Below are 113245 nucleotides of genomic sequence, written 5' to 3'. Positions count from 1 at the left end.
GCAGGCGTACGCCGAGGTGTTCCGGCCCTCGGTCGAGGAGCACCGCTGCCGGTACATCTGGCTCGCCGCCGACTTCCCCTTCGACGCGTTCCGCTTCGAGATCGCCGAGACCGAGCACGGCGTGATGCAGTTGCACGGCTACCCCTACAGTGCAGACGCATCGACCGTCATCGTGGAGATGCGCGAGGAGGTGTGGCACGCGGCCGGGTTCGCGGAGCTGGACACCGTCGAGACCATCGAGCGCTGCGCCAAGATCTTCGCGGACGCCCTCCGTGGCCGACCCCTGCGCTCCAACAACTCCACCTGGACCACCTTCCGCACGGTCGTCACCGAGCACTGGTCGTACGGCAACCTGGTCCTCCTCGGCGACGCCGCGCACACCGCGCACTTCTCCATCGGCTCCGGTACGAAGCTCGCGGTGGAGGACGCACTCGCCCTGGTCGCCTGCCTGGAGGAGCACCCCTCACTGCCCGAGGCGCTGGCCGCCTACGAGGAGGAACGGCGCCCGGTGGTCGCCTCCACGCAGCGCGCGGCCCGGGCCAGCCTGGAGTGGTTCGAGAACCTTCGGCTGTACCTCGACCAGCCGCCCCGTCAGTTCGCCTTCAACCTGCTCACCCGAAGCCGCCGCGTCACCCACGACAACCTGCGGCTGCGCGACGCGCGCTTCACCGAGTCAGTCGAGCGCGAGTTCGGCTGCCCGCCCGGCACACCCCCGATGTTCACCCCCTTCCGGCTGCGCGGCCTCACCCTGCGCAACCGGGTCGTGGTCTCGCCGATGGACATGTACTCCGCCGTGGACGGCGTCCCCGGCGACTTCCACCTCGTCCACCTGGGCGCACGGGCGCTCGGCGGGGCGGGTCTGGTGATGACCGAGATGGTGTGCGTGAGCCCGGAGGGCCGCATCACCCCGGGCTGCGCCGGCCTCTACACCGGTCGGCAGGCCGAGGCGTGGCGGCGGATCACCGACTTCGTGCACAGCCAGGCGCCGGGCACCGCGATCGGCGTGCAGCTCGGGCACAGCGGACGCAAGGGGTCCACGAAGCTGATGTGGGAGGGCATGGACGAGCCCCTTCAGGAGGACAACTGGCCGCTCCTCGCCGCCTCCCCCATCCCGTACAAGCCGGGCAGCCAGACACCGCGCGAGCTCTCCCGCGCCCAACTGACCGACATCCGCGAACAGTTCGCGTCCGCCGCCCTGCGCGCCGCCCGCTCCGGCTTCGACCTGATCGAACTCCACTGCGCCCACGGCTATCTGCTCTCCGGTTTCCTCTCCCCGCTCACCAACCGCCGCACCGACGCCTACGGCGGCTCGCTCGCCGGGCGGCTCCGCTTCCCGCTCGAGGTCTTCGACGCCGTACGGGCGGTGTGGCCCGAGGAGCGGCCCATGACCGTACGGATCTCGGCTACCGACTGGGCCGAGGGCGGCACCACGGCCGAGGATGCCGTCGAGATCGCCCGCGCGTTCGCCGCGCACGGCGCCGACGCGATCGACGTCTCGACCGGGCAGGTGGTGGCCGAGGAGAAGCCGGCGTTCGGGCGCTCGTACCAGACGCCGTACGCCGACCGGATCCGCCACGAGGCCGGTGTCCCGGTGATCGCGGTGGGCGCCATCTCCTCCTGGGACGACGTCAACTCGCTGATCCTGGCAGGCCGGACCGATCTGTGCGCCCTGGCCCGGCCGCACCTGTACGACCCGCACTGGATCCTGCACGCGGCGGCCGAACAGGGCTACAGCGGGCCCGGCGCGGTGTGGCCCGCGCCCTACCGGGCGGGCAGCCGGCGCCCCAACACCGGCCGCACCGACGCCCCGAAACCACGTCTGGCGCTGGGGAGTTGAGGCCTGAAGGCGCCTACGGCACCTGCGGCGGATCCGCCACGCCCGCGAACACCGCCCCCGCGTCCCGCAGCCGCTCGTGCAGTGCCCGGAAGACCGCCGCCGAGCGGGCGCCCGGCCAGTTCGCGGGCAGCAGGCCGGGCGGCAGACCGGGGTCGGCGTAGGGCAGATGGCGCCAGGAGTCCAGGGCGAGCAGATAGTCGCGGTACGCCTCCTCGGGCGGCGTGTCCTCACGGGACTCCCAGTCGCGCAGCACGCGCGCGTGGCGGTCGAGGAACGCCTCGTGCTGCTTGGCGATCGCGGCCAGGTCCCACCAGCGGCCCACGGCCTGAGCGGTCGGTACGAAGCCGAGGTGTTCCCCGCGGAAGAAGTCCACGTACGCGTCCAGGTGCAGCCGCTCCAGGGTGTGCCGGGTCTCCTGGTACAGGCGTGCGGGGGCGATCCACACCCCGGGGGCCGCGGTGCCGAAGCCGAGTCCGGCGAGCCGGGAGCGCAGCAGATGCCGCTTCTGCCGTTCCGACTCCGGCACCGAGAACACGGCCAGCACCCAGCCCTCGTCCTTCGGGGGCGCCGTCGCGTACACCCGCCGGTCGCCGTCCTGAAGCAGCTGCCGTGCGTCCGGCGACAGCGCATAGCCGGCCGCGCCCGTGGCCGTGCGCTCCGGCACCAGCAGTCCGCGCCGTTTCAGCCGCGACACCGACGACCGTACGGAGGGGGCGTCCACGCCGACCGCGGCGAGCAGCCGGATCAGCTCGGCCACCGGGACCGGGCCGGGGACGAAGCGGCCGTAGGCACCGTAGAACGTGACGATGAGGGACCGCGGGGCGTGCTGGGCGTGCTGATCGGACACGTTGATCACTTTAGATCGTCGGCGTCACTCATGATCACCTCGCGGGGTCACCGGGTTGACGTCCGCGCGCAGCCGGAACCGCTGGAGCTTGCCCGTCGCCGTGCGCGGCAGCGCGTCCAGGAAGACGAACTCGCGCGGGCACTTGTAGGGCGCCAGCTCCGACGTCAGGAACGCGCGCAGCGCCTCCGGGTCGCGGCGCGCGCCCTGCCTGAGGACGGTGTACGCCACCACGACCTGCCCGCGCGCCTCGTCGGGCCGCCCGACGACCGCCGTCTCGACCACGTCCGGGTGGCGCAGCAGGGCGTCCTCGACCTCGGGGCCGGCGATGTTGTACCCGGCGGAGATGATCATGTCGTCGGCGCGGGCCACATAACGGAAGTAGCCGCCGGGCTCGCGGACATAGGTGTCCCCGGTGATGTTCCAGCCGCCCCGGACGTACTCCCGCTGCCGTGGATCGGCGAGATAGCGGCAGCCGACCGGTCCGCGCACCGCGAGCAGTCCGGGCTCGCCGTCCGGTACGGGCACCCCGTTCGCGTCCTGCACGCGCGCGTGCCAGCCCGGGACCGGGAGCCCCGTCGTTCCCGGCCGGATCCGGTCGTCCGCGGCGGAGATGAAGATGTGCAGCAGCTCGGTGGCGCCGATGCCGTTGACGATGCGCAGACCGGTGCGCTCGTGCCAGGCCCGCCAGGTGGCCTCGGGAAGGTTCTCGCCGGCCGACACACAGCGCCGCAGCGAGGTCGTGTCGTACCCGTCCAGCTCGTCCAGCATCGCCCGGTAGGCGGTCGGCGCGGTGAACAGCACCGAGACCCGGTGCTCGGCGATCGCGGGCAACAGCTGTCTGGGACCCGCCTGTTCGAGCAGTAAGGCACTGGCGCCGGCCCGCAGCGGGAAGACGACGAGTCCGCCGAGCCCGAAGGTGAAGCCGAGCGGGGGACTGCCCGCGAAGACGTCGTCGGGTCGGGGCCTGAGGATGTGCTTGGAGAAGGTGTCGGCGATCGCCAGCACGTCGCGGTGGAAGTGCATGCACCCCTTGGGGCGGCCCGTGGTGCCGGAGGTGAAGGCGATCAGCGCCACGTCGTCGGCCGCCGTGTCCACCGGCGCGTACGGCTCCTCGGGCACCGGCAGGCGCCACAGGTCGTCGGAGGTGTCGCCGCCGTAGGGGGTGATGCGCAGCCCGGGAACATCGGCCTTCACCAGGTCGTCGATCACGCGGACGTCACACAGGGCGTGGTGGACCCGCGCGATGTCGCACATCGTGCGCAGCTCGTGCGGGCGCTGCTGGGCGAGCACGGTGACGGCGATCGCGCCCGCCTTGAGGACCGCGAGCCAGCAGGCGGCGAGCCAGGGGGTGGTGGGGCCGCGCAGCAGGACCCGGTGGCCGGGGAGAACACCGAGACGGGAGGTGAGCGCGTGCGCGACGCGGTCGACACGGGTGCGCAGCTGCCCGTACGTCCACACGTGGCCGTCCGCCGTGCGGAAGGCGGGACGGTCGCAGGCGGTGTGGTCGAGCAGTTCCACCGCGGCGTTCAGCCGTTCGGGGTAGCGCAGCTCGGGCAGATCGAAGCGGAGCTCGGGCCACTGGTCGAGGGGCGGGAGGTGGTCGCGGGCGAAGCTGTCGCGGTGGGCGGTGGGTGCCGGTGACGGATCCTCGGCCGGCGCGCGGCTCGGGGAGTCCGTGGCGGTGGCGGTGTCCGTGACGCTCGCCGTGTCCGGGGCGCTCCCGGCGTCCCCGGCGCTCGCGGTGTCCGTAACGCTTGTGGCGTCCCTCGGGTCCATGGCGTCTCGCCCCCTTGTCGTGGTGGGCTCGCGCATCGAGCGTATCGTCTTGGTGACGACAGTCAATGGTCCGCGATACGTTCGGGTGAGCAGCCCACCGGGCCCCGAGGGGCCCTCAGGGAGAGGGGACCGGCCATGACCGCATTCTCACTCGACCCCGCCCAGCTGGCCTGGCGTGCCGAACTGCGCACCCTGGCCGAGCAGCGGCTGCGCCCGCTCGCCGAGAAGGGCGAGCCCGGCCGCGTCAACCGCGCCCTGGTCGCCGAGCTCGGCCGACTCGGGCTGCTGGACCGGCTGTTCACCTCCGGTGCGCTGGAGCTGTGCCTGATGCGGGAGTCCCTGGCCCACGCCTGCACCGAGGCGGAGACCGCCCTCGCCCTGCAGGGGCTGGGCGCCCACCCCGTGCACGCGTACGGGACACCGGCCCAGCGCGCCCGCTGGCTGCCCGGCGTCCGGGCCGGCACCACAGTCGCCGCCTTCGCGCTGACCGAGCCGGACGCGGGGTCGGACGCCGCGGCGCTGTCCCTCGCGGCCGAGCCCGACGGCCCCTCCCGGTGGCGGCTCACCGGCGAGAAGTGCTGGATCTCCAACGCCCCCGAGGCCGACGTCTACACCGTCTTCGCCCGCACCACGCCCGGCGCGGGCGCCCGCGGTGTGACCGCGTTCCTCGTCCCCGCCGACCGCCCCGGCCTGACCGGCTCCCCGCTCGACATGCTCTCGCCGCACCCCATCGGCACGCTCGCCTTCGACGCGGTGCCCGTGACCGGGGACGACCTGCTCGGCGAGGCCGACCGCGGCTTCCGGGTCGCCATGGGCACCCTCAACCTCTTCCGCCCCAGCGTCGGCGCGTTCGCGGTCGGCATGGCACAGGCCGCCCTCGACGCGACGCTCTCCCACACCGCTGCGAGGAGCGCCTTCGACGGCCGGCTGAAGGACCTCCAGGCGGTCTCCCACCAGGTCGCCGAGATGGCCCTGCGCACCGAGGCGGCCCGCCTCATGGTCTACGCGGCGGCGACGGCGTACGACGCAGGCGCCCCGGACGTCCCCAAGCGGGCCGCCATGGCGAAGCTGCTCGCCACCGAGACCGCGCAGTACGTCGTCGACACCGCCGTCCAGCTGCACGGCGCCCGCGCACTGCGCCGCGGCCACCTTCTCGAACACCTCTACCGCGAGGTGCGCGCACCCCGGATCTACGAGGGCGCGAGCGAGGTGCAACGCGGCATCATCGCCAAGGAGTTGTACGCCACCGTGGAGGCCCCGTGACCAGTGAGCGCGTCAACCCGCCCGCCCTCTCCCCGGCCAGGGGGTTCTCGCACGCGGTCGTCGCCACCGGCGCCCGCGTGGTCTTCCTCGCGGGCCAGACCGCCCTCGACGGCGACGGCAAGGTGGTCGGCGACACACTCCCCGAACAGTTCGAACGGGCCCTCGCCAACCTGCTCACCGCCCTGCGCGCCGCCGGCGGCACCCCCGCCGACCTCGCCCGCGTCACCGTCTACGCCACAGACGTGGCCGACTACCGCCTGCACGCCCCGGAACTCGGCCGCATCTGGCGGCGGCTGGCGGGCCGTGACTATCCGGCGATGGCCGTCGTCGGTGTCACCCGCCTGTGGGACGAGCAGGCGCTCGTGGAACTGGACGGCTTCGCGGCGCTCGCGTAGGACCGGGGCCGGACCCGGTGGGAGGACTCGCCACCGAAGGGGTGAGGATCACCAACCGCGCCGCGGCCTCCCGGTACCTGTGGAACCCCCTAGTCCAGGAGGTGCTTCCATGCTTCTGCGCCAGGTCGCCGGGCCGGTCGTCGGTGCCGCTCTGCTCCTGTCCGCCACGCCCACCGCGGGTGCCCTCTCCCGGTCGTCCGACGAGGTGACCGTCGACCCGACCGGGTACCTCACGCCCGGCGGCACGCTCACCCTCTCCGGCACCTACCGCTGTACCGGCGGCACCGGGGGCCCCGTCTTCGTGTCCTCCTCGATCTCCCAGGGCGACCCCCACGTCCGGCACGGCGTCGGCGGCACCCGGGCCGCGTGCGACGGCACCGAGCACCGCTGGACCAACTCCGAGACCCGCCGGGGCGCGTACACCCCGGGCCCCGCGCACGTCGAGGCCACGCTGATGGAACTGAGCGGCTCCGAACTCCCGCTGCCGCGCTTCCGCGCGGTCCGGCAGCAGGCCGTCACCCTGACCGCGAGGGGCTGACCCGGCGACATGCCGCCCGGCGCCGGTCAGCCGGCACCCGGCGGCAATGGCCGTTCAGATGTCCCGGAAGATCTCGATCTGCGCCCCCACCGAGTTCAGCCGCTCCGCCAGGTCCTCGTAGCCGCGGTTGATGACGTACACGTTGCGCAGCACGGACGTGCCCTCGGCCGCCATCATCGCCAGCAGGACGACCACCGCGGGCCGGAGCGCCGGCGGGCACATCATCTCGGCGGCGCGCCAGCGGGTCGGGCCCTCGACCAGCACGCGGTGCGGGTCGAGCAACTGCAGGCGCCCGCCCAGGCGGTTGAGGTCCGTCAGGTAGATGGCCCGGTTGTCGTAGACCCAGTCGTGGATCAGCGTCTTGCCCTGCGCGGCGGCCGCGATGGCCGCGAAGAACGGAACGTTGTCGATGTTCAGGCCGGGGAACGGCATCGGGTGGATCTTGTCGATCGGCGCCTCCAGCTTGGAGGGCCGCACGGTCAGGTCCACCAGCCGCGTACGGCCGTTGTCGGCGTGGTACTCGGGCGTGCGGTCGTGGTCGAGCCCCATCTCCTCCAGCACCGCGAGCTCGATCTCCAGGAACTCGATCGGCACCCGGCGCACCGTCAGCTCCGACTCGGTGACCACGGCGGCGGCCAGCAGGCTCATCGCCTCGACCGGGTCCTCCGAGGGGGAGTAGTCCACGTCCACGTCGATGTTCGGCACGCCGTGGACGGTGAGCGTGGTGGTGCCGATGCCCTCGACCTCGACGCCGAGCGCCTCGAGGAAGAAGCACAGGTCCTGGACCATGTAGTTGGAGGAGGCGTTGCGGATGACCGTGACGCCGTTGTGCCGTGCGGCGGCCAGCAGCGCGTTCTCGGTCACGGTGTCGCCGCGCTCGGTCAGCACGATCGCCCGGCCGGGGGAGACGGACCGGTCCACGACCGCGTGGTACAGCCCCTCGGTGGCGGTGACGTCGAGCCCGAACCGGCGCAGCGCGATCATGTGCGGCTCGACGGTTCGGGTCCCGAGGTCGCAGCCGCCCGCGTAGGGCAGCTTGAAGCGGTCGAGGCGGTGCAGCAGCGGGCCGAGGAACATGATGATGGACCGCGTACGGCGGGCGGCCTCGGCGTCGATGGCGTCCAGGTCGAGGTCCGCGGGCGGGACGATCTCCAGATCGACCCCCTCGTTGATCCACCGGGTCCGCACACCGATCGACGTGAGCACCTCCAGCAGGCGGTACACCTCCTCGATGCGGGCGACGCGGCGCAGCACCGTGCGCCCCTTGTTGAGCAGCGAGGCGCACAGCAGCGCCACGCAGGCGTTCTTGCTCGTCTTGACGTCGATCGAGCCGGAGAGGCGACGGCCGCCGACCACCCGCAGATGCATGGGTCCCGCATAGCCCAGCGACACGATCTCGCTTTCCAGGGCGTCCCCGATGCGGGCGATCATCTCAAGGCTGAGGTTCTGGTTGCCGCGCTCGATGCGGTTCACGGCGCTCTGACTGGTACCGAGTGCCTCGGCGAGCTGCGCCTGGGTCAGGCCGCGGTGCTGGCGTGCGACACGGATGAGCTTGCCGATGCGTGCGAGGTAGTCGTCTGACATGTGACTGAGGTTATCTCAGATATGAGATGACACATTCTGGGGGGTCCATTCGAGTGAATGGTCGTCAGTCGTGCCTGGGGAGGGGCGTCCGGCCCTGGCCATGTCGGTGCCGCCCGGCGTGCCGGCACCGGAGGACCCGCCCCGCATGACCTTCCCGCCCCCATGTACTAGAGTTATCTCGACATCGAGATATCTGCCGAGGCGCACCGCAGCGGCCGCTCCGGTAAGGGTTACCTGACTTAGCCTTACCTTAGCGGATCGGCCGAGCCGTCGTGGCGGCAGGATTGCGGTGGTAGCGCACATCAATGAAGGAGACTGTCGTGTCGGCGAACAGCTTCGACGCCCGCAGCACGCTGCAGGTGGGCGACGAGTCGTACGAGATCTTCCGGCTGGACAAGGTGGAGGGCTCGGCCCGCCTGCCGTACAGCCTCAAGGTCCTGCTGGAGAACCTGCTCCGCACCGAGGACGGCGCGAACATCACCGCCGACCACATCCGCGCCCTCGGCAACTGGGACTCCCAGGCCCAGCCGTCGCAGGAGATCCAGTTCACGCCGGCCCGCGTGATCATGCAGGACTTCACCGGCGTGCCCTGTGTCGTGGACCTCGCCACCATGCGCGAGGCCGTCAAGGAGCTGGGCGGCGACCCGGCCAAGATCAACCCGCTGGCGCCGGCCGAGCTGGTCATCGACCACTCCGTCATCGCCGACAAGTTCGGCACGAACGACGCCTTCAAGGTGAACGTCGAGCTGGAGTACGGCCGCAACAAGGAGCGCTACCAGTTCCTGCGCTGGGGCCAGACCGCCTTCGACGAGTTCAAGGTCGTCCCGCCGGGCACCGGCATCGTCCACCAGGTGAACATCGAGCACCTGGCCCGTGTGGTCATGGTGCGTGACGGCAAGGCGTACCCGGACACGCTCGTCGGCACCGACTCCCACACCACCATGGTCAACGGCCTCGGCGTCCTCGGCTGGGGCGTCGGCGGCATCGAGGCCGAGGCCGCCATGCTCGGCCAGCCGGTCTCCATGCTCATCCCGCGCGTCGTCGGCTTCAAGCTCACCGGCGAGCTGCAGCCCGGCACCACCGCCACCGACCTGGTGCTCACCATCACCGAGATGCTGCGCAAGCACGGTGTGGTCGGCAAGTTCGTCGAGTTCTACGGCGAGGGCGTGGCCGCCACCTCCCTGGCCAACCGCGCCACCATCGGCAACATGTCGCCGGAGTTCGGCTCCACCGCCGCGATCTTCCCGATCGACGACGAGACCCTGAACTACCTGCGCCTGACCGGCCGCAACGAGCAGCAGGTCGCCCTCGTCGAGGCCTACGCCAAGGAGCAGGGCCTCTGGCTGGACCCGAAGGCCGAGCCGGACTTCTCCGAGAAGCTCGAGCTGGACCTGTCCACCGTCGTCCCCTCGATCGCCGGCCCGAAGCGCCCGCAGGACCGCATCGTCCTCGCGAACGCCGCCGAGCAGTTCAAGCTGGACGTCCGCAACTACGTCGACGTCGTGGACGAGGCGGGCCAGGAGTCCTTCCCTGCCTCCGACGCCCCGGCCGTCGCCCCGAACGGCGCCCCGTCGAACCCGGTCCCGGTCACCGCCCCCGACGGCACCACGTACGAGCTGGACCACGGCGCCGTCACCGTCGCCGCCATCACCTCCTGCACCAACACCTCCAACCCGTACGTCATGGTCGCCGCCGCCCTGGTGGCCAAGAAGGCGGTCGAGAAGGGCCTGACCCGCAAGCCGTGGGTCAAGACCACCCTCGCCCCGGGTTCGAAGGTCGTCACCGACTACTTCGACAAGGCCGGGCTGACCCCGTACCTGGACAAGGTCGGCTTCAACCTGGTCGGTTACGGCTGCACCACCTGCATCGGCAACTCCGGCCCGCTGCCGGAGGAGGTCTCCAAGGCCGTCAACGACCACGACCTCGCGGTCACCTCGGTCCTCTCCGGCAACCGGAACTTCGAGGGCCGTATCAACCCCGACGTCAAGATGAACTACCTGGCGTCCCCGCCGCTGGTCGTCGCCTACGCCATCGCGGGCTCCATGAAGGTGGACATCACCAAGGACGCGCTCGGCACCGACCAGGACGGCAACCCGGTCTACCTGAAGGACATCTGGCCCTCCGAGGCCGAGGTCAACGACGTCGTCGCCAACGCCATCGGCGAGGACATGTTCTCCAAGTCCTACAGCGACGTCTTCGCGGGTGACGCCCAGTGGCAGTCCCTGCCCGTCCCGACCGGCAACACCTTCGAGTGGGACCCGGAGTCCACCTACGTCCGCAAGCCCCCGTACTTCGAGGGCATGGGCATGGAGCCGGCCCCGGTCGAGGACATCACCGGCGCCCGTGTGCTCGCCAAGCTGGGCGACTCGGTCACCACCGACCACATCTCCCCGGCCGGTGCGATCAAGGCCGACACCCCGGCCGGCAAGTACCTCACCGAGCACGGTGTGGAGCGCCGGGACTTCAACTCCTACGGTTCCCGTCGCGGCAACCACGAGGTGATGATCCGCGGTACGTTCGCCAACATCCGCCTGCGCAACCAGATCGCGCCGGGCACCGAGGGCGGCTACACCCGCGACTTCACGCAGGAGGGCGGCCCGGTCTCCTTCATCTACGACGCCTCGCAGAACTACCAGGCCGCCGGCATCCCGCTGGTCGTCCTGGCCGGCAAGGAGTACGGCTCCGGCTCGTCCCGCGACTGGGCGGCCAAGGGCACCGCGCTCCTCGGCGTCAAGGCCGTCATCGCCGAGTCCTACGAGCGCATCCACCGCTCGAACCTCATCGGCATGGGCGTCCTGCCGCTGCAGTTCCCGGAGGGCGCCACCGCCGAGTCCCTCGGCCTGACCGGCGAGGAGACCTTCTCCATCACCGGCGTCACCGAGCTCAACGAGGGCACCACGCCGCGCACGGTCAAGGTCACCACCGACACGGGCGTCGAGTTCGACGCGGTCGTCCGCATCGACACCCCCGGTGAGGCCGACTACTACCGCAACGGCGGCATCATGCAGTACGTGCTGCGCAGCCTGATCCGCAAGTAGGCGATCCGGCACGGCAGTCGAGGGCCGCATCCCCGCCCGGGGGTGCGGCCCTCCGCCGTGTTCGGACCGCCCCCTGAGCGGGGACATCGCCGGTGCCCAGTGCGGACACAGGGTCTTCTCAGCGGACCGGGACAGGATTGCGACATGTCTGGCACCCCTGTTTCCCCCGGCGGCCGTGTCCGTGTCCCGATCGTCGACGAGGAGCCCGGCCCCGTCGCACCGCCGTCCACGGCTGCCGCAAAGGCGCGGAGATGAGCTCCGGGCGCCCGAGGAGGCCCGCCGGGCGCTCGCTCCGCGCCCGGCTGCTGCTGTGCACCAGTGCCGTGCTCGCCGTGGTGTGCGCGGCCATGGCACTCACCACCGTCCACGCCCAGCGCGCCTGCCTGCTCGGCGGTCTCGACCGACGCGTCGGCGCCGACGCGCGGCACGCCCGAAACGAGGCCGGCCTCCATCCGGACCACGACATCGGCCTCGCCTTCCTGGGTGAGCGCGGACAGCCCGCCGGCATGCTCGCCGCCCGGCTCGACGAGCGCGGCAGGGTCACCGTGGCCGAGGTCGTCACCCGAGGTGCGGCGCCGCGGCCCCTCGGCGACGCCCAGCGTGCCGCCCTGGACGGCATCAGGCCCGACGGCTCGACACACACCCGGACCGTGCCGGGCCTCGGCACCTACCGGGTCACCGCTCTCGACGGCGACGGGGTTCGTGTCCTCACCGGGCTCCCGATGGACGAGGTGCAGGACGTGAGCGGGGGCTTGGTCGTGATCGAGGTCGCCGTGGCGGCCGTCGGACTCACCGCCGCGGGCTGCGTCTGCGCGGTGGTGATACGGCGTCAGCTGCGCCCGCTGCGCCGCGTCGCCGCTACGGCCGTGGAGGTCTCCCGCGCCCCGCTGGGCCAGGGGGAGGCCACCCGTCTCCTCCGCGTGCCGGACGGCGACACCGACCCCGGTACCGAGGCCGGACAGATCGGGGCCGCCCTCAACCGCCTGATCGCGCATGTCGAGTCCTCGCTCGCCGAACGCCGGCGCAGCGAGGAGCGGGTGCGCCACAGCGAGGAACGCATGCGCCGCTTCCTCGCCGACGCCGGCCACGAACTGCGGACGCCGCTCGCCTCCATCGCCGGCTACGCCGAACTCATGAACCGGGGCACGGGGCCGATCGAGCCCGAGCCGGCCTGGCGCCACGTCACCGCGGAGTCGGCCCGCATGACGCGTCTGGTGGAGGACCTGCTGCTGCTCGCCCGGCTCGACGAGGGTCGCCCGCTGCACTCCGCCGAGGTGGACCTCGCGTCCCTGGTCACCGAGGCGATGTGGGAGGCGCGGGCGGCGGGCGGTGACCACGACTGGCAGCTCGCCCTGCCTCTCGACACCCCGGCACTGGTCGTCGGCGACGAGGCACGGCTGCATCAGGCGGTGGCGCATCTCCTGGCCAATGCCCGTGTCCACACCCCGGCCGGCACCACTGTCGTCGCCTCGGTCGAGGCCACCGGCGAGCGGTGCGTGATCCGTGTACGGGACGACGGCCCCGGCATTCCGGCCGCACTGCTGCCGACGGTGTTCGAACGCTTCACCCGCGCCGACGTCTCCCGATCCCGCACTCACGGCACGGTGGGCGGTTCCGGCCTCGGCCTCGCGATCGCCGCGGCCATCACGGCGGCCCACGGCGGCAGTGCCCGGGTCCGGAGCGTTCCGGGCCGAACCGAGTTCACGCTCGAACTACCCTTGGCGAAACCGTCGTCGACGAGAAGCCTCGGTGCCCCGACAGGCACTAGATCCACCCCGCCACCTGGGCCACCGCGAACGGTGCCGGCACCAGAGTCGTCATACCGAGCCACAGGTGCAGCGGTCGGCCCTCCTGCCACGGCATGAGGACGTCCACCACCAGCACCATCCCGAGGACGAACCCTCCGCCCAGCACCGCGCCGAGCGTCATCCCGACGGTCTGGTCCGGTGATGTGCCACCACAGCCGAACCCGGTGACGCAGTGAAGCAATGTCCATCTGTTCAGCAGCCACCGGACGCACACGCCCGGGACGATCGCCAGCACGCCGATCAGGAGGTTCGCCACTGCAGCCGCCCACCAGGAGCCGGCGGTGGCCTTCTCGCGGCCACCGTCCGCACCGGAACCGTGCACAGCCCGCCCTTCTCCCCGGTCATCGCGTTCGTACAGGTAGATGACCACGAGAGCACTCGGGTTGCCCCGCGCGCTCGCGAGTGCGGCCAACACCGCCCCCACGAGTGACGGTTCGGGCGGCAGGGACTGTCAGGTCTCAGGGCGGACCGGGTGGCGGCTGTGCGCGCCACCCGGTCCGCGAGCCGGCCCGGCCTGGGGGGAGAAGGCCGGACCAGGGTCTGATGGCTTGTGGTCGACCGCGGAGGCGACAACGTTGTCGAGATGGTCTGTACATGACTGTACCCCGCGTGAGGACAACGATGTCAAGGATGTCCCACAGGGTTCACTCCCAAGGGGACATGTCGCGCTGAAGCCCGAACGGGGGCTCCGACAGGCGGCCTTCCGCAGGCGGCCTTCCGCAGGAGGCGTTCCACAGGCGGTCTTCCGCCCTGCGCCTGCGCACGCCACTGTCCCTGCGGCTTGTGCGACCCGTGGTGCGCGCCCGTCCGAAGGAGGAGGGGCCGCGTCATGCGTTCCCGTCCGACGTCCCTGCTGCCGGCCGCCGCCCTGGCGGTCGCCGGCGCCACCCCCGCGCTCGCCGCGGGCGCCCGACCATCGCCCGACCTGGTCCGTGACCCCACCGCGTACGTCGACCCGCTCATCGGCACCCGGAACGGCGGCAACGTCTTTCCGGGCGCCGTCGTCCCGTTCGGCATGCTGTCCTGGAGCCCCGAGAACACCCGGGGCGACGCGACGAGAACGGCCGCGCCCGGCGGCTACCAGTACGACGCCACCTGCGTCCGCGGCTTCGGCCTGACCCACATGTCCGGCACCGGCTGCGCGGGCGGCAGCGGCGACATACCGCTCTCCCCGTACGCGGGCGAGGTGACCTCCTCGCCGGCGAGCGACACCAAGGACGCCGTGTACGCGGCCGACTTCTCGCACGCCGACGAGACCGCCGGGCCCGGCCACTACGTTCACCGGATCGGAGCCCGGTGCGAACTGGACGTACCCGCCCGCCCCCTTGCCGGCGGCAGGACGGCACCTTCTCCGGCTGGGACGTCTACCGCGACCAGGTCCAGCTTCCACGACGTCAAGGTCACCGTGACTTCGGACGGCACCTTCTACGTCCAGCCGGTGGCGCTGACGGTCGCGGCCCCCGGCACACTGCTCGCCGCCTACAACAACACGGGGATCTCGGACGACCCGGGCGACCACGACGAGGCCGACTACGACGGCGGCGGCTGGAGCTACTCCCGCCAGGACCTCGCGGACGCCGGCCTGACGGCGGGCACGCACGGCACGGTGGACGGCCTGTCCTTCACCTGGCCGAACTCGCCGAGTGGCCGCCCGGACAACGCGTCCGCGACCGGACAGACCATCGAACTCACCGCTCCGGCAGCCAAGTTGAGCTTCGTCGGCAGCGCCGTCACGGCAACCAGCAGACCAGGGCGACCGTGACCCACACCGACGGCACCAGCGACAGCGTCGACCTCTCCTTCACCGACTGGACGTCGGCGGAGGCGGAGGCGCCGTCCAGTACGGCAAGGAGGTGGTCGCCAAGACGGCGTACGGCAACGTCGCCGGCGCCGACAAGGACCCCGTGACGACGTACGTCTTCGCCACCAAGCCCTTCGAGGCCCCGGCCGGCAGGAGCATCAGGAGCGTGACGCTGCCGGACGACACCGACCTGCACCTCTTCACCCTCACCACCAACTGATCCCCGCGGAGCTGATTTCCGCAGAGCTGATCATCACTGATCATCACTGATCATCACTGACCGGCACTGATCAGCACGGAGGGGCGGGCCCTCGTGGACCCGCCCCTCCGCCGTGCCGCGTGTGTCAGGCCAGCAGTTCCACCTCCGCCAGCGTCGCCTGAGTCGTGAACGTCAGGCGGTAGTGCGCGTACGTGCCGGGGTGCGGGATGGAGAACACCCTCGTCTGCCGGTCCCAGGTGAAGGACTCGCCCGACCGCTGGTCCACGGGCGTCCAGCGGGTGCCGTCCTCGGAGGCCTCCAAGGTCCAGCCCGTGGGGGCCTTGCTGTGGTCAGCCGGGGACGTCAGCGTGTACTGCACGGCCTCCGTGTCGTTTGTGACCGGCAGGTCCACGCTCGTCACGGTCGCCTCCGTCGCCGAGGTGTCGTCGAAGAGGGGGTCGTCACCCTTGAGCACGTCCGTCCGCGGGGCGGGCACCTTGTCGTCGTGGGTGATGGATACCGGTGCGGCGTTCTTCCCGGTGCCCCAGTCCGAGGGCCGCGGACCCATGTCGAAGTCCAGCACGCCGCCCCGGGAGAGCAGGGAATGCGGCAGCGACGTCGACGTCCACTCCTTGCCGTCGACCCTCAGGCCCTGGACGTAGACGTTCTTCGCGCTGTTCCCCGGGGCCTTGATCACCAGATCCCTCCCGTTCTCCAGGTGCACGGTCGCCTTGGTGAACAGCGGGGATCCGACGGCGTACTCACCGCTGCCCATCACCAGCGGGTAGAAGCCCAGCGCCGAGAAGACGTACCAGCCGGACTGCTCGCCGTTGTCCTCGTCGCCGTGGTAGCCCTGCCCGATCTCGCTGCCGGTGTACAGACGGGAGAGCACCTCGCGGACCTTCGCCTGCGCCTTCCAGGGCTGGCCCGCCGCGTCGTACATGTAGATCACGTGGTGCGCGGGCTGGTTGGAGTGCCCGTACATGCCCATCCGGACGTCACGGGCCTCCGTCATCTCGTGGATGACACTGCCGTAGGAGCCCACGAACTCGGGAGAGGCCGTCTCCGGTGTCGCGAAGTACTCGTCCAGCTTGTCGGCCAGCTTCGCCCGGCCGCCGTACAGGTTCGCGAGGCCCCGGCTGTCCTGCGGGACCGTGAAGGCGAAGCCCCAGCCGTTGGTCTCCGTGTAGTCGTAGCCCCACACGCGCGGGTCGTACTTCGAAGGGTCCAGCCGCCAGTTGCCCTGCGCGTCACGGCCCTGGAAGAAGCCCACCCTGGAGTCGAAGAGGTCGACGTACTCCCGGGCGCGGTTGAGGAAGTAGGCCGACTCCTCCTTGTAGCGCTGCCTGCCGGTCTTCTCGTACAGCGCCTGGCCCATCCTGGCGATGCCGTAGTCGTTGATGTAGCCGTCCATCGCCCACGACAGGCCCTCGCGGGTGGCGGTGCTGGTGTAGCCGAGGAACGGTGAGGTCGCCATGCCCTTGCGGCCCACACCGGACGACGGGGGCACGACGGTCGCGTTCTTCACCGCCGCGTCGTAGGCCGCCTGGGCGTCGAACTTCACGCCCTTCACATAGGCGTCCGCGAAGGCCACGTCCGACGAGGTGCCCGTCATCAGGTCCGCGTAGCCCGGGGAGGACCAGCGGGAGGTCCAGCCGCCGTCCTTGTACTGCTGCACGAAGCCGTCGACGAGCACCCCCGCCTGACCGGGCGTCAGCAGTGAGTACGCCGGCCAGGTCGTCCGGTAGGTGTCCCAGAAGCCGTTGTTGACGTACACCTTGCCGTCGACGATCTTCGCACCCGTGTGGGTGGGCGTGTCCGGGCCGGTCATCGGGGAGAACGGGGACGCGTACTGGTAGGCCGAGCCCACCTTCTCGAAGCCGGAGTTGGGGTAGAGGTACAGCCGGTACATCGAGGAGTACAGCGTCGTGAGCTGGTCGGCGCTCGCGCCCTCGACCTCGATGGTGCCGAGCAGCTTGTCCCAGGTCCGCTGGGCGCGTGCCCTGACGTCGTCGAACGACGTGCCGTCCGGGATCTCCTGGCGCAGATTGTCCTTCGCCTGGTCGATGCTGATGAGGGAGGTGGCGAGGCGGAGCGTGACCGTGTGGTCCGCGCCCGGCTTGAAGCGCAGATAGCCCTTCACACCCGAGGCCGCCCCGTCCGTCACGGGCGCGTCGAACACCCCGTACACGAACAGGCGGGTCGCCCCCGTCGACAGCCCCGACTTCACGTCCGAGAAGCCGGTCACGACGCCACCCGCCTTGTCCAGGGTGAGCCCGGCCTGCTCGGTCACGTTGTCGAAGATCACGCTCGCGTCGTCGCCGGGGTAGGTGAACCGCAGCACCGCCGCGTGGTCCGTCGGCGTCATCTCCGCCTTGAGACCGTTCTCGAAGGTCACGCCGTAGTAGTACGGGCGCGCGACCTCGTTCTCGTGCCGGAACGGCAGTGCCCGCGCCGTGCGCCCGGTGTCCGGAGCGCCGGACGCGGCCGACGGCATCACCTGGAACGTCTGGCGGTCACCCATCCACGGGCTCGGCTCATGGCTCGCGCTGAACGCCTGGATCGTCGGCAGGTTGTCGGAGTTGTTGGCCCGCGCGTAGTCGTACAACCAGCTCAGCGAGCCGGCGTTGGTCACCGGCGTCCAGAAGTTGAAGCCGTGCGGCAGGGCGGTCGCCGGGAAGTCGTTGCCCCGGGAGAAGGAGCCGCTGGAGTTGGTGCCGCGGGTGGTCACCGCGTAGTCGGACAGGTGTGCCCTGGGCTTGTCCGGCGGGGCGGCCCTCAGCGCGACGTCGTCCAGCCACCCCCGGAACTTCGCCGGTCCCTTCGGCGAGTCGTATGCCACCAGGATCCGGTCCACGGTCTTCCCGGCCGCCACCGACCCGATCCGCGAGACCACGTTGTTCCACTGGTTGACGTACAGCACCTTGGCCGCGCCCTGTCCCGTCGGGCTCAGCGGGAAGCCGTGCTGGTCGAGCGCGCCGAGGTCACTGAGATACGTGCCGTCGGTGAAGGCCAGGTCGACCGAGACGTTGGTGGCGTCGTAGTCCCGGTCGCCGTCCGCCATCGCCGGGAAGATCCGGTACGACAACTGGGTGTCCCGCTCGACGCGGACGTTCACGTCGAAGACCTTGTTGTACGAGTACGCCCGCCCGTCCGCCGTGTGCGTCCCCGCGTAGCGCAGCGCCCGCTTGCCCGTGAAGCCGGCGCCCGCCTTGGCGGTGGGGGAGCCGAGCGGGCCGCGGTCCACCAGCGTGCGCATGTCCCTCGGCGTGGGATCGGTGCTGCCGCCGGTGGAGAACTGCACATCGGCGAGTTGCAGTATGCCGCCGCCGTGGTTCCTGGTGATGTCCAGCCGGAAGTGCGCGTACTCGGCCGGCTCGGCGAGATCGTACGACTTGGTTCGGAAGCGCTGGTCGAACGACTCCCCGGTGCGGGTGTCCAGCGTCTTCCAGTCCTTGCCGTCGGTGGATCCCTGCAGGGTCCAGTCGGCAGGGTCCCGCTCGGCGTGGTCGTTGGCCGAGGTCAGCGCGTATGTCACCACCTTGACCGGCTGGTCCAGGTCGAACTCCGCCCAGCCCGTCGGCGCGAACGTCAGCCACTTGGTGCCCGGCTCGCCGTCGATCAGGTTGTCCGCGACCTCGCCGCCCTCCGTGTTCTCGGCACTGGCCCGGACATCGGTCACCTCGTCGGTCACATTGCCGGGAATGCCCGCGGTGTATCCCCCGTCCACGCCGGACGCCCGCTTTGTGCCGTCCGCCGTCGTGTCCACGGTGTTCAGCCACGTCGGGGCGGGATCCCCCGGCTCGAAGGAGGAAGCGAACTCACGGTCGGCGGCAGCCGCTTCGCCGGGCAGGGCCACCGCCGCGCCCTGGGCGGCCACCAGCAGCGCGAAGGCGGCCGTTGCCACGACCGCCGTAGGAGCCCATCTGTGCCGAGATCTGTGCTGCATGCGCGAGCACCCTCCCTGCGCCGGTAGAGAATGGACAACGTTGTCACTTCTTGCGCAAGGAACCAGTAGGTGGTCAAGTGCCCAGTGATGTCAAGGGCGTTGGCTGTGGCATTCGGGCTCAATGCGATGGATATCGCGTTCGAGAGCGTACGAGCACGCCGTATTTCCACGAGGTCTCAACTCGGAAACGCGCGACGCCAACCTTGCCTGCGATATTGCTCCGCCGACGGAGAGTGGACTATACCTGTCGGCGTCCGGGCTGCCGTCACTTCGGCGTACGACGGCTGTGGACAGGCACGACCGGGGGAAGCGGGAGGTGGTGGACCGTCCCGAGGACGAACCACTGCCGAGCCGTCCCTCCCGAATCGCTCATGCACGACCCCAGCTTCACCATCACCGCGGTGCCGGGGAGGAGCCGGTGCACCGCCTGAGTCCTGGAGAAGGCGAGGACTTGAGCATGGGATCCACTTCCGGCGAGCACACCACCACCCCCGACGGCATCGGTACCACCACCCCTGACGGCATCGGCACCGTCACCCCCGAAGGCGTCGGCCGCCGCGACCTGATCAGGCGTTCCGTCGCGTTGGGCCTGGTCTCCGTCCCCACGGTGAGCTTCCTGTCCGCCTGCGCCAGCAGCGGGGGCGGCGGCCAGGACAAGGCGAAGACGGGCAAGAAGACCAAGCAGAACCCGCTCGGCGTCAACGACACGGCGCAGATGGAGTTCGTGCTCTTCGACGGCGGATTCGGCAAGGAGTACGCCGAGGACGCGGTCAAGATCTACCAGAAGGACTTCCCGAAGGCGAAGGTGAAGTTCTCCGCCACCCAGAAGATCCAGTCCACCCTGCAGCCGCGGTTCAACCAGGGCAACCCGCCCGACCTCATCGACAACTCCGGCGCCGAGCAGATGGACATGGGCGTCCTCGTCAGCCGCAACCAGCTCGCCGACCTGACCCCGCTGCTGGACGCCCCCTCCTACGACGACCCGTCGAAGAAGGTCCGCGACACGCTGCGCCCCGGGATCGTCGAGATGGGCCAGTTCGACGGCAAGCCCGTGTGGATCCTGTACTACGCCTACACGGTCTACGGCGTCTGGTACTCGCAGAAGCTCCTCGACTCGCTCGACGAGAAGTACCCCGAGACCTGGGACGAGATGCTCAAGGTCTGCGAGAAGGCCAAGAAGAAGGGCGTCGCGGGCTGGACCTACGCCGGCAAGTACCCGTACTACATCCCCTTCTCCCTGTACCCGATGATCGGCAAGGTCGGTGGCCGCGAGGTCCTCGACGCCATCGACAACCTGGAGCCGAACGCCTGGAAGCACCCGGCCGTCAAGGCCTGCTTCGAGGCGTACTACGAGCTCTACAAGAAGGGTTACATCCTCAGGGGCACGCCGGGCCTCGACCACATCCAGTCGCAGACCGCCTGGGCCCAGGGCAAGGCGCTGTTCATCCCGAACGGCTCCTGGGTGGAGAACGAGTCCGCCAACGTCATCCCGGCCGACTTCAACCTCGCCGTCTCCGCGCCCTCCGGCATCGATTCCTCGGACAAGCTTCCCTTCGGCACCATCTGGGCCTCCGGCGGCGAGCCCTTCATCGTCCCGGCCAAGGCCCAGAACCCCGAGGGAGGCATGGAGCAGCTGCGCATCATGCTCGGCGAGGCCTCCTCGAAGAACTTCACCACCAAGGTCAAGTCGCTGACGGCGTTCAACGGCGGCACCACCGGCATCAGCCTCACCCCGGGCCTGAAGTCGGGTGTGGCCGCGCTGGAGAAGGCCGGCAGCAACGTCCTGAACCCGCGGCTGCAGGACTGGTACGTGCAGCTGCAGAAGGAGAAGATCGGTGTGTCCGGCCTCGGCGAGATGATGGCGGGCCGTATCACCCCGGCCGAGGCCATCAAGCGGATCCAGGGCTTCGCGGACGAGACCGCGAAGGACACGTCGATCAAGCACTACAAGCACCAGTGAGGGTCCGTCAGGGCCGGTGCCGTGGGCGTCAGGTGCGTCAGGGACAGGTCCGGCGGCGTCAGCGGAGGCGGTCGCCCGCGCGGCCGGATCGGGGTCGGTAGCCATGCATCACGGCAAGTACCGGTTCATCGTGGGGTTCCTGACGGTTCCCCTCGGCCTGTACGCGCTCTTCGTCGTCTGGCCGTTCATCCAGTCCGTCTACTACTCGTTCACGGACTGGACCGGTCTGAGCCCCGAGTTCAAGATGGTGGGTTTCGACAACTACACGAGGATGCTCGATGACGACATCTTCTGGAAGTCGCTGTGGCACAGTCTGCTGTTCGCACTGGTGCTGCCGCCGGTGACGATCGGTCTCGCGCTGTTCCTCGCCTTCATGATCAATGTGGGCGGGCGGCGGCGGAAGGGCGGCCCGGTGATCTCCGGGGTCCGCGGCTCGTCCTTCTACAAGATCGTCTACTTCTTCCCGCAGGTGCTCTCCATCGCGATCGTCGCCCTGCTGTTCGCGTTCGCGTACAACCCGGACAGCGGCGCCCTCAACTCGCTGCTGCGCGGCATCGGGCTCGGCGGCGTCCAGCCGCTGTGGCTCGGTGATCCGAGCCTCGCCCTGTGGTGTGTGATGGCGGTCCTCGTCTGGTCCACGGTCGGCTTCTTCGTGGTCCTGTTCTCCGCGGGCATGGCCTCCATCCCGGCGGACCTGTACGAGGCGGCGCTGCTGGACGGGGCCAACCGTGCCACCACCTTCTTCCGGATCACCCTGCCGCTGCTGTGGGACACCGTGCAGTCCGGTTGGGTGTACATGGGCATCCTCGCGCTCGGCGCCGAGTCGTTCGCGGTCGTACAGATCATGACGACCGGGCCGGGCGGGCCGGACTACTCGACCACCGTCATGGTGCTGTACGTCTACCAGAAGGCCTTCCGCGACGGTCAGGCCGCCTACGCAACCACGATCGGTGTCGCCCTGCTCGTCGTCACGCTGCTGTTCGCGGCGGTCGTGATGCGGCTGGGTCGGCGCGAGCGGCTGGAGTACTGACCATGGAGACCACCGAGACCCCCGCCCCGATCCCGGCCGAGCCGGAGGCCCCCGTCGGCAAGGCGGACACCCCGGCGGGCAGGCCGCCAGGGGGGAAGCAGGAGGGCACCGTCCTCAACGTCTTCTCCCACGGCATGCTGGTCCTGTGGGCGTTCATGGTGGTCATGCCGCTGGTGTGGGCGGTGATGACCTCCTTCAAGGACGACCGCTCGATCTTCGACTCGCCCTGGTCGCTGCCGGACAAGCTGCACTTCGAGAACTGGGCGCGGGCGTGGACCGACGCCAACATGAGCGACTACTTCCTCAACACCGTGCTGGTGGTGGGCGGCTCCCTCATCGGCACTCTGGTGCTCGGCTCGATGGCGGCGTACGTCCTCGCCCGCTTCGACTTCCCGGGCAACCGGTTCATCTACTACCTCTTCGTCGGTGGCATGAGCTTCCCGATCATGCTCGCGCTGGTCCCGTTGTTCTACGTGGTGAACAACATGGGGCTGCTGAACACCATCCACGGGCTGATCCTCGTCTACATCGCCTACTCGCTGCCCTTCACGGTGTTCTTCCTGACCGCGTTCTTCCGCTCGCTGCCCACCTCGGTGGCCGAGGCCGCGTTCGTGGACGGGGCCTCGCACTCCCGTACGTTCTTCCAGATCATGCTGCCGATGGCCCGGCCGGGCCTGATCAGCGTGGGGATCTTCAACTTCCTGGGCCAGTGGAACCAGTACATGCTCCCGACGGTGCTGAACACCGACCCGGACAAGCGCGTCCTCACCCAGGGCCTGGTGCAGCTGGCCGCCAGCCAGGGCTACAAGGGTGACTGGTCCGGTCTCTTCGCCGGCCTGGTGATGGCGATGCTGCCGGTGCTCGCGGCCTACATCGTCTTCCAGCGGCAGGTGGTGCAGGGTCTGACGGCGGGCGCGCTGAAGTAGTCAGCGGCAGTAGTCATCGACTTCCGACCTCCCCGGCCCGCCGGCGTCCTCTCCCTTAACCGGAGGCGGCGCCGGTGTGTCCGTCCGCCCACTTTTTGATCTCTCACGATTTCCGTCAAGGACTTGACTGCGGTAACCCGTTCAGCGGAGCTTGGAGTTCACAACTTGTACGTGGCCCGGATTCCGCTGCTGTGATCCGGATCACATGAGCGGCGCCGTGGCCGCCGCGCTGAGGGCAGGAGTGGATGAGTCGATGGAGACTCCCGGATCGCAGTCGTCGCTGCATCGGGCAAATCTGGAGCGCGTCGTCCGTGCGGTGCGTCTGGCGGGGTCGCTGACGCAGGCGGAGATCGCGCGGACGACGGGTCTGTCCGCGGCGACCGTGTCCAATATCGTGCGGGAGCTGAAGGACGGTGGAACCGTCGAGGTCACGCCGACTTCGGCGGGTGGCCGCAGGGCCCGCAGCGTCTCCCTCAGCGGTGACGCCGGCATCGTGATCGGCGTCGACTTCGGGCACACCCATTTGCGCGTCGCGATCGGGAACCTGGCCCACCAGGTGCTCGCCGAGGAGTCCGAGCCCCTGGATGTGGACGCCTCCGCGGAGCAGGGCTTCGACCGGGCGGAAGAGCTGGTCAGCAGGCTGATCGAGGCCACCGGGGTGAGCCGGTCCAAGATCGCGGGCGTGGGTCTGGGCGTGCCCGGGCCCATCGACGTCGAGTCGGGCACGCTCGGCTCCACCGCCATCCTTCCGGGCTGGACGGGCACCAGACCCGCCGAGGAGCTGCGGGGGCGGCTCGGCGTGCCGGTGCACGTGGACAACGACGCCAACCTCGGCGCCCTCGGCGAACTGGTCTGGGGCAGCGGCCGGGGGGTCAAGGACCTGGCGTACATCAAGGTGGCGAGCGGTGTCGGCGCCGGACTGGTGATTGACGGCAAGATCTACCGCGGGCCTGGTGGCACAGCGGGAGAAATCGGGCATATTACTCTCGATGAATCCGGTCCCGTCTGCCGCTGCGGCAACCGGGGCTGTCTGGAGACCTTCGCGTCGGCGCGGTACGTGCTGCCGCTGCTCCAGCCCAGCCACGGCACCGACCTGACCATGGAGGGTGTGGTGAGGCTGGCGCGGGACGGTGATCCGGGCTGCCGTCGGGTGATCGCCGATGTCGGCCGCCACATCGGCAGTGGAGTCGCCAACCTGTGCAATCTGCTCAACCCGAGCCGCGTGGTCCTGGGCGGTGATCTCGCCGAGGCCGGTGAGCTGGTCCTCGGGCCCATCCGGGAGTCGGTGGGCCGGTACGCGATCCCCAGTGCCGCACGCCAGCTCTCGGTGCTGCCGGGGGCGCTCGGAGGCCGTGCGGAGGTCCTCGGGGCGCTCGCTCTCGCACTGAGCGAGATGGGTGATTCAACCCTTTTGGACGGCACCCTGCCCACTGCGACGCCTGCCTTCACTTAGATAACGGATGGCACCGTTGCCATCTCGTTAAGGATTTACTTCTTGACGTCGCACGTGTGGCCGAGTTGACTTCCAGCCACCTCGGCCGCAACGACGCGGCCTCGTCAGGGAGGTTTCTAGAAGTGAACACGCGTATGCGTCGTGCGGCCTTTGCCGTTGCTGCTGGTGCCATGGCCGTCTCGCTCGCCGCCTGTGGCAGCGCCAAGGAGTCCGGCAAGAGCTCGTCCTCGTCCTCCAGCGCCAAGAAGGGCGACGCCATCAAGGTGGGTCTGCTTCTCCCCGAGAACCAGACGGCGCGTTACGAGAAGTTCGACCGCCCCTTGATCGAGAAGAAGGTCAAGGAGCTGACCAACGGCAAGGGCGAGGTCGTCTACGCCAACGCCAAGCAGGACGCCACCCTGCAGAACCAGCAGGTCGACACCATGATCACCAACAAGGTCGACGTGCTGATCGTGGACGCGGTGGACTCCGCGGCCATCAAGAACTCCGTGCAGAAGGCCAAGGACGCGGGCATCCCGGTCATCGCCTACGACCGTCTGGCGCAGGGCCCGATCAGCGGCTACACCTCGTTCGACAACGAGACCGTCGGCAAGACCCAGGGCCAGGCCCTCCTCACGGCCCTCGGCTCCAAGGCGAAGTCCGGCAAGATCGTCATGATGAACGGCTCCGTCACCGACCCGAACGCCGCCCAGTTCAAGAAGGGCGCCCACGAGGTGCTCGACGGCAAGGTGAACGTCGGCAAGGAGTACGACACCAAGGACTGGAAGCCGGAGAACGCCAACACCAACATGGAGGGCGCCATCTCCGCCCTCGGCAAGCAGAACATCATCGGCGTCTACTCCGCCAACGACGGCATGGCCGGCGGTATCATCACCGCCCTCAAGTCCGCCGGCATCAAGGTCCCGGTCACCGGCCAGGACGCGGAGCTCGCGGGTGTGCAGCGCATCGTCACCGGCGACCAGTACATGAGTGTCTACAAGCCGTACCCGCAGGAGGCGGACGTCGCCGCGGAGATGGCCGTCGCCATCGCCCAGGGCAAGTCGCTCGACTCGATAGCGAAGGACAAGGTCGACAGCCCGACCACCAAGCAGGTGCCCTCCGTCCTGGTCCCGGTCGTCGCTCTGACGAAGGACAACATCAAGGACACCGTCATCAAGGACGGCATCTACACCGTCGCTGACATCTGCACCCCGCAGTTCAAGTCGGCGTGCGACAAGATCGGCCTGAAGTAACCGGCCGCAAGCCCCTTTCCCCCAACGGGAATTCGTCCTTGAATTCCCGTACGGGACTGGCGCGCTGAAGCTCCTCCGGCGCCCCGCCGCCACCAGCCCCGCAAGCTCGTCGCGGGGCGCCGGACGGAACACCCCCCAAACTTCTGCACAACCTCCCGCCGGGTCAGGCGGCGAAGGAGATGGTTCACGTGTCCGCTACGCCCGTGCTGGCGTTGCGCGGGGTCTCCAAGCGGTTCGGTGCCGTTCAGGCGCTCACCGACGTAGAGCTTGAGGTCCACGCCGGTGAGGTGGTCGCCCTGGTCGGCGACAACGGCGCCGGAAAATCCACGCTGGTCAAGACGATCGCAGGCGTGCACCCCATCGATGAGGGCGTCATCGAGTGGGAAGGCAAGACCGTCCACATCGGCAAGCCGAACGACGCTCAGAACCTGGGTATCGCGACGGTCTACCAGGACCTCGCGCTCTGCGACAACATCGACGTCGTCGGAAACCTCTACCTCGGCCGGGAGATCCGCCGCCGCGGCGTCCTGGACGAGGTGGAGATGGAGCGGCGCTCGCGCGAGCTGCTGGACCAGCTGTCCATCCGCATCCCCAGCGTCCGTATCCCGATCGCCTCGCTCTCCGGCGGTCAGCGCCAGGTCGTGGCCATCGCCCGCTCCATGCTGGGCGAGCCCAAGCTGGTGATCCTCGACGAGCCCACCGCCGCCCTCGGCGTCGAGCAGACCGCGCAGGTCCTCGACCTGGTGGAGCGGCTGCGTGAGCGCGGTCACGCCGTGATCCTCATCAGCCACAACATGGCCGACGTGAAGGCCGTCGCCGACAAGGTGGCGGTGCTGCGGCTGGGGCGCAACAACGGCGTCTTCGAGGTCAAGACGACCTCGCAGGAAGAGATCATCTCCGCCATCACCGGCGCCACGGACAACGCCGTGACCCGTCGTGCGGCGCGCAGCAATGGGGAGATCAAGAAGTGAGCATCGACAAGACCTCCACGCCCCCCGAGGACACCGTCGTGGAGAACCCCGAGGCGGCCGCGAAGGCGGTTACCGCGGTCGACCCCCGACTGCTGGTGCGCGAACAGGGCTTCGCGGGCTACATCACCGAGTTCAAGCGGAAGATGAAGGCCGGCGACCTGGGTGCCATCCCGGTCGTCATCGGTCTGGCGATCATCTGGATCATCTTCCAGAGCCTGAACTCCAACTTCCTCACCGCGGGCAACCTCTCCGACATCTCCGTCGCCATGGTCGGCACGGGCATGATCGCCGTCGGTATCGTCTTCGTGCTGCTGCTCGGCGAGATCGACCTGTCGGTCGGCTCGGTCTCCGGTGTCGCGGGCGCCGCCTTCGCCGTCCTGAACATCACCCACGGCATGAGCGAGTGGCTCGCCTTCGTGCTGGCCATCCTCACCGGCACGGTCGCCGGCGCGATCCACGGCTTCGTCTTCGCGAAGATCGGTGTGCCCGCGTTCGCGGTCACCCTGGCCGGTCTGCTGTTCTGGAACGGCTTCATGCTCCAGATCCTCGGCGACAGCGGCACGATCAACCTGAACAGCGACGGCCTGGTCGCCAAGCTGACGACGTACTACTTCTCCGACGTGGCCGCCGCCTACGGGCTCGCCCTCGCGGTGACCGTTCTGTACTTCCTCAGCTCGTACTTCGGCAACAAGCGGCGCGAGGCCGCGGGCGTGCCGTCCCGGCCGCTGAGCGAGACGATCCTCAGGACGGCGCTGCTGGCGATCCTCGCGTTCGCCGTGGCCGTCGTCTACAACCAGTACAAGGGCCTGCCGCTCGCCGTGGTGATCTTCATCGGTGTGCTGCTGGTCACGGACTTCGTGCTGCGCCGCACCGCCTACGGCCGCAAGGTGTTCGCGCTCGGCGGCAGCGTGGAGGCGTCCCGCCGTGCCGGTATCAACGTGGCCGCGGTGCGGATCTCGGTCTTCGCGATCTCCGGTACGTTCGCCGCGATCGGCGGTCTGTTCATCGCCTCGAAGATCGCGTCCGCCAACCAGGGTGCCGGTGGCGGTGACCTGCTGATGAACGCGATCGCCGCCGCGGTGATCGGTGGCACGTCGCTGTTCGGCGGCCGTGGCCGCACGTGGAACGCGCTGCTCGGCGTGCTGGTGATCGTCTCCATCCAGTACGGCCTCGCCCTCGAGGGCATCGCCTCGCCGGTGCAGTACATGATCACCGGTGGTGTGCTGCTCGCCACGGTCGTCATCGACGCCGTGACCCGCAAGACCCAGAAGACGGCCGGCCGCGCCTAGCCGCCCGACTCTTCAGGCCACTGTGCCCGGCGCCAACGGCGGCGCCGGGCACAGTCCTGTGTCCCGGCCCGGGTTTGGGCGGACACGTCGGGGGGATCCGTGGGGCCATCGGTGATCCTCACAGGCGGAACATTAGACTCGACAGGCCCGGCGAAAGCTCGACACAGCTCTACTGCAAGGAGGCACGGGTGCCGCTGCTGACCCGCATCACGGGACCGCGCGATCTGGACCGGCTCAGCCTGGAGGAGCTGGACCAGCTGGCAGAGGAGATCCGGACCTTCCTCGTCGACGCGGTCTCCAAGACCGGCGGCCACCTCGGTCCGAACCTCGGTGTGGTCGAGCTCACCATCGCCCTGCACCGCGTCTTCGACTCGCCCAAGGACAAGGTGCTCTGGGACACGGGCCACCAGGCCTACGTCCACAAGCTGCTCACCGGCCGTCAGGACTTCTCCAGGCTGCGCAGCAAGGGCGGTCTGTCCGGCTACCCCTCGCGCGCCGAGTCCGAGCACGACGTCATCGAGAACTCGCACGCCTCCACCGTCCTCGGCTGGGCCGACGGCCTGGCCAAGGCCAACCAGCTGCTGAAGCGGGACAGCCACGTCGTGGCCGTCATCGGTGACGGCGCTCTCACCGGCGGCATGGCCTGGGAGGCGCTGAACAACATCGCCGACGCCAAGGACCGCCCGCTGGTCATCGTCGTCAACGACAACGAGCGCTCCTACGCGCCCACCATCGGCGGCCTCGCCAACCACCTGGCCACCCTGCGCACCACCGACGGCTACGAGAAGTTCCTGGCCCGCACCAAGGAGGTCCTGGAGCGCACGCCCGTCGTCGGCAAGCCGCTCTACGAGACCCTGCACGGGGCCAAGAAGGGCCTGAAGGACTTCATCGCCCCGCAGGGCATGTTCGAGGACCTGGGCCTGAAGTACGTCGGCCCGATCGACGGCCACGACATCGAGGCGCTGGAGTCCGCCCTGGCCCGCGCCAAGCGGTTCGGCGGCCCGGTCATCGTGCACTGCCTCACCGAGAAGGGCCGCGGCTACCGGCCCGCCGAGCAGGACGAGGCCGACCGCTTCCACGGCATCGGCCCGATCCACCCCGACACCGGTCTGCCCATCAAGGCGGCCGCCGCCAGCTGGACCTCCGTCTTCGGCGACGAGATGGTCCGGCTGGGCCGGGAGCGCGACGACATCGTCGCCATCACGGCCGCGATGCTCCAGCCGGTGGGCCTGAAGAAGTTCGCGGACGCCTTCCCGAACCGGATCTTCGACGTCGGCATCGCCGAGCAGCACGGCGCTGTCTCCGCGGCCGGCCTCGCCACCGGCGGTCTGCACCCCGTCTTCGCGGTGTACGCGACCTTCCTCAACCGCGCCTTCGACCAGGTGCTCATGGACGTCGCCCTGCACAAGTGCGGTGTGACGTTCGTGCTCGACCGGGCCGGCATCACCGGCGACGACGGCGCCTCCCACAACGGCATGTGGGACATGTCGATGCTCCAGGTGGTCCCGGGCCTGAGGATCGCCGCCCCGCGCGATGCCGAGCAACTGCGCGCCCAGCTGCGCGAGGCCGTCGACGTGGACGACGCGCCGACCGTGCTGCGCTACTCCAAGGGCGTCGTCGGCCCGGCCGTCCCCGCCGTCGGCAAGGTCGGCGGCATGGACGTGCTGCGCAAGGCCGAGGCACCCGTGCCGGACGTGCTGCTGGTCTCCGTCGGCGCGCTCGCGCCCATGTGCCTGGAGATCGCCGACCTCCTCGACAAGCAGGGCATCTCCACCACCGTCGTCGACCCCCGCTGGGTCAAGCCCGTCGACGAGGCGCTCGCCCCGCTCGCCGAGCGGCACCGGGTGGTCGTCACCGTCGAGGACAACTCCCGCGTCGGCGGTGTGGGTTCGGCGATCGCCCAGGCGCTGCGCGACGCGGGCGTGGACGTGCCGCTGCGCGACTTCGGTGTCCCGCCGCGCTTCCTCGACCACGCCTCCCGCAAGGAGGTCCTGGCGGAGATCGGCCTGACCGCGCCGGACATCGCCCGCCAGGTCACCGGACTGGTCTCCAAGCTCGACGGCCGGTTCGACCGACCCGGCAGCGCGCAGGACGTGGACACGGTGGAGCCCGCCCGCGACTGATCCGACCCGCTCCCGCGTCAGGGCCGGTTTCTCCATCCTTTACGGTGGCGAAACCGGCCCATTTGCGTGAATCTGCCCGTGCCGGGGCATACGGAGTACGCCCCCTCCCGATCATGTCGGGGACTGCGAGCGCGGGAGGTACGCCATGAGCAGCACCCTCTTCCGGACCAAGAACGTCGAGCAGTCGATCCGGGACACCGAGGAGCCGGAGCACGCGCTCAAGAAGACCCTGTCCGCCCTGGACCTGACCGTGTTCGGCGTCGGGGTCATCATCGGCACCGGCATCTTCGTGCTCACCGGCAAGGTCGCCAAGCAGAACGCGGGCCCCGCCGTCTCCCTGTCCTTCGTCGTGGCCGGCGTCGTCTGCGCGCTCGCCGCGCTCTGCTACGCGGAGTTCGCCTCCACGGTGCCGGTCGCGGGGTCCGCGTACACGTTCTCCTACGCCACGCTCGGCGAGCTGCCCGCCTGGATCATCGGCTGGGACCTCGTCCTGGAGTTCGCGCTCGGCACGGCGGTGGTCGCCGTCGGCTGGTCCGGGTACATCCGCTCACTGCTCGACAACGCGGGCTGGCACCTGCCCGCCCATCTCGGCGGACGGGAGGGCGCGCACGGGTTCGGCTTCGACATCTTCGCCGCCGCGCTGGTCCTCGTCCTCACCGCGATCCTCGTCCTCGGGATGAAGCTGTCGGCCCGGGTCACCCAGCTCGTCGTCGCCATCAAGGTGACCGTGGTGCTGATCGTCATCGTCGGGGGCGCCTTCTTCGTCAACAGCGCCAACTACAAACCGTTCGTGCCCAAGCCGGAGGCCGTGCCGCCGGGCAGCAGTCTCAAGGCCCCGCTCATCCAGCTGATGGTCGGCTGGGCACCGTCCAACTTCGGCCTGATGGGCATCTTCACCGCCGCGTCCGTCGTCTTCTTCGCCTTCATCGGCTTCGACATCGTGGCGACCACCGCCGAGGAGACCCGTAACCCGCAGCGCGACATGCCGCGCGGCATCCTCGGCTCCCTGTTCATCTGCACCGCCCTGTACGTGGCGGTGTCGATCGTCGTCACCGGCATGGAGCGCTACAGCAGGCTGTCCGTGGACGCCCCCCTCGCCGACGCGTTCAAGGCCATCGGGCACCCCTGGTTCGCCGGTGTGATCAGCTTCGGTGCCGCCGTCGGCCTGACCACCGTCTGCCTGATCCTGCTGCTCGGCCAGACCCGCGTCTTCTTCGCCATGAGCCGCGACGGTCTGCTGCCCCGCTTCTTCTCCCGCGTCCACCCGCGCTTCAAGACCCCGCACCGGCCGACCATCCTGCTCGGCGTGGTCATCGCCGTCGTCGCGGGCTTCACCAGCCTGAGCGAGCTGGCCGAACTGGTCAACATCGGCACCTTGTTCGCGTTCATCGTCGTCGCGATCGGCGTGGTCATCCTCCGCCGCACCCGCCCCGACCTGCACCGCACCTTCCGTACCCCGTTCGTCCCGGTGGTGCCGATCCTGTCGGTGTGCGCCTCGCTGTGGCTGATGCTGAACCTGCCCGCCGAGACCTGGCTGCGGTTCGCGATCTGGCTGGTCATCGGGTTCGTCGTGTACTTCGTCTACGGCCGCTCGCACAGCCGCGTGGGCCGCGCCGAGGCGCCCTCGACCGGTGGGGCGACAGGGCCGCCGGGAGCCGACGGGGCGTGACCACGGCCCGGCAGTGCCAGGCGGAGTGAGCAGCCATGACGCACCCCGGGCAAGGCACCACGCCTTCCGCCGGAGCGCTCAGCGCACCGTACGCGGGCCCGTCACCTCCGCGCCCAGATCCGTCACCCGGCGCCGCAACTCCCGGTCCGCCGTGACGACCAGGACCGGGCGGTCCCCGGCCTCCGCGACCAGTTCGACGATACGGTCGTCGCCGCTGCCGGGTGCCGCGTCCACCCGGATGCCGGGCACGGGCTCCACGCCGCGCGCGGCGCCCTCCACCACCAGCACCAGTTCCAGCGGCCCGGGAAAGCCGGGCAGCCCGTCGACGGCGTACGGCACGAGACGGTCCCGCAGCCGGTCCGCGGCCCCCCGCCGGTCCCGCCACCAGCCGTCGGGAACCGACCCGACGACGTTCGCGCCATCGACGATCACCAGGAGCGGGACACTCATGCCCCCAGCGTCCCACGAGCCTGTCCGGCCCGGCACGCTGAGCGCCTGCCCACCTTCAAGGAGCACACCACCCCGTCCTTCGCGGACGTGGACGGCATGCTGCACGCCTGGCGTCCGGGCGGCGCTCCGATTCCGCTGCTGTGCGCCGCGGGGCCCGGCCCGGTGGCGACACTCCGCTGAGTCATCGACGGCCACGACTGCACGTTGCTCGCCTGCCCCACCTGCCGGCCGAGGACGAGGAGGGACGCGTGGTCGCGGCGACCCTGACACCGGACGGCGAACTGCGTCCCCGTCAGAAGGACGAACCGGGCCTCGCCCCGGCGGCCTGGCAGACGGCCTGACCTGCCGCACCGGTTCCCGGAAGGGGAGTTCGCGCCCCCCTGGGAGGGTTCGGGCTTACTGAGACACATGAGCCCGATCAAGGGTTGTACGTCCTTGAAAGTGACAAGAGGCACTGGGGGGAAACGTGGTTGAAGTGTGAAAATATTGTTAGCCTCCTCACTCTTGTTCGATCAGGGAACCGACGGGGCCGAATCCTCGTCGGCCCGGGGGTTGGGGATGGTGTCGTGAGCAGAGCCACCACGGTGGATCTTGTCGTTGTCGGGCTCGGGTACGTGGGGTTGCCGCTGGCCAGGTCCGCGTCGGCGGCCGGCCTGAAAGTCACCGGTCTCGACCGCAACCGCCGGGTCGTCGACGGTCTGAACTCGGGCCGTTCGCACGTCGACGACATCACCGACACCGAAGTCCGCACGATGCTGGAGCAGGGCTTCAAGGCCACTGACCGGGCCGAGGCCATCGCCGACGCCGCCGCGGTCGTCGTCTGCGTCCCGACCCCCCTCACCGACCACGGCGCCCCCGACCTGGGCGCCGTCGAGGCCGCCGTGGAGGACATCGCGGCTCATCTGACGCCCGGCACCCTCGTCGTGCTGGAGTCCACGACGTACCCGGGCACCACCGACGAGGTCGTACGCCCTCGGCTGGAGGCCGGCGGCCTGCGGGTCGGCGAGGACTTCCACCTCGCCTTCTCCCCGGAGCGCATCGACCCGGGCAACGCCAGCTTCGGCCTGGAGAACACGCCCAAGGTGGTCGGCGGCATCACGCCCGACTGCACCAAGGCCGCCCGCGCCCTCTACGAGCGTTTCGTGCGGCAGGTCGTGGAGGCGAAGGGCACGCGTGAGGCCGAGATGGCCAAGCTGCTGGAGAACACCTACCGCCATGTGAACATCGCACTCGTCAACGAGATGTCGATGTTCTGCCGCGAGATCGACGTCGACCTGTGGGACGCGATCCGCTGCGCCTCCACCAAGCCGTTCGGGTTCGCGCCGTTCCACCCCGGCCCGGGTGTGGGCGGTCACTGCATCCCGATCGACCCGAACTACCTGTCGTACAAGGTCCGTTCGCTCGGCATCCCGTTCCGGTTCGTGGAGCTGGCCCAGGAGATCAACCAGCGGATGCCCGTCCACGTGGTCAACCGGGCCGCCGACCTGCTCAACGACCAGGGCAAGGCCGTACGCGGGTCGCGCGTCCTGTTGCTCGGCGTGACCTACAAGCCGGACATCTCCGACCAGCGGGAGAGCCCGGCCCTGGCCGTGGCCGACAACCTGCGCGCCCGGGGTGCCGAACTCGTCTACTTCGACCCGCGGGTCACCGAGTGGACGGTGGCCGGCGTACCGGTGGAGCGGACGCACGACTACCTCGCCGAGGCCGCGTCCGCGGACCTCACCATCCTGCTCCAGCCGCACCGCGAGATCGACCTGGGCCTGCTGGCCGACCGCGCCCGGATGCTGTTCGACACGCGGGGCAAGTCCGCCGATCACCCCCGGGTGGTCAAGCTGTGAGCACCGACGAGACGTACATACCCGGGGCCGTCGAGTCCGGCGGCCGTCGCGCGCACCGCAAGCGCCGGCACCTGAAGGTGTCGTACTTCGTCTTCCTCGCTCTGGCCGCGTTGATCGTCACGCGGCTGGACGCGAACTCCCTGCACCCCTACACCATGGGCGCCCTGGGCCTGCTGGCCCTCAAGATGTTCGGCGCCCTCTTCTACCGTCCGGCCAAGGCCGGGCGGGAGGAGCTGGAGTACCTGGAGAACGCCTGGGTCACCGCGGTCATCCCGATCTACAACGAGGACCCGGTGATGTTCGAGCAGGGCATGCGCAGCCTTCTCGCACAGAGTCGGCTGCCGAACGAGATCCACATCATCGACGACTGCAGCGCCGACCCGGCCGGTATCCGCGCGGCGAAGAGGCTGCGCCGCGAGTTCGAGGCCGAGGGCGTCAAGTACACGGTCAGCGTGCAGCCCGAGAACAAGGGCAAGCGCGAGGCCCTCGCGCTGGGTTTCGAGGCGGCGCCGTACTCGGACATCTTCCTGTGCGTGGACTCGGACACGGTGCTGGCCCGGGACACCGTCCGTGAGCTGCTGCTGCCGCTGGCCGACGAGAAGATCATGGCCTCCACCGGCATGGTCCTGGCGCTCAACCACGACAGCAACATCTTCACGCGTCTGCAGGACCTACGCTACGGCAACTCCTTCCTCTTCGAACGGGCCGCCTACTCCCGTCTGAAGTCGGTCCTGTGCTGCTGTGGCGCGCTCTCCGCGTACCGCGGCACGCTGGTGCGCAAGTACCTCCCGGACTTCCTCAACCAGCAGTTCCTGGGTAAGCCGGCCGTCTTCGGCGACGACCGCCGCATGACCAACTACTGCCTGATGGAGGGCCAGGTCGTCTTCCAGGAGACCGCCGTCGGCTACACGGCCGTCCCGGAGAAGCTGCCGCACTTCCTGCGCCAGCAGGTCCGCTGGAACAAGTCCTTCTTCCGCGAGTCCCTCTGGGCCTTCCGCCACCAGAAGAAGTACCGGCCGGCCTTCTGGCTGACCTGCATGGAACTGGCGCTGTGGCTGGTCTTCGGCACGGCGATGTTCTACTCGATGGTCATCACGCCGATCCTGCACCCGAACCGGTTCATCGCCCACATCGGCGACTACCTGGTCTTCATGGTGCTGATGGGCTACCTCCGCAATGTGCGGTACCTCGACTTCCCGCGCCGCGGCATGGGCTTCATCAAGCGGTTCGGCATGTTCCTGCTCGCGCCCCTCTACGGCGTCATCCAGCTGACCCTGCTGACCCCGCTGCGGTTCTACGCCCTCGTCACCCTGCACAAGGGCAGCTGGGGCACCCGGCAGGGCGGTGTCGAGGTGTCCGTGGCGGGCGACCACGAGGCCGACGTGACGGAGATCTTCGAGGAAGAGGACCCGTACTCCGACAAGAAGGTCACCGAGACCCTCCAGCTGATGCGCCTCGAAGGCGTGGCCCTCAGGCGCACGGCCCAGCGGGTGGCTCCGGCCGCCCCGGTCCAGCCGCAGCCGCTGCCGGGCTACGAGGAGCAGCACGCCTACGTGCCCCAGCAGCGCGTGTCCTGGGGCACGCCCGAACCATCCGCACAGCAGCAACAGCAGTGGCAGGGCGGCCCGTACGACGGTCAGTACCAGGGCCAGTACGCCGACCCGTCCTGGCAGCAGGGCGGCAACGGGCACGGACAGGGCTGGTAGGCACCGGCAAGAAAAACGGGGGGCGGCTCCGAGAGCCGTCCCCCGTCTCGTCGTCCTACGTGTAGTACTCCATCGCCTCCGCGACCGTCACCACCGGAATCCCCCGGTCGGAGATCGCCTTCATCAGCGTGTTCAGGCCGGCCTTGCTGATCTCCGTGCTGGCCATCGGCGTCCCGTCGACGATCCGGTGCAGACAGAGGATGAGCCAGTCGCCGTTCTTGGCGCACCGGTCGAGCCGGCCGCCCGCCGCCGTGAGGTTCGCCAGCGCCGTCCCGCCGATCCCCGAGCCGTCGTTGACGCCGGTGAGCGCCTTGAGGCGGTACGGCATCGCCGGGGCGAACGACTCGATGGTCTCGGAGATGATCGAGCGGGCCGTGGTGAAGTGCCGGCTCGCTATCTGGTCGACGGGCACGCCGTCCGTGGTGCTGTCGAACGCGCCGTGCGGATAGGCGAAGTGCTCGCTGGTGAAGCCGTTGCCGACCAGCCACTCCCGCAGGGTGCGCAGGTCGTCGTCCACCTGCTGCGCGGTGAGGGCGCTGTAGCTCGCGGTGTGGGCGCTCGAGGCGTAGGCGTGCCCGGCCATCTCCCAGCCCGAGACGTTCTGCAGCGATCGCATCTGGTCGAGCGTCAGGTAGCTGCTGGTGCCGATCGCGTCGGCGATGTTGTAGACGGTGCCGGAGCAGCCGTAGGCGTCCATCACGGGCCGGGCCAGGCCGTACACCGAAGTGTGGGAGTCGTCGAAGGTGATCGAGGCGACGCCCTTCGGGAAGACGGACGCGGTGTCCGGGATCAGCTCGACAGCCTGCAGATGGTACGTCACCGGACCGCCCGCGTTGTCGTACACCACGAACGACATGTCGGTGAACCCGGTCGTGGTGGAGGGCACCCCGGACGCGGAGACCGAGTACGTGCCGGCCGCGCTCGCGACGTCGGCCCACTGCAGGTGCACCGTGACCCACTCGCCGGACTGCACGTAGTTCGTCGAGCCGGAGGAGTGGGTGTGAAACTGCCAGAGGAAGTAGTTCGCGAGGGAGCCGGTGCCGAGGTAGAAGGACAGCTTCGACAAGTTCGTGGTGTCGTCGACGCGGAAGACCAGCCGGATCGCCTTGCCGCTGAGGCTGGTCGCCGGACCGCCGAGCCTGCGCACGTACGACTGCTTGCCCGTCCCGGCGGTGGTCACCCGGACCGACTGGGTGCCGCGCACGAAGACCGACGTGTCGTTGGCGTCGGCGGAGGCGGTGCCGGCGCCCGCGGCGGTCCAGCCGTGCCCGGACTGGAACTGCTGCGACCAGGTGGCGCGCCGCTGTCTGGGACGGCGGCCGGAGGGCGCGTACGTCGGCGGTGTGGTCAGGTTCCCGATGCCGGGCGCGGCGGCCGTCGGCGCGGCCGCCGCCGCGTGGAGCAGGGCGCCGCCGGCGGTCACCAGCCCCCCGGCACCGGCCAGCCCCAGCGCGGCCCGACGGCTCCATCCCTCTGTGGACTTCTCACGGTTCATCCGGCCCCCCAGGATCGGTTCACGACGTGGTGTCGAAGTAGTTCATTCCGTTCCGGCTGTAGTCCTTGACCGCCGCGTCGACGGTCTCGAGGGACAGCGCGTCCTCGGCGTTGTAGTAGAGCCAGTCGACCTTCATGTCCCAGGCACGTTCGCCGCTCTTGAACGGCAGGTCGATGAACCAGGTGTTGAAGTTGACGGACATACCGGTGCGCGGGGCGTAACTGCCGCTCGTACTGTAGATCTTCTTGCCGTCGATCCGGTACGTCACCACGTCGTCCTTGATCGTCATCACGAGGGTGTGCCAGCCGGCCAGGCTCTTGAGCGTCGTGTTGTACACGCGGTCCTGGACGGTGCGCCAGGTCACGTTGTCCAGCTTGGGTCCGAGCCGGCCCCAGCCGCCGTTCGGCAGGTACTCGTTGTCGAGCTCGCTGTACGTCGTGCCCTTCCCGCCGATGGCGTAGAAGGTCTGGTTGACGTGGTCGCCGTCCTTGCCGGTGGCCGGCTCGTCGCTGAAGTGGATCCGGGCGGCGTAGGTCCCGGAGCGGAACTCCCGGCCGGCGGTGCCCACGCTGGCCTGCTTGGTGCCGGCCTTCGTACCGTCCGTGGCGGCACGCAGGTTGAGCACCTGACCGTCGCCCAGGGCGTCCTTGTCCGTGGGGAAGCTGACACCGTCGGCGGACCAGGTGTCGTCGATACCGGGGCCGCCGTCGCTGGTGCGGACCAGCCAGCCGTGCTTGAAGAGGGCGGGGTCCTTGGGGCCGGTGTAGTGGAAGTCGTCGAACAGCACACCGGACGGGAGGGCGGGCACGGGATCGGCGGCGGCCCCGGGCGCGTCCTCGGAGTCGCCGTCCGGCTTCTTGCCGTCCGGTTCCTCACCCCAGGCGAGCACCCCGCGGTTGTACGCGGTGACCGTCCTGGACTCCTTGTACGTCGTCTTCTCGGCGTCGAAGGAGCGGTCGTTCGCCTGGTCCAGCTTCTCGTGGTCGACGCGGTACAGCTGCAGGTCGATGCCCTTGCTGTTCGCGCCGGGCTGCAGTGTGCCGGCGCCGGACGTGAACCGGAGCTCCAGGTAGTGGTCGGCGGTCCCGGTCGGCCTGTCGAGCTCGGTCACGGTCCCCGCGACGTTTGAGCAGTCGAAGGCGGCCTGCACGCAGTTGAAGGCGTACGAGCCGCCGTCCGCGGTGAAGTAGTAGCGGAGCGTCACATCGCCCAGCGGCAGCGCCTTCTTGGACTGGTTGAAGACCTCCAGCGAGGGCTCGGCCACCGCGGCCGTCGCCGGGGCGGCCGTCCGGTACCGGACGGTGAGCTGCGGCGGGTCCGGGTGCGCCGTGCGCCAGAGCGGATACAGCGCCGTGGCGCCCGCGGCCACGACAGCGACCAGGAGCAGCAACTTCATCTTGGGCCACACCCGACGTCGGGGGCGTTGGCGGCGGCGGGTGGACGCCACGGAAGCTCCTCCGCAGGTAATGAGGTGATTCGATCGTCTTTGATGGAGAACATCTGATGAATGCGAACTTTTGAGCCAGCTGTGTGGAGATCCTAGTCGCATGTGTACGAGCAAAAGGGGGCGGGCCGCACGGATCGGGTTCCGTGCGGCCCGCCCCCTCAAGGCGAGTGGCGTTCAGGCGAGTGCCGTTACGCCGGGACGCTCGCGACGCCCGGCTCCAGGAACGTCCTGCCGTTCACGCGCTCCGAGACGCCCTCGCGGTCCAGGTACGGCGTGATGCCGCCCAGGTGGAAGGGCCAGCCGGCGCCGGTGATCAGGCACAGGTCGATGTCCTGGGCCTCGGCGACGACGCCCTCCTCGAGCATCAGCCCGATCTCCTGGGCCACCGCGTCGAGGACCCGGGCGCGGACCTGCTCCTCCGTCAGGACCACATCGCCCTGCTTCAGCAGCGCGGCGACCTCCGGGTCCAGCTCGGGCTTGCCGCTGTCGTAGACGTAGAAGCCGCGCTTGCCCGCCTCGACGACCGCCTTGAGGTTCGGGGAGACCTTGAAGCGGTCCGGGAACGCCCGGTTGAGGGTCTCCGAGACGTGCAGGCCGATCGCCGGGCCGACCAGCTCCAGCAGGACCAGCGGCGACATCGGCAGACCCAGCGGCTCCACCGCCTTCTCCGCCACCTCGACGGGGGTGCCCTCGTCGATGACGTTCTGGATCTCGCCCATGAAGCGGGTCAGGATGCGGTTCACGACGAACGCCGGGGCGTCCTTGACCAGAACCGCCGTCTTCTTCAGCTTCTTGGCCACCGCGAAGGCGGTCGCCAGTGAGGCGTCGTCCGTCTTCTCGCCGCGGACGATCTCAAGGAGCGGCAGGACCGCCACCGGGTTGAAGAAGTGGAACCCGACGACCCGCTCCGGGTGCTTCAGCTTCGACGCCATCTCCGACACGGAGAGGGACGAGGTGTTGGTCGCCAGGATCGCGTGCTCGGGCGCGACCGCCTCGACCTCCGCGAACACCTGCTGCTTGACGCCCATCTCCTCGAACACGGCCTCGATGACGAAGTCGGCGTCGGAGAAGCCCTCGGCCTTGTCGAGGACACCACAGACCAGCGCCTTGAGGCGGTTGGCCTTGTCCTGGTTGATCCGGCCCTTGCCGAGCAGCTTGTCGATCTCGGCGTGGACGTAGGCCACGCCCTTGTCGATGCGCTCCTGGTCGATGTCCGTCAGGACGACCGGGACCTCCAGGCGGCGCAGGAAGAGCAGGGCGAGCTGCGAGGCCATCAGACCGGCGCCGACGACACCGACCTTGGTGACCGGGCGCGCCAGGCTCTTGTCGGGGGCGCCCGCCGGGCGCTTGCCACGCTTCTGGACGAGGTTGAACGCGTAGATGCCGGCGCGCAGTTCACCACCCATGATCAGGTCTGCGAGGGCCTGGTCCTCGGCGTCGTAGCCCTGCTGCAGGTCGCCGTTCTTCGCGGCGGCGATGATGTCGAGGGCGCGGTAGGCGGCGGGGGCCGCGCCGTGCACCTTGCCGTCCGCGATGAAGCGGCCCTTGGCGACGGCCTGGTCCCAGGCCTCACCGCGGTCGATGACCGGGCGCTCGACCTCGATCTCGCCCTTGAGGACGCGCGCCGTCCAGGTCAGCGACTGCTCCAGGAAGTCGGCGCCCTCGAAGACGGCGTCGGCGATGCCGAGGTCGTAGACCTGCTGCCCCTTGAGCTGCTTGTTCTGGTTCAGCGAGTTCTCGATGATGACCGAGACGGCCTTGTCGGCGCCGATCAGGTTCGGCAGCAGGGTGCAGCCGCCCCAGCCCGGGACCAGGCCCAGGAACACCTCGGGCAGGGAGAACGCCGGAACGGCCTTCGACACCGTGCGGTAGGTGCAGTGCAGGCCGACCTCGACGCCGCCGCCCATCGCCGCGCCGTTGTAGTACGCGAACGTCGGTACGGCCAGCTTGGACAGGCGCTTGAAGACCTCGTGGCCGCCCTTGCCGATGGCCAGCGCGTCCTCGTGCCGCTTCAGCAGCTCGACGCCCTTGAGGTCGGCGCCGACCGCGAAGATGAACGGCTTGCCGGTGATGCCGACGCCGACGATGTCGCCGTCCGCGGCCTCCTTCTCGACCTGGTCGATCGCGGTGTTCAGGTTCGCGAGCGAGGCCGGGCCGAAGGTGGTCGGCTTGGTGTGGTCGTGGCCGTTGTCGAGGGTGATCAGGGCGAACCGGCCCACACCGAACGGCAGGTCGAAGTGGCGTACGTGCGCCTGCGTGACGACCTCGTCCGGGAACAGCTCGGCCGCGCCCTTCAACAGCTCAGCGGTGGTGCTCACTTGTCGCCTCCGTCGAAGTGCGGGTTCTCCCAGATGACCGTCGCGCCCATGCCGAAGCCGACGCACATGGTGGTGAGGCCGTAGCGGACCTCGGGCTGCTCCTCGAACTGGCGGGCGAGCTGCGTCATCAGGCGGACACCGGAGGAGGCCAGCGGGTGACCGAAGGCGATCGCGCCACCGTACTGGTTGACGCGCTCGTCGTCGTCCGCGATGCCGTAGTGGTCGAGGAAGGCCAGGACCTGGACGGCGAACGCCTCGTTGATCTCGAACAGGCCGATGTCGGAGATCGACAGGCCCGCCTTGGCGAGGGCCTTCTCCGTCGCCGGGATCGGGCCGTAGCCCATGACCTCCGGCTCCACGCCCGCGAAGGCGTAGGAGACCAGGCGCATCTTGACCGGCAGGCCGTTCTCGCGGGCGAAGTCCTCACTCGCGATGATGGAGGCGGTGGCGCCGTCGTTCAGACCGGCCGCGTTGCCCGCGGTGACCCGGCCGTGGACGCGGAACGGCGTCTTCAGGCCGGCCAGGTTCTCCAGCGTGGTGCCCGGGCGCATCGGCTCGTCCGCCGTGACCAGGCCCCAGCCGGTCTCGCCGCCCTCGGGGTTGGTGCGGCGTACGGAGATCGGCACCAGGTCCTGCTGGATCTTGCCGTTGGCGTACGCCTTCGCGGCCTTCTCCTGGGAGCGCACGGCGTATTCGTCGGCGCGCAGCTTGGTGATGTGCGGGTAGCGGTCGTGCAGGTTCTCCGCGGTCATACCCATGAACAGGGCGGACTCGTCGACCAGCTTCTCGCTCACGAACCGCGGGTTCGGGTCGACGCCCTCGCCCATCGGGTGGCGGCCCATGTGCTCCACACCGCCCGCGATGACGGCGTCGTACGCGCCGAACGCGATCGAGCCGGCCGTGGTCGTCACGGCCGTCATCGCGCCCGCGCACATGCGGTCGATGGAGTAGCCGGGGACCGACTGGGGGAGGCCGGCCAGGATGCCCGCGGTGCGGCCGAGGGTCAGGCCCTGGTCACCGATCTGCGTGGTCGCGGCGATGGCGACCTCGTCGATCTTCTTCGGGTCCAGACCCGGGTTGCGGCGCAGCAGCTCCCGGATCGCCTTCACGACGAGGTCGTCGGCGCGGGTCTCGTGGTAGATGCCCTTCGGGCCCGCCTTGCCGAACGGGGTGCGGACGCCGTCGACGAAGACGACGTCCCTGATGGTACGAGGCACGATGGCTCTCCTCCAGGGTGCGGGATGGCACTGCTGCGACACGCTGAGCGCGCGCTCAGCACCATGCTACTTGTGGGTAACCAAGCTGCCCAGTCCCGCACGCCCAAGCGGTGAAGGTCACACCTTCGGCGGAGCCGTGGAGCCCCGCGGGGTCGGCACGGGGGCCGGGACGGGATGCGAACCCTGCCTCTCCCGTGATCATCCCGAACAGCGTCCGCGCCGCGTCGGCCCCGAATCCGTACACGTCATGGCTCATCGCGGACAGCGTCGTGCTCTTCCGTCCCGAGAACGGAGCTGATGCACATGCACCGCCGTACAGTCCTCGCCCTGACCGCGGGCGCCCTGCTGCTCGCCGGGTGCACCGGCACCTCAGACAGGGGCGCGAGGCCAAGGCGAACGACGACCCGTCGCGGATGAGCGGGACCATCACGGTCCTCACCCAGCGGACCGACCTCGTGCAGGACGGCACGATGAAGACGTACGCCGCCGCGTTGTGGTGATCGTGAAGGGGACCACCGTCTGCAACGACCTCCACATCCCCTTCCTGTACATGTCCTCACGGGACCTTGGCGTGATCTCGACTGGTGATCCTGCCGACACTGATCGTGTTCCTGGTGCTGCAGCGCTTCATCTACAACGGGTTCAGCAGGGGAGCGACGAGGTGAATCACCCGGTGCCTAGGCACCCTTCACGGACAGCGCCTCGACCAGCACCGGAGTGACCTGCTCGACCTGCCACGCCCGCGCCCCGTACCCGGCGAGAGCGGAGGCCACGGCCTCCGCGTCCACCGGCTTGGGCGGCTCCCAGCAGACCCGCCGCACGGTGTCCGGGCTGATCAGGTTCTCCTGAGGCAGGTTGAGCTGCTCGGCCAGGGCCGACACCGCGGCCCGCGCGGCGGACAGCCGGGCGGCCGCCGCCGGGTCCTTGTCGGCCCAGGCGCGCGGCGGCGGCGGACCCGTCACCGGCTGTCCCTGGTGCGGTAGCTCCGCCTCCGGCAGCGCCCTGGCGCGGTCGATGGCGGCCTGCCACTGCTCCAGCTGGCGCCGTCCCATGCGGTGGCCGAAGCCGTTCAGCGCGGCCAGCGCGTGCACGTTCGGTGGCAGGGCGAGGGACGCCTCGATGATCGCGGCGTCCCCGAGCACCTTGCCCGGCGAGACGTCCCGGCGCTGCGCGATCCGGTCCCGGGTCTGCCACAGCTCCCGGACGGCCGCCATCTGCCGGCGGCGGCGCACCTTGTGCATCCCGGACGTGCGGCGCCAGGGGTCCTTGCGCGGCTCGGGCGGCGGCGCGGAGGCGATCGCGTCGAACTCCTGCCGTGCCCACTCCAGCTTCCCCTGCCGCTCGAGCTCCTTCTCCAGGGCGTCCCGCAGGTCCACGAGCAGTTCGACGTCGAGGGCGGCGTAGCGCAGCCAGGGCTCGGGCAGGGGCCGCGTCGACCAGTCGACGGCGGAGTGGCCCTTTTCCAGGATGAAGCTGAGGACGCTCTCCACCATGGCGCCGAGGCCCACCCGGGGGAACCCGGCGAGGCGCCCGGCCAGCTCGGTGTCGAACAGACGGGTGGGCACCATGCCTATCTCTCGCAGGCAGGGCAGGTCCTGGGTGGCGGCGTGCAGCACCCACTCCGCGTCGGAGATCGCCTCGGCGAGGGCCGACAGGTCGGGACAGGCCACCGGGTCGATCAGCGCGGTGCCCGCGCCCTCGCGGCGCAGCTGCACGAGGTAGGCGCGCTGGCCGTACCGGTAGCCGGAGGCCCGCTCGGCGTCGACGGCGACGGGGCCGGTGCCGGCGGCGAAGGCGGCGATCACCTCGGCGAGCGAGGCCTCCTCGGCAATCACGGGCGGAATGCCGTCGCGCGGCTCGAGCAACGGGATCGGCGCCGTTTCGACGTCGTCCGGAGGGGCGCCTCCGGTGGTTCGCAGTGGACTGTCTGCTGCGGTCTCTTGGGCGTCGGTCACCTGTCAAGGGTATCTGTGCGTGGACTACGCCCGCCGACGGAACGTTCCGTCGACGGGCGATGGGGGGTCGTAAACCAGTCATGTGTCACAGGGGTCCATCATGTCCGCGCGGGGGGCGCGGTGCCGGTGCCCGGCGGGAAACGGCGGGTGTCCCGGGCGGGCGGCCGGGTTCCCGGACGCGGCTCGGTGGCGGCTCGGTGCGGACGCGGGCCGGGGTGGGTGGTGGAGGTCGGTCAGTGGATGATGCCGGTCCGCAGGGCCACGGCCACCATCCCGGCGCGGTCGCCGGTGCCGAGCTTGCGGGCGATGCGGGCCAGGTGGCTCTTCACGGTCAGCGCGGACAGGCCCATCGAGACGCCGATCGCCTTGTTGGACTGTCCCTCGGCGACCAGACGCAGCACCTCCACCTCGCGGCCGGACAGCTCGCGGTAGCCGCCCGGGTGGCTCGGGGCACCCGGGGGGCGGCGGTGCAGGCGCGCGGCGGCGGCGCCGATGGGGGCGGCACCGGGTCGGGTGGGGAGCCCGATGTTGGTGCGGGTACCGGTGACGACATAGCCCTTGACACCGCCCGCGAGGGCGTTGCGGACGGCGCCGATGTCGTCGGCGGCGGACAGGGCGAGCCCGTTGGGCCAGCCCGCGGCCCGGGTCTCGGACAGGAGGGTGAGACCGGAGCCGTCGGGGAGATGGACGTCGGCGACGCAGATGTCGCGCGGGTTGCCGATACGAGGACGGGCCTCTGCGATGGACGACGCCTCGATGACGTCGCGCACTCCGAGCGCCCAGAGATGGCGGGTGACGGTGGAACGAACGCGCGGGTCGGCCACCACGACCATGGCGGTCGGCTTGTTGGGGCGGTAGGCGACCAGGCTTGCGGGCTGCTCGAGGAGAACGGACACCAGGCCTCCTGGAGGGGTGCGGGGACGGGGCCGGCTCGGGGAAGCGGCCGGGACGAACGTGGTTTGAAGGTCACAGTCGTCTTCGGCACCAAACTCGTGCTCCTTTAGAGAATGATCACGATTTGGTGAGTAACAATCCGTGCAATTCGGACGCGCGAGCGATCATCTGAGGATCGAGTCGGTTCGGTCCATGGTCGATACGAGGCCGAAAGTGGCCGTATCGACAAAGAGATGGCAAGGAAGGTCAAGAGGACATTGACAGGCCCGGCGGACGCGCCGGCGTCAGCGGGGCTGCGGCCCGCGACGCTGTGGCAGCGTCACCACCGAGGCGTCGCCCGGCCCCGCCGGGGGCAGGCCCGCCACCTGGCACAGCAGATCGCACCAGGAGGCCAGGTGCGCCGCGGTGTCCGGGACGCCGCCGATGCCCTCCCGGGGCGTCCACGAGGCGCGGATCTCGATCTGGGAGACGGCCGGACGGGCGGCGAGACCGCCGAAGTAGTGCGAGCTCGCGCGCGTGACGGTCCCGCTCGGCTCGCCGTACGCCAGCCCGCGGGCCTGCAGCGCGCCGGTCAGCCAGGACCAGCACACGTCGGGCAGCAGCGGGTCCGCCGCCATCTCCGGCTCCAGCTCCGCGCGCACCAGCGTCACCAGGCGGAAGGAGCCCTGCCAGGCCTCGTGCCCGGCCGGGTCGTGCAGCAGCACGAGGCGCCCGTCGGCGAGGTCCTCGTCGTCCGCGACCACGGCCGCCTCCAGCGCGTACGTGTGCGGGGCGAGCCGCTGCGGCGGGCGCGACGGCTCGATCTCGATCTCCGGCCGCAGGCGTGCGGCCTTCAGGGCGTCGACCGCGGCGCGGAAGGGCAGCGGAGCCGTCTCCATCGCATCGCCCTCCCCCTCCGCGTCGTCCATTCCGCCGGCGCCGTCCGTCTGTCGTTCCCGAGCCGCAGCCATGCGGGGAAGATTAAGGGGAAGAAAGCGCGTTCGCTTGGAGAGACACCCGATGCCGCCGGGGGTTCGGGAGCCGTACCGCGGTTCGTCGTGGCTGGATCCTGTCGTAGGGCGGACGGGTCCTTCCAGGTGTGGCGCGCTGACGCCGCTCAGCCGCGCACGGACACAGCCCCGCGCCCCTTCCAGGGGCGCTCACGCCCGGAGGCCGGGATCGCTCCGGTGGCGTGCGAGACTTTTGGCGTGAGTGTCAATGACCGCCCCGCCACGGGCCAGCCGAAAGCGACGTACGACTCCGCCTTCCTGAAGGCGTGCAGGCGCGAGCCCGTGCCGCACACCCCGGTGTGGTTCATGCGGCAGGCGGGACGCTCCCTGCCCGAGTACCGCAAGGTGCGCGAGGGCATCCCCATGCTGGAGTCCTGCATGCGGCCCGAGCTGGTCACCGAGATCACCCTGCAGCCGGTCCGCCGACACGGCGTGGACGCGGCGATCTACTACAGCGACATCGTCGTGCCCCTGAAGGCCATCGGCGTCGACCTCGACATCAAGCCCGGCGTCGGCCCGGTCGTCGAGCACCCGATCCACACCCGCGCCGACCTGGCCCGGCTGCGCGACCTGACCCCCGAGGACGTCCCCTACGTCACCGAGGCGATCAAGCTGCTCACCGCGGAGCTGGGCGAGACACCGCTGATCGGTTTCGCCGGCGCCCCCTTCACCCTCGCGAGCTACCTCATCGAGGGCGGCCCGTCCCGTACGTACGAGCACACCAAGGCGCTCATGCACGGCGACCCGCAGCTGTGGGCCGACCTGGTGGACCGGCTCGCGGACATCACGGCCGCCTTCCTCAAGGTCCAGATCGAGGCCGGTGCCTCCGCCGTCCAGCTCTTCGACTCCTGGGCCGGGGCCCTGGCCCCCGCCGACTACCGCCGCTCGGTGCTGCCCGCCTCGGCGAAGGTCTTCCGGGCCGTCGAGGGCTACGGCGTCCCCCGCATCCACTTCGGTGTCGGCACGGGTGAGCTGCTGAGACTGATGGGTGAGGCCGGCGCGGACGTCGTCGGCGTCGACTGGCGGGTCCCGCTGGACGAGGCGGCCCGCCGCGTCGGCCCCGGCAAGGCGCTCCAGGGGAACCTCGACTCGGCGGTGCTGTTCGCGCCGTGGGAGGCCGTCGAGGTCAAGGCCCGCGAGGTCCTGGACGCCGCCGCCGGTCTGGAGGGCCATGTCTTCAACCTCGGCCATGGTGTCCTGCCGTCCACGGACCCGGACGCCCTGACCCGGCTCGTGGAGTACGTCCACACGCAGACGGCCCGCTGACGGGACTCCTCGTACCGCACGGGCGGCCGGCACGTCCGCAGCTCACTCGGAGCGCTCGTCGGTCTCCTTCCGTGCGTCGGTGGCCTTCGTCGCGGGGCCACCGGACGTGTCGGGCTTGGACCGCCCCTGCTCCTCCGGGTGCACGTCCGGCTCGCCGGTCTCCCGCTCGAGCGGCGACTGCTGCTCGCGTTCACGTTCGCGTGGGTCGCCCATGATGACGCCCATAAGTCGCATGTCGGACGCATCGGGTTCCGTGGTGCGTGTCGCCGAAACGCCCTGGGGCACGGTCCCGCCGTGCTCCACAGGGGCCCGTCGCCGGTCGTCGACCGGGGCGCACAGGTGCTTGCCTGTCAGGCCGTCATCGGTGAGACGTCCGAGAGGCGAGCTCGGACCGGGGGTGCAGTGAGTCGGTGAGAGCGTCGCTGCCGCCGCGGCCGACCGTCGACCTCGTCGCGACCGAGGCCGTTTCGCCACCACGGGCCGCCGAGCTGTGCTAAGGTCTTTGGAGTTGCAGTTGTGGTACCCATGAACCTATGTGCGCCTGACGGGAACGATTCTCCGCAGGCGCATTATTTGTTTTTCCGGCATCTCCGGATGGGGCCTCTGCCTATCAGAAGGAGAAGGTCATGGCACAGGGAACCGTGAAGTGGTTCAACGCCGAAAAGGGTTTCGGCTTCATCCAGCAGGACGGCGGCGGTCCCGACGTCTTCGCCCACTACTCGAACATCGCGACCCAGGGCTTCCGTGAGCTCCAGGAAGGCCAGCGGGTCTCCTTCGACGTCACGCAGGGCCAGAAGGGCCCGCAGGCGGAGAACATCGTCCCCGCCTGATCGCCGGACGCGTATCCGCTCACCGGGGTCCGCACCGTCATGGTGCGGACCCCGGTTTGTGCTGTTCCCAGGAAGGCAGATAACTGCATGTCCCGCAGGCCCCAGAAGCCGAACCGGCGCGCCTCGTCACCCGCACCGTCCGTATCGTCGCCGAGGGAATTCCGGCTGCCGGAAGGCACGACACCCGCACTGCCCGCCGTCGAGGACTTCGGCGGTATGGACTTGCCCGCGGGGCTGCTGAACACCCTCACCGCACAGGGTGTGACCACCCCCTTCCCGATCCAGGCCGCCACCCTGCCCAACTCGCTCGCCGGCCGTGACCTGCTGGGACGGGGACGCACCGGCTCCGGCAAGACCCTCGCGTTCGGGCTGGCGCTCCTGGCCCGTACGGCCGGACTGCGCGCGGAGCCCAAGGCGCCCCTCGCCCTCGTACTGGTGCCCACCCGGGAACTCGCCCAGCAGGTGGCGGACGCGCTGACCCCCTACGCGACGGCGGTGAACCTCCGGCTGGCCACCGTGGTCGGCGGGCTGTCCATCACCAAGCAGGCCGACGCGCTCCGACGCGGTGCGGAGGTGCTGGTGGCGAGCCCCGGCAGGCTCAACGACCTGGTGGAGCGCGGGGACTGCGTGCTCGACGACGTCCGCATCACGGTGCTGGACGAAGCCGACCAGATGACCGACATGGGCTTCCTGCCGCAGATCACCAAGGTGATCGAGCGAGTACGGCCCGACGGACAGCGCATGCTCTTCTCGGCCACCCTGGACCGCAACATCGACGGCCTGGTGCGGCGGTTCCTGACCGACCCCGTGGTGCACTCCGTGGACCCGTCCGCGGGAGCGGTGACCACCATGGAGCACCACGTGCTCCACGTCCAGGACGAGACCGACAAGAAGGCCGTCACCGCGCGCATCGCGGCCCGTGACGGCCGGGTCATCCTCTTCCTCGACACCAAGAGGTCCGCCGACCGGCTCGCCAAGCGGCTCCTGGCCGTCGGTGTCCGCGCGGCGGCGCTGCACGGAGGCCGCTCCCAGCCGCAGCGGAACCGCACCCTGGAACAGTTCAAGAACGGCCAGGTCACCGCCCTGGTGGCGACGAACGTCGCGGCCCGGGGCATCCACATCGACGATCTCGACCTGGTCGTGAACGTCGATCCGCCCACCGACCACAAGGACTACCTCCACCGGGGTGGCCGCACGGCTCGCGCCGGCGGCTCCGGCAGCGTGGTCACACTGGTCCTGCCCGCCCAGAAACGGGACGTCACCCGGCTCATGTCGGACGCGGGCATCCGCCCCCGGACGGCCCGCGTGACGTCGAGCGACGCGGAACTGGCCACGATCACCGGCGCCCGGGAGCCTTCCGGCGTGGCCGTCACCATCGAGGTCCCCCAGCCGGCGACGCCGACGGCGTCCCGCCCGGACCGGAAGACCGGCACGAAGACCGGCAGGCGATCCGGTCGCCCGCGCCGCAACGGCGGCGTGGGCGAGGCGGCGACAGATCCTGCCACCGGGACGGGGAGCCGAGGCTCCGACCGCCGGGCCGGGGCGACGGCGCCCGGTGGCACCTCCGCAACCGGCGGGCGCGGATCTGCCCGCCGGGCGGGTTCCGGCGGGGCCCCGGGCGGTGCCGTCGGAGCGGGCGGCCGCAGTTCCGACCGCCGGTCCGCGGCCGGTGCGTCGACCGGCTCGGGCAGGGCTGCGCGCAGCTCCGGCCGCCGGGCGGCGGCGGACGGAGCCACGGGCGGCGCCGTCGGGACCGGCGGCCGCACCTCCGGCCGTCGAGGCGGCCGCCGCACCTCTCCCGCATCAGGCAACGCCGGCCCTGGTGACGACCTTTCGTAGGCGTTCGTCCCGCGCCTGCTTGTTCCGCCGGATGAGGGAGCGGCGGATCATGCCGACGAAGGCCCCCGGACCCGAGATCGGTCCGGGAGCTCGGCGCCGCACCCGGGCGATTGCCGGGTGCGGCGTGCAGGGATTCGTCGCGGTGTTACGGCGTCGGCGTCTTCCATATGCCTCGGCCGTGGGTGGCCACGTACACCTGGCTGCCGTCCGGGCTCGGCGAGAGGTAGACCGCCGGCGAGGTGGGCAGGTCGGTGCCCAGGCGCGCCCAGTGGCCCGCCGAGGTGCTGGTGAACACGCCCAGGTCGGTGGCGACCACGAGGGTGCCGTCCTTGGTGACCAGCGCCGCGTTGGCCGGGGCGTCCGGGAAGGAGTCCGAGGCGGAGGCGTCGCCGCTGATGTCCGTCCAGGTCGTACCGCCGTCGGTGGTCTTCCAGACGTGGCCGTAGCCGGCGCCCGGGCCCTCGTTCCAGTGCCGCGAGAAGCCGTTGATCACCGCGTAGACCGTCCTGCCGGAGGCGTCGGACGGGTCGATGGTCAGGCCGGAGATGTAGCGGTTCGGGAAGGCGGCGGGCAGGTTCACCTGGTGCCAGGTGCCGCCGTAGTTGGTGGCGATTCCCCGACCGAAGGTGCCGTCGACCTTCGAGCAGGGGCCGCACCAGGCCGCCCACGTCACGTGGTTGCGGCTGGCGACCGCAGAGGCCGAGTGGCCCGCGCCCAGGTCGTACAGCTGGGTCCAGTCGGCGCCGGAGGTGCTGTTCCAGGTCTTGGTGTTGCCCCAGACGTACTGGCCGCCCGCGACCCACAGGCCGTTCGGGTCGGTCTCGTCCGCGCTGAACGGGGCGATGAAGCGGGCGCCGGGGTCGCCGGGCGCGATGTCGGTGATGACGTCCTCGGAGCCGTCGTCGCTCGCGGTGTAGCCGCAGGTGTTCGTGATCTGCAGCGCCAGGTCGACGTACTCGCCGACGGTCTGGCAGCCGTTGGCGGGGTTGACCAGCTCGTCGCCGCCGTCACCGCCGAACGGGGAGACCATCTGGCCGTCCGGGTTGAGCTGCTGCCCCTGGTAGGTGGCACCCTTGGGCGCGAGCAGCGAGACGCCGTTGTCCTGCAGGCCGCCCCAGACGGCCTCGCCGCTGCCGTCGGTCATCCTGCCCGCGCGCACCGAGTAGTACTGGAGGGTGCGCAGGGTTCCCGATTCGTTGAGGTTGCGCCAGCCGGTGGTGGTCTGCGTGGTGGGGCGGGCGTAGGCGCCGCCGTCGTTGCCGACGAACACCTCCGGTGTGCTGCCCTTCCACTGCGCGAAGGCGAGTGCGTGCTGGTCGGAGTGCATCACATCGCCGTCGCAGGAGTTCGCGGCGGGGTCGTACGAGAAGCACGGCATACCGAAGTTCCAGTAGCGGCCGATCGCCTTCCAGGTGGCGCCGCCGTCGCGGGACTCGAACATCTCCTCAAGGCCCAGGTAGACGTGGTCGGGATCGCTCGGATCGACCGCGATCACCTGGTCGTACCACGCCTGGGAACCGGGCTGGTAGCCGCTGCCGATCTCGTTGACCTTCATCGCGGAGCCGCTCGTCGACAGCGACGAGGAGGTCGCGATCTGCTTGAACGGACCGTCGGCGTTGCCGCTTTGGCTGACGTACACACCCGCGAGGACCGAGTACACACCGGAGCCGGAGGACTTGTTGAGGAGCTTGGGGGACTCCATGGAGACGTACAGCTTGCTGCCGTCGGCCGCGTAGGCGAAGGCGGCGTTGCCGATCTCGGCGGGATTGATCGCACCGGTCGGGTTGGCGCGCTTCCAGGTCGTGCCCGCGTCGGCGGAGTAGTAGAAGCCGTTGTAGTCGGCGCCGCTGCGCCAGGCCACGTTGGCCAGCAGCTTGGTGCCGTCGCTGCCGGGCTGCACGGCGATGTCGTTGGCGATGTCCGCGTAGTGGCCGTCCACCCCGCAGCTCACGCCGCTGATGCCGATGCCCGTGCAAGGGGCCAGGACCTTCGTCCAGGCGGTGGATTGCCCGGCCGACAGCGGACGCCGGAAGACGCCGTGCGAGGAGGCCGCGAAGACGTACCCGGCGGCCTTGTCGAAGGTGAGGGTATGGATGGAGCTGCTGTCCAGCTCGGTGCCGCCCACCTTGTCGCTCTCGCTGAACGTGCCGGTGACCGGGTCCGCGAGGCGGTAGACGCCGCTGCCGAGGTAGTTGTCGGAGGCGGTGGTGGCCTCACCGGTGGCCAGCCACAGCGAACCGTCGGGCGCGACCGCGAGGGCGCCCACGGACAGGGCGGGCAGCCGGTCTGCGATCGGCGTCCACGTCCTGCCGTCGTCGGTGGAGCGGAACACGCCGCCCCCGGCGGCGCCCGCGTAGACCACGCCCTGGTGGGTCGGGTCGGCGGCCAGAGCGGCGATACGGCCCGCGGAGTGGCCCGCTCCGCCACCGGAGTTGGAAGCGGAGTGGTCGCGGTAGTGCAGCGCGTCCTCGTTGTACGGGGAGGTGGTGACCTCGCTCCAGCTCCCGGACCTGACCGGCATGTTCTTGATGTGCGCCCAGGCGTCGGCGTACGCGCCCGGCGCGATCTGGCCGCTGGGGGAGAGCCTCGGCTCGTTGAACGCGTCGAGGGACTCCATCAGTTCATGGGACTCTTCGCCCGCCACGTCATGGCGGCCGGCGTCCGTGCCGCTCACCCCGTAGGCGGTGACGGATCCCGTCCCCGCCATCAGGAGTGCGGCGGCGACGACGGCCAGTGCCGCTCTGCCGCCGCCCTCCGCCCCGCGGCGCGGTCTGCGCCGTGCGGAATACACACGCATGGACTGTCTCCGGCTTCTTCGGCGTAAGTCGCGGCCGCCCCTACGACCGCACTTGATCCCCTACTGCCGAGCGCCGGAACCGTACTCCTGTGCCCTCCCTCAACCCCAGAGGTTGACAGCGACTTTATAGCCTGACAAACGTAACGATTGTCAAAAATGGCCTCGTTCGCCATTTCTTCTCGCAGAGTGCCGGCACACCTCATTACTTGCAGCGCCGTCGGCCGCCCATCCGTTACTGACGGCCGCCTGGCCGGCCGCAGGCCCGGTCGCGACCGCGAGGCCTCCACGCGGCGTCAAACTACGGTGCTCAAGGGGGAGTCACGGTTCAAGAGGCCCGCAAACGTAAACTCCCCACCATTTTTCCTGTGAGGCCTTTGTGTGACTGTTGTGGTCACGCCAAGATCCCCTCTGTGCCGGGGCACCCCCATATGCCCGGTGCAGGGAGGAGAGGGCATGTTGCCCCCGAAGCACCAGCGGCGGTTCATGATCTGCACCGTCGTAGCGGCCGCGTTCGGACTGGTAAGCACCCAGTCGTTCGCGGCGTCGAACGACACCAGACCCCGGCCCTGGCAGGCGCGCCACCAGGCCGCCCTGGGCCGCCAGCACATCAAGGCGGTGCACGCGGGCCAGGGAATGTCCGCGTTCGCCGCGTCAGAGGGAGACGACGGCGCCGACGAGGCGGAGAACTCGGCCGAGGCGACGGCCCAGTTCACCGAGGCCCGTACCGCGCCCGGCGTGGTCGCGCCCGGCGCCTACGGCGCCGCCTGGCAGCAGCTGCAATCCATGAAGCACACGAGCGGCGGCTGGGACCACGTCACCAAGAAGGCGTACAACTCCGACGACCCCCGCTATCGGGACGTCAACTCCAACTCCAGCGGCGGCGCGGGTGACGTCACGGGCCGGATCACCGGTATCGCCGCCGACGACCAGGGCTATGTGTACGCGGGCGGCGCCAATGGTGGCGTCTTCCGCTCCACCACCGGTGGCGGTCACTGGAAGCCGATCGCCGACAAGCTGCCGTCGCTGTCGACCGGCACCCTCTCGCTGGACGGGCAGAACCGGCTCTGGTACGCGACCGGTGAGTCCAACACCGGGGCGACGTCCTTCGTGGGCACGGGTGTGTACGTCCTGAAGGACCCGCGCCACGGCCAGTTCGAGCCCGGCGACCGCGTCGGCGGTGCCGAACTGGAGTCGACCGTCATCCACGCCCTGCGCTTCGCCGGCACCAAGGTCTGGGCGGCGACCAGCACCGGCGTCTGGTCGCACTCCACGACCACCCTGTCCGGGCCGTGGAAGCACGAGTTCGTCCCCAACCCGGATTACCTCCCGGGCGGTTCGAAGGCGGACGACCCGAGCGCGCCGTACAAGAACATCGCCAACGACGTCGCTGTCGACCCCAAGGACCCGAACAAGGTCCTCCTGGCGGTCGGCTGGCGCGGCGGCGACACCTACAACGGGCTCTACGCCAAGCAGGACGACGGCAGCTGGAAGCCGGTCAGCGGGCTCGGCGACCTGCCCACCAGCAGTGACGACGTCGGCAACATGACGTTCGCCGCGGCGGCCGACGGCTCGCGCCTGTACGCCATCGACCAGTCGCCGGCGCAGATGGCCGCCAACCCGGACAGCGGGCTCAAGGGCGTGTACGTGTCGAAGAACGGTTCGCCGTTCGGGCCGTGGACGCTGATCGCGGACTACACCAAGCTGAAGGCGTCCGGGTCGGCCCTGCAGAGCGCGGGCTACATGCCCGGCATCCAGTCCTGGTACAACCAGTTCCTCCAGGTCGACCCGGCCGACGCCGACCACGTCTACCTCGGCCTGGAAGAGGTCTTCGAGACCAAGAACGGCGGCCAGAGCTGGATCACGCCGGGCCCGTACTGGAACTTCCCGTTCCCCTGCTGGAGCATCGACCCGGCCAAGCAGACCGGCGACTGCTCCCCGACCACACACTCCGACCAGCACGCGGTCGCGATCGGCAGCCACAAGGGCAGGACGTGGGTGTACGTCGGCAACGACGGCGGCATCTACCGGCGCCCGCTGAACGGGGCGGTCGACTCCGGCGGTCACGCCAAGGACTGGCAGTCCCTGAGCGACGGCACGCTCGACACCCTTCAGTACTACTCCGTGGGCGTCGGCAAGGACCTCGCCAACGGTGGCGTCTCGGTGACCGGCGGCCTGCAGGACAACGGCCAGTCGATCCTGCGCGGCCGGGACAAGGTCATGGGCTCCGACTTCGGAGGGGACGGCGGCGACACCATCGCCGACCCGGCCAACGGCTGCAACATCGCCGAGGAGTACGTCTACCTCGACATGTGGGTCACGCAGAACTGCGGCGTGAACGACGGCTCCTGGACGGCCGACCCGACCAAGGCCACCGAGTACGAGGTCGCCCCGCCGGACAAGGACCAGGGCGGCGCGGGCGCCCGCTTCATCGCACCGATCACCGCCGACGCCAAGAACACCAACATCTGGGTGGCCGGCGGCCGGCACGTGTGGGTGCAGACCAAGGGCTTCGCGATCCGTTCCGGCAAGGAGTGGACGGACGCCTACGACCTCGGCGAGGGCCACGTGGCCACCGCCGTGGCGTCCTCCGGCGGCACCGTCTACGTCGGCTGGTGCGGCCCCTGCAACAACCAGGGCTTCACCCGCGGCATCGCGGTCGGCAACGCCGACGGCACCGGCTGGCACCAGCTGAACCTCCCGGTCGACGGCACCGTCCCGAACCGCTACATCTCCGGCTTCGAGATCGACCCGACCGACGCCCAGCACGTCTACGTGGCTGTCAACGGCTTCTCCCGCAAGTGGACCGAAGGCCCCGGCGCGGGCGTCGGCCACGTCTTCGAGTCCAAGGACGGTGGCGCGAGCTGGACGGACATCTCGGCCAACCTGCCCGACGTCCCCGCCAACGCGGTGAAGCTCCTCCCGAACGGCGGCCTCGCCCTCGGCACCGACCTGGCGACCTTCTACCGGCCCGTCGGCGCCACCCAGTGGCAGGTCCTCGGCCACAACCTGCCCACCACGGCCGTCATGCAGCTCCGCCTCGGCCCCGACGGCAAGCTGTACGCCGCCACGCACGGACGCGGTATCCGGTCCTTCGACGTACGGCGCCTCAAGGGCCGTAACGACTGATCACCACCCGTACGCTCTGGAGCACAACGACGGCCGGTGCGCACCCCACGCGGGGACGCACCGGCCGTTTCCTGTTCCGTTCACTGCACCGGATAGGCCGCCACACTCAGCCGCAGCGTGAAGAGCGGCGCGCTTTCCGGCCCCCAGGTCACGGTCACCGCCCCGATGCGCGCGGCCCGCACCGTGACCCGGGTGACACCCTTGCTGTCGGTGGCGGACGAGGTCACCAGCGCCAGCACCGGGTTGCTGCTGCGCGGCTTCGGCCAGGCACCGTGGGCGCGGGGCGCCAGGACGACGGTCACCGTCGTGCCGGATCGCACGCACAGACTCCGGACGGAGGCGTCCTCGGATCCATGGGTGACGGTGGCGGAGCCTGCTATGCATCCCGTCGACGGGGTGGCCGTGGCCTGGGCTGTCGCGGTGGCCCCCGGGGACGACGACGGTGTCCCGGGAGGTGCTGTTGCCCCCGGGGACATGGAGGGCGAGGCGGGGGGCTCTGCCGTGCCGGCACCTTTCCCCGACGGCGTTGCGGCGTGCGGGTCGGCGGAAGGGCGCGGCGGCGTCGAGTCGGACTGCGAGCCGCCACCACTGCTTCCGCAGGCGGTCAGAAGGCAGGCGACCGCAAGCAGGGCGGCCCCTGACCACGGCCGCCCGTGGCCCCGTCCGCGTCTGCGCCGCTCCGGCGCCACAACTGCCTCCCTACGTCGCCGCACGCCACTGTGACGCTCTGGTTCGGCACCCGGTTCCTGTGCCCGTACAGAGTTGGCGGCTCACCAGCCCGGCCGCGCACGCCTGCCCCACTGCAGGCCGTGCGGCTCGGGTGGCGGCGGGGTCCCCTGGCGCAGGGGCAGGGCAAGGATCATGCCCACGAGGAAGCCCACCACATGGGCCGCGTACGCCACGGTCCCGGCCGAGGAGACGCCGTTCCCGGACGAGTAGACCGCCTGCAGCACGAACCAGAAGCCGAGCACGATCCACGCGGGCAGCCGCAGCGGCAGGAACAGCAGGAACGGCACCAGGATCCAGACCCGCACCCTGGGATAGAGCACCAGATACGCGCCGAGCACGCCCGCGATGGCGCCCGACGCGCCGATCAGCGGGTCGCTGGAGCTCGCGTTGAGGTACGCGTAGCCGTACCCCGCCGCGTACCCGCACGCCACGTAGAACAGCGCGAAGCGAATGTGGCCCAGGCGGTCCTCGATGTTGTTCCCGAAGATCAACAGGAACAGCATGTTGCCCAGCAGGTGCAGCCAGCTGCCGTGCAGGAACATCGCGGTGAACACCGACGCCGGCGGCGACTTGTGGTAGCCCGGCGGGGCCACCACACAGCCCGGCCCGTGCGCGCCCACCCCGACGGCGCCCGTGGGCACCAGCCGGGGCAGCTGGTCGTGGATCAGCTCGCGCGGCACCGCGGCGTAGTGGTCCAGGAACGCCTGGAGGTGGCAGAACTGGGACAGGTCGCTCTGCCCCGCCACCGAGCCCGCCAGGCCGGGGGTGAACAGGAAGACGACGACATTGGCTGCGATCAGCGCGTACGTCACATAGGGCGTGCGGCGCACCGGGTTCACATCATGGACGGGGATGACCACAAGGAAGTACTGCCCTCGATCGGCCGGGCGAATCGGTGAACGCGGCGGTCCGCGCGTGCGTATGTCTCCTCAACCGCCCGCGGTGCGGGGAAGGCGTGTCGCGGGGACGACGTGAGGAACAGGCGATGAACGACCGAGTTACTCCTCCGATACACGCCCTGCCCGACGGCGAGGCCGAGCTCGCGCTGGTGATCCAGCTGCCCTGGGAGGACGTCGCGCGACTAGGCCAGGAGGCCGCGCGGCTCGCGACCCAGATGCAGCGGCCCGTGACCCTCGACGAGGCGGTCAGCCACCGGCTGCGGTCCTCGCGGGGCGCCGCGGCGCATGCGAAGCCGATGGCTCAGCCGCAGCCGGCCGCGGTGACGTCTTCGGCGTCCGTCTCCTCGCTGCCTTCCCGGCCGCCGACCGAGCAGGCCCGGCAGGCCATCGAGCGGATCAACGGGGTCGGGCAGCACGAGACGGCTTGATACGGGGCTCGCCGTGGGGGCTGCGGTGGCGGGCCGGGTGCCGGTTGCCTTCGGCCGGCCGCGCTCACGCGGCGGAGCCGCAGATTGCCGCAGCCCGGCGCGCCCCCACAGGGGCGCCTCCGCTCACCCGGAGTTTCGCCGTACCGCCGCTGCCGCCTTCCGGGCCGCCACCAGGATCGGGTCCCACACCGGTGAGAACGGCGGGGCGTACCCCAGGTCCAGGGCCGTCATCTCCTCCACCGTCATCCGCGCGGTCAGCGCCACCGCCGCGATGTCCACCCGCTTCGCCGCGCCCTCCCTGCCGACGATCTGGACGCCCAGGAGGCGGCCCGTGCGGCGTTCGGCGAGCATCTTGACCGTCATGGGGGCCGCGTTCGGGTAGTAGCCCGCGCGGCTCGTCGACTCGATCGTGACCGTCTCGTACTGCAGCCCCGCCCGCCGCGCGTCCTTCTCGCGCAGCCCGGTGCGGGCGATCTCCAGGTCGCAGACCTTGCTGACGGCGGTGCCGACGACACCCGGGAACGTGGCGTAGCCGCCGCCCAGGTTGGTGCCGATGACCTGCCCGTGCTTGTTGGCGTGCGTGCCCAGCGGAATGTGCCGCTCACGGCCCGAGACCAGGTCGAGGACCTCGACGCAGTCGCCGCCCGCCCAGATGTTCTCGTGCCCGCGCACCCGCATCGCGAGGTCCGTGAGCAGTCCGCCGTGGTCGCCGAGCGGCAGCCCGGCGGCCCGCGCCAGGCCCGTCTCGGGCCGTACCCCGATGCCGAGGACCACCACGTCCGCCGGGTACTCGGCGTCCTCCGTGCCGACCGCGCGGACCTCGCCGTCGTCATCGGTGAGGATCTTGGTGACCTCGGCGTCGTCCACCATGGTGATGCCGAGACCCTCCATGGCCCGGTGCACCAGCCGGCCCATGTCCGGGTCGAGGGTGGACATGGGTTCGCTGCCGCGGTTGACGACCGTGACCCGGTAACCGCGGTTGATCATCGCCTCGGCCATCTCCACGCCGATGTAGCCCGCGCCGACCACCACCGCCCGGCGCCCCTTCGCGGCGGCAAGGGCGTCCAGGAGCGCCTGGCCGTCGTCCAGGGTCTGGACCCCGTGCACCCCGGGCGCGTCGGCGCCGGGCAGGTCGGGGCGGATCGGGCGGGCCCCGGTCGCGATCACCAGCTTGTCGTACGACGTCCACGCCTCGGCTCCGGAATCGACGTTCCGGGCGCGGACCCGGCCGGCCGCGACGTCGATCTCCGTGACCTCCGTCCGCATCCTGAGGTCGATGCCGCGCGCGCGGTGCTCCTCGGGGGTACGGGCGATCAGCTCGTCCCGGCCGGCGACGTCGCCGCCCACCCAGTACGGGATGCCGCACGCCGAGAACGAGGAGAAGTGGCCGCGTTCGAACGCCACGATCTCCAGTTCGTCGGGGCCCTTGAGGCGGCGCGCCTGCGATGCGGCGGACATGCCCGCCGCATCGCCGCCGATGACGACCAGACGCTCGGGTGGGCGGCTCGTACGGCTCGCACGGCTCATGCTCATGCTCATGGGGACACGCTACGGCCAGGGGCACCTCGGTCCTGCTCGCCCCGACCCTCGTGCTCCGGTGCCGTGCGGGCCAGGGGGAGCGGGCCGAGTGCGGTCGCCGTCGGCACCCGGTCCGGGCGGCGCGGCAGCAGCGTTCGGGGTGAGCTTCGGTGTGCTGCCGCGTGCCGTGGCGCCGCCGCCCGTGCCGTTGCCGGCGGCGCCCTGTCGCTGTGCCTGCGCGCCCGAGGCGGCCTTGGCCTTGCTGTCGCTCGACGCGCCGGTGCCGTCGGCGCTGCAGCCCGCGAGCGCGAGCGCGGCGGCGAGCAGCATCGCGGCCGACACCCGCACCGGGCGTGGAGAGCGTGGAGTGTGCATGCGGTCAAAATCCCCGGAAGTCGTCGTGACGGACGCTTCTTCGACGCCAGGCCCCGGCGGTACGTCGGCCGGATCCGGTCCCGATGCGGTCGCGGTCGGCACTCGGACGGGACACCGGGCGCCCGCCGGGTTGTCAGGGGGGTCTGAGAGGCTGGGGGCATGAGCGCAGTGGAGGCCCGCGGGGGCGCGGGGCATGTCGTCGTCATCGGGGGCGGGATCGCGGGTCTGGCCGCCGCCCACCGGCTGCTGGACCGGGGCGCGCGGGTCACGGTCCTGGAGGCGTCCGACCGGGTCGGCGGCAAGCTGCTGCCCGGCGAGATCGCGGGCGTGCGGGTCGATCTCGGGGCCGAGTCGATGCTGGCGCGGCGGCCCGAGGCGGTGGCGCTCGCCCGGGAGGTGGGCCTCGCGGACCGTCTCCAGCCGCCGGCCACGGCGACCGCCTCGATCTGGACCCGCGGCGCTCTGCGGCCCATGCCGAAGGGGCATGTCATGGGTGTCCCCGGCACCGCCTCCGCGCTGTCCGGCGTCCTGTCCGACGAGGGACTCGCCCGGATCGAGCGGGACGCGGAGCTGCCACGCACCCGGATCGGCGACGACGTGGCGGTGGGGGAGTACGTGGCGGCACGCCTCGGCCGCGAGGTCGTCGACCGTCTGGTGGAGCCGCTGCTCGGCGGCGTGTACGCGGGCGACGCCTACCGCATCTCGCTGCGCTCGGCGGTCCCGCAGCTCTTCGAGGCCGCCAAGGCGCACGACTCGCTGACGGAAGCGGTCCGCGAGATCCAGGCGAAGGCCGCCACGGCACAGCAGACCGGACCGGTCTTCATGGGGATCGAGGGAGGCGTCGGCCGACTGCCGCTCGCGGTCGCGGAGTCGGTGCGGTCGCGGGGCGGTGAGATCCGGCTCGGCACCGCCGCCGACCGACTGCGCCGCACGCCCGACGGGTGGGAGGTCACCGCCGGGGGCCGCACGGAGAGGGCGGACGCGGTGGTGATCGCGGCGCCGGCCGCCGTGGCCGCCCGGCTGTTGGCCGCCGAGTCCCCGGACGCGGCCGCCGAACTGCGCACGGTCGAGTACGCCTCGATGGCCCTGGTCACCCTCGCCTACCGCCGTGCCGACGTCTCCCTCCCGGAGGGCAGCGGCTTCCTGGTGCCGCCCGTCGACGGGCGCACGATCAAGGCGTCGACCTTCGCGTCCCAGAAGTGGGGGTGGACAGCCGAGGAGGACCCGGACGTGCTGGTGCTGAGGACGTCCGTCGGGCGGTACGGCGAGACCGAGATCCTCGAGCGGGAGGACGCCGACCTCGTGGCCATCTCGCGGCACGACCTGCGCGCGGCGACCGGCCTGGACGCCGCCCCGGTGGCGACCCGCGTCACCCGCTGGACCGACGGCCTGCCGCAGTACCCGGTCGGTCACCACGCGCGCGTGGCCCGCATCCGTGAGCATGTCGCGAAGCTGCCGGGGCTCGCGGTGTGCGGGGCGGTGTACGACGGGGTCGGTATCCCGGCGTGCATCGCGAGTGCGTACGCGGCCGTCGACCAGCTCGGCGGTGACGTTCGCGGTGTGCAGGAGCTCACCGCGAACCCGGTGCAGAGCCTGCACGGCGGAGCGGGAGAATAGGTGCATGAGTGACGACGCCCCCACCACCGAGTCCGGCAGGATCCCGAACAAGGGCAAGCTGGCCAAGGACCTCAACGAGGTCATCCGCTACACGCTGTGGTCCGTCTTCAAGCTGAAGGACGTGCTGCCCGAGGACCGCGCCGGGTACGCCGACGAGGTCCAGGAGCTGTTCGACCAGCTCGCCGCCAAGGACGTGACCATCCGCGGCACGTACGACGTGTCCGGCCTGCGCGCCGACGCCGACCTCATGATCTGGTGGCACGCCGAGACCAGCGACCAGCTCCAGGAGGCGTACAACCTCTTCCGCCGCACGAAGCTGGGCAGGGCCCTGGAACCGGTGTGGTCCAACATGGCGCTGCACCGCCCGGCCGAGTTCAACCGCTCGCACATCCCGGCGTTCCTCGCCGACGAGACGCCGCGCAACTACGTCAGCGTCTATCCGTTCGTGCGTTCCTACGACTGGTATCTGCTGCCGGACGAGGACCGCCGCCGCATGCTGGCGGACCACGGCAAGATGGCCCGCGGCTACCCGGACGTGCGGGCCAACACGGTCGCGTCGTTCTCCCTCGGTGACTACGAGTGGATCCTGGCCTTCGAGGCCGACGAGCTGTACCGCATCGTCGACCTCATGCGCCACCTGCGCGGCTCCGAGGCCCGCAGGCACGTCCGCGAGGAGGTGCCCTTCTTCACCGGGCGGCGGAAGTCCGTGGCCGAGCTGGTGGCCGGGCTGGCCTGATACGAGGGGGTGCCCTGTCGGTCGGCCGGGGGTCTGGGGGTTGTCCCCCAGATGGTGCAGCATCGGGCGGCGGAAGTCCGTGGCCGAGCTGGTGGCTGGGCTGGCCTGATACGAGGGGGTGCTCTGTCGGTGGGCCGGGGGTCTGGGGGTTGTCCCCCAGATGGTGCAGCATCGGGCGGCGGAAGTCCGTGGCCGAGCTGGTGGCCGGGCCGGCCTGAGCGCACCAGGACGGGGGCGCGGGTGGCCACGCCCCCTCGGTTCGTCAGGGCGGTGGGCTGGAGGCGGCCGGCGGCAGGGAATAGGTCTGCGACGGGGTCACCGGTACCGGTGTGCCGGGGTCGTCCGTCGGCCCCGGCGGAGCGGGGGAGTGGGTGAGCGGCGGCGGGCTCGCGGTGGCCGCGTCCTGCGCCAGGGCGTCGAAGTCGACGTAACCGGTGGCCTCCAGGACCTTGATGTGGTCCAGCACCGTCGCGTTCGCATCGTCGGCGAGGGCGCGCACGAGCGAGTTGCGGGTCGTGGCGCGGACCTGGGCGACGACGGTGAAGACCTTGCCGTGTGCCCGGCGCAGCAGGTTGGCGAAGTCGCGGTCGTACTCCTCGCCCTGGGCGGCGTCCAGGGTCGTGAGCCACTGACGCTGCTGGGCGTTCGGCTGGTTGGGCAGGGCGAGGCCGAGCCGTGCCGCGACGTCGCGGACCCGGGCGTCCAGGAAGGTGTGGCCCGTCACCAGGTGCTCGCCCGCGGTGCGGACGGCCTGGGTGGTGCCCTTCTGCTCGGCCTGCTGTCCGGCGGGCAGCTCCCACAGCCCGGCCAGCCGGACCTTGGTGATGAAGTCGCGGTCCAGCGCGGACAGCGGGCCGTACTGCGTCGACACGGACTCGGCGTTCAGGGTGTCCACGCCTGTACCGGAGCGGTCCGCGTAGGACCAGATCGGGAACACGAGCGCGGCCAGGGTCCCCGCGAGCAAGATGACGAGGGTCCCGGTGCCGCTGAGGATACCGCGGCCTCGGACGGGTCTCGATCTCATGGTGCCTCCTGCTTGCGGCACCGCACGCTAGTGCGCTTCGGGTGCGAGTTGGCATATTACTGGGCCGTATGCGCCAACTGCTGCCGGAGACAAAGCGCTTGAAAAAAGGCATCACACGCTGAATGCCGCGGTGACAAGGGTGGGCATTGCGGGACTAACCGCGGCAAGCAACCGCTCTCGTCGTTGGGCGCGACTGTTGTGTTAACCGCGGCACATTCCCCTCGGACGGCCCCGGAGTGGGCGCGGGAGTGATAGGCGGCGGGTGGACGTGGGCGGCGCCCGGCGGGAGTGCGCTTCAGTGACGCCGCAGGACCCGGCGCGTGGCGCGCAGCATACGGGCGGCAGGACGCCGGGACGGCGGCGTGGGGCCCGAACGCTCCAGCCACCACGCGCGCAGCCGGCGCCGCGCCTCGCTGTCCTCGGGCCGCCCGGTGAGCAGCAGGTGCCCGGCGAAATCGAGGGCGTCGCGCCGGTAGCCGCCCGTCATCGGGTGCCGCTGGGCGTAGCCGAGGAAGGCGGACCGGTAACCCTCCCCGAGGATGCCGGGCAACTCGGGCGCGACCTTGGCCACCACACCGGCCCGCTTGGCGGCGAGGGCCCGGGCCTGCACCCCGAGCCGCACCCGGTCGAACCCCTCCGGCACCGGAGTGCCGGCGACGAGACAGGACAACAGCGCGGCCTGAGCGAGACCCAGCCGCTCCCGGGCCGCCTCGGTGTCGGCCTCCGGACGCCCGCTCCCCGCCGCCCCCAGGGGTGTACTCGTCCGCGGCCCGGGCGCGGCCTTCTCCACCGTCTCCCGGACGACGGCCAACTCCCGTTCCAGCTCGGCCGGTTCCGGGAAGTTCTCGTCCCGTTCCAGCAGGACGCCGGGTGGCGCGGTACGGGACGCCAGGTCCGCCAGGATGTCCAGTACCGGTGGCGGGACCGGGTGGGCGTGGCTGTCGTGCCAGACGCCGTCACGTTCGTAGCCGCCCGCGACATGGACGTACGCGATCGCCTCGACGGGCAGCTCGTCCAGCGCCTTCGCCGGGTCCTCACCCCGGTTGACGTGGTTGGTGTGCAGGTTGGCCACGTCGATCAGCAGCCGTATGCCGGTGCGCTCCACCAGCTCGTACAGGAACTGCCCCTCGGTCATCTCCTCGCCCGGCCAGGAGATCAGCGCCGCGATGTTCTCCACGGCGAGCGGCACGGGCAACGCGTCCTGAGCGATCCTGATGTTCTCGCAGAGCACTTCGAGCGCATCCCGGGTGCGCGGCACCGGTAGCAGGTGCCCGGCCTCCAGCAGCGGCGACGCCGTCCGTGCCCCGCCCGCCCGTACGAACGCGATGTGCTCGGTGACGAGCGGCGCGCCCAGGGCCTCGACCCGCTCGGCCAGGGCGGCCAGCCGGGCCTCGTCGGGGCGGTCCGCGCCGCCGAGACCGAGGGACACACCGTGCGGGACGACGGTGACTCCGCGCTCGCGCAGCCGCAGCAGTGACTCGGGGAGGTGTCCGGGGCACACGTTCTCGGCCACGACCTCGACCCAGTCGAGGCCCGGCATGCGCTCCACCGCGTCGGCGATCTCCGGCCGCCACCCGATGCCCGTTCCCAGTCGGTCCATCGTCCCCTCCCTCGCACCGGCCCGCCGGGACCCGGGGACCACCCGCCGACGTTGTCGCGGTGACGGAGTCATGGCCCCGGCCGTCGGCACCGAACCCCGCGCCGGGGACCTTCAGAGCGACATTTGAGGTTCTGCCGGTTCGGGGCCCCGGCCCGGCAGCCGTAGCGTCGCCTGCGGCGGGTCCGCTGTACGGGCTGCTTCCGGGGCGAGGGCGGACCGTGGTCAGGTCCGGCGCAGACCCGGATGGTCCGCCACCACCGTGCAGCTGCCCGGGGCGATCTCCGTGAAGCCTGCGTCGCGGACCAACGGCAGGCCCGAGGTGGTCAGTTGACGCCATCGGGACCGGGGGGCGGTGCGGACCGCCAGGGGAAAGCCGGCGTCACGCCAGGCCGCGCGCTCCTCGTCCGGCAGGGCCCACCAGGCGAGTTGGGCGCCGTGGCCCGCCTGGGCCATCGCCTTGCCGGCCGACATCTCCAGATCCGGGTTCAGCCACAGCACGGGGGCCGTCGGGTCGGCCTCCAGCGGCGGCTCCGGGTCCTCCAGATCCGTGCCGGAGACCTGAAGCCGGGCCAGGTCCTTCGGCCAGCCGTCCAGCGGGACCGGAGGGAAGACACGGACCTCCGCCGACTTGCCGGTGACCGTGATGCCCGGCAGCGCCTCGGCCCGTCGCCACTCCGCGCCGCGCGCCCGCCGCACCACCTTGCGGATCCGCGCGTCCTGCCAGTCCCGCATCGCCCGCGCCCACTCCCCGTCGCTCAGTGAGCGCTCGTCGCTCAGCATCACGAGCACGGCGCGTGCCGCCGTCTCCAGGGCGTCCGTGCGGGCCGGGGGAGCGGCGCGCTCGATGCGCACGACGAGCGGCAGTACGAACTGCGGCGCCTCGTCGCGCGCGGTGGGCTCGGAACGGAACGGGCTGTCCTCGCGGGTCTGGTCACTGGTCACGACGTCCAGTCTGCCAGGCGGAAGATCGGAGGATTCCATGCCCGAAGCCTGTGCGTGCGTGTGCGTGCGTCCGGACAACTGGGCGAGGATGCCTCCATGCGACACGATCTGCACCTGGCGGGTGTCGGCCGCCGTCACGGCCTCCGCGGGCCCTGGGTGCTGGGTCGACCTCACGGTGCCGCCCGGGCTCGCTGATCCGGGTCGAGGGCGCGAACGGCAGCGGCAAGTCCACCCTGCTGCGCCTCCTGGCCAACATCGACGCGCCCAGCGAGGGCCGCGTCACCGGCCGCAACGCCGTCATCCGGAGCAGGCGGTGCGCTGGGCCTCCTGCCACTCGCAGACGGGGCAGAGCGTGATCCCCTTGTACGACTCCGGGTACTCCGTCGGCTCGCGGCACAGCACGCACTCGGCGAACGGCGGGCCGCCCGCCTCGGGCGCCGGGTGCGGGGTGCGGGTGTCGCAGTAGGCGCTCATGGCGCGGTCATCGCTCATGGCCCCAGCGTAGGCATGCCTGTCGCGGTCCCTACCGGCGCCGGCCCGAGGCCTCGATCAGCTGCGAGACCTTCACGAACCGGTACCCACGCGCGCGCAGCTCCGGCACCACCGCCCGCACCGCCTCCTCCGTCACCGGGGCCGCGCTGCGGGTGCAGTGCATCACCACCACGGAACCGGGCCGCACCCCCTCCAGCACCTGCCGCGCGACCCGGCTCGCGTCCGTGGTGGACGCGTCCCCGCTCACCACGTCCCACTGGATGACGGTGACCCCGAGAGGAGCGATCGCGCGCAGGGCTCGGTCGTCGTAGCAGCCGCCGGGGAAGCGGAAGTACGGCATCACGTGGGGCACTCCGGCCTTGCGGATCGCGGTGAAGGCGCGCTCCACGTCCGAGCGCAGCTGCTGCTCCGGCAGGACCGGCAGGCCGAAGCAGCTCCGGGTGAAGGAGTAGTGGCTGTATGAGTGGTTGCCGACCTCGAAGAGCTGGTCCTCGCCGATGTCCCGCGCCTCCTCGGGGTACTGGTCCGCCCAGCGCCCCGTCATGAACACGGTCGCCGGCACCTCCAGGTCCCGCAGCGTGTCGATCAGGTCCGGGTTGTCGAACGCTTCGCCGTCATCCGCCCGCTGTCCCTGGTCGGCGGTCATGTCCGCGTCAAAGGTGAGGGCGACAGTCTTGTCGCGCGTCGGACCCTTCTGGAAGACGGGCGCGAGTCCATCGGGCACCGGCGCGTGGATGGGCGGCGTGCCGGGGATCGCCGAGGGGGAGCCGGGGTGGTCCGTGGCGCCCCGCACGGGGTGGTGCCGGGGGGCCTCGTCGGCTCCGCAGGCGGCGAACGCGGCGCCGAGGGCACAGAGCGCGGCAAGGCAGGCGACACGTCGTACAAGAGCGATCACCGTACGAACGTAAGGCGGCGGTTGCCGTCAAAAGCGAATATTTCGGGTGGTCCCGGTGGGAGCGGTCGGTCCTGTCACCCTCCCGGCCGCAGCCGCGGCCGCACCGCGCCCTCCGCCAGCAGTGCGCGGCACGCTTCCACGTCGAAGTCCGCCGTCGGGTACTGAGGATCCAGCTCGCGCAGGTGCTCCAGCAGGAGCCTGCTGACCGCCCAGTTGCGATACCACTTGTGGTCGGCCGGGATCACGTACCAGGGCGCGGCCAGGGTGGCGCAGCGGGTCAGAGCCGTCTCGTACGCCCGCTGGTAAGCCGGCCACAGGGCCCGTTCGTCGAGGTCGCCGGGGGCGAACTTCCACCGCTTGTGCGGTTTGTCGAGCCGTTTGAGCAGGCGGCGCCGCTGTTCCTGGAAGGAGATGTGCAGGAAGCACTTGACGATCGTCACCCCGTCGTCCGTCAGGGACGTCTCGAAGCCGTTGATCCGGCCGTACCGGCTCTCGATCTCGTCGTAGGGGGCCAGCGAGCGGACCTTGGCGATCAGTACGTCCTCGTAGTGCGAGCGGTCGAAGATGCCGATCTCGCCGGGGCGCGGGAGCGCCTGCACCACGCGCCAGAGGAAGTCGTGCCGCCGTTCCTCGGGTGTGGGCGCCTTGAAGGCGTGGATGCGGCAGCCCGCCGGGTTGAGCAGGCCGATGACGTGCTTGACCGTGCCGCCCTTGCCGCTGGTGTCCATGCCCTGGAGCACCAGCAGGATCCGGCGGCGGTCCCCCGCGGTCGCGGCGGCCCACAGGCGTTCCTGCAGGGTGGCGAGGTCCTTGCCCATACGGGCGGTGGCCGCGACCCCGGCGGCCTTGTCACCGGGACCGCCGGGTGTCGCGCCGGCATCATGGGCGGTCAGGTCGACGGGTTCGCCGACGGGGAGGCGGAGCAGGTCACGCAGCGGAGCCCCGTCACGCTTCTTCGCCATGGCGCACCCTTGGTGGACGGCCGCACGCATCCGGGCTCTAGAACGGAGGCGTCACGGCGTTCTCGGAGGACAGTGCGCGGGTCGTCTCCTCCGGGAGGTCGGGGAGGTCGCGGGTCGTCTCCTCCGGGAGGTCGGGGAGGTCGCGGGTCGTCTCCTCCGGGAGGTCGGGCGCGGGCTCGCTCGTCGGCGGGGGAGCGGACTCGGCCGGAGGTGTACGGGCGGCCGTGGCGTCGTCCTCGGCCGCCTGCCCGGCCGTGACCGCCGGCGGAGCCTGTGGGGCCGTCGGCGAGGGGGCGCGGGCACCGTCCGCCGCGGGCTGCCCCTCGTGCTGCTGCGCCGCGCGTTCCAGGAACCTGAGCAGCTCCACCGGGAACGGCAGTACCAGCGTCGAGTTCTTCTCCGCCGCGACCGCCACCACCGTCTGCAGCAGCCGCAGTTGGAGCGCGGCGGGCTGGTCGGACATCACCCCGGCGGCCTCCGCCAGCTTCTTGGACGCCTGGAGCTCGGCGTCCGCGTTGATGATGCGCGCCCGACGTTCGCGGTCGGCCTCGGCCTGCCGGGCCATGGACCGCTTCATCGCGTCCGGCAGCGACACGTCCTTGATCTCCACCCGGTCGATCTGCACGCCCCACCCGACGGCGGGGCTGTCGATCATCAGCTCCAAGCCCTGGTTGAGCTTCTCCCGGTTGGACAGCAGGTCGTCCAGGTCGCTCTTGCCGATGATCGAGCGCAGCGAGGTCTGCGCCATCTGCGACACCGCGAAGCGGTAGTCCTCGACCTGGATCAGCGCGTTCGCCGGGTCGACCACCTTGAAGTACACGACGGCGTCCACCCGCACGGTCACGTTGTCCCGGGTGATGCCCTCCTGCGCGGGGATCGGCAGCGTCACGATCTGCATGTTGACCTTCTGCAGCCGGTCCACCATGGGCACGATCAGGGTGAAGCCCGGCGGCCGGGGCGCCCCGAGGAGCCGCCCGAAGCGGAAGACCACCCCGCGCTCGTACTGCTTGACGACCCGTGCCGCCGAGGCGAGGCCCACGAGTCCCGCGACGCCGGCCCCCACCAGGGCACCCACCAGCTCCTGGAGCATGACGACCCCCTCGTCGAGAGGCCCGGTATGTGTGCACTTGCCACGATAGTTCCGCAGGTGCCCACCAGGCGAGGGACAGCCGAGGGCCGCCGGTGCACAACCGAGGGCCCGCCGATGCACCACCGGCGGGCCCCAGGGGTTCGGGGGCCGAGCGGCCCCGGGTCGTCAGGTGCCGGACGCCATCTGCAGCGGCTCCGTGCCGGACGTCACCCGCACCGGCTCGGTCCCGGGCACGCTGTGCCGCTCCGCCCAGTTGTCCAGGGCCGTACGGCAGGCGTGGTCCACGTGGTGCAACCCGGAGAGGTCCAGCTCCACGGGCCGGTCCTGCGGGAGGGCCTCCAGACTGTCGAGGATCTTCGGCAGCCGCAGGAACGTCGCATTGCCCGAAAGGTACGCCTGGATGGGGCCGGCGCCCTTGTCGATGACCTCCAGCTTGACCTGCGACGCCTCCCAGGCGGTCTTGACGACCGACAGGGCCAGACCGATCAGCACGCCCTCGAACATGTTCACCGCGACGATCGAGGCGGCGGTGACCACGAGGATCAGCGCCTCGCCCCGGTGCGACCGCCACAGCGACGCGACCTGTCGGAACGGGATCAGCTTCCAGCCGGCGTGGACCAGAATGCCGGCGAGGGCGGGAATGGGGATCAGCGCCAGGGCCCACGGCATCGCGGCGGCGAACAGCAGCAGCCACACGCCGTGCAGGACGCGGGAGGCCTTGGTCTTCGCGCCCGCGTTGACATTGGCTGAGCTGCGCACGATCACCGCGGTCATCGGCAGGGCGCCGAGCAGACCGCACACCGTGTTGCCCGCACCCTGGGCGATCATCTCCTTGTTGTACTCGGTGCGCGGACCGTCGTGCAGCCGGTCCACTGCCGCCGCGCTGAACAGGCTCTCCGCCGAGGCGATCAGCGTGAACGCGAGGATGGTGCCCCAGATGGCCGGGGAGGCCAGCTCACCCAGGGCCTCGGCCCCGGGCGGCTGGACGACGCCGATCAGACCCTCCACCTTCACCGTGGCGACCGGCAGGCTGAAGGCGAGCGTGGCGACCGTGGCCAGCACGACCGCCGCGAGGGCACCGGGCACGGCCTGCGCGGCCTTGGGCATCTTCTTCCACAGCAGGATGACGGCGATGGTGCCCGCGCCGATCGCGAGCGAGGTCAGGGCCTCCGTGCTGCTCAGGACGTCGACGAAAGCTCCCGGCAGGCCCGCGATCTTGCCGACGCCGGTCTTGGGGGCCTTCAGGCCCGCCGCCGCGTATATCTGACCGGCGATGATCACGAGCCCGATGCCGCAGAGCATGCCCTCGACAACGGAGACGGATATCGCCCGGAACCAGCGGCCCACCTTGAGAAAGCCCATGGCGAGCTGGAGCAGTCCGGCCACCAGCACGATCACGCCGAGCGCCGGCACACCGAACTCGCTGACGGCCTCGAAGACCAGCACGGTCAGGCCGGCGGCCGGCCCTGACACCTGAAGGCTGCTACCGGGCATGAACCCTGTGACGAGCCCGCCCACGATGCCGGTGACCAGTCCGAGCTCTGCCGGGACGCCGGAGGCGACCGCCACGCCGACGCACAGCGGCACGGCGACCAGGAAGACGACTATGGAGGCGGCGAAGTCCTGCCTCAGGTAAGGAAACTTGGTCATCGGTCCGCTCACAGGGCCTCGAACCTGTCGGTCTCGGTGCGGTGTTCGTGCACCGATCCCGTGTGGACCTCGTAGTACCAGCCGTGCAGGCGCAGTTGATCCGCCTTCAGGCGCTGCTCGACGCACGGGTAGGAGCGCAGGCGCAGCAGCTGCGCCAGCACGTGGTTCTGCACGGCCTCCGCGACCGTCGGGTCGTCCGCGGCGGACGAGCGCGGCTCGGGTGCGGCGTGCGCCAGCCAGTCGCGCACGGCCGGTACGGCGGTCAGGTCGTCGCCGCGCACCAGCGCGCCGACGGCTCCGCAGTGCGAGTGGCCGCAGACCACGACGTCCTTGACGCCGAGGACCTCCACGGCGTACTCGATGGTGGCCGCCTCGCTGGTGGGGTGCTCGGAGGCGTACGGAGGCACGATGTTGCCCGCGGTGCGCAGTTCGAACAGTTCACCGGGCCGGGCTCCGGTGATCAGCGCGGGCACGACCCGGGAGTCGGAGCAGGTGATGAACAACACCTGTGGGGACTGGCCCTCGGCCAGCCGCGCGAACTCCTCCGGGCGTCGGCCGTGCGCACGGGCGTTGTCGATGAGGGGCTGCATTGTCAGTTCCTCCTGGCGCGCCCTGGATGGCGCGTCGGTGTACGAAACATGGCAGATGCGGGTACGGCGACATGACCCACGTCGGCGCGCTCGGCCGGTGTGGCGTGGCGAGAGCCGATGTGGCGTGGTGAGGGGAGGTCGATGTCAGCCCGTACCGGGTGACGGGCTCAGCAGCGGAACACCTGGAGTGCCGCTGGTGTGTGAGCGGTCGAGGATCTTGATATGTGCAGCGCGGCGGGAGAGGCGGCCGGGGGCCGCACGGCCGTGGCGTCGTGTGCCAGCGGTACGAGCGCGGGGGGCTCCGGGGTGGAGTCCGCCGCCGCGCGGTGCCGGTCGCGGGTGCGCAGCGGGCCGGTGGGGCCGGCCGGGTGTCCGTGGTCGCCGCAGGTGACGACCTCGTCCGTCTCGTCGGCGCGCTTGGCGGTGACCGCCTCCGGGGCTTCGGCGGCCCTCAGATGGACCTGGTGCGCGGAGGCGGCGAAGGACGCGGTGGGCGCGAAGAGTTGCAGGGCGAGCAGGACGGCGGAGAGGATCGTGAGCACGAACCGGACCGTCGCACCGCGTACCATGCGCCTCCTTCCCCCTTGCCCGCGTCCGTAGAAGGTGTCTCGCGAACACGTTAACCCGGCAACCGCCTTTGCAGGGTTAACTTTACGTTTCAGGTAAAGGAAAGCCCAAAAATCGAGGTGGGGATGGCTGGAAGTCGTCGCTGACGCACGTCTGTTTGAAACTGCTACGCGTGAACGGGTCTGCGGGGGCTACTGCTCCCGAACGAGGCTTCCGGCGTCCCGTGCGAGCGCGGTGAGGCGGGAGATGGCGCGGAAGTACTTCTTGCGGTAGCCGCCCTTCAGCATCTCCTCGCTGAACAGCTGGTCGAACGGCAGCCCGGAGGCGAGCACCGGCACCTCGCGGTCGTAGAGCCGGTCCGCGAGCACGACGAGCCGCAGCGCCGTCGACTGGTCGGGCACCGGCCGGACGTCCGTCAGGCACACCGCCTTCACTCCGTCGGTCAGCGCGCCGTACCGGCTGGGGTGGACCCGGGCGAGGTGCTCGAGCAACTGCGGGAAGGCGTCGAGCGAGGCGCCCTCGGTGGCGTACGCCGTCTTCGTCACCTGCGCGTCGGTGTACGGCGCCGGCGCCTCGGGCAGGCCGCGGTGGCGGTAGTCCTCGCCGTCGATGCGCAGCGTGCGGAAGTGGGCCGACAGGCCCTGGATCTCGCGCAGGAAGTCGGCCGCGGCGAAGCGGCCCTCACCGAGCTTGCCCGGCAGGGTGTTGGAGGTGGCGGCGAGCGCCACGCCCGCCTCGACGAGCTTGCCGAGCAGGGTGGAGACGAGGACCGTGTCGCCGGGATCGTCCAGCTCGAACTCGTCGATGCACAGCAGGCGGTGGCCGGAGAGCGTCTGCACGGTCTGCTGGAAGCCGAGCGCGCCGACCAGGTTCGTCAGCTCCACGAAGGTGCCGAAGGCCTTGAGCGAGGGCTCGGCCGGGGTGGCGTGCCACAGGGAGGCGAGCAGGTGGGTCTTGCCGACGCCGTAGCCGCCGTCGAGGTAGACGCCGCGGGGGCCCGCGGGCGTCTTCGGGGCCTTGCTCCTGCCGAACCCGAGGAACCCGCGCCTGCCGTTGGTCCGTTCCGCGCCGAGCCCGGCCGCGAAGCCCTCGAGGACCCGTACGGCCTCGCTCTGACTGGGCTGGTTCGGGTCCGGTATGTACGTCGAGAAGCGGACCGAGTCGAAGCGCGGCGGCGGCACCATCTCGGCGACGAGCCGGTCGGCCGGGACGTGCGGCTCGCGGGCGCACAGGGACAGCGGGGCCGCGTCGGCTATCGGTTCGGTCCGGGAGGCGGCGGTGGAGGACGACACGCTTCCCCACTGTACGTGTCGTGCCACACTGCACGACATGCGACGCCTGTTCCCTGTGACGGACGAGACAGCGGCCCGGCCGGGTGCTCCGGCCCCGGACACCGGGGAGGTGCCGGGCGCCGGCGCGGCGGGCGGGTCCGTCGACCGCGAGTGGTCGCTGGAGGAGCTCGCCGCGGCCTACGCCTACCCGGAGCCCCCGCCCGGCGGTCGGGAGCCCTGGCTGCGCGCCAACATGGTCTCCACCCTGGACGGTGCCGCCCAGCACGAAGGGCGGTCCCACCCGATCTCCAGCGCCGCCGACATGCGCATCTTCGGCACGCTGCGGGGGCTCGCGGATGTGGTGATCGTGGGTGCGGAAACGGTACGGCAGGAGGGGTACCGGCCGGCACGCGAGCGCGAGGCCTTCGCCGCGATGCGCCGGGCGGCCGCACAGGGCCCGGTGCCCGCCATCGCGGTGGTCAGCTCCAGCCTGGAGCTGGACTTCTCCTGGCCGCTGTTCACCTCGCCCCTGGTGCCCACGATGGTGCTCACCGGGGCCGCGGCGGCACCGGACCGGGTGGCGGCGGCCGAGAAGGCGGGCGCCCGGGTGGTGATCGCCGGGGACGGCATGGGTGTGGACCCGGTCCGGGCCGTACGCGCCCTCGCGGACCTCGGCATGACCCGGCTGCTCAGCGAGGGCGGGCCGCGTCTGCTGGGCCAGCTGGTCGTCTCCGGGGTGCTGGACGAGCTGTGCCTGACCGTCTCGCCGATGCTCACGGCGGGCGACGCGCAGCGGATCGCCGGGGGCCCCTCGCTCACGGTGCCCAGGCGCTTCGCGCTGGCGTCGCTGCTGGAGGAGGAGGGGTTCCTGTTCGCGCGGTACCGCCGCGCCTGAGCGGTGCGGGCATACGGGCGTTTTCTACCTGAAGCTCCCGATGTGCGGCGACGGTGTGGAATCACCCGTTCCGTTCAGCGTTCGGTGGGCACACTAGTTCACGCGGATCCCGCGCCGGTGCCGGGGCAGGATGGTTTCCGCAAGGGCCGTGACGGCCCACCGGGGAAGGTCCGCGGTCCATGGAGGAGAAGGGCGCCTGTCGTGTTCACGAGCGTACTGATGATCGAGAAGGCCCTCACGTCCGCCGACGTGGAGTTCGTCACCACCTTGCACGGTGACGAGCCGGTCTCCTTTCACATCCTGCTGCAACCCCGCGGCGACCAGGCGGACCGCCTGCTGCGGGCCATCGACGACATCGCCCTGGGCGAGCTGGACGAGGCGGCGCACGAACGGGAGACACCGGAGGGCAAGGACGCCGCCCAGCTGGGGCGGCAGGCCCTGGAGGTGTCGCTGTCCGCGCTGCGCGCGGCGGGCAGCGCGGCGGAGGGCCGCCTCATCGAGGACCATCCGCTGGACGCGCTCAAGGGTCTGGTCGACGAGGTCGGCGCGGACGAGGTGATCGTGCTGACCGACCCGCACTACGTGGAGGAGTTCTTCCACCGCGACTGGGCCTCCAGGGCCCGGCACAAGGTCGGCGTACCGGTGCTGAAGCTGTTCTCGCACAGCAAGGCGTGACGGTCGCCGGGACCGTCCCGTGACGCACTAGGGTGTGTCGCTGAACGTCCGCCGTACCAGCACCCAGGAGACACGCATGGCACCCGGCCTCCCCACCGCCATGGACCGACCGCACTTCATCGGCATCGGCGGCGCCGGAATGTCGGGCATCGCGAAGATCCTCGCGCAGCGCGGGGCCAGGGTGGCGGGCAGCGACGCCAAGGACTCGCCGACCGCCGAGGCCCTGCGCGCGCTGGGCGCGACCGTGCACATCGGCCACGCGGCCGGGCATCTCGCCGACGACGCGAGCTGTGTCGTCGTCTCCTCGGCGATCCGTGAGGACAACCCGGAGCTGGCCCGCGCGGCCGAGCTGGGCATCCCGGTGGTCCACCGCTCCGACGCCCTCGCGGCCCTGATGGAAGGCCTGCGCCCGATCGCGGTCGCCGGCACCCACGGCAAGACGACCACGACGTCGATGCTGGCGGTGTCCCTCACCGAGCTGGGCCTGAAGCCGTCGTACGCGATCGGCGGCGACCTGGACGCCCCGGGTTCGAACGCCCTGCACGGCGACGGCGACATCTTCGTCGCGGAGGCGGACGAATCGGACCGCAGCTTCCACAAGTACGCCCCCGAGGTCGCCATCGTCCTCAACGTCGAACTCGACCACCACGCGAACTACGCGTCCCTGGAGGAGATCTACGACTCCTTCCGGACGTTCGCGGGCCGGATCGTCCCGGGCGGCACGCTGGTGGTCTCGGCGGACCACGCGGGCGCACGCGAGCTGACCCGGCGGCTGGCCGGCTCGGTGCGGACGGTGACGTACGGCGAGGCGGCGGACGCCGACGTGCGCATCCTCTCGATCGTCCCGCAGGGCCTGAAGAGCCGGGTGACGGTGGACCTGGACGGCTCGGAGCTGACCTTCACGGTCTCCGTCCCCGGCCGCCACTACGCGGCGAACGCGGTCGCGGCCCTGACGGCGGGAGTGGCGGTCGGTATCCCGGCGGCGGAGCTGGCCCCGGCCCTGGCCGCGTACACCGGTGTGAAGCGCCGCCTGCAGCTCAAGGGCGAGCAGGCCGGTGTCCAGGTCGTCGACTCCTACGCACACCACCCCACGGAGATGACGGCGGACCTGGAGGCGATGCGGGCGGCGGCCGGCGAGTCCCGCATCCTGGTGGTCTTCCAGCCCCACCTGTTCTCCCGCACCCAGGAACTGGGCAAGGAGATGGGCCAGGCGCTGGCGCTCGCGGACGCCTCCGTGGTCCTGGACATCTACCCGGCCCGCGAGGACCCGATCCCGGGCGTGACCAGCGAGCTGATCATCGAGGCGGCGCGGGCGGCGGGCGCGGACGTGCAGGCCGTCCACGACCAGGCGGAGGTCCCCGCGGTCGTCGCGGGAATGGCGAAGCCGGGTGATCTCGTTCTCACCATGGGCGCGGGCGACGTCACGGAGCTCGGCCCGCGGATCCTGGACCGTCTCGCACAGCAGTAGAGGGGTTGGCCTTCATGTCGTACGACGTCGACAAGCCGGACGAGCAGTGGCGCGCGGAACTGACCCCGGCGGAGTACGCGGTCCTGCGCCAGGCCGGCACCGAGCCCGCCTTCACCGGTGAGTACACGAACACCAAGACCAAGGGCGTGTACTCCTGTCGCGCCTGCGGCGCCGAACTGTTCACCTCGGACACGAAGTTCGAGTCCCACTGCGGCTGGCCGTCGTTCTACGACCCGAAGGACAGCGACGCGGTGGAACTGCTGGAGGACCGCTCGCACGGGATGGTGCGGACGGAGGTGCGGTGCGCCAGGTGCGGCTCCCACCTCGGGCACGTGTTCGAGGGGGAGGGCTACCCGACGCCCACGGACCAGCGGTACTGCATCAACTCGATCTCCTTGCGCCTGCTCCCTGACGAGAGCTGACCAGGCCGGGTGTCACGGGGGACGGGGACGGTGGTCCCACCGGTCCCGCCCCTGTGCGTCGGCCGCCGAGGGAGCGCGGTGGTTGCGGGGGCGGTCGCCGTCCCCGTTCTCCTCGCTGTCGGGCCTCGCCGTTTTCCCGGCCTCCTCCGGCGCGATCCTCGCCACCATGTCGGCGAGCTGGCGGCACGCCTGTTCGATCTCCTTCCGGTTCTGTCTTTGCTCGCTGATCGTCGCGCCGAGCAGCAGGGCCGTCAGGGCGACCGAGCCGTTGAACGCCTGCAGGGTGATCATGTCGGTGAGCAGGTTGTGACCCGCGAACGGGCCCGTCCTCCGGGCCGCGGCGAGGATGGCGAACGTGGACACGGCCAGTGCGCAGGGTGCGGCCCCGGCCCGCTGGAAGCGGAAGGCCGCCCAGATCAGCAGCGGCAGGGCGACGAAGAGCAGCGGTACCCGACTGACCTCGAGGAACCCGACCCCGACGGTGGCCGCCACCAGCAGCGCCCCCTCCCACCACCGGTACGACGGCACGTCCCTCGGCCGGTGCGCGGAGCGCAGCACCAGCAGGACCGGCGTCACCAGCAGCACCCCCATCGCGTCGCCGGTCCACCACACCGACCACGTCGGCCAGAACGCGCCGGCGGACAGCGCACCGGCGAGCAGCAGGGTGCAACTGCCCACCGTCGCGCTGATGAGCATGCCGGCGAAGGCCCCGAGGAACACCAGGGCCAGCGCGTCGCGCAGCCGGTCCATCTCGTTACGGAACCCGGCGCGGCCCAGCAGTGCGTACGCGCACAGCGGCGCGACCGTGTTCCCGGCCACGATCGTGAGCACGGCGGGGACCGACGGCCCGAGAGAGATGTTGATCAGAAGCGCGCCCAGGGCGATCCCCGGCCACACCCGGGGCCCGAGGAGCAGCAGCCCGGCAAGCGCGATCCCGGTCGGCGGCCACAGCGGGGTGACCTGGCCACGTACCAGTTGCTGGAGCAGCCCGAGCCTGCCCGAGGCGTAGTACAGCGCGGCGATGACGCAGATCTCCAGGGCGGTCACCGCGCCGCGCCGGAGCAGTTCGTGCCGCGCGACGGACATCGGGGTCTCCCCATCGGCTCGGCCCCGTAACCCATCGTCCGTCGGCCGCGCGTGATCCACCAAGCGGTCGGCTACAGGAAGGGCGCGCCTGTTGTGCGTGTTCCTCAGACGGGTGGGGTGCGCAGCGCGAGGATCGCCATGTCGTCGTGGCCGTCGCTGGGGGCGTGGTCGGCGAGCGTCTGGACCAGGTCCTCCAGGGGCAGGCCCGCATGGGCGGTGGCGACACCGGAGAGCTCGTCCAGACACTCGTCGATGGGGCGGTGGGGGTGTTCGACCAGACCGTCGGTGAAGAGGACCACGGTGCTGCCCGGGGGCAGCGGGTGGATGTGGTCGGGGCGGGCCTGTTCGGTGTCGACCCCGAGGGGCAGTCCGGGCTCGGCGAACAGGTACTCCGCCTTCCGGCCGGGAGCGATCACCAGGGGCGGCACGTGGCCCGCGGCGCTCCAGTGCAGCCGCCACCCAGGCCCGTCGGGTTCGATGCGCGCCAGGTTCGTGGTGGTCACGGGGGTGTCGGTGATGCCCTGCAGGGTGCGGTCGAGCTGGGCGAGGATCGCGCTGGGCGGAGTGCACCGGTCGAAGAGCAGGGCGCGCAGCATGTTGCGGGTGGAGGCCATGGCGGCGGCGGCCTCCAGATCGTGGCCCACCACGTCACCGATGACGACCGCCACCGCGTCGTCGGGCAGCAGGATGGCGTCGTACCAGTCGCCGCCGAGTCGGCTCGGCTCGGCGGCGGGCCGGTAGATGGCGGCGGCGGTGAACGGCCGCAGATCGGGCAGGGCCGGCAGCAGGAGCCGCTGGAACTTCTCGGATGCGGTGCGCACCTGTTCGAACAGGTGGACGTTCTCGATCGCGATGCCGGCGGCGCCGGCCAGGGCGACGACGATGTTCTCGTCGTGGACGTCGAAGGGTCGCCCGTCACGTCGCTCGGACAGATAGAGGTCACCGTAGATCTCGCCGCGCACGCTGATGGCCACACCGAGCAGGGTGCGCAGGCGCGGATGGCCCGGCGGAAAGCCGACGGAGGAGTGGTGCGCGGGGATGTCGTCGACCCGCAGCGGTTGGGGATGGCTGATCAGGTGCCCGAGCAGGCCCCGACCCTCGGGCAGGCCCACCGCGGCCAGGTCGGCGTACTCCCGCTCGGACAGGCCGGCGGCGATGAACTCCTTCAGGGACTCACCGGACTCGTCGAGGACTCCCAGTGCCCCGTAGCGGGCGCCCACCAGGTCCATGGCGGTGGTCACGATGCGGTTCAGCACCCCGGGCAGCTCCACCTCCCGGCTGATGGCCACCACGGCGTCCAGCAGCCCCTGAAGCCGGTCCATGGCGGAGACCAGGGCGCGCAACTGATCGTCGATCCGGACCAGCTCGTCACGCAGCCGCAAACGCAGGTCATGGGGGCCTGACCGCCGTGGTTCCCGCCTCCGTCCGGTCATGACGGACGCCCCTGCGGCCACTCACGCGGACGGTACACCCAGCCTCCTGGTAGGACCGTGATCGAACAGGACGACAACGTGGCACGACTCGATGGCGAGAAATCACGCATATCACGGCAAAAGTTACATGTCGTGGTCCTGGGCGGGAAGGGTCGCCCCGGATGCCGGACGACGGACGCCCGCGTGGAGCGGCCCGTGGCCGGCGGCACGGCCGCTGGGCCCGTGGCCGGCGGGCGGAGGGCGGCCGGGCTCGGGCGCCCGGCGGGCGGAGATCATCACAATGCGGCAGCAACAGCCGACTACCCGGGGTCGCTCACTTGACCACGGGCGGTCACCCGCGATTGGCTCCGGCTCAGCGTGAGCCACCGAGCCGGTACGTCCCGGCTCACTCCGCTCTTCCCGTACGACCGCCGTCCTCTGGCTCGGCTGCACAGCGAGGTGCCGCACCCCCCATGAAGACCTTTCCCTCTCCGCACAGGTCCCGCAGAACCCCGCTCGGCACCGCCCTGACCGCCGTCGCCGTCGCCGCCTGCCTGCTGCTGGCCGGCTGCTCCGGTTCCGAAGGCGCCGCAGCCGGCGACGCGAAGGCGTCCGGACCGGGCCGGCTCAAGGTCGCCCTGGTCACCCACGGAGCCAAGGACGACGCCTTCTGGGAGCTGGTGCGCAAGGGCGCCGAGGCGGCCGCGGCCAAGGACGGCGCCGAGTTGACGTACGCGGGCGACCCGGACCCGGCGGGACAGGCGGAGTTGGTGCGGGACGCGGTCAAGGACCGGGTCGACGGCATCGCGCTGACCCTCGCCAAGCCGGAGGCGATGAAGGGAGCGATCGCCGACGCCAGGGCGGCGGGCATACCGATCGTCGGGCTCAACTCCGGGATCGACGCCTGGCGTTCGGAGGGCGTTCTGGAGTACTTCGGCCAGGACGAGAGCGTCGCGGGCCGCGCCGTCGGCGACAAGCTGAACGACCTCCACGCCAAGCACGCCCTGTGCGTCATCCACGAGCGCGGCAACGTCGCCCTGGAAGCGCGCTGCGCCGGGGTGAAGAAGGCCTTCGGCGGCCGGACCGACCTGCTCTACGTGGACGGCACCGACATGGGCGCCGTGACCGGCGCCGTCGCCGCCCAGCTGCGGCAGGACCCGAGCATCGACGAAGTGGTCACGCTGGGAGCGCAGTTCGCGCTCGGCGCGGTCAAGTCGGTGCAGCAGGCGGGCAGCAGGGCACGCGTCGCCACCTTCGACCTCAACACCGACCTGGTCAGGGCCGTCCAGGACGGGGACGTGCAGTTCGCCGTGGATCAACAGCCCTATCTCCAGGGCTACCTCGCCGTGGACTCGCTGTGGCTGTACAGGACCAACGGCAACGTCAGCGGCGGCGGCACCGCCCCGGTGCTCACCGGTCCCGCCTTCGTCACCAAGGCGAACATCACCTCGGTGGCGAAGTTCGCGGCGGGCGGCACCCGCTGACCGGGCACCTCCTCCCGAGAACCGCCAAAACGATCCGTCGCTGTCGGTGCGCCAGGTCACACGGACCGATAACATCCTGCGCACCCCTGTGCCGCACCGGACGCGCGCCCACCCCCACGCGTCCGTCCCCTTCCCTCGACTTCCCCCGTCCCCCATGGACCGTTCTAGGACCACGATGTCTCGACGGACACCGACACCTATCCGGCGCCGTCTCGGCTCCATACGCCTCTCCCTGATCCTCCTGGCCCTGGTGCCCAGCGTCACGCTCGCCGCCGTGTGGGCGGTGACCACCACCCAGATGTTCTCGGAGGGGCTGCGGCTGCGCGCACAGACGGAGCTGAGCCGGTCCACCGGCGCCATGGGTACCGAGGCGGCGCTCGCCCTGCAGCGGGAGCGGCAGCTGTCCGCTGCGTGGCTGGCCTCCCCGCACGGCTCCCGGGCCGCCCTGGACGCCCAGCGCAGGGCGACGGACGCGGCGGTGGCGCAGCTCACCGGACAGGCCGACGCCATCAAGCGGGCGCCCTCCCGCATCAAGGACCCGATGTACTCCGTCGTCGCGTCGGTGGGCAGCCTGGAGTACTACCGCGACCAGGTGGACCGTCCCACGGACATCACCGCCCAGCAGGCACTGGACCAGTACACCGCGATCATCGGTCGGCAGATCCAGGCCTTCCAGGAGCTCTCCCAGGTCGACGACGGCGACCTCACCTCGCAGGCCGGCCCGCTGGTCGCGCTGGAGAATGCAGCGGAGCTGGCCTCCCAGGAGGACGCGGAGCTCACCCTGGCCTGGCCGTCGCGGCACATGGACGACGCGTCGTGGGAGCAGTTCATGCAGCTGGTCCACGCCCGCCGCTGGCTGGTCCAGGACCAGATCGTGCCCTCGCTGCAGGGCAGCATGAAGACCCAGGCCGAACGGATCCTGCAGTCACCCGAGTGGGCGAGCCTGCGGGACGTCGAGGACCAGGTGCTCGCGGCCCGGGCGGCCTCCGGCGGGCGCGGGGTCGCGCTGCCGGACGCCCGGCAGCGCTGGAGCACCGCGATGAACACGCTCGCCGACCGGTACGCGGCACTGATCCGGCAGCAGACGGCGCAGCTGCTCGACCGCAGTGCCGCCACGGCGCACGGCCTGCTGGTCAAAGCCGGCTCGCTGAGCGCCGGAGGACTCGCCGCCCTCCTGGTGTGCGTCGGCATGTCCTGGCGGATCACCCGCTCCCTGTCCCGGCGGCTGCGCGGTCTCAGGCTCGCCACGCTCTCCCTGGCCCAGGAACGGCTGCCCGACGTCGTGGCCCGGCTGGAGCGGGGCGAGAAGGTCGACGTGGAGTCGGCGACGCCACCGCTCGACTACGGGCACGACGAACTGGGCCAGGTGGCCCAGGCGTTCAACACCGCCCAGCGCACCGCCGTGCACACCGCCGTCGAACTCGCCGAGACCCGGCGCGGCTTCCAGAAGGTGATCCTCGGCATCGCCCGGCAGAGCCAGAACCTGGTCAACCTGCAGCTCAGCAAGCTGGACGCGCTGGAGAGACAGCACCAGGACCCGGACGTCCTCAAGGGGCTGTACGAACTGGACTCCACCGCGAGCCAGTTGCGCCGCTACGAGGAGAACCTCGTCATCATCAGCGGCGAACAGCCCCGGCGCAGCTGGACCGAACCGGTCGCGCTGATCGACATCGTGCGCAGCGCCGTCGGTGAGGTCGCCGAGTACCAGCGGGTGGAGGTGCACACCGACGAGGACGTGTACCTGTCCCCGCCCGCGGTGGCCGACCTGATCCACCTGCTGGCCGAACTCATCGACAACGCGACCGCGTACTCGCCCGCCCCGAGCCCCGTCCAGGTGCGGGCCGCGCTGGTCGCCAAGGGCCTCGCCATCGAGATCGAGGACCGCGGACTCGGCCTGTCCGAGGAGGACTACGCCCAGCTCAACGCCCAGTTGGCGGTGGCCCCCCAGTTCGACGTGGTGGCCCTCGCCGACGACCTCAGGCTCGGCATGTTCGTGATCGCCCGCCTGGCCACCCGGCACGGCATCGCCGTGACCCTGCGCCCCTCGCCGTACGGCGGCACCACGGCGATCGTGCTCGTCCCCCACGACATCGTGGTGCGCGAGGCCCCCGGGTCCACCGAGGCGCCCGACCACGCGCCCGTGCGAGAGCCCCGGCCCGCCCGCCCGGCCCGCACCGCCGAGACCGCCGCCGCGGCCGACGCCCACCGGGAGCCCACCCGGAGGGAGGCCGCCGTGCACACCCACCCGGCCGGGAGCGCGGGAGGGCTTCCCCCGCTGCCGCGCCGGGTGCCGCAGACCAGCCTGGCCGCCGAGCTGCTCGAGGAGGCCGCGCCCGCCGAGGCGCACGGCGTGCTCGACGAGTTCACCGCGGAACGCGCCGCCTCCTCCCTCGCCGGCTTCCAGCGCGGCACGCTCCGGGCGCGTGACGAGGGCGCGCCGGCGCAGTACGACCAGGAGGAGCCCGCCGCAGCCGACGCCTCCGAGGCCGCCCCGACGTCCACACCGCTCGCCGACCGCTCCTGAAGGACACCGACATGACACGCTCGCCTGCCACCCACAGCCAGCTCGACCAGTTGCTCACCTCACTCGTGGACCGGGTCGCCGGGGTCGCCCACGCGGTGGTGCTCTCCGAGGACGGACTGGTCGTCAGCCACTCCACCGGATTCGTCCGCGACGACGCCGAACGGCTCGCGGCGACCGCGTCCGGCCTGATGAGCCTCAGCAAGGGGGTCAGCATGGACTTCCGCGGCGGCCCGGTGCGTCAGGCGCTCATCGAGATGGCCCACAGCTACCTGATCCTCACCCAGGCCGGGCCCGGCGCCCACCTCGCCGTCCTCACCGGCCCGAACGCCGACGTGGGCGTGGTGGCGTACCAGATGAACATGCTGGTGAAGAAGATCGGCGAGCACCTGAGTGCGGCACCCCGGGCCGGCCTCGGCGTCTCCCGCAGCGGCGAGTGAGGTGAGCGGAGGCGACGCGGCGGGCCGGCTGGTCCGGCCGTTCACGCTGACCGGCGGACGGACCCGGCCCAGCCGCGCCGACTTCACCCTCATCACCACGGTGACGGCGGTGGACCCGCCGCCCGCGTGGGCGCCCCGGCTCCAGCCCGAGCACGCGCGGATCCTGAAGCGGTGCGCCGAGCCGATCGCCGTGGCGGAGCTCGCCGCCCATCTCGACCTGCCGGTGAGCGTGGTCGTCATCATGCTGTGCGACCTGCTGGAGGCGGGCCGGATCACCATCCGCCCGCCGCACCCCGTCTCCCGCACCCCGGACCTTCGACTGCTGCAGAAAGTGAGGGACGGCCTTGGCCGGCTCTGACACCGCCACCCGTACGGCGTCGGCCCCCGACACGGTGAAGATCCTCATCGCCGGGGGGTTCGGCGTCGGCAAGACCACCATGGTCGGGTCGGTCAGCGAGATCGTCCCGCTGCGCACCGAGGAACCGCTGACCACCGCCGGGCTGGACGTCGACGACCTGGTCGGCATCGAGGAGAAACGGGCCACCACCGTGGCCCTGGACTTCGGCCGCATCACGATCGGCCGGGACCTCGTGCTGTACCTCTTCGGCACGCCCGGTCAGCAGCGGTTCTGGTTCATGTGGAACGACCTGGCGATCGGCGCGCTCGGCGCCGTCGTCCTGATCGACGTCCGCCGCCCCGAGTCCAGCTTCGCCGCCATCGACTTCTTCGAACGCCGCGGTATCCCCTTCGTCGTAGCCGTCAACGGCTTCTACGGGCAGCACCCGTACCCGCCCGAGGAGATCCGGGACGCCCTGGCGCTGCCCGGGCACGTCCAGGTGCTGCTGTGCGACGCGCGGGAGCGCGAGTCGTGCCGGGACGTCCTCATAGCCCTGATCGACCAGTTGATCGCCTCGGTGGTGTGAGGCGGAGCCGGTCGCCTCGTCAGTGCACCGCGTCTGACAGGCGCACGAAGGTGTGACCGCTCGCCAGCAACTTCGGTACGGCGGCGGCGATACCCCGGGCGGTGCCGCCCTCGGGGTGGTTCATGTGGCAGATGACGATGGAGCCGCCGGGCGCGGACGCCACGGTGGTGCGGACCTGCTCGGGGGTGAAGGTGGCACCGCCGTCGCCGTTGACCGAGAAGCTCGCGAAGCGTTCCCCCAGGTCGGTGACGATCCGTGCCGCGACGTCGTCGCAGTACGCGGTGCCGGACCGGAAGAAGCGCGGCGGGGCGCCCAGCAGCCGGGTGAGCCTGGCCCGGTTGCCGGCGATCTCGTCGTACACCTCCCCGGCGTCACGGGTGCCGGGAATGCCGTAGGCGGAGCGCCCGGTGACCGACAGCGGGCGGTGGCGGGTGCCGTGGTTGGCGATCTCGAACAGGGGCTCGGCGGCCAGCCGGCGGAAGAGGGCCGGGTTGGCGTCGATCCAGCGGGAGTTGATGAAGAGCGTCGCCGGTACCTCCCGCCGGCGCAGGAAGTCGATCAGCGCTTTGTCGTAGCCGCTTCCGCCCCGTCCGCCGCAGGCGTCGAAGGTCAGCGCGATCTCACGCCTCCCCTTCGGCAACGCGTGCACGACCCCGGGGCCGTCGAAGCCCCAGGAGTGCGGCACGGTATGACCGTAGCGGGCCACGATCTCGGCACGCGTGACCGCCGGTGCCGTCGCCGAGGGCGCGGACGTCGGGGCGGCGGTGGTGGACGGCGCGGGCCCGGTGGGCGGGCCGGACGTCGGCGTCCCGCCGCTCGTCGCGCTCTTCGAGCCCGCGCATCCGGCGAGCACGCCACCCGCCAGGGCGGCCAGCACGGCCCGGCGACCCGTCGTCATCCACACTCCCACCCGGTCGAAAGGTCGGCGGCGGACAGCCGCCGCACCACCGCAACGGTACGGGGCCAAAGATCCACGACCGGGAAGGCACCGGTAAGGGTTCCCCAACAATCCGGTCATGTGGCCCGGAGGCGGGATGGCGGCGGCGTACTCTTGACCGGTCGAGCATGCGTTGTGCAGGCGGAGCGCTCAGCTCCGGCGCCGGGACCGGGAGGAGGCGAAATGGACAGTAGTCCGGGCCATAGTCGGCCCCGTTCCGCGTTGTCCTGGTCGTCCTTCCGCGGTCCCGGGCAGCACGCCGTTCCCCGCTGAACCGCCCGGCGACCGGGCCGGTGCCGCACGCGCCTCACAGGGCCGCGTGTTGCCGTGTGCGCACCAGCGGAAAAGGCCGCTGCCGTGGGCCGCCCGGTACCCGCCCCGACGGGGCGAGGGGGTGTTCCTCATGGCTGCCCACACTCTGCTCATGTCCACCACGACCCGGCTGCGTGACCGCCGGGTCCGTCTGGAGCGCCGCGCCACCGCCTCCAAGGCGGTCCGCAGCTCCCTGGTCTCGCTGGCCGGACTGGTCGGCGGGCCCGTCACCAACCAGGCCGGCGAGGAGGTCGGCCGCCTCGTGGACGTGGTCGCCCGGCTGTACGGGGCGGATGCGTACCCGCCGGTCACCGGGCTGATCCTGCGCATCGGGCGGCGGCGCACCTTCCTGCCCGCCGACGCCATCGGCAAGGTGCACGCCGGACAGGTACGGCTGCGCGCCGCCCGGGTGGACCTGCGGGACTTCTCCCGCCGCCCCGGCGAGGTGCTGCTGGCCAGGGACGTCCTCGACCACCAACTGGTCGACGTGGACGGGGTCCAGGTCACCCGCGCCGCCGACCTGTACCTGGCGCCGCTCGTCGACCGCGTCGTCCTGGTCGGGGTGGACGTGTCGCTGCCCACGCTGCTGCGCCGGCTGGGCCCGCGCCGCTGGCAGGCCCGGCCGACCCCGGAGCGGGTCCTGGACTGGCAGGCGGTGGCCCCGTTCGCCGAGGAGGCCACGGACGGGCCGCCCGAAGTGCGGTTGCGCGCCTCCCGGACCGCGCTGCACCAGCTGCGCCCGGCCGACCTCGCCGACATCCTCGAGGACCTCGGCCGCGCCGAACGGCAGCAGCTGCTGGGCTGGCTGGAGCCGGAACAGGCCGCCGACGCACTGGAGGAGATGGAACCGGCCGAGCTGGAGAACCTGCTGCGGGAGGCGCGGCCCGAGCACGCCGCCCGGCTGGTGGACGAGATGGAGCCGGACGAGGCGGCCGACGCGCTGCGCGACCTCACCCCGGAGGAGCGCGAGTCGCTGCTCACCCGTATGCCGGACGACCAGTCGGCGGAGCTGCGCCGGCTGCTGGCGCACCGGGAGGGCACCGCGGGCGGCGCCATGACGACCCTGCTGGTCACCGTCCACCGGGACGCGACCGTGGCCGAGGTGCGGGCCCGGCTGGCCGAACAGGCCGAGCACCGCACCGAGATCGACGCCGTCGCCGTCGTGGACGACGAGGGCCGGCTGCTGTGCGACATGGCGCTGTTCGACCTGGCGGTGGCCGAGGACGCCGCCCCGGTGGCCGATCTGGTGGCCTGGCTGGCCCAGTTCGGCCCTCCCGTCACCGTGCGCGCGGACACACCGCTGTCCGAGGCCGCCGACCAGCTGGTCGCCGCCCGCGCCTCCTCGCTGCTGGTGGTCGACGACACCGACCGTCCCCTCGGCCGCATCCTGGCCGACGACCTGCTCGACGCTCTGCTGCCCGAACGCGGGCGTGTGCACTTCAGGAGGTTCCTCCAGTGACCGGCGACCTCGAGACGCCCCCGACGACCACGGCACCGGGCTCCACCGGCGCACCCGCCGCCGCCCGCCCCAGCGGATGGCGGCGCCTGACCATGGTCGCCGCGATCGCGGGCCCCGGGCTGGTCGCGGCCAACGCCGGCAACGACGCGGCCGGGATCGCCACCTACGCCTCGGCCGGCTCCCAGTTCGCCTACGGCACGCTGTTCTTCATGGTCCTGGTGACCGTGGCCCTGGTGATGGTGCAGGAGATGGCCGTGCGCCTGGGCGCGCACACCGGCAAGGGCCTCGGCGCCCTGATCCGCGAACAGTTCAGCCTGCGCCTGACCGCGCTCGCCGTGTTCTGCCTGCTGCTCGCCAACACCGGCCTGGTCGTCAGCGAGTTCGCGGGCATCGGTGCCGCCTTCCAGCTGCTGGGCGTGCCCAAGTGGGCGGTCATCCCGCCGGCCGCGATCCTGCTGTGGGCGCTGGTGCTGTTCGGCTCCTACCACTGGGCCGAACGCATCTTCCTGATCATGTCGCTGGCGTTCTTCGCCTATCCGGTCGCGATGATCCTCGGCCACCCCGACTGGGCGGCGGTCGGCCGCCACCTCGTCGTCCCGCACGTCGAGCCGAGCAAGGACTTCATCCTGCTCGCGGTCGCCCTGATCGGCACCACGGTCAGCCCCTACATGCAGTTCTACGCCGCCGCCGGTGTCGTCGACCGCGGCGCCAAACCCGCCGACTACCCGCTCATCCGCGCCGACGCCGTCCTCGGCGCGGTCTTCGCCTGCGTCATCAGCCTGACCATCATCATCGCCACCGCCTCCGCGATCGGCGGCACCGGGCCGCTGGACTCCGCCGCCCAGGCCGCCGAGGCGCTGAAACCCGTCGCCGGACAGAACGCGGAACTGCTGTTCGCGATCGGTCTGATCGGTGCCTCCGCGCTCGCCGGAGCCGTCGTCCCGCTGTCGGCCAGCTACGCCATCGGCGAGGCGGCGGGCGTGGAACGCTCGGTCTCCCGCAGCTTCCGCGACGCCCCGCTGTTCCTGGGGCTGTTCACCGCCCAGATCGTCCTCGGCGCCACGCTCGCGATGACCCCGATCGACGTCATCCAGCTGCTGATCGGCACCCAGGTCCTACAGGGTCTGATCAGCCCGGTCGTCCTGGTCTACCTGCTGGTGCTGACCAACCGCCGCACCGTGCTCGGGCCCGCCGCCAACGGGCCCCGCTACCGCATCGCCGCCACCGCGGTGGTCGTCGGCGTGGCCACCATGTCCACGATCCTGCTCGTGCAGACCGTCCTCGGCTGGTTCGGCCTGGCCTGAGGGGCCCTTGCACCATGCCCGCCCGGGTCGCCGCGCCCTGGTACCGCACCTCGCCGCGTTGCCGGGATCGCCCGCGCACGCCCAGTACGCGGGCAACCCTCCGCCCTGCGATGCACGGCACCGGACCACGCGACCTCATCGGGCGCTCATGGTGCAAGGCCCCTCAGCCTCCCGGCGAGCGTCAGCCCCGCTGCCGGCGGATGCGCTGGGCGACCTCGTTGTCCTCCGTCTCCCACCAGGGGCGTACGCGGTCCTCGTCCGCCGTCTGACCAGGGGCGGGGGCCGCGGGGACCAGCTCCGTGTCCAGGCGGCGGTCCAGCGCGACCGTCTGGGCGCGTTCGGTGCGCGCCCACTGCACCAGGATCGCGAGCAGGAAGGGCAGCGCCACCAGCTCCGCGATGCTGATCATCGCGCCGCCGCCCAGCTGCTGGTCGTGGTGCACGTCCGGGGACCACGGCGGCGCGTGGTGCAGGTACCAGGCACCGGCGATCAGCGTGCCGTGGGTCATCACCACGATCCCCGGCACCGCGTCGATGATCCCGTCGACGAACACCAGCGCCGCGCGCACCGGGTGGGTGCACCAGGCGGGCAGCGCCCCCTCATGGGTGAGAACCGGCACCACGAACAGCGCCCCGGCGAGCAGCAGATGGAGATACATCAGCTCGTGCAGCCAGCCCAGGCGCAGAGCGGTGGCGAAGTACGGCGTGAAGTACACCGTCAGCTCGGTCGCGAGCACCAGGGCCGTGCTGACCAGGGGGAAGGTGAGCAGCCGCACCACCCGTCCGGTCATCGCCCGCCGCACGCGCCCCGAGGCGGGCTCGGGCAGGGCGCGGACCGCCAGCTGCAGCGGGTCGCCCAGCGCCAGGCCGAGGGGCGCGACCAGGTCGAGCAGGATGTTCTGCACCGCGGCGGGCCAGAACAGCGTGCGGTCGTACACGGCGAGCGCGGACATCGTCGCCACGACGAGCGTGCCGAGGCCGAGCAGCGCGAAGGTCGCGGTGCGGGCCACGGGCCAGGGCTCGCCCCGGCGCCTCAGCCTCGCGACGCCCCAGCCGTAGAGCGTGCCCAGGAGGAGGACGAGGAGGAGCGCCGGGACGTCGAGGTGCCACGAGGACAGCAGCCGTCCCGTGGTGAGCTCCGGCAGGTCCGCCGTCGGCATGGCCATCTCGTTCAGCGGCATGCCGGTCATGCTCTCCCTCGCCTGCGGATTTGCGCAAACCCGCAAGTCAAGGGTGCGCGTCGATCCGGCCCCGGTGGCTCCCGCGAGGTCCCGTCGCACGCGCCATGGTGCCGCAACATACGCCGTCTACACTCTCCCCGCAGCGGCCCGTGCCACCTCGGCCGAGCCGCGGCCGCTCCTGCCACACCCGAAGGGCATTCGGCGTTTTGATACGGATAGATTCAGTCACGAAGCGGTATCCGGACGGCACGGTGGCGGTCGACAGGCTGTCTCTCGAGATACCGGACCGATCGATCACCGTCCTCGTCGGCCCCTCGGGCTGCGGCAAGACCACGACCCTTCGCATGATCAACCGGATGGTCGAGCCGAGCGAGGGCACGATCACCCTCGACGGCGTCGACATCGGCGAGCAGCCGGTCAACGTCCTGCGCCGGTCCATGGGCTACGTGATCCAGAACGCCGGGCTCTTCCCGCACCGCACCATCGTCGACAACATCGCCACCGTGCCCCGGCTGCTCGGCTGGAGCAAGGACCGCGCCCGCGCCCGGGCCCGGGAGCTGATGGAACGCGTCGGGCTCGACGCCTCCCTCGCCAAGCGGTACCCCTACCAGCTCTCCGGCGGGCAGCAGCAGCGCGTCGGCGTGGCCCGGGCGCTCGCCGCCGACCCGCCGGTGCTGCTGATGGACGAGCCGTTCTCCGCCGTCGACCCGATCGTCCGCAAGGGCCTGCAGGAGGAACTGCTCAGGATCCAGGCCGAGTTGGGCAAGACCATCGTCTTCGTCACCCATGACATCGACGAGGCGATCAGGCTCGGCACCATGGTCGCCGTCCTGCGCACCGGCGGCCGGCTCGCCCAGTTCGCGCCCCCCGCGGAACTGCTGTCGTCCCCCGCCGACGCCTTCGTGGAGGACTTCCTCGGCACCGACCGCGGCATCCGGCGGCTGTCGTTCTTCACCTCCGAGACGCTCGAACTCACCAAGTCCCCGATCGTCTCCGTCGACTCCACCGCCGAGCAGATCGCCGCCCGCGCCACGCCCGAGGTGCCGTACCTGCTGGTCACCGACCTCGACGGCCGACCGCTCGGCTGGAGCGAGCCGGGCGGGCTCACCGCCAGGGACATCGCGCCGGAGCGACTGCTGCCGTACGGGCGGCCGTTCGCGTACGGCAAGGACTCGCTGCGCGCCGCTCTCGACGGCGCCGTCCTCTCGCCGACCGGGTGGGCCGTCGCGGTGGACGACACCGGCCGGGCGGTCGGTGTGGTCTCGCAGGCGACCATCGGCGAGGCGATCCGCACCGCCCACGCCGAGGGCCTCGACGACACGAAGGTCGCCGGATGAACGGGTTCTTCGACATCCCGAGCGACCTCCAGCACAGCTGGCTGGGGCTGATCGGACTGCACCTGCGGGAAGCCCTGCTGCCGGTGCTGGCCGGCCTGGTCGCCGCCCTGCCGATCGCTCAGCTGTGCGTGCGGTTCCGCTGGCTGTATCCGCCCGTCCTCGGAGTGACGACCATCCTGTACGCCGTCCCGTCGCTGGCGTTCTTCGTCGTGCTCATCGACTACACCGGTCAGACCGAGCTCACCGTGATGATCCCGCTGGCCGTCTACAGCCTGGTCGTACTGGTCCCGGCGATCGTGGACGGTGTCCGCTCGGTGCCGCAGGAGACGCTCGCGGCGGCCACCGCCATGGGCATCGGGCCCGTACGGCGCTACGTCCAGGTGCAGTTGCCGATCGCCGCGCCCGCCATCCTGGCCGGGCTGAGGGTGGCCACCGTGTCGAGCATCTCCCTCGTCAGCGTCGGCGCGCTCATCGGCAACCAGGGCGCGCTCGGCAACCTCCTCGCCGACGCGATGTTCTACCACCGGCCCGTCCTCGCGGTGAACTCCGTGGTCACCACGGCCGTCCTCGCGATCCTCGTCGACGCCCTCCTCGTCCTGGTACGCGTCCTGCTGACGCCGTGGATGCCCCGCGGCACCGGCAGGAGGCGCAAGGCCGCCGCACGGCCCGAACCGTCCGCACTCGCCCTTGAGGACGTGACCCGGTGAACGTCCTGAACTTCGTCAACGCGTTCTTCAGCGACAGCGCCCACTGGCACGGCTACGACGGCATCCCGCAGCGCCTGCTCGAACACGTCCAGTACTCCCTGCTGGCCCTTGCCGTCGCCGCCGCCATCGGACTGCCGGTGGGCCTGCTCACCGGCCACACCGGGCGCGGCGGCAACGTCCTCGCCTTCGTCGCCACGGCCGCCCGCGCACTGCCCAGCTTCGGCCTGCTGGTCCTGATGTTCGTGCTGCTCGGCCTCGGGCTGCTGCCGGTCATGATCCCGCTGGTGGTGCTCGCCGTGCCGCCGATCCTGGTGACCACGTACGAGGCCGTGCGCTCCGTCGACCCGTCCCCGGTGGACGCCGCGCGGGGCATGGGCATGAGCGAGCCCAGGATCCTGTTCCAGGTCGAGGTGCCCGTCGCGCTGCCGCTGATCCTCAGCGGTCTGCGCTCGGCGGCCATCCAGATCGTCTCGACGGCCACCATCGCCGCGTACGTCAGCCTCGGCGGCCTCGGCCGGTACATCGTGGACGGGCTCTACCAGCGCGACTACGAGAAGGTCGTGGGCGGGGCCACCCTGGTGGCCGTGCTGGCGCTCGCCACGCTCACGGTGTTCTGGGCCATCGCGCGGGCGGCGGTGTCGCCGGGAGTGCGCAGAAGCGCCTGACGGCGCGCCCTCGCAACCGGCCCTGCGTCGAGGCCGATCGGTGACCAGGGCGCTCTTGACTGACCGAGAAGGTGCTGGATTGGATCGGTGAAATGCGTACCGGCACCCCGCACAGCTCCGCACATTCCGCCCCATCCCCAAGCACGGAACGGGAATCGTGACCTCTACCGCGAACGTCAGCACGTCCAGCAGGAGACTCCCCGGCGCGGCCACCGTCGCACTCGCCGCCACGGCGGCACTGCTCGCGGGGTGTTCCTCGTCCTCCGACACCAAGTCCGACAACCCGCTCCAGGGCGGCAAGGCGAGCGGCGACACGGTCGTCGTCGGCTCCAACAACTTCTCCGAGAGCATCCTGCTCGCCGACATCTACGGCGAGGCCCTGAAGGCCAAGGGCGTCAAGGTCACCTACAAGCCGAACATCGGCAGCCGCGAGACGACGTACGGCCTGCTGAAGAACGGCACCATCACCGTCCTGCCCGAGTACAACGGCGCGCTGCTGGCCTACCTCGACAAGAAAGCCGCCCCGAAGACGGTCGCCGCCACCACGGCCGCCATCAGCGCCAAGCTGGACCCCGGGCTGACGCTCCTGGAGCCGGCCCCAGCCCAGGACAAGGACTCCGTCACCGTCAACCAGGAGACGGCGAAGAAGTACAACCTCACCGAGAAGTCCTCCATCGCCGACCTGAAGGACATCGCCAAGGACCTGGTGATCGGCGCCTCGCCCGAGTTCCAGGCCCGGCAGCAGGGCCTGCTCGGCCTGCAGTCGGTCTACGGCCTGCAGTTCAAGTCCTTCAAGGCGCTCGACGCGGGCGGCCCGCTCACCCAGGCGGCGCTGCAGAAGAACACCGTGCAGGCCGCCGACATCTTCACCACGGACTCGACCATCTCCAAGGAGAAGTTCGTGGTCCTGCAGGACCCGAAGAACCTCTTCGGGTTCGAGAACGTGCAGCCGCTCGTCCACAAGTCGGGCCTGCCCCAGAAGGGCGTCGACGCGCTCAACGCCGTCTCCGCCAAGCTCGACACGGCCGCCCTGCTCGACCTGGACACCCAGGTGCAGATCGAGAAAAAGGACCCGCTCGACGTCGCCAAGGCCTGGCTGAAGTCGGTGGGCCTGGGCTGACGTCCACGCCGCGGACCACCACCGCGGACGGACCGACGCGGGTGCCCGCGCCCTTCGGAGCGGTAGGCGCCCGCGTCGTCCCGGACGGCGCGGGCCCGGGCGGGCGCTCGGCCGGGAGTTGTGGCCGAACGCCCTTGCCAGGGTGGTGCGGGGCCGTGCGCTACGGCTTACGGGCGATGGCCCCGTACATCGCGATGTCCTCGTCCCGGATCCCCTGTTCCCCGGTGCCGTCCGGGTGCCACTTGTGCACCTGCACGATCCCCGGCTCGACCAACTGGAGCCCCTCGAAGAACTCGTGGGCCTCGTCGATCGTCCGCAACCGCATCGGCATGTTGCGCGCCGCGTACTCCCGTGCCACCCGGCCCACCTCCTCGGGCGCGAACTCGGCGGTCCCGATGGTCATCGCCAGGTAGCTTCCGGACGGCAGCGGTTCCAGCAACCGCCGTACGATCCCCACCGCGTCGTCCTCGTCCAGGATGAAGTGGACGATCGCGATGACCGTGAGGGCGACCGGCCTGCCGAGATCCAGGGTCTCCCGGAACTCGGGAGCACCCAGGATGGCGTCGGGGTCGCGGAAGTCGGCCTCGATGTACGACGTCTTCCCCTCGGGCGCGCTGGCCAGCAGCCCCTGGGACAGGGTGAGCACGATCGGGTCGTTGTCGACGTACACCACCCGTGACTCGGGCGCCACCGACTGGGCGATCTCGTGCAGGTTCGGGGAGGTGGGGATGCCGGTGCCGATGTCCAGGAACTGGCGTATGCCCGCCTCCTCGGCGAGCCAGCGCACCGCCCGGTTCATCCAGTCCCGGTTGGCACGCATGTGGATGGGCAGGGCGGGCCACTCGCGTGCCATGGCGTCGCCCGCCTCCTTGTCGGCGGGGTAGTAGTCCTTGCCACCCAGGATGTAGTCGTAGATGCGCGCCGAGTGCGCGCTCTCGGTGTCGATACGGTCGGCCGGCCATCCGTTGTCGGGCAACGCCGTCTCCTGTTCCGGGGTCTCGGTGGTGGGGTGGGAGAAGAAGGCTCTGCTGAGGACGCAGAGTCGAGCACACAGGACGCAGAGATAGAAGAGGGTCGGCGACGGCGAGTGGCCGCGCCTCACAGCAGGAAGTCGGCCTCGCCCGCCTTCACACTCGCCAGGAAGCCCGCCATCTCGGTGCGGCTGAGGACCAGCGCCGGGCCGTCGGGGTCCGTGGACTGCCGCAGGGCCACACTGCCGTCGGACAGTTTCTTGGCCTCCACACAGGCGCCGCCCGCGTCGTCGCTCCAGGGCTTGGACCAGCCGCGGACGCCGAGGGCGTGGGACGGCACGCAGGTGCGTATCGGGGGGTGCACTTCTCACAACTCCTTGCGGATCGCGCCGAGGACGGCCTCGGTCTTCTTCGCGGGCGCGGACTGCGCGCCCAACCGGTCCAGGGCCTCGCGGTAGACCACGACATCGTCCGCCTTGTCCAGGTAGACGGCGCCCACGAGACCGCTCAGATAGACGATGTCCGGCAGCTCGGGCGCCCGGAACCGGAAGAGATGGAACGCACCGGCGCGCATGGCCGGGTGCGGGCCGTTGCGAAACGGCATGACCTGCAAGGTGACATGGGGGAGCGCGTTCATCGCGATCAGATGGTCGATCTGGGCGCGCATCACATCGCGGCCGCCGACCGGCCAGCGCAGTACCGTCTCGTCCATCACCACCCACACGCGCGGCGGCGAGGGCCGCGACAGCAGCTCCTGGCGCCGCATGCGCAGCGCCACCCGGCGCTCCGTCGCCTCGGCCGGGGCGTGCGGGTTGCCGGCGCTCAGCAGGGCGCGGGCGTAGTCCTCCGTCTGCAGCAGCCCGGGTACGAACTCGGCCTCGTACGCGCGGATCTGCAAGGCCGCCTGCTCCAGGCTGAGGTAGGCCGCGAACCAGTCCGGCAGCACATCGCGGTAGGTGTGCCACCAGCCGCGCTTGTTGGCCTCGCGGACCGACTTCAGGAACGTGTCGATCTCCTGCTGGTCCGTGACGCCGTACGTCTGCAGGAGCTTCTCGACGTCGGCGATCCGCAACCGGGCCACCTTGGCGGCCTCCATCCGGCGGATCGTGAAGTGGCTGACCCCGATCGCCTCGGCGGCCTGCTCGTACGTCAGGCCGGCTCGGGTGCGCAGCTCCTCCAGCTGCCGGCCGAGGATCATGCGCAGCACGGTGGGGGCGCCGCCCCAGTCGGTTTCCGCGGTCACGCCTACCCCCTCGCACGGGATGCACGGTCGCAGTCTGTCACGATCTTCCGCCGACCGGAGCAGGATGCACCTCGCGAATTGCAATTTTCAACTTGCTGGTTGCGGTGCGTTGTTGCCGGATGTCACAGTGTTCCTACCGCTCGTAGACGGTGAACCGTGGTGCTGAACAGCTCAGTTGGGGGAGACGGGCTGGTTCGGTGCCTGCGGCGCGAGGTGCGCGGTTCGCGCCGTGGCCGGAAGGCGGTGGGTACCGGCCAGGGTTCCCAGGCAGACGAAAGGCGAACGGCGATGGCTCCGCCCTCCCTCCCCCGGTCCGTGGGCCGCCTTCCCGCGGACGCGGCACATCCGAGAACCGGTGTCTTCGATCTGCCGGCGGTCCCCGCCGCCGTCGGCCTGGCCCGCAGAAGCGTCCGGCGGCTGCTGGGCGGCTGGGGCACCGGGGACGGCACGACCGACAACGCCGTGCTGGTGATCTCGGAGCTGGTCACCAACGCGGTCAAGCACACCGTCGGCGACCGGATCGTCTGCCGGGTCCGTACCGACGGCCACCGGCTGCACATCGAAGTCGAGGACGAGAACCGCGGCGGCACGCTCCCGACCCGGCGCCGGCCCGGGCCGGACGACCAGTGCGGCCGCGGGCTGATGCTGGTCGGCATGCTCAGCGGCGACTGGGGCGTGCGGGACGCCCCGGACGGCTCCGGCCACATCGTCTGGGCCGAACTGGCACCGGAACCCGGCGAGGCCGCCGTCGGCGGCCCGTCCCCGCTCCCGCACACCCTCGGACCCGCCCCCCACCCGGCCGCCGAAGGCTCAGGCGTCCCGGAGGCGATTGAGCAACAAGGATCCCCACACCATGCAACGACCGCACGTCTCTGACCCGCTGTCCCCTCCGATCCCCGCCCCCTCTCCGCACCCGTTCCCGCACACGTCCCTCCTGCCCGAGCCGCCCGGCCGCCTGCCCCTCCCGGAGGGGCTGACCGCCGCCCTCGGATACGACGCCGTGGGCATACCCAAGGGCCACGGCGAACGGATCATGAACTGCCTGCCCCGCGTCGGCTGCGTCTTCGCCGACGACCTGCGCTGGTGGTGGATCGTTCCCGCGGGCTCCGACACGGGAGTCACCTGGCCGCCGACGACGAGCTACGCCGTCGACGCGCGCCTGGTGCCGGGCGCGGTGGCCCATGCCCGCCGCGACCCCTCGTGGAGCGGTCCGCGCCCCGGCCGGCCCCGGCTGATCCACCGCCCGGACGGTGACTCTCCGTACACGCCCCCGATCCCGCTGTACTTCCTGGCCTGCCGCCTGGTCGGCAGCACCCCGCACTGGTCGCCGGGAGTGGGCGCCTGAGGCGGTTCCGGGCCTCAGGCGTCCCGTCTCGGGATGAAACCCGGCGTTCGTTGGCGCATCCTTGCAAGGGTGCGATCGGGGTACCCGGAGACCCTCAGCGAACGACGGCAGGAGGTGCCCGGCGTCGGCTCAGGCGCTCCGGAGGCGAAGTCGTGGAACACGTACCGGGCGGTGTGGTCATGGTGAAGAACGAGTCACGCGGCAAGGGCGAAGTAACCAGTCACTCGGTGTTCGGCGCTCCGTGCTGGGTGAGTCTCGCCACGCGCGACCTGGAGGGCGCGGAGGAGTTCTACCAGGCCGTTCTCGGCTGGAAGTGGCGGCCCAACAGCCTCGGCGACCGGTTCCGGGTGGCGCTCGCGGACGGGGTGCCCGTCGCCGGGATCGCCGCCGTGGCCTCGATGTGGCAGATGGCCGTGGCCTGGACCGTGTACTTCGCGGTCGACAGCGCCGACGAGGCCGCGGCCCGGTGCCGGGAGCGCGGCGGGACGACGGCCGTGGGGCCGCTCGCGCTCCCGCCGGGCCGGGCGGCCCTGCTCGCGGACCGCGACGGGGCCGTGTTCGGCATCTGGGAGGGGCCGCTCATCACGGACTGGGAGGAGTGGCGTGCCGCCGCGCCCACCTTCATACGGCTGCACACGCGGGACGCCTTCGACGCCGCCATCTTCTACGGCGAGGTCCTGGAGTGGGCCGCCGCGCGCCCCGGCCGCTGCGAGGTGCACTACGACGGTGACGAGGTCGTGCTGCGCAGCGGCGGAGCGGTGGTGGCGCGGATCCACTCGGGGGCGGTGGAGGCGGCGCCCGATCCCACGATCCGCCCGCACTGGCAGATCCACTTCACGGTCGACGACGTCACCGCCTGCGTGCTGGCGGCCCGCGCGCACGGCGGGTCCGTCCTGCAGTGGGAGGAGGGCGCCGGCGAGGCGGTGCTGGCCGACCCTGACGGCGCACGCTTCACGGTGACCGCGAGGCAGCGGGAACGCTGAGGGGCCGGCCGCGGGGGACACCGGCTGAGCGTACGGCCTCGGCGGGCGGGATCCGGAGGGGAGCCCCGTCGCGGTGTGGGGTCGGGGCGGCCGGAGCCCGCCCGCCGAGGGGCCGGGGGTCAGGACACGGCCGAGCCGGTGGTGGGGGCCTCGGCGCGACGGCGGCGCAGCACACCCCGGCGCGGCTCCTGGTCCGGCAGCCAGCCGAACGCCAGACAGCTGCCCACCGCGCCCAGCAGCAGGCCGATCAGGAAGCCGCCCAGGTTGGACGTGACCCAGCTGCCCAGGGACAGCAGCATGCCGAGGATGGAGTAGAACAGGCGCTGGACCGGGTTGAAGAGGATCAGCAGCCCGCACAGCAGCATCACCGCGGGCAGCAGGTAGCCCGCCACGCCCTGCATGCCGATGTGCACGACCACCTTCATCGAGGCCTTCTCCGTGAGGAGGATCTCCGCCCCGCCCAGCGTCAGCAGCAGCCCGCCCCAGAAGGGCCTGTTCGACCGCCAGCGCCGGAAGGCCGCCTTCGCCCCGCCGGTCATCAGGGGCAGTCCGAGTCGTTGAAGCCGAGCTTGAGTCCGGGCAGCTTGAAGGTACCCGCCGTGGTGGCGTAGTTGGTCTGCCGCAGGTTGGCGATGTGCACGGTGTCGGCCTGCTGGCTGAAGACCCCTGCCTTGCCCTGCACACCGGCCTTGGTCAGGGTGCTCGCGTCGTTGCCGATCTCGATGTTGTTGAAGTCGGCGTCGCCGGTCAGCTGGGTGGAGTCGGTGGTCAGATCGCTGGCGGTCACCTTGTCCTTGCCGCCGCCCGCGGTGATCCTCAGATAGGTGCCGCCGAGGTCGACGCTCTGGCACAGCTTGGTGAGCGTCGCGTTCTTGATCGCGGAGGTGACGACCAGCACCTGACCGCCGGTGTCGCCGGCGTTCGGGCTGTGCGGCGCCATGTTGTCGAGGTCGCCGAACTGCTCGAAGCCGGTGCCGGTCAGGTCCGTGGCGGTGACCGTGAAGGGCATGCCGGAGATGTAGAACTGCACGCCCAGCGCTCCCTGGGCGGTCATGATCGCAAGACCGGCGGCGACCGCGGTGGCGGGCAGCGCCATCACCGCGGCGCGGCGCAGGCGGACCCGCCCGCGTCTTTCGGAGGACCCTTCGGCGGCGGAACCGCTTTCCGGGGACTCGGGGGTGGAACCGGGGGACGCCGTGACGTCCGAGGACGAGGCCATGTCTGCTCCTGGGCATGGTCAATGCGAGTAGGGCTTCACTGGCACGGTGTCCTGGCGCGGACAGCGGCTGCCGCGCACGCCTCCTCACACCTCCCGGCGTGTGCAAGGGCTTGCTCGTGGCGCGACAGTGGCCACCGATGAAGTTACCGGGGGTTACATCTAAGGGTCAAGGGAGTTGTGGCAAAACCGTGTTGATTGTGTGGCGCCCGTGACCGGTGGGGTGGTCAACGGCTCCGGTGCGGCACTCGCGACCTGCGCCCTCGCAGGTCCGGAACTCCAACTTGTGTTCCACGTATTGACGTTGACGATGCATCAGGTCTACAACATCCCCTGTTTCCCACGGATCCGTGGCGCCGGATCCGTCGCACGGCGCAATGTCACCCTCCCGGCCCCTGCCTCCTGGGGCGTGTCGTGACACCTCCGCACACGCGGTGCGCCGCACGGATCCTTCACCTCCACCCGCGATCCGCTCACCCCTCCGCGTCACCGGCACGTCCGCTTCCCCCTGTCCGCGGGCCGTCCCGGTGACCCGTCCGCCGCTGCCGCCCGTCACGTACGGAGAAGGCGTGACGGGCCGGCAGCGGTACCACACGGCACAGCCCCCCACTTCCGAAAGAGGCACCCCATGCGTACCACCCGATCCCTGCTCGCCGTCGCCGGCGCCGCCGCGGCCCTCGCCGTGGCCACGTCGTCCCCCGCCTCCGCGGACGGCGCGGTGCTCACCGCGGGCGGCACCGCCGTCGCCGTCGGCGACGTCCTCAACGCGTCGCTCGCGAGCGGCACCACGGCCACGCTCTACTCCAGCGCGACCGGCACCAGCGGTGTCTCCTGCACCTCGTCCACGTTCACCGCCGCCGTCACCGACAACCCGGCCGCACCCGGCACCGCCACCGAGTCGCTCACCGGCCACAGCTTCGACAGCAGCAGCTGCACCACCAACGTCACCGGCGTCCTCGGCGTCAGCAGCATCACCGTCGACAACCTGCCCTACACCACCACGGTCGGCTCCGACGGCACGGTCACCGTCACCCCGGCCGCCGGTTCCACGATCCAGACCACGGTCAAGCTGCGCACCCTGCTCGGCGCGATCACCTGCGTCTACCAGGCGCCGAGCCTGACCGGCACGGCGAGCAACACCGACAACAGCATCGCCTTCACCAGCCAGCACTTCACCAAGACCTCCGGCTCGTCCCTGTGCTTCGCCAACGGCTACTTCACGGCGAAGTACGCCCCGGTCACCGACACCAGCCAGGCCGGCAGCCCGGTCGTCTCCGTCAACTGACGGCCGACGGCTCACGGTCCACGTACGGCCCACCATGGCCCACGGCCGCCTCCGGTCTCCGGCGGGACCGGAGGCGGCCGTCTCAGCCGCGCCCACGGCGCAACAGGGCGAGCGCGGCGCCGCCCACGAGCAGTACGACCGCGGCGGCGCCGCCCGCCAACAGCGGCATCGAGGGGCCGCGGTCCTCGCGGGGCGCGTCGGCCGCGGCCGGGGTACCGGGCACGGTCATCGCCGGGGCGGCGGGCGCGGTGGTCGCCGGGGCGCTGGGTGACGCTGCCGACGAGCCGCTCGCCCCGCCCCTGCCTGCGGCGGGGCCCGAGGCGCCGGACGTGGCGGACGCGGTGAACACCACGTCGGAGCACGAGTAATAGGTGTCCGTCGTGCTGGAGTTCTGCCAGATCGTGTAGAGGACGTGGTGCCCCGACCGGTCCGCCGGAAGGGTCGCCCTGATCCGGTAGGCGCCGTTCCGCAGCGGCGGGTCCGTCACCTCGGCGAACGGCTTCTCGGGGAGGTCGGACCAGGTCAGCGGCTTCGTGGGGTCGTAACCCCGCCGCGTCAGGAACAGTTTGAACGTGCCCGTGTGCGGGATCGTCGAGCTGTACGTCATCGTCAGGGTGGCCCCGGGCGTGAGCCGTGTCGACGGCCAGTCGGAGCGCGCGAGGTCCAGGCCCTTGTACGCGGGCAGCCCTCCGCTGCACAGCCGACCGTCGGGGATCAGCTGCCGGTCCCTGCCGTTCACATCGGCCACCCGCAGGTTGTCCCAGGCCGTGAACGGGGCGCCGTTCGCCGCGATCGCCGCCCGGCACGCCGCGGTCCGCGCGCGCTCGCCACCCTCCGGAGAGCACGCCACCACCCGGCTCACCGGATCCGTGGGCGCGCCGTGGGCGAGGGCCGGGGTCGCGGGCAACAGCGTGGCCGCCACGGCGACGGCGGCCGCGGCAGCGGTGCGGTGAGCGGGCATCCGGTGTCTCCAGGCGCGTCGGGTCCGGCGGGCGCGGGGTGCGCATCGAGGAGTACGGGGATGCGGCGGCTTCTGTTCAGACGTACGGCGCCGCACCGCTGCGCCGCTTAGGGCCCTGGACGCGCCGGTTAGCGTAGGCCCATGGCAACGGAGAGCTCCCCGGAGGCGGTTGACGTGAAATGTCCGGGCTGTGGCTCGGCCGCCGTGCGGTCGGTCCCCGAGGTCTGCGCCGATCACGCGTCCATGCGCGACGGCCTCGCCGACCGGCTGGCCCGGTCGCCGGGCGCACCCACACGGTTCGACAGCGGTGTGCACTGCCTGGAAGGCATGCTGCTGGCCGGCGTAGGCATCGCCCTGGCCTACGGCGGCATCGCCCACCACCGTCCGCCGTACACGGCCGGCGGAGCGCTCCTCGCCGCCCTGCTGCTGGTCGGTACGGCCGTCGTGGTCCGCCGCGAGGCCCGCGAGCGCGCCCTCGTCACCGCCGGTGAGTCCCGCGCCGAGGCGCTGTGGCGACCGGCGTACCACTGCGCCGGGTGCGCGTCGGTGTTCTGCCCCGGCGGCACTCCGTGGCAGGGTCTGCTGACGCCGGAGCAGTTCAAGAAGTTCGTGTGGACCGAGGCCGGCTACGACAAGGAGCTCGAGGAGCGGTTCACGGACGTGGACCTGCCGCCCGGGATCCCCACCGGCCCTTGAGGAGCCAGAGACCGATCATGCCCGACGCCCCTGTGATCCTCGCCGACGAGCCGGGCTCCTTCCCGCACGGTGTGCTCTCCGCACGGCATCCCGCGCTGATCCGCGCGGTGCGGGACGCCTTTCCGTACGGACCTGACCGGCGGCGCGCCCTGGAGGCGCTGCTCATCAGCGCCACCGAGGGCGTCATCGAACCCCTGGGCACCGAGGACGACGCGCGGTGGGCGGACTGGGGCGCCCGGGAGTACCTGGGCCGATCCTGGTTCGAGGTCCCCTTCCTGTGGTCCGAGAGCTACTTCTACCGCCACCTGCTCCAGGCGGTGGGCTACTTCGGCCCGGGCCCCTGGCAGGGCATCGACCCGTTCCGCCCCTTCAAACTCGCCGAACTCGACTCCCCGGAGACCGACGAGGAACTCGCGGCATTGGACCGACTGGCCGCGCAGCCGGCCGACGCCCGGGCGCGTGCACTGCTGCACGGCTCACTGTGGGGCAACCGCGCGGACCTCGGCTTCCGCATGTCCGCTCCCGACGCCTCGACGGCGGCCTCCGGGCTCGTGGCCGACGACAGCGACGTGTTCTGGTCCCTGCTGCCCTGTGACACGGTCTGCCTGGTCGCCGACAACGCGGGCCGCGAACTGATCCCGGACCTGCTCCTGCTGGACCATCTCATGGGCCACGGCCAGGTGCGGCGGGCCCTGTTGCACGTGAAGGCCTACCCCTACTACATCTCCGACGCCACGACCGCCGACGTCGTCGACGCCGTGCGCCGGCTGACCGCCGCGCTGGGCGAGGCGGCGGCTGCCGGGGAGCGCCTGTGGACCGCCCTGGCCGAGGGACGTCTGGAGGTCCGGGCGCACCCGTTCTCCTGCGCCCCGCTGCCGTACACCGACATGCCCGACGACCTGCGGGCCCAGTTCGCGCAGGCGGACCTGACCATCCTCAAGGGCGACCTCAACTACCGCCGCCTGGTGGGCGACCGGCTCCACCCGCCGACGACCCCGTTCACGGAGGCCACGGCGTACTTCCCGGGCCCGGTCGCGGCGCTGCGCACCCTGAAGTCCGACGTGATCGTGGGCCTCACCGCCAAGACCGAGGAGTCGCTGGTCGCCGCCGAGGGACAACGGTGGCGCACGAGCGGCACGCACGCGCTGATCCAGGTCAAGGACGACGGGTAGCCGACCGGGGATCCCGCTGCGTGTTTTTCCAAAGAGCGCCGCACGACGTCCCGATATGTGGTGATCATGCCAATGCCTGGGTCATCATGCGCCCATGGCGTTACGTCGATTACGTTCCCGAACCGGAAAACCGGCGGTGGCGCTCGCAGCCCTCGCCCTGACGGTGACCCTCGCGGGCTGCGGCGGCGAGGGCAAGTCCGGCTCCGACGGGAGCGGGCGGCAGCAGATCACCGTGGCGGCCCTTCCCCTCGTCGACGATGCCGCGCTCTACCTCGCCCGGGATCGCGGACTGTTCCGCAAGGAAGGGCTGGACGTGCGCATCGAGGCCGTCCAGCAGAGCACCCAGGCCCTGCCCGCGCTCGCCACGGGACAAGTCGACGTCATCGCGAGCGCGAACTACGTGTCGTACCTCCAGGCGTACGACAAGGGCACGCTGGACGTGCGCATCCTCGCCGAGGGCGCCCGCGTCGCGCCGCACATGATGGATGTACTGGTGCCCAAGGACTCGCCGATCAGGAGCATCGCGGACCTCAAGGGCAAGAAGGTCGCCGTCCACGTCCTGAACAACATCCAGTCGCTCACTCTGGACGCCATCCTCGACGCCCGGGGCGCGGGGCGCCCCGTGTACCGGCAGATCCCGTTCGCGCAGATGGGCGCCGCCCTGCAGAAGGGGGAGGCGGACGCCGTGCACGCGGTCGAGCCGTTCGACAGCGCCATCCAGAAGGAGCTGGGCGCACGGGTGCTCGTCGACGGCGCGTCCCCGCCCGTGCGTTCCCTCCCGGTCAGCGGGTACGTCACCACCCGCAGGTTCGCCGAGAGGAACCCCGGGACGGCGGCCGCGTTCCGGCGCGCCATCGCCGCCGCCTCGGCGCTCGCGGCACGGTCCCCGGACGCCGTGCGCCAGGAACTGCCCAAGTACGCCCATGTGACCACCCAGCAGGCCGCATCGCTGCATCTGCCGCTCTATCCCACGGCGACCGACGTGGAGCAACTGCGGCGACTCATCCGGCTGATGCGGCAGCAGGGGATGCTGACGAAGGACGTCGATCCTGCCGCAGTGGTGGTGAAGTGAGGGACCGGTCCGGGTGGCTCGGATGAGGCGGCGGCGGGAGGCCGCGCTCGGAGTTCTCGGAGCGCTGCTCGCCTTCGGTGGATGCGAAGCCGTGAGCCGGGCCGGGATCGTGGACCGGACCTATCTGCCCCCTGCTTCCCAAGTCATCTGCCAAGCGGCCCAGTTGGCGGGCGACCCGGGATTCCTGAACGACATCGCGGTCACCCTGCGCGCCTGGGCGCTCGGACTGGGGCTCGCCTGTGCGCTGGCGGTACCGGCCGGGCTGCTGCTCGGCAGCGTGCCCGTGGTCGACGCCGCCGTCCGGGCCGTCGTGGAGTTCCTGCGGCCGTTGCCGTCCGTGGCGCTGATCCCGCTGGTCTCGCTGCTGCTCGGTTCCGGCACGCAGACCAAGGTCGCACTGATCACGTACGCATCCGTCTGGCCCATTCTGTACAACACGGTCTACGGGCTCGGCGAGACCGATCCTCTCGCCAAGGACACCCTGCGCGCCTTCGGTTTCGGCCGCCTGTCCGTGCTGCTCCGGGTGGAACTGCCCGCGACCGCGCCCTTCATCGCGGCGGGCGTCCGCATCTCGGCGGCCGTCGCGCTCATCCTGGCGGTGGCGACGGAGATCCTGTCCGGCTTCGGCGAGGGGCTCGGCACCTTCATCGCCCAGGCGGAACTGGCGCCGGACGGGGCACAGGACGTGCTGGCCGGCGTGGTGTGGGCCGGCCTGCTGGGCCTGGTGATCAACGGTGCGCTGGAGCGGGTGGAGCGGCGGCTGTTCCCGTGGACGCCGACCCGGCGGGGGGTGCCGACGTGACGCGGGGGAGCAAGAGGCCGACACCCGCCGGCCGGCTGCGCGGCCTCCTGCTGCGCTGGGCCGTACTGGCGGCCGCCGTCGCCGTCTGGCAGTACGTGGCCCGTGCGCGCGGCAGCGTCTACTTCCCGCCGCCCGGGCGCATCCTGCGCCATGCGCACCACTTGTGGTTCTCCGGCCCGGTCCGGCACCTCTTCCTGACCCGGGACGCTCTCGACAACATCCTTCCCAGTCTGGGCCGGATGGGCGCGGGCTTCGCGATCGCCGCCGTCAGCGGAATCGCACTCGGCGTGCTGCTGGGGCGCTCCCACCGGGCGTACGCGCTCTGCAACCCGGTGCTGCAGTTCGCGCGGGCCGTGCCGCCACCCGCACTCGTCCCCGTCTTCGTCGTCCTCTTCTCCTTCGGAACGCCCATGCAGCTGGCGTCGATCGTGTTCAGCGCCGTCTGGCCGGTCCTGATCAACACCGCGGAGGGGGCACGCACCACCGAGCCCCTGCGCATCGAGGTCGCCGCCGTGCTCCGGCTGACCGCGGCCGAGCGCCTGTGGCTGCTCCACCTGCCCTCCGCACTGCCCCGCATCTTCGCGGGACTGCGACTGAGCCTCTCGCTCTCGCTCGTCCTCATGGTGTTCTCGGAACTGCTGCCGGGCACCGCCGACGGCATCGGCTTCACGCTCACCGACGCCCAGTCGCGCTCCGACCTGCTCACCGTCTGGGCGACGCTGGTCCTGCTCGGTGCGCTCGGGTACCTGCTCAACACCGGCCTTTCCATGGTGGAGAAGCGCCTGCTCGTACGGGGAAGGGAAGGCGTCGCATGACCAAGCCGACAGTCCTGACGTGCGTCCGCGAGTTCTGCCGGGACACCGGCATGACCACGGTCTTCGGCAACCCGGGCTCGACCGAGCTGCGCATGTTCCGCGACTGGCCCGACGACTTCTCGTACGTGCTGGCGCTCCAGGAGTCCATCGCCGTGGCCATGGCCGCGGGACATGCGACGGGTACGGGCCGCGCAGCCCTCGTCAGCCTGCACTCGGCAGGAGGAGTCGGCCACGCCCTGGGCGCCGTCTTCAACGCGTACCGCGACCGCATCCCGCTCGTCCTGATCGCCGGACAGCAGTCCCGCCCGCTGCTCCAGTTGCGCCCCTTCCTCGGCGCCGACGAACCCGCCCTCTTTCCGCGCCCGTACGTCAAGTTCAGCCGCCAGCCGGAACGGGCGGCCGACGTGCCCGCCGTGCTCGCCGAGGCGCACCGGATCGCGATGACCCCTCCGCGCGGGCCCGTCTTCATCTCCGTCCCGGAGGACGACTGGGACCGACCGGCGCACCCCGTGGCACCGCGCGTCGTGCACAGCGCGTACACGGCGGACCCCCAGGCGCTGCGCGCCCTCGCCGCGCGCCTCGACGGCTGTGAGCGCCCCGCCCTGGTCGTCGGTCCCGGGGTCGACGACGAACACGCCCTCGACGAGGTCCGCACGCTCGCCGAACGCGTCAGGGGCGCCGTGTGGATCAGCCCGCTCTCCGGCCGCTCCGGCTTCCCCGAGTCGCACCCCCTCTTCCAGGGGTTCCTGCCGCCGGTCCCCGACCGGCTGGCGGCGCGCCTGCAGGCGTACGACGTGGTCGTCGTCCTCGGGGCACCGCTGTTCACCTACCACGTGCACACCCAGAGCCCGCCCCTGCCCGTCGGCACGGAACTCTTCCACCTGGACTGCGACCCCGCACAGGCGGCCTGGCTGCCCACCGGCACGAGCATCGTGACGACGCTCAAGCCGGCGTTGGGCCGGCTGATCCGGCTGGTGGGGGAGTCCGCGCGCAAGCCGCCCCCCGTCCGTCCCGGCCCACCGCCCGCCGAACCCGGCGCGTTGACCCCGGAACTCTTCTTCGACCTCCTCCAGGAGCGGCTGCCGGGCGACCGGGTACTTGTCGAGGAGACTCCCAGCCACCGTGACACGCTCCACGCGCGCGTGCGTGTCGACACCGACGGCGGCTTTCTCACCACCGGCAGCGGCGCGCTCGGCTGGGGCCTGCCGCTCGCGGTGGGACGGGCACTGGCCGACCGGCACCGGGTGGTGTGCGTGGTCGGTGACGGCTCGGCCCTGTACTCCGTGCAGGCCCTGTGGACCGCGGCCCGGCACCGTGCCCCGGTGACCTACGTGCTGCTCGACAACGGCGGTTACGGGGCCGTCCGTGCGCTCGGGCGCCGCATCGGCATCGTCCCGGTTCCAGGAACGGACATCGAGGGCGTCGACTTCGCCGCGCTGGCCGCGTCGTTCGGCTGCCCGTCGGCATCCGTCGCCGACCCTGCGGCCCTCGAGTCCGCCCTGGACCGGGCGCTGGCGGCAGGCGACGACACCGGCCCGTTCCTGCTGCACGTCCGGGTCACCGGCACGGAAGGCGAGCTGTACGGACCGCAGGACGCCACCATGCCGTGGGCCGGGTGACGCGGCCGTGCTCGAACTCGACGCGCTCGGACAGCGCTACGGCGATCATGTCGTCCTGCACGATGTGAACCTCACCGTCCCGGACGGCCAGCTCCTGTGCGTCGTGGGCCCGTCGGGCTGCGGCAAGTCGACTCTTCTGCGCACCATCGCGGGACTGCTTCGGGCCCACGAGGGCACGATCGCTCTCGACGGCGCCCCGGTGAGCGGGGTGCCGGACCGGCTCGCGGTCGTCTTCCAGGACTACGGGCGCTCGCTGTTTCCCTGGCTCTCGGTGCGGGAGAACGTGGCGCTGCCGCTGCGCCGTCGGAATCTCGGGCGGGCCGCGCGGCGCGCGGAGGCCGATCGCATGCTGGAGCGCGTGGGCCTCGGCGACGTCGCCCGCCGCCACCCCTGGCAGCTGTCCGGCGGGATGCAGCAACGGGTCGCCATCGCACGGGCATTGGTCTGCCGACCCTCCCTGCTGCTGATGGACGAACCGTTCGGCTCCCTCGACGCGCAGACGCGCGAGGATCTCGAGGACCTGCTCCTGGAGGTGCACCGCGCGGACACCACGACGATCGTCCTGGTCACGCACGACATCGACGAGAGCGTGTACGTGGGCGACCGGGTGGTGGCCCTGTCCCCGGGCCCGGCGTCCCATGTCGTCCTCGACCTCCCGGTCCGGCTGCCCGGCGAGCGGGACCGGATAGCCACGCGGGGGCTGGCGGAGTTCGTCGCGCTGAGGGCGGAGGTCGGCCGGGCGGTGCGGGACGGTGGCGGGCGGACGGTGCGGGGAGGAGGCCACCGGGGCTGAACCGGAGGGGTGCGCTGCCGATTCACGCGATGGGGTGATCATGCCCCATCCGGCGGATGCCCCGCCCGGCACCCGGGCAGGACCCGCCCATGACGCAGCCGTTCGACCTCCCGCACTTCTACATGCCGTATCCCGCACGGCTGAACCCGCATGTCGACGAGGCCCGTGCCCACTCCACGGAGTGGGCCCGCGCCATGGGCATGCTGGAGGGCTCCGGCATCTGGGAGCAGTCCGACCTCGACGCGCACGACTACGGGCTGCTGTGCGCGTACACCCACCCCGACTGCGACGCCGCTGCCCTCTCCCTGATCACCGACTGGTACGTGTGGGTGTTCTTCTTCGACGACCACTTCCTGGAGACCTTCAAACGCACCCAGGACCGCGAGGGCGGCAAGGCCCATCTCGACCGGCTCCCCCTGTTCATGCCCCTGGACCCCACCACCCCCGTACCGGCCCCGGAGAACCCGGTGGAAGCGGGACTCGCCGACCTGTGGGCCCGCACGGTGCCGTCCATGTCGCCCGACTGGCGAAGGCGGTTCGCCGTCGCCACCGAGCACCTGCTCAACGAGTCCCTGTGGGAGCTGTCCAACATCAACGAAGGGCGGATCGCCAACCCCGTCGAGTACGTCGAGATGCGCCGCAAGGTGGGCGGCGCGCCCTGGTCCGCGGGGCTCGTCGAGTACGCCACCGCCGAGGTACCCGCCCGGGTGGCCGGCTCCCGCCCGCTGCGCGTGCTCATGGAGACGTTCGCCGACGCCGTCCACCTGCGCAACGACCTCTTCTCCTACCAGCGGGAGGTCGAGGAGGAGGGCGAGAACAGCAACGGCGTCCTCGTCCTGGAGACCTTCTTCGGCTGCACCACCCAGCAGGCGGCCGACGCCGTCAACGACATCCTCACCTCACGCCTGCACCAGTTCGAGCACACCGCGTTCACCGAAGTCCCCGCGCTGGCCCTGGACAAGGGGCTCACCCCCGACGAGCTCGCCGCCGTCGCCGCGTACGCGAAGGGGCTGCAGGACTGGCAGTCCGGCGGCCACGAATGGCACCTGCGCTCCAGCCGGTACATGAACGAGAAGGCCCGCTCCCGGCGGCGGCCCTTCGGCCTCTCCGGCCTCGGCACCTCCGCCGCCGACCTGCGCGGCCTGCTCGCCGACGCCGGCGCCGAGCGCATGCGGGCGTACACCCACCGTCCCTTCCAGCAGGTGGGCCCCTCACGGATCCCCGACCTCCACATGCCCTACGAGGTGGAGCTCAGCCCCCACCTGGACGGCGCCCGCGGCCGGCTGACCCCCTGGATGCACCGGATGGGCATGCTCCGGGAGGGCGTCTGGGACGAGGACAAACTGGCCGCGTACGACCTCCCGCTCTGCGCGGCGGGACTCGACCCGGACGCGACCTGCCAGGCGCTCGACCTCAGTTCGCAGTGGCTGGCCTGGGGCACCTACGGCGACGACTACTACCCGCTCGTCTTCGGCCACCGCCGCGACCTCGCCGCGGCCAGGCTGTGCACCGAGCGGCTGTCGTCGTGCATGTCCCTCGACGGCGAGGAGTCCCCCGTCCCCGCCAACGGGCTGGAACGGGGACTGATCGACCTGTGGGCGCGTACCACGGCCGGGATGACCCCGGACCAGCGGCGGTCGCTGCGCGCCGCCGTGGACGACATGACGGAGAGCTGGCTGTGGGAGCTGTCCAACCAGCTCCAGAACCGCATCCCGGACCCCGTCGACTACCTGGAGATGCGCCGCGCCACCTTCGGGGCCGACCTCACCAAGAACCTCTGCCGCCTGGGACACGGCCCCGCGGTCCTGCCCGAGGTGTACCGCAGCGGCACGGTCCGCGCGCTGGAGAACGCGGCCATCGACTACGCGATGCTCGTCAACGACGTCTTCTCGTACCAGAAGGAGATCCAGTACGAGGGCGAGATACACAACGCGCTCCTCGTGGTGCAGAACTTCTTCGGCTGCGACTACCCGACGGCGGTGCGCATCGTGGGCGACCTGGTGAACCAGCGCATGGAGCAGTTCCAGCACGTGGCCGCCCGCGAACTGCCGGTGCTCTTCGAGGACTTCGCACTCTCCAAGGAGGCACGCGAGGTCATGGACGGCTATGTGGCCGACCTGCGCAACTACATGGCCGCCATCCTGAACTGGCACCGCAACTGCCACCGCTACGGCCCCGACGACCTGGCCCGCCGCTGCCACGGCTTCGTCCCGGACCTGGCTGCCGCCCTCACCTGGGAGGTGACACCGCAGGCACGCTGACCGCACGCCGGGCCGCCTCGGAGAGTTCCGCGAGGAGCACCACGGCGGCTTCGGACCCCTCGCACCGCCCGGCGGCCAGGTCCGGGACGTCCTCGGCGGCACGGGCGAGGCGGTGGTGTTCCTCGACGACGAACGAGCCGAGGTTCGTGCCGCGCCAGTGCGCCAGGGAGGAGTCGCCGGGCCGGGCCAGGACGTCCCGCAGCCGGGCCAGGGTGCGTACGGCCGCGGCAAGTTCGCCTGCCTCACGCTCCAGACGGGCGAGCGTGGGCAGCGCCGAGGCCCGCTCGTCCGCCGTGGCCGCCGGATGGGACACGTACAGCCGCTGGGCACGCAGCGCCTGGAAGGTGTCGCCCAGGTCCTCGAACCCGTACACCAGCGTGCGAAGGCCGCGGACCACGACCGACTCGGGCGTCGAGCGGTAGAGCCGCAGGTCGATCTCGTCCAGGCGGCGGATCAGCGCCGCCCGGGCCAGTTCGTCCAGTCATCCTCTCGCCGGACGCGCCGGGCTCCGGCTCGGCGGCGACGCCCGCTGGCTGGACGCCCCCGACGCGGGCCTGCCGCTGGACCGACTGCGAGCCGTGGCCGGCGGCACGGGCTTCCGGCCGGCCCTGCGCCAGGAGGGCACCGATCTGCGCACGCTCACGGGGCTCGCGGCGGCCGGCCACGGCCTCGCGGTCCTGCCGCGCTGGGCGGCCACCGGCGTACCGGGCGCGGTCGCCATCGCGCTCAGGGCCCCCCGCGCGGTCCACCGCACGGAACTCGACACGGCCGGGGACTTTGGGGAGCCGCGGCGACACCGGCCGGGCGGTTGCTCGAGCCCGCGGCGCAGGCCGCGCGGTGACCCGGTGCGCGGGCGGGTGCCCCGGTGCGCGGTCGCCATGGTCGCAATGGGCTCGCGTCCGCCCCTGCGGAGGGGCAGGATGCTGCCCGTAGACCCTGCGAGGACCCGGACCAGCGGAGGTTATGGATGACCGGCACGCCCGCATCGCCCCACACGGACGGTCCCGCGCCCTTCACCGCCGAGGACTACGCGGCCCGGATGCGGCGCGCCGCGCACGCCGCCGCCGAGGCCGGGCTCGACGGGGTCCTCGTCGCCCCCGGACCCGACCTGGTGTGGCTGACGGGATACCGCCCGGTGGAGACCGAACGTCTCACCCTCCTGGTCCTGCGCGCCGGGCACGACCCCGTCCTCGTGGTGCCCACCCTGGAGGCGCCCGACGCCGCCGAGGCGCCCGGCGCGTCCGCCCTGACCCTGCGCGACTGGACCGACGGCAAGGACCCCTACGAGGCCGCCGCCTCCCTGCTGACCGCCGCCGGCCGCTACGCCATCAGCGACAACGCCTGGGCCCTGCACCTGCTCGGCCTGCGCGAACGGCTGCCCGACGCCGGCCATGTCGCGCTCACCCACGCCCTGCCGATGCTGCGGGCCGTCAAGGACGCCGCCGAACTCGACCGGCTGGCCGCCGCGGGCGCCGCCGCGGACGCGGCGTACGAGGAGATCCGTAAGGTGCCCTTCGCCGGGCGCCGGGAGCGTGAGGTCGCCGCGGACCTCGCCGATCTGCTGCGGCACTTCGGCCACTCCCAGGTCGACTTCACCATCGTCGCCTCCGGCCCCAACGGCGCCAACCCGCACCACGAGGCCGGCGAGCGCGTCATCGAGCGCGGCGACATGGTCGTCCTCGACTTCGGCGGCCTCAAGCACGGCTACGGCTCCGACACCACCCGTACCGTCCACGTCGGGGAACCCACCGACGAGGAGCGCCGGGTGCACGACCTGGTGCGCGCCGCCCAGGAGGCGGGCTTCCGCGCGGTCCGGCCCGGCGCGGCCTGCCAGGACGTCGACCGGGCGGCTCGCGCGGTCATCGCCGACGCCGGGTACGGGGAGTACTTCATCCACCGCACCGGGCACGGCATCGGCGTCACCACGCACGAGCCGCCGTACATGATCGAAGGGGAGGAACAGCCCCTCGTCCCCGGCATGTGCTTCTCCGTGGAGCCCGGGGTGTACCTGCCCGGCCGCTTCGGGGTCCGCATCGAGGACATCGTGACGGTGACCGAGGACGGCGGACGCCGCCTGAACAACACGCGCCGGGAGATGGCGACGGTCGACTGAAGAAGTGGTCGACTGAAGGAGGGAGGAGGCAGTGGCCGACCGCCGGCGCGACCGCGAGGCGGCGAAGGCCGCCCGACCCGGCAGCAGGAGCCCCGAGCAACGCCCCCGAGACGACTACGGCCCGATCATGACCCAGGCACCGACACCGACGGCGGAGACCGTACGCCGACTGGTCCGCACCCTGCTCCACGACGGCGACGGACCGGACGTGACGCCCGTCGCCGAGGGTGGGCACGCCACCTGGTGGGTCGGCACACGCCATGTGCTGCGGCTGGCGCCCGACCGGGACGCCACCGCCCGTCAGCGCCGCG

General features: G+C 71.2%; 95 protein-coding genes and 5 pseudogenes (2 of these 100 cut by a window edge). 58 read left to right on the top strand and 42 right to left on the bottom strand.

Going from position 1 to position 113245, the window contains the following annotated elements:
- Window positions 1-1837: the 3' portion of a bifunctional salicylyl-CoA 5-hydroxylase/oxidoreductase gene (locus ACFYZJ_RS02070; protein WP_388561826.1), read on the top strand. Its footprint begins 455 nt before the window's first position; the window shows 1837 of its 2292 coding nt (coding positions 456-2292); its start codon lies beyond the left edge, outside the window; it ends in the stop codon at window positions 1835-1837.
- A 13-nt stretch (window positions 1838-1850) separates the two neighbouring features.
- Here ACFYZJ_RS02070 and ACFYZJ_RS02065 read toward each other — a convergent pair whose 3' ends face one another.
- Together ACFYZJ_RS02065 and ACFYZJ_RS02060 are read right to left on the bottom strand one after the other, a co-directional pair.
- Complete coding sequence (locus ACFYZJ_RS02065; protein ID WP_388561824.1) at window positions 1851-2693, bottom strand: PaaX family transcriptional regulator C-terminal domain-containing protein; 843 nt, start codon at window positions 2691-2693, stop codon at window positions 1851-1853.
- Between the two features lie 15 nt (window positions 2694-2708).
- A complete protein-coding gene (locus ACFYZJ_RS02060) occupies window positions 2709-4460 on the bottom strand; it encodes an AMP-binding protein (RefSeq protein ID WP_388562210.1) in 1752 nt (583 codons plus the stop codon).
- A gap of 135 nt (window positions 4461-4595) precedes the next feature.
- Between ACFYZJ_RS02060 and ACFYZJ_RS02055 the strand changes: the two genes are divergently transcribed.
- The 3 genes from ACFYZJ_RS02055 (at window position 4596) to ACFYZJ_RS02045 (ending at window position 6656) form a co-directional block, all read left to right on the top strand.
- Window positions 4596-5723 carry an acyl-CoA dehydrogenase family protein gene (locus ACFYZJ_RS02055; RefSeq protein ID WP_388561822.1) on the top strand — a complete coding sequence of 376 codons (1128 nt, stop codon included), beginning with the start codon at window positions 4596-4598 and terminating at the stop codon, window positions 5721-5723.
- The gene (locus ACFYZJ_RS02050) at window positions 5720-6118 is read left to right on the top strand and encodes a RidA family protein (RefSeq protein WP_388561820.1); all 399 of its coding nucleotides are present in this window, start codon (window positions 5720-5722) and stop codon (window positions 6116-6118) included. Before ACFYZJ_RS02055 ends, ACFYZJ_RS02050 begins: the two co-directional genes overlap by 4 nt.
- 109 nt (window positions 6119-6227) lie before the next feature.
- Entirely contained in the window at window positions 6228-6656 is a 429-nt protein-coding gene (locus ACFYZJ_RS02045; RefSeq protein ID WP_388561818.1) for a DUF6299 family protein, read from the top strand.
- Between the two features lie 54 nt (window positions 6657-6710).
- On the opposite strand, the gene ACFYZJ_RS02040 is transcribed toward ACFYZJ_RS02045, so the two are convergent.
- The gene (locus tag ACFYZJ_RS02040) at window positions 6711-8240 is read right to left on the bottom strand and encodes a helix-turn-helix domain-containing protein (protein WP_388561816.1); all 1530 of its coding nucleotides are present in this window, start codon (window positions 8238-8240) and stop codon (window positions 6711-6713) included.
- 320 nt (window positions 8241-8560) lie between these two features.
- On the opposite strand from ACFYZJ_RS02040, the gene acnA reads away from it, so the two are divergent.
- Window positions 8561-11278, top strand: a complete 2718-nt coding sequence (gene acnA, locus ACFYZJ_RS02035; RefSeq protein ID WP_388561814.1) for an aconitate hydratase AcnA — start codon at window positions 8561-8563, stop codon at window positions 11276-11278.
- Between the two features lie 251 nt (window positions 11279-11529).
- A complete protein-coding gene (locus tag ACFYZJ_RS02030) occupies window positions 11530-13143 on the top strand; it encodes a sensor histidine kinase (RefSeq protein WP_388561812.1) in 1614 nt (537 codons plus the stop codon).
- Here ACFYZJ_RS02030 and ACFYZJ_RS02025 read toward each other — a convergent pair.
- Window positions 13043-13501, bottom strand: a complete 459-nt coding sequence (locus tag ACFYZJ_RS02025) for a hypothetical protein (RefSeq protein ID WP_388561810.1) — start codon at window positions 13499-13501, stop codon at window positions 13043-13045. The two genes, ACFYZJ_RS02030 and ACFYZJ_RS02025, sit on opposite strands and share 101 nt — an antisense overlap.
- Window positions 13502-13915: 414 nt before the next feature.
- On the opposite strand from ACFYZJ_RS02025, the pseudogene ACFYZJ_RS02020 reads away from it, so the two are divergent.
- Window positions 13916-15107 (top strand): annotated as a pseudogene (locus tag ACFYZJ_RS02020) (hypothetical protein).
- Between the two features lie 124 nt (window positions 15108-15231).
- On the opposite strand, the gene ACFYZJ_RS02015 reads toward ACFYZJ_RS02020, so the two are convergent.
- Entirely contained in the window at window positions 15232-19035 is a 3804-nt protein-coding gene (locus tag ACFYZJ_RS02015) for a GH92 family glycosyl hydrolase (RefSeq protein ID WP_388561808.1), read from the bottom strand.
- Between the two features lie 457 nt (window positions 19036-19492).
- Here ACFYZJ_RS02015 and ngcE point away from each other — a divergent pair, with 457 nt between their 5' ends.
- From ngcE to ACFYZJ_RS01970, 9 genes are all read left to right on the top strand, one after another.
- Window positions 19493-20995, top strand: a complete 1503-nt coding sequence (gene ngcE / locus ACFYZJ_RS02010; RefSeq protein WP_388561806.1) for an N-acetylglucosamine/diacetylchitobiose ABC transporter substrate-binding protein — start codon at window positions 19493-19495, stop codon at window positions 20993-20995.
- A gap of 103 nt (window positions 20996-21098) precedes the next feature.
- Window positions 21099-22025 (top strand): carbohydrate ABC transporter permease, encoded by a 927-nt coding sequence (locus tag ACFYZJ_RS02005; RefSeq protein ID WP_388561804.1) that lies wholly within the window; start codon window positions 21099-21101, stop codon window positions 22023-22025.
- Between the two features lie 2 nt (window positions 22026-22027).
- The gene (locus tag ACFYZJ_RS02000) at window positions 22028-22951 is read left to right on the top strand and encodes a carbohydrate ABC transporter permease (protein ID WP_388561802.1); all 924 of its coding nucleotides are present in this window, start codon (window positions 22028-22030) and stop codon (window positions 22949-22951) included.
- Between the two features lie 253 nt (window positions 22952-23204).
- Window positions 23205-24404 (top strand): ROK family transcriptional regulator, encoded by a 1200-nt coding sequence (locus ACFYZJ_RS01995; RefSeq protein ID WP_388561800.1) that lies wholly within the window; start codon window positions 23205-23207, stop codon window positions 24402-24404.
- A gap of 134 nt (window positions 24405-24538) precedes the next feature.
- Window positions 24539-25636, top strand: a complete 1098-nt coding sequence (locus ACFYZJ_RS01990) for a sugar ABC transporter substrate-binding protein (protein ID WP_388562208.1) — start codon at window positions 24539-24541, stop codon at window positions 25634-25636.
- 179 nt (window positions 25637-25815) lie between these two features.
- Window positions 25816-26607 (top strand): ATP-binding cassette domain-containing protein, encoded by a 792-nt coding sequence (locus ACFYZJ_RS01985; protein ID WP_200418385.1) that lies wholly within the window; start codon window positions 25816-25818, stop codon window positions 26605-26607.
- On the top strand, window positions 26604-27896 hold the full coding sequence (locus ACFYZJ_RS01980; RefSeq protein ID WP_388561798.1) for a sugar ABC transporter permease: 1293 nt from the start codon (window positions 26604-26606) through the stop codon (window positions 27894-27896). The genes ACFYZJ_RS01985 and ACFYZJ_RS01980 overlap by 4 nt, the downstream gene beginning before the upstream one ends.
- A gap of 188 nt (window positions 27897-28084) precedes the next feature.
- Window positions 28085-30019, top strand: a complete 1935-nt coding sequence (gene dxs, locus ACFYZJ_RS01975) for a 1-deoxy-D-xylulose-5-phosphate synthase (protein WP_388561796.1) — start codon at window positions 28085-28087, stop codon at window positions 30017-30019.
- A 145-nt stretch (window positions 30020-30164) separates the two neighbouring features.
- Window positions 30165-31688: an amino acid permease gene (locus tag ACFYZJ_RS01970; RefSeq protein WP_388561794.1), complete on the top strand. Its 1524-nt coding sequence runs from the start codon at window positions 30165-30167 to the stop codon at window positions 31686-31688.
- A gap of 78 nt (window positions 31689-31766) precedes the next feature.
- On the opposite strand, the gene ACFYZJ_RS01965 is transcribed toward ACFYZJ_RS01970, so the two are convergent.
- The gene (locus ACFYZJ_RS01965; RefSeq protein WP_388561792.1) at window positions 31767-32138 is read right to left on the bottom strand and encodes an NTP pyrophosphohydrolase; all 372 of its coding nucleotides are present in this window, start codon (window positions 32136-32138) and stop codon (window positions 31767-31769) included.
- A gap of 566 nt (window positions 32139-32704) precedes the next feature.
- Here ACFYZJ_RS01965 and ACFYZJ_RS01960 point away from each other — a divergent pair.
- Both ACFYZJ_RS01960 and ACFYZJ_RS01955 read left to right on the top strand, forming a co-directional pair.
- Window positions 32705-33976 (top strand): nucleotide sugar dehydrogenase, encoded by a 1272-nt coding sequence (locus ACFYZJ_RS01960; protein ID WP_388561790.1) that lies wholly within the window; start codon window positions 32705-32707, stop codon window positions 33974-33976.
- On the top strand, window positions 33973-35682 hold the full coding sequence (locus ACFYZJ_RS01955; protein ID WP_388561788.1) for a glycosyltransferase: 1710 nt from the start codon (window positions 33973-33975) through the stop codon (window positions 35680-35682). Before ACFYZJ_RS01960 ends, ACFYZJ_RS01955 begins: the two co-directional genes overlap by 4 nt.
- Before the next feature lie 55 nt (window positions 35683-35737).
- On the opposite strand, the gene ACFYZJ_RS01950 is transcribed toward ACFYZJ_RS01955, so the two are convergent.
- The 5 genes and pseudogenes from ACFYZJ_RS01950 to ACFYZJ_RS01930 all read right to left on the bottom strand — a co-directional run.
- Window positions 35738-37177, bottom strand: coding sequence for a polysaccharide deacetylase family protein (locus ACFYZJ_RS01950; RefSeq protein ID WP_388561786.1), 1440 nt, complete (start codon window positions 37175-37177; stop codon window positions 35738-35740).
- Between the two features lie 19 nt (window positions 37178-37196).
- Complete coding sequence (locus ACFYZJ_RS01945; RefSeq protein ID WP_388561784.1) at window positions 37197-38573, bottom strand: cellulose binding domain-containing protein; 1377 nt, start codon at window positions 38571-38573, stop codon at window positions 37197-37199.
- A gap of 239 nt (window positions 38574-38812) precedes the next feature.
- Window positions 38813-40942 (bottom strand): 3-hydroxyacyl-CoA dehydrogenase NAD-binding domain-containing protein, encoded by a 2130-nt coding sequence (locus ACFYZJ_RS01940; protein WP_388561782.1) that lies wholly within the window; start codon window positions 40940-40942, stop codon window positions 38813-38815.
- Window positions 40939-42159, bottom strand: coding sequence for a thiolase family protein (locus tag ACFYZJ_RS01935; protein WP_388561780.1), 1221 nt, complete (start codon window positions 42157-42159; stop codon window positions 40939-40941). The genes ACFYZJ_RS01940 and ACFYZJ_RS01935 overlap by 4 nt, the downstream gene beginning before the upstream one ends.
- A gap of 117 nt (window positions 42160-42276) precedes the next feature.
- Window positions 42277-42427 (bottom strand): annotated as a pseudogene (locus ACFYZJ_RS01930) (LacI family transcriptional regulator); the annotation flags it as partial.
- Window positions 42428-42456: 29 nt separating this feature from the next.
- On the opposite strand from ACFYZJ_RS01930, the pseudogene ACFYZJ_RS01925 reads away from it, so the two are divergent.
- Window positions 42457-42647 (top strand): annotated as a pseudogene (locus ACFYZJ_RS01925) (carbohydrate ABC transporter substrate-binding protein); the annotation flags it as partial.
- Window positions 42648-42652: 5 nt separating this feature from the next.
- Window positions 42653-42824 (top strand): annotated as a pseudogene (locus tag ACFYZJ_RS01920) (carbohydrate ABC transporter permease); the annotation flags it as partial.
- A gap of 12 nt (window positions 42825-42836) precedes the next feature.
- Here the strand turns inward: ACFYZJ_RS01920 and ACFYZJ_RS01915 are convergent.
- The 3 genes from ACFYZJ_RS01915 to ACFYZJ_RS01905 all read right to left on the bottom strand — a co-directional run bounded on the left by ACFYZJ_RS01915 (window position 42837) and on the right by ACFYZJ_RS01905 (window position 45916).
- Window positions 42837-44114 carry an HRDC domain-containing protein gene (locus ACFYZJ_RS01915; protein ID WP_388561778.1) on the bottom strand — a complete coding sequence of 426 codons (1278 nt, stop codon included), beginning with the start codon at window positions 44112-44114 and terminating at the stop codon, window positions 42837-42839.
- A gap of 233 nt (window positions 44115-44347) precedes the next feature.
- Complete coding sequence (locus tag ACFYZJ_RS01910; RefSeq protein ID WP_043444816.1) at window positions 44348-45010, bottom strand: response regulator transcription factor; 663 nt, start codon at window positions 45008-45010, stop codon at window positions 44348-44350.
- A 282-nt stretch (window positions 45011-45292) separates the two neighbouring features.
- Window positions 45293-45916, bottom strand: coding sequence for a DUF3000 domain-containing protein (locus ACFYZJ_RS01905; protein ID WP_388562206.1), 624 nt, complete (start codon window positions 45914-45916; stop codon window positions 45293-45295).
- 279 nt (window positions 45917-46195) lie between these two features.
- On the opposite strand from ACFYZJ_RS01905, the gene hemE reads away from it, so the two are divergent.
- A complete protein-coding gene (hemE, locus tag ACFYZJ_RS01900) occupies window positions 46196-47263 on the top strand; it encodes a uroporphyrinogen decarboxylase (protein WP_388561776.1) in 1068 nt (355 codons plus the stop codon).
- A gap of 42 nt (window positions 47264-47305) precedes the next feature.
- On the opposite strand, the gene ACFYZJ_RS01895 is transcribed toward hemE, so the two are convergent.
- Complete coding sequence (locus tag ACFYZJ_RS01895) at window positions 47306-47476, bottom strand: hypothetical protein (RefSeq protein WP_388561774.1); 171 nt, start codon at window positions 47474-47476, stop codon at window positions 47306-47308.
- Between the two features lie 413 nt (window positions 47477-47889).
- Between ACFYZJ_RS01895 and ACFYZJ_RS01890 the strand changes: the two genes are divergently transcribed.
- Complete coding sequence (locus ACFYZJ_RS01890; protein WP_023544341.1) at window positions 47890-48093, top strand: cold-shock protein; 204 nt, start codon at window positions 47890-47892, stop codon at window positions 48091-48093.
- An 87-nt stretch (window positions 48094-48180) separates the two neighbouring features.
- Complete coding sequence (locus ACFYZJ_RS01885) at window positions 48181-49932, top strand: DEAD/DEAH box helicase (protein ID WP_388561772.1); 1752 nt, start codon at window positions 48181-48183, stop codon at window positions 49930-49932.
- A gap of 145 nt (window positions 49933-50077) precedes the next feature.
- Here the strand turns inward: ACFYZJ_RS01885 and ACFYZJ_RS01880 are convergent, their stop codons facing one another.
- Window positions 50078-52729, bottom strand: coding sequence for a WD40/YVTN/BNR-like repeat-containing protein (locus tag ACFYZJ_RS01880; protein ID WP_388561770.1), 2652 nt, complete (start codon window positions 52727-52729; stop codon window positions 50078-50080).
- A gap of 453 nt (window positions 52730-53182) precedes the next feature.
- On the opposite strand from ACFYZJ_RS01880, the gene ACFYZJ_RS01875 reads away from it, so the two are divergent.
- Complete coding sequence (locus ACFYZJ_RS01875) at window positions 53183-55855, top strand: glycosyl hydrolase (RefSeq protein WP_388561768.1); 2673 nt, start codon at window positions 53183-53185, stop codon at window positions 55853-55855.
- A gap of 80 nt (window positions 55856-55935) precedes the next feature.
- Here the strand turns inward: ACFYZJ_RS01875 and ACFYZJ_RS01870 are convergent, their stop codons facing one another.
- The gene (locus ACFYZJ_RS01870) at window positions 55936-56175 is read right to left on the bottom strand and encodes a hypothetical protein (protein WP_388561766.1); all 240 of its coding nucleotides are present in this window, start codon (window positions 56173-56175) and stop codon (window positions 55936-55938) included.
- 450 nt (window positions 56176-56625) lie between these two features.
- Window positions 56626-57444: a rhomboid family intramembrane serine protease gene (locus tag ACFYZJ_RS01865; protein ID WP_388561764.1), complete on the bottom strand. Its 819-nt coding sequence runs from the start codon at window positions 57442-57444 to the stop codon at window positions 56626-56628.
- A gap of 125 nt (window positions 57445-57569) precedes the next feature.
- Between ACFYZJ_RS01865 and ACFYZJ_RS01860 the strand changes: the two genes are divergently transcribed.
- Window positions 57570-57911, top strand: coding sequence for a hypothetical protein (locus ACFYZJ_RS01860; protein WP_388561762.1), 342 nt, complete (start codon window positions 57570-57572; stop codon window positions 57909-57911).
- A 123-nt stretch (window positions 57912-58034) separates the two neighbouring features.
- Here the strand turns inward: ACFYZJ_RS01860 and ACFYZJ_RS01855 are convergent, their stop codons facing one another.
- Window positions 58035-59444 carry an FAD-dependent oxidoreductase gene (locus tag ACFYZJ_RS01855; protein WP_388562204.1) on the bottom strand — a complete coding sequence of 470 codons (1410 nt, stop codon included), beginning with the start codon at window positions 59442-59444 and terminating at the stop codon, window positions 58035-58037.
- A gap of 15 nt (window positions 59445-59459) precedes the next feature.
- Window positions 59460-59804 (bottom strand): hypothetical protein, encoded by a 345-nt coding sequence (locus tag ACFYZJ_RS01850; RefSeq protein ID WP_388561760.1) that lies wholly within the window; start codon window positions 59802-59804, stop codon window positions 59460-59462.
- A gap of 159 nt (window positions 59805-59963) precedes the next feature.
- Between ACFYZJ_RS01850 and hemG the strand changes: the two genes are divergently transcribed.
- Window positions 59964-61421, top strand: a complete 1458-nt coding sequence (hemG, locus tag ACFYZJ_RS01845) for a protoporphyrinogen oxidase (protein WP_388561758.1) — start codon at window positions 59964-59966, stop codon at window positions 61419-61421.
- A gap of 4 nt (window positions 61422-61425) precedes the next feature.
- Window positions 61426-62157: a hydrogen peroxide-dependent heme synthase gene (gene hemQ, locus ACFYZJ_RS01840; RefSeq protein WP_388561756.1), complete on the top strand. Its 732-nt coding sequence runs from the start codon at window positions 61426-61428 to the stop codon at window positions 62155-62157.
- Window positions 62158-62419: 262 nt separating this feature from the next.
- Here the strand turns inward: hemQ and ACFYZJ_RS01835 are convergent, their stop codons facing one another.
- From ACFYZJ_RS01835 to ACFYZJ_RS01825, 3 genes are all read right to left on the bottom strand, one after another.
- Entirely contained in the window at window positions 62420-63181 is a 762-nt protein-coding gene (locus ACFYZJ_RS01835) for a DUF4142 domain-containing protein (RefSeq protein WP_388561754.1), read from the bottom strand.
- 295 nt (window positions 63182-63476) lie between these two features.
- Complete coding sequence (locus tag ACFYZJ_RS01830; RefSeq protein WP_388561752.1) at window positions 63477-64781, bottom strand: DUF692 domain-containing protein; 1305 nt, start codon at window positions 64779-64781, stop codon at window positions 63477-63479.
- A gap of 222 nt (window positions 64782-65003) precedes the next feature.
- Window positions 65004-65762: a peptidyl-tRNA hydrolase gene (locus tag ACFYZJ_RS01825; RefSeq protein ID WP_388561750.1), complete on the bottom strand. Its 759-nt coding sequence runs from the start codon at window positions 65760-65762 to the stop codon at window positions 65004-65006.
- A gap of 57 nt (window positions 65763-65819) precedes the next feature.
- On the opposite strand from ACFYZJ_RS01825, the pseudogene ACFYZJ_RS01820 reads away from it, so the two are divergent.
- A pseudogene (locus ACFYZJ_RS01820) lies at window positions 65820-66013 on the top strand (ATP-binding cassette domain-containing protein); the annotation flags it as partial.
- Window positions 66014-66020: 7 nt separating this feature from the next.
- Here the strand turns inward: ACFYZJ_RS01820 and ACFYZJ_RS01815 are convergent.
- The 8 genes from ACFYZJ_RS01815 to zapE form a co-directional block, all read right to left on the bottom strand.
- Window positions 66021-66215 (bottom strand): hypothetical protein, encoded by a 195-nt coding sequence (locus tag ACFYZJ_RS01815; RefSeq protein WP_388561748.1) that lies wholly within the window; start codon window positions 66213-66215, stop codon window positions 66021-66023.
- Between the two features lie 31 nt (window positions 66216-66246).
- Complete coding sequence (locus ACFYZJ_RS01810; RefSeq protein ID WP_388561746.1) at window positions 66247-67110, bottom strand: polysaccharide deacetylase family protein; 864 nt, start codon at window positions 67108-67110, stop codon at window positions 66247-66249.
- A gap of 74 nt (window positions 67111-67184) precedes the next feature.
- A complete protein-coding gene (locus ACFYZJ_RS01805; protein ID WP_388561744.1) occupies window positions 67185-68072 on the bottom strand; it encodes a PPK2 family polyphosphate kinase in 888 nt (295 codons plus the stop codon).
- 37 nt (window positions 68073-68109) lie between these two features.
- A complete protein-coding gene (locus ACFYZJ_RS01800) occupies window positions 68110-69162 on the bottom strand; it encodes an SPFH domain-containing protein (RefSeq protein ID WP_388561742.1) in 1053 nt (350 codons plus the stop codon).
- 165 nt (window positions 69163-69327) lie between these two features.
- On the bottom strand, window positions 69328-70812 hold the full coding sequence (locus ACFYZJ_RS01795) for a SulP family inorganic anion transporter (RefSeq protein ID WP_388561740.1): 1485 nt from the start codon (window positions 70810-70812) through the stop codon (window positions 69328-69330).
- An 8-nt stretch (window positions 70813-70820) separates the two neighbouring features.
- Window positions 70821-71402, bottom strand: a complete 582-nt coding sequence (locus ACFYZJ_RS01790) for a carbonic anhydrase (RefSeq protein ID WP_388561738.1) — start codon at window positions 71400-71402, stop codon at window positions 70821-70823.
- A 167-nt stretch (window positions 71403-71569) separates the two neighbouring features.
- The gene (locus ACFYZJ_RS01785; RefSeq protein ID WP_388561736.1) at window positions 71570-71971 is read right to left on the bottom strand and encodes a hypothetical protein; all 402 of its coding nucleotides are present in this window, start codon (window positions 71969-71971) and stop codon (window positions 71570-71572) included.
- A gap of 189 nt (window positions 71972-72160) precedes the next feature.
- Window positions 72161-73261 carry a cell division protein ZapE gene (gene zapE, locus ACFYZJ_RS01780; RefSeq protein WP_388561734.1) on the bottom strand — a complete coding sequence of 367 codons (1101 nt, stop codon included), beginning with the start codon at window positions 73259-73261 and terminating at the stop codon, window positions 72161-72163.
- A 37-nt stretch (window positions 73262-73298) separates the two neighbouring features.
- Here zapE and ACFYZJ_RS01775 point away from each other — a divergent pair, with 37 nt between their 5' ends.
- The 4 genes from ACFYZJ_RS01775 (at window position 73299) to msrB (ending at window position 76700) form a co-directional block, all read left to right on the top strand.
- Window positions 73299-74135, top strand: a complete 837-nt coding sequence (locus ACFYZJ_RS01775) for a pyrimidine reductase family protein (protein WP_388561732.1) — start codon at window positions 73299-73301, stop codon at window positions 74133-74135.
- A gap of 201 nt (window positions 74136-74336) precedes the next feature.
- Window positions 74337-74810: an indole-3-glycerol phosphate synthase gene (locus ACFYZJ_RS01770; protein WP_388561730.1), complete on the top strand. Its 474-nt coding sequence runs from the start codon at window positions 74337-74339 to the stop codon at window positions 74808-74810.
- A 76-nt stretch (window positions 74811-74886) separates the two neighbouring features.
- Window positions 74887-76278: a UDP-N-acetylmuramate--L-alanine ligase gene (murC, locus tag ACFYZJ_RS01765; RefSeq protein ID WP_388561728.1), complete on the top strand. Its 1392-nt coding sequence runs from the start codon at window positions 74887-74889 to the stop codon at window positions 76276-76278.
- Window positions 76279-76292: 14 nt separating this feature from the next.
- Complete coding sequence (gene msrB / locus ACFYZJ_RS01760; RefSeq protein ID WP_388561726.1) at window positions 76293-76700, top strand: peptide-methionine (R)-S-oxide reductase MsrB; 408 nt, start codon at window positions 76293-76295, stop codon at window positions 76698-76700.
- 12 nt (window positions 76701-76712) lie between these two features.
- Here the strand turns inward: msrB and ACFYZJ_RS01755 are convergent, their stop codons facing one another.
- Both ACFYZJ_RS01755 and ACFYZJ_RS01750 read right to left on the bottom strand, forming a co-directional pair.
- Entirely contained in the window at window positions 76713-77786 is a 1074-nt protein-coding gene (locus ACFYZJ_RS01755; RefSeq protein ID WP_388561724.1) for an MASE1 domain-containing protein, read from the bottom strand.
- Window positions 77787-77890: 104 nt separating this feature from the next.
- The gene (locus tag ACFYZJ_RS01750) at window positions 77891-79219 is read right to left on the bottom strand and encodes a PP2C family protein-serine/threonine phosphatase (protein WP_388561722.1); all 1329 of its coding nucleotides are present in this window, start codon (window positions 79217-79219) and stop codon (window positions 77891-77893) included.
- 452 nt (window positions 79220-79671) lie between these two features.
- Here ACFYZJ_RS01750 and ACFYZJ_RS01745 point away from each other — a divergent pair, with 452 nt between their 5' ends.
- From ACFYZJ_RS01745 to ACFYZJ_RS01725, 5 genes are all read left to right on the top strand, one after another.
- Window positions 79672-80682: a substrate-binding domain-containing protein gene (locus tag ACFYZJ_RS01745; protein ID WP_388561720.1), complete on the top strand. Its 1011-nt coding sequence runs from the start codon at window positions 79672-79674 to the stop codon at window positions 80680-80682.
- A gap of 175 nt (window positions 80683-80857) precedes the next feature.
- Window positions 80858-83206 carry a nitrate- and nitrite sensing domain-containing protein gene (locus tag ACFYZJ_RS01740; RefSeq protein WP_388561718.1) on the top strand — a complete coding sequence of 783 codons (2349 nt, stop codon included), beginning with the start codon at window positions 80858-80860 and terminating at the stop codon, window positions 83204-83206.
- Between the two features lie 11 nt (window positions 83207-83217).
- Window positions 83218-83643 (top strand): roadblock/LC7 domain-containing protein, encoded by a 426-nt coding sequence (locus ACFYZJ_RS01735; RefSeq protein WP_388561716.1) that lies wholly within the window; start codon window positions 83218-83220, stop codon window positions 83641-83643.
- Window position 83644: 1 nt separating this feature from the next.
- Window positions 83645-84001 carry a DUF742 domain-containing protein gene (locus tag ACFYZJ_RS01730; RefSeq protein ID WP_388561714.1) on the top strand — a complete coding sequence of 119 codons (357 nt, stop codon included), beginning with the start codon at window positions 83645-83647 and terminating at the stop codon, window positions 83999-84001.
- On the top strand, window positions 83988-84566 hold the full coding sequence (locus ACFYZJ_RS01725; protein ID WP_388561712.1) for an ATP/GTP-binding protein: 579 nt from the start codon (window positions 83988-83990) through the stop codon (window positions 84564-84566). Before ACFYZJ_RS01730 ends, ACFYZJ_RS01725 begins: the two co-directional genes overlap by 14 nt.
- 19 nt (window positions 84567-84585) lie before the next feature.
- Here ACFYZJ_RS01725 and ACFYZJ_RS01720 read toward each other — a convergent pair whose 3' ends face one another.
- Entirely contained in the window at window positions 84586-85464 is an 879-nt protein-coding gene (locus ACFYZJ_RS01720) for a polysaccharide deacetylase family protein (RefSeq protein WP_388561710.1), read from the bottom strand.
- Window positions 85465-85927: 463 nt separating this feature from the next.
- On the opposite strand from ACFYZJ_RS01720, the gene ACFYZJ_RS01715 reads away from it, so the two are divergent.
- Both ACFYZJ_RS01715 and ACFYZJ_RS01710 read left to right on the top strand, forming a co-directional pair.
- On the top strand, window positions 85928-87274 hold the full coding sequence (locus ACFYZJ_RS01715; protein ID WP_388561708.1) for a magnesium transporter MgtE N-terminal domain-containing protein: 1347 nt from the start codon (window positions 85928-85930) through the stop codon (window positions 87272-87274).
- Window positions 87271-88578: an NRAMP family divalent metal transporter gene (locus ACFYZJ_RS01710; RefSeq protein ID WP_388561706.1), complete on the top strand. Its 1308-nt coding sequence runs from the start codon at window positions 87271-87273 to the stop codon at window positions 88576-88578. Before ACFYZJ_RS01715 ends, ACFYZJ_RS01710 begins: the two co-directional genes overlap by 4 nt.
- Before the next feature lie 181 nt (window positions 88579-88759).
- On the opposite strand, the gene ACFYZJ_RS01705 is transcribed toward ACFYZJ_RS01710, so the two are convergent.
- A complete protein-coding gene (locus ACFYZJ_RS01705) occupies window positions 88760-89767 on the bottom strand; it encodes a cytochrome c oxidase assembly protein (RefSeq protein WP_388561704.1) in 1008 nt (335 codons plus the stop codon).
- Between the two features lie 197 nt (window positions 89768-89964).
- Here ACFYZJ_RS01705 and ACFYZJ_RS01700 point away from each other — a divergent pair, with 197 nt between their 5' ends.
- From ACFYZJ_RS01700 to ACFYZJ_RS01685, 4 genes are all read left to right on the top strand, one after another.
- A complete protein-coding gene (locus ACFYZJ_RS01700; protein WP_388561702.1) occupies window positions 89965-91095 on the top strand; it encodes an ABC transporter ATP-binding protein in 1131 nt (376 codons plus the stop codon).
- A complete protein-coding gene (locus tag ACFYZJ_RS01695; RefSeq protein WP_388561700.1) occupies window positions 91092-91802 on the top strand; it encodes an ABC transporter permease in 711 nt (236 codons plus the stop codon). Before ACFYZJ_RS01700 ends, ACFYZJ_RS01695 begins: the two co-directional genes overlap by 4 nt.
- Complete coding sequence (locus ACFYZJ_RS01690; protein WP_388561698.1) at window positions 91799-92467, top strand: ABC transporter permease; 669 nt, start codon at window positions 91799-91801, stop codon at window positions 92465-92467. The genes ACFYZJ_RS01695 and ACFYZJ_RS01690 overlap by 4 nt, the downstream gene beginning before the upstream one ends.
- Before the next feature lie 157 nt (window positions 92468-92624).
- On the top strand, window positions 92625-93587 hold the full coding sequence (locus tag ACFYZJ_RS01685) for an ABC transporter substrate-binding protein (RefSeq protein WP_388561696.1): 963 nt from the start codon (window positions 92625-92627) through the stop codon (window positions 93585-93587).
- 160 nt (window positions 93588-93747) lie between these two features.
- Here ACFYZJ_RS01685 and ACFYZJ_RS01680 read toward each other — a convergent pair whose 3' ends face one another.
- From ACFYZJ_RS01680 to ACFYZJ_RS01670, 3 genes are all read right to left on the bottom strand, one after another.
- Window positions 93748-94563 (bottom strand): SAM-dependent methyltransferase, encoded by an 816-nt coding sequence (locus tag ACFYZJ_RS01680; protein ID WP_388561694.1) that lies wholly within the window; start codon window positions 94561-94563, stop codon window positions 93748-93750.
- A gap of 122 nt (window positions 94564-94685) precedes the next feature.
- On the bottom strand, window positions 94686-94922 hold the full coding sequence (locus ACFYZJ_RS01675; protein ID WP_388561692.1) for a DUF397 domain-containing protein: 237 nt from the start codon (window positions 94920-94922) through the stop codon (window positions 94686-94688).
- A 3-nt stretch (window positions 94923-94925) separates the two neighbouring features.
- The gene (locus tag ACFYZJ_RS01670; protein ID WP_388561690.1) at window positions 94926-95801 is read right to left on the bottom strand and encodes a helix-turn-helix domain-containing protein; all 876 of its coding nucleotides are present in this window, start codon (window positions 95799-95801) and stop codon (window positions 94926-94928) included.
- Between the two features lie 288 nt (window positions 95802-96089).
- Between ACFYZJ_RS01670 and ACFYZJ_RS01665 the strand changes: the two genes are divergently transcribed.
- The 3 genes from ACFYZJ_RS01665 (at window position 96090) to ACFYZJ_RS01655 (ending at window position 98129) form a co-directional block, all read left to right on the top strand.
- Window positions 96090-96677 (top strand): ATP-binding protein, encoded by a 588-nt coding sequence (locus ACFYZJ_RS01665; protein ID WP_388561688.1) that lies wholly within the window; start codon window positions 96090-96092, stop codon window positions 96675-96677.
- Window positions 96655-97146 (top strand): hypothetical protein, encoded by a 492-nt coding sequence (locus ACFYZJ_RS01660; protein ID WP_388561686.1) that lies wholly within the window; start codon window positions 96655-96657, stop codon window positions 97144-97146. Before ACFYZJ_RS01665 ends, ACFYZJ_RS01660 begins: the two co-directional genes overlap by 23 nt.
- Window positions 97147-97325: 179 nt before the next feature.
- On the top strand, window positions 97326-98129 hold the full coding sequence (locus ACFYZJ_RS01655; RefSeq protein WP_388562202.1) for a VOC family protein: 804 nt from the start codon (window positions 97326-97328) through the stop codon (window positions 98127-98129).
- A gap of 119 nt (window positions 98130-98248) precedes the next feature.
- On the opposite strand, the gene ACFYZJ_RS01650 is transcribed toward ACFYZJ_RS01655, so the two are convergent.
- Together ACFYZJ_RS01650 and ACFYZJ_RS01645 are read right to left on the bottom strand one after the other, a co-directional pair.
- A complete protein-coding gene (locus tag ACFYZJ_RS01650) occupies window positions 98249-98668 on the bottom strand; it encodes a DUF6114 domain-containing protein (protein WP_388561684.1) in 420 nt (139 codons plus the stop codon).
- Window positions 98668-99348 carry a DUF6230 family protein gene (locus ACFYZJ_RS01645; protein ID WP_388561682.1) on the bottom strand — a complete coding sequence of 227 codons (681 nt, stop codon included), beginning with the start codon at window positions 99346-99348 and terminating at the stop codon, window positions 98668-98670. The genes ACFYZJ_RS01650 and ACFYZJ_RS01645 overlap by 1 nt, the downstream gene beginning before the upstream one ends.
- A 625-nt stretch (window positions 99349-99973) precedes the next feature.
- On the opposite strand from ACFYZJ_RS01645, the gene ACFYZJ_RS01640 reads away from it, so the two are divergent.
- Window positions 99974-100630, top strand: coding sequence for a Tat pathway signal sequence domain protein (locus ACFYZJ_RS01640; RefSeq protein WP_388561680.1), 657 nt, complete (start codon window positions 99974-99976; stop codon window positions 100628-100630).
- An 82-nt stretch (window positions 100631-100712) separates the two neighbouring features.
- Here ACFYZJ_RS01640 and ACFYZJ_RS01635 read toward each other — a convergent pair whose 3' ends face one another.
- Window positions 100713-101591, bottom strand: coding sequence for a lytic polysaccharide monooxygenase (locus ACFYZJ_RS01635; RefSeq protein ID WP_388561678.1), 879 nt, complete (start codon window positions 101589-101591; stop codon window positions 100713-100715).
- A 141-nt stretch (window positions 101592-101732) separates the two neighbouring features.
- Between ACFYZJ_RS01635 and ACFYZJ_RS01630 the strand changes: the two genes are divergently transcribed.
- From ACFYZJ_RS01630 to cyc2, 8 genes are all read left to right on the top strand, one after another.
- Complete coding sequence (locus ACFYZJ_RS01630) at window positions 101733-102287, top strand: hypothetical protein (protein ID WP_388561676.1); 555 nt, start codon at window positions 101733-101735, stop codon at window positions 102285-102287.
- 17 nt (window positions 102288-102304) lie between these two features.
- Window positions 102305-103459 carry a damage-control phosphatase ARMT1 family protein gene (locus tag ACFYZJ_RS01625; protein ID WP_388561674.1) on the top strand — a complete coding sequence of 385 codons (1155 nt, stop codon included), beginning with the start codon at window positions 102305-102307 and terminating at the stop codon, window positions 103457-103459.
- A gap of 136 nt (window positions 103460-103595) precedes the next feature.
- Complete coding sequence (locus tag ACFYZJ_RS01620) at window positions 103596-104531, top strand: ABC transporter substrate-binding protein (RefSeq protein WP_388561672.1); 936 nt, start codon at window positions 103596-103598, stop codon at window positions 104529-104531.
- A gap of 22 nt (window positions 104532-104553) precedes the next feature.
- Window positions 104554-105333 carry an ABC transporter permease gene (locus tag ACFYZJ_RS01615; protein ID WP_388561670.1) on the top strand — a complete coding sequence of 260 codons (780 nt, stop codon included), beginning with the start codon at window positions 104554-104556 and terminating at the stop codon, window positions 105331-105333.
- Window positions 105330-106148 carry an ABC transporter permease gene (locus ACFYZJ_RS01610; protein ID WP_388561668.1) on the top strand — a complete coding sequence of 273 codons (819 nt, stop codon included), beginning with the start codon at window positions 105330-105332 and terminating at the stop codon, window positions 106146-106148. Before ACFYZJ_RS01615 ends, ACFYZJ_RS01610 begins: the two co-directional genes overlap by 4 nt.
- Window positions 106145-107767: a benzoylformate decarboxylase gene (mdlC, locus tag ACFYZJ_RS01605; RefSeq protein ID WP_388561666.1), complete on the top strand. Its 1623-nt coding sequence runs from the start codon at window positions 106145-106147 to the stop codon at window positions 107765-107767. Before ACFYZJ_RS01610 ends, mdlC begins: the two co-directional genes overlap by 4 nt.
- 7 nt (window positions 107768-107774) lie before the next feature.
- Window positions 107775-108560, top strand: coding sequence for an ABC transporter ATP-binding protein (locus tag ACFYZJ_RS01600; RefSeq protein ID WP_388561664.1), 786 nt, complete (start codon window positions 107775-107777; stop codon window positions 108558-108560).
- An 89-nt stretch (window positions 108561-108649) separates the two neighbouring features.
- Window positions 108650-110821: a germacradienol/geosmin synthase Cyc2 gene (gene cyc2 / locus ACFYZJ_RS01595; protein ID WP_388561662.1), complete on the top strand. Its 2172-nt coding sequence runs from the start codon at window positions 108650-108652 to the stop codon at window positions 110819-110821.
- On the opposite strand, the gene ACFYZJ_RS01590 is transcribed toward cyc2, so the two are convergent.
- Window positions 110790-111218, bottom strand: a complete 429-nt coding sequence (locus ACFYZJ_RS01590) for a hypothetical protein (RefSeq protein ID WP_388561660.1) — start codon at window positions 111216-111218, stop codon at window positions 110790-110792. The two genes, cyc2 and ACFYZJ_RS01590, sit on opposite strands and share 32 nt — an antisense overlap.
- A gap of 37 nt (window positions 111219-111255) precedes the next feature.
- Between ACFYZJ_RS01590 and ACFYZJ_RS01585 the strand changes: the two genes are divergently transcribed.
- From ACFYZJ_RS01585 to ACFYZJ_RS01575, 3 genes are all read left to right on the top strand, one after another.
- Window positions 111256-111792, top strand: a complete 537-nt coding sequence (locus tag ACFYZJ_RS01585) for a LysR substrate-binding domain-containing protein (protein WP_388562200.1) — start codon at window positions 111256-111258, stop codon at window positions 111790-111792.
- Window positions 111789-112934 (top strand): aminopeptidase P family protein, encoded by a 1146-nt coding sequence (locus ACFYZJ_RS01580; protein WP_388561658.1) that lies wholly within the window; start codon window positions 111789-111791, stop codon window positions 112932-112934. Before ACFYZJ_RS01585 ends, ACFYZJ_RS01580 begins: the two co-directional genes overlap by 4 nt.
- Window positions 112935-113061: 127 nt before the next feature.
- A protein-coding gene (locus ACFYZJ_RS01575; RefSeq protein ID WP_388562198.1) for an aminoglycoside phosphotransferase family protein crosses the window boundary here: on the top strand, window positions 113062-113245 show its beginning. It continues 737 nt past the right edge of the window; only the first 184 of its 921 coding nucleotides appear in the window; it begins with the start codon at window positions 113062-113064; the stop codon falls past the right edge of the window.

Source organism: Streptomyces sp. NPDC001848 (assembly GCF_042891915.1).
Taxonomy (GTDB): domain Bacteria; phylum Actinomycetota; class Actinomycetes; order Streptomycetales; family Streptomycetaceae; genus Streptomyces.
This window is presented reverse-complemented; position numbering and strand designations above follow the sequence as displayed.

What these genes read in the sequence shown, in the direction of transcription:
- ACFYZJ_RS01885 (WP_388561772.1), top strand. Translation starts at nt 48,181, where the DNA reads ATGTCCCGCAGGCCCCAGAAGCCGAACCGGCGCGCCTCGTCACCCGCA.
- ACFYZJ_RS01655 (WP_388562202.1), top strand. Translation starts at nt 97,326, where the DNA reads ATGGTGAAGAACGAGTCACGCGGCAAGGGCGAAGTAACCAGTCACTCG.
- ACFYZJ_RS01985 (WP_200418385.1), top strand. Translation starts at nt 25,816, where the DNA reads ATGGTTCACGTGTCCGCTACGCCCGTGCTGGCGTTGCGCGGGGTCTCC.
- ACFYZJ_RS01645 (WP_388561682.1), bottom strand. Translation starts at nt 99,348, where the DNA reads ATGGCCTCGTCCTCGGACGTCACGGCGTCCCCCGGTTCCACCCCCGAG.
- ACFYZJ_RS01735 (WP_388561716.1), top strand. Translation starts at nt 83,218, where the DNA reads ATGACACGCTCGCCTGCCACCCACAGCCAGCTCGACCAGTTGCTCACC.
- ACFYZJ_RS01625 (WP_388561674.1), top strand. Translation starts at nt 102,305, where the DNA reads ATGCCCGACGCCCCTGTGATCCTCGCCGACGAGCCGGGCTCCTTCCCG.
- ACFYZJ_RS01580 (WP_388561658.1), top strand. Translation starts at nt 111,789, where the DNA reads ATGACCGGCACGCCCGCATCGCCCCACACGGACGGTCCCGCGCCCTTC.
- ACFYZJ_RS01665 (WP_388561688.1), top strand. Translation starts at nt 96,090, where the DNA reads ATGGCTCCGCCCTCCCTCCCCCGGTCCGTGGGCCGCCTTCCCGCGGAC.
- mdlC (WP_388561666.1), top strand. Translation starts at nt 106,145, where the DNA reads ATGACCAAGCCGACAGTCCTGACGTGCGTCCGCGAGTTCTGCCGGGAC.
- ACFYZJ_RS01615 (WP_388561670.1), top strand. Translation starts at nt 104,554, where the DNA reads ATGAGGCGGCGGCGGGAGGCCGCGCTCGGAGTTCTCGGAGCGCTGCTC.
- ACFYZJ_RS01750 (WP_388561722.1), bottom strand. Translation starts at nt 79,219, where the DNA reads ATGACCGGACGGAGGCGGGAACCACGGCGGTCAGGCCCCCATGACCTG.
- ACFYZJ_RS01630 (WP_388561676.1), top strand. Translation starts at nt 101,733, where the DNA reads ATGGCAACGGAGAGCTCCCCGGAGGCGGTTGACGTGAAATGTCCGGGC.
- ACFYZJ_RS01905 (WP_388562206.1), bottom strand. Translation starts at nt 45,916, where the DNA reads ATGGACGACGCGGAGGGGGAGGGCGATGCGATGGAGACGGCTCCGCTG.
- ACFYZJ_RS01715 (WP_388561708.1), top strand. Translation starts at nt 85,928, where the DNA reads ATGTCCACCACGACCCGGCTGCGTGACCGCCGGGTCCGTCTGGAGCGC.
- ACFYZJ_RS02055 (WP_388561822.1), top strand. Translation starts at nt 4,596, where the DNA reads ATGACCGCATTCTCACTCGACCCCGCCCAGCTGGCCTGGCGTGCCGAA.
- ACFYZJ_RS01775 (WP_388561732.1), top strand. Translation starts at nt 73,299, where the DNA reads ATGCGACGCCTGTTCCCTGTGACGGACGAGACAGCGGCCCGGCCGGGT.
- ACFYZJ_RS02000 (WP_388561802.1), top strand. Translation starts at nt 22,028, where the DNA reads ATGGAGACCACCGAGACCCCCGCCCCGATCCCGGCCGAGCCGGAGGCC.
- ACFYZJ_RS01740 (WP_388561718.1), top strand. Translation starts at nt 80,858, where the DNA reads ATGTCTCGACGGACACCGACACCTATCCGGCGCCGTCTCGGCTCCATA.
- cyc2 (WP_388561662.1), top strand. Translation starts at nt 108,650, where the DNA reads ATGACGCAGCCGTTCGACCTCCCGCACTTCTACATGCCGTATCCCGCA.
- ACFYZJ_RS02005 (WP_388561804.1), top strand. Translation starts at nt 21,099, where the DNA reads ATGCATCACGGCAAGTACCGGTTCATCGTGGGGTTCCTGACGGTTCCC.
- ACFYZJ_RS01660 (WP_388561686.1), top strand. Translation starts at nt 96,655, where the DNA reads ATGCAACGACCGCACGTCTCTGACCCGCTGTCCCCTCCGATCCCCGCC.
- ACFYZJ_RS01815 (WP_388561748.1), bottom strand. Translation starts at nt 66,215, where the DNA reads ATGAGCGATGACCGCGCCATGAGCGCCTACTGCGACACCCGCACCCCG.
- ACFYZJ_RS01965 (WP_388561792.1), bottom strand. Translation starts at nt 32,138, where the DNA reads ATGAGTGTCCCGCTCCTGGTGATCGTCGATGGCGCGAACGTCGTCGGG.
- ACFYZJ_RS01945 (WP_388561784.1), bottom strand. Translation starts at nt 38,573, where the DNA reads ATGAAGTTGCTGCTCCTGGTCGCTGTCGTGGCCGCGGGCGCCACGGCG.
- ACFYZJ_RS01880 (WP_388561770.1), bottom strand. Translation starts at nt 52,729, where the DNA reads ATGCGTGTGTATTCCGCACGGCGCAGACCGCGCCGCGGGGCGGAGGGC.
- ACFYZJ_RS01785 (WP_388561736.1), bottom strand. Translation starts at nt 71,971, where the DNA reads ATGGTACGCGGTGCGACGGTCCGGTTCGTGCTCACGATCCTCTCCGCC.
- ACFYZJ_RS01855 (WP_388562204.1), bottom strand. Translation starts at nt 59,444, where the DNA reads ATGAGCATGAGCCGTGCGAGCCGTACGAGCCGCCCACCCGAGCGTCTG.
- ACFYZJ_RS01705 (WP_388561704.1), bottom strand. Translation starts at nt 89,767, where the DNA reads ATGACCGGCATGCCGCTGAACGAGATGGCCATGCCGACGGCGGACCTG.
- ACFYZJ_RS01830 (WP_388561752.1), bottom strand. Translation starts at nt 64,781, where the DNA reads ATGGACCGACTGGGAACGGGCATCGGGTGGCGGCCGGAGATCGCCGAC.
- ACFYZJ_RS01850 (WP_388561760.1), bottom strand. Translation starts at nt 59,804, where the DNA reads ATGCACACTCCACGCTCTCCACGCCCGGTGCGGGTGTCGGCCGCGATG.
- ACFYZJ_RS02030 (WP_388561812.1), top strand. Translation starts at nt 11,530, where the DNA reads ATGAGCTCCGGGCGCCCGAGGAGGCCCGCCGGGCGCTCGCTCCGCGCC.
- ACFYZJ_RS01745 (WP_388561720.1), top strand. Translation starts at nt 79,672, where the DNA reads ATGAAGACCTTTCCCTCTCCGCACAGGTCCCGCAGAACCCCGCTCGGC.
- ACFYZJ_RS01650 (WP_388561684.1), bottom strand. Translation starts at nt 98,668, where the DNA reads ATGACCGGCGGGGCGAAGGCGGCCTTCCGGCGCTGGCGGTCGAACAGG.
- msrB (WP_388561726.1), top strand. Translation starts at nt 76,293, where the DNA reads ATGTCGTACGACGTCGACAAGCCGGACGAGCAGTGGCGCGCGGAACTG.
- ACFYZJ_RS01970 (WP_388561794.1), top strand. Translation starts at nt 30,165, where the DNA reads ATGAGCAGCACCCTCTTCCGGACCAAGAACGTCGAGCAGTCGATCCGG.
- ACFYZJ_RS01635 (WP_388561678.1), bottom strand. Translation starts at nt 101,591, where the DNA reads ATGCCCGCTCACCGCACCGCTGCCGCGGCCGCCGTCGCCGTGGCGGCC.
- ACFYZJ_RS01800 (WP_388561742.1), bottom strand. Translation starts at nt 69,162, where the DNA reads ATGCTCCAGGAGCTGGTGGGTGCCCTGGTGGGGGCCGGCGTCGCGGGA.
- ACFYZJ_RS01755 (WP_388561724.1), bottom strand. Translation starts at nt 77,786, where the DNA reads ATGTCCGTCGCGCGGCACGAACTGCTCCGGCGCGGCGCGGTGACCGCC.
- ACFYZJ_RS02045 (WP_388561818.1), top strand. Translation starts at nt 6,228, where the DNA reads ATGCTTCTGCGCCAGGTCGCCGGGCCGGTCGTCGGTGCCGCTCTGCTC.
- ngcE (WP_388561806.1), top strand. Translation starts at nt 19,493, where the DNA reads ATGGGATCCACTTCCGGCGAGCACACCACCACCCCCGACGGCATCGGT.
- ACFYZJ_RS01640 (WP_388561680.1), top strand. Translation starts at nt 99,974, where the DNA reads ATGCGTACCACCCGATCCCTGCTCGCCGTCGCCGGCGCCGCCGCGGCC.
- ACFYZJ_RS02015 (WP_388561808.1), bottom strand. Translation starts at nt 19,035, where the DNA reads ATGCAGCACAGATCTCGGCACAGATGGGCTCCTACGGCGGTCGTGGCA.
- ACFYZJ_RS01790 (WP_388561738.1), bottom strand. Translation starts at nt 71,402, where the DNA reads ATGCAGCCCCTCATCGACAACGCCCGTGCGCACGGCCGACGCCCGGAG.
- ACFYZJ_RS01950 (WP_388561786.1), bottom strand. Translation starts at nt 37,177, where the DNA reads ATGAACCGTGAGAAGTCCACAGAGGGATGGAGCCGTCGGGCCGCGCTG.
- ACFYZJ_RS01890 (WP_023544341.1), top strand. Translation starts at nt 47,890, where the DNA reads ATGGCACAGGGAACCGTGAAGTGGTTCAACGCCGAAAAGGGTTTCGGC.
- ACFYZJ_RS01825 (WP_388561750.1), bottom strand. Translation starts at nt 65,762, where the DNA reads ATGGAATCCTCCGATCTTCCGCCTGGCAGACTGGACGTCGTGACCAGT.
- ACFYZJ_RS02040 (WP_388561816.1), bottom strand. Translation starts at nt 8,240, where the DNA reads ATGTCAGACGACTACCTCGCACGCATCGGCAAGCTCATCCGTGTCGCA.
- ACFYZJ_RS01695 (WP_388561700.1), top strand. Translation starts at nt 91,092, where the DNA reads ATGAACGGGTTCTTCGACATCCCGAGCGACCTCCAGCACAGCTGGCTG.
- hemQ (WP_388561756.1), top strand. Translation starts at nt 61,426, where the DNA reads ATGAGTGACGACGCCCCCACCACCGAGTCCGGCAGGATCCCGAACAAG.
- murC (WP_388561728.1), top strand. Translation starts at nt 74,887, where the DNA reads ATGGCACCCGGCCTCCCCACCGCCATGGACCGACCGCACTTCATCGGC.
- hemG (WP_388561758.1), top strand. Translation starts at nt 59,964, where the DNA reads ATGAGCGCAGTGGAGGCCCGCGGGGGCGCGGGGCATGTCGTCGTCATC.
- ACFYZJ_RS01895 (WP_388561774.1), bottom strand. Translation starts at nt 47,476, where the DNA reads ATGGGCGACCCACGCGAACGTGAACGCGAGCAGCAGTCGCCGCTCGAG.
- ACFYZJ_RS01795 (WP_388561740.1), bottom strand. Translation starts at nt 70,812, where the DNA reads ATGACCAAGTTTCCTTACCTGAGGCAGGACTTCGCCGCCTCCATAGTC.
- ACFYZJ_RS01805 (WP_388561744.1), bottom strand. Translation starts at nt 68,072, where the DNA reads ATGGCGAAGAAGCGTGACGGGGCTCCGCTGCGTGACCTGCTCCGCCTC.
- ACFYZJ_RS01835 (WP_388561754.1), bottom strand. Translation starts at nt 63,181, where the DNA reads ATGAGATCGAGACCCGTCCGAGGCCGCGGTATCCTCAGCGGCACCGGG.
- ACFYZJ_RS01860 (WP_388561762.1), top strand. Translation starts at nt 57,570, where the DNA reads ATGAACGACCGAGTTACTCCTCCGATACACGCCCTGCCCGACGGCGAG.
- ACFYZJ_RS02060 (WP_388562210.1), bottom strand. Translation starts at nt 4,460, where the DNA reads ATGGACCCGAGGGACGCCACAAGCGTTACGGACACCGCGAGCGCCGGG.
- ACFYZJ_RS01720 (WP_388561710.1), bottom strand. Translation starts at nt 85,464, where the DNA reads ATGACGACGGGTCGCCGGGCCGTGCTGGCCGCCCTGGCGGGTGGCGTG.
- ACFYZJ_RS01875 (WP_388561768.1), top strand. Translation starts at nt 53,183, where the DNA reads ATGTTGCCCCCGAAGCACCAGCGGCGGTTCATGATCTGCACCGTCGTA.
- ACFYZJ_RS01995 (WP_388561800.1), top strand. Translation starts at nt 23,205, where the DNA reads ATGGAGACTCCCGGATCGCAGTCGTCGCTGCATCGGGCAAATCTGGAG.
- ACFYZJ_RS01990 (WP_388562208.1), top strand. Translation starts at nt 24,539, where the DNA reads ATGCGTCGTGCGGCCTTTGCCGTTGCTGCTGGTGCCATGGCCGTCTCG.